Source organism: Novosphingobium fluoreni (assembly GCF_014196615.1).
Taxonomy (GTDB): domain Bacteria; phylum Pseudomonadota; class Alphaproteobacteria; order Sphingomonadales; family Sphingomonadaceae; genus Novosphingobium; species Novosphingobium fluoreni.
Window position 1 is genome coordinate 1 of record NZ_JACIDY010000003.1, and the last position, 114,721, is coordinate 114,721.

Genomic DNA, 114,721 nt, shown 5'->3' on the forward strand with positions numbered 1-114,721 from the left:
TCCAGCGTCTTCCTGATGACTTCGTGCATGTCATAAGGCTGGTTGGCCGATGGCGGGATGATCGTGTCGAGGCTGGCCTCGCTGCGGTCCCACGGGTCGGCACAGGGGCGCTCGGGCACTTCGTCGCGGTTGGAGGCGGGCAGGAAGTCGAAGAAGTCACGCGTCGCCAGCAGCGCCTCGATGTCGTTCTCCAGCGCAAGGTCGGAGACGGACGTCTTGCTGGAGTGCGTCACCGCGCCGCCCAGTTCCTCCTGCGTCACCACCTCGTTCGTCACCGTCTTGACCACGTCGGGCCCGGTCACGAACATGTACGAGCTGTCCTTCACCATGAAGATGAAGTCGGTCATCGCCGGTGAGTACACCGCGCCGCCCGCGCACGGGCCCATGATCAGCGACAACTGCGGCACCACGCCCGAGGCCAGCACGTTGCGCTGGAAGATCTCGGCATAGCCGCCCAGCGAGGCCACGCCTTCCTGGATGCGCGCGCCGCCCGAATCGTTCAGCCCGATCACCGGCGCGCCAACCTTCAGCGCCATGTCCATGATCTTGCAGATCTTCATCGCGTGCCGTTCCGACACCGCCCCGCCGAACACCGTGAAGTCCTGGCTGAACACGAACACCAGCCGCCCGTTGATCGTGCCAGAACCCGTCACCACGCCATCGCCCGGGATCTTGGCGCCATCGTGCATGCCAAAATCCACGCAGTTGTGCTCGACGTAGGCGTCCACTTCCTCGAAGCTGCCCTCGTCCAGCAACACGTCCAGCCGCTCACGCGCGGTCAGCTTGCCCTTGGCATGCTGCGCATCAATGCGACGCTGGCCGCCACCCATCCGCGCCGCTTCACGACGCTTCTCCATCTCCGCGATGTTGGCTGACACCTGCTAATCACTCCCTGCCGTCACGGCTCTCAACCATGCCCTATCAAAGCATCTCATCCCCCGCGTCCAATGTTATTCTGCAAAGTTGTAAACACCAAGTTTGCAAAGCTGGCACCGGAAGGAAACGCCTTAACAGCTTCGGCCTGGCTACTTCAGCAGGACCAGCTCTTCCGCCATGGTCGGGTGAATGGCCACCGTGGCGTCGAAATCGGCCTTGGTCAGCCCGGCTTTCACCGCGACAGCGGCCGCCTGCATGATCTCTGGCGCCTCGGGCCCGATCATGTGGATGCCCACCACCTTGTCGGTGTGTCCATCGCAGATCATCTTGTAAAGCGAGCGCTCGTTGCGGTGTGCCACCACGTTCTTCATCGGCCGGAAATCGCTTTCGTACACCTTCACCGAACCCAGCTGCGACTTGGCCTGCGCCTCGGTAAGGCCGACGCTGGCGATCGGCGGGTGGCTGAACACCGCGCTGGGAACGCACGAATAGTCCACCGTCCGCGGCGTGCCGCCGAACACGGTGTCGGCAAAGGCCTGCCCTTCGCGGATCGCCACGGGCGTCAGCTGCATGCGATTGGTAACATCGCCGATCGCGTAGATGTGATCGACGCTGGTCTTCGAATAATCGTCGACCTTGATCGCGTTCTTGTCGTCCAGCTCGATGCCGACCGTCTCCAGGCCCAGCCCTTCGACATTGGGCACTCGGCCGGTCGCGAACAGCACGGCATCGACATCGATCGGCTCATGCCCGGTCATCGACACGCGCAGGCAGCCTTCATCGGTCTTTTCGATACCCCGGAAATCGGCGTGGAACCGGAAGTCGATGCCCTTCATGATCGAGATCTGCAGCAATCGATCGCGCAGGGATTCGTCATATCCGCGCAGCAACTGGTCGGTGCGGTTGATCAGCGTCACCTTGGCGCCGAACTGGTGGAAGATGCCCGCGAACTCGTTGGCGATATAGCCCGCACCGGCAATCAGGATGCGGCGCGGAATCGCGTCCAGGTGAAACGCCTCGTTCGATGTGATGCCCAGCTCATGCCCCGGGCAATCGGGCACGTGCGGCCGCGCTCCCGTGGCGACGAGGATGTGCTTGGCGGTCTTCTTTGTGCCATCCGCCAGCGTGACCTCGTGTGGGCCGCTGATCGTGGCGCGCTGGTGAATGATCTCGACGCCCGCATTCTCCAGCGTCTGGGAGTAGATCCCGTTCAGCCGATCCACGTCGTTCAGCACGTTGTCGCGCAGCTTGATCCAGTCGAACGTGCAGTTCGGGATATCCCAGCCAAAGTGCTTGGCGTCCTCCAGATCCTCGGCGAAGTGCGCGCCATAGACCAGCATCTTCTTGGGGACGCAGCCCCGAATCACGCAGGTGCCGCCGACCTTGTGCTCCTCGGCCACCGCCACGCGGGCACCATAGGCGGACGCCACGCGCGAGGCGCGGACCCCGCCAGAGCCTGCACCGATCGTGAAAAGGTCATAGTCAAAATCAGGCATCGGCGCGGCTCCAGCTTCGTTCCGCGCGGATATGGCATGTTGCCGCCAGAATGCCAGACGCCCGCATGCGCCGCCCCGTCTTCAAGTGGGCGCAAAATCGCCATGGATCGGCGCAAGGGCTATTGTCTATTTTGTGAATAGAGTATAACTGGGCGCTAGAAACGAACGACGACACATCTCGAGTTCGGTCATCCCCATAGGAGAGTGTCATGACCCGTCGAATGCGTGTCCCGCACAACGAACAGACCCCCGCCGTCCTTCTAGTCCCCGGCCTGTCCGGCAGCGGCCCTGCCCACTGGCAGACCATTTGGGAAGAGCAGCACGCCGATTGCAGCAAGGTCGATCTGGCGAAGTGGGACGATCCCCACCGCAATACGTGGATCAACAACCTGAACCTGGCGATCCGCAGCGCCGGACGCCCCGTGGTGCTGGTGGCGCACAGCCTGGGCTGCCTGGCGGTCGCCTGGTGGGCCAAGTTCGAGCAGGCATCGCTCGCCGAGCGGGGCGAGGCGATGCCGGTGGTGGGCGCGCTGATGGTCGCCCCGCCCGAAGTGGATTTCTTCCCGCTGGACGAGCGGGTGGCTCGCTTCGCCCCTACGCCGACCGAGCCTCTGCCGTTCCCAAGCCGCCTGATCGCCAGTCATGACGATCCCTGGATGGGCTTTCACACGGCGCAGGCTCTGGCGCGCCGCTGGGGCAGCACGCTGGTGGACGCGGGCGAGTGCGGCCACATCAATGCGGACTCCGGCCTTGGCGAATGGAGCTTCGGCCGCGAGCAGCTTGCGCTCCTGATGCAGCACGATGTGGCAATCGCTGCGCCTCGCGCTTCGCTGTCCAAGACGCCTGTGCCAGCGCCGCGCCTCGAAGCCTGAGCTTGCGCCACGGGCCCGGTTAAGTCCCGCGCTAGGGCAAGGTTCTGCGATAGGACGCCAGCGCTCGCCAATCCTGTGTCGCCACGTCCTTCGCCGCTGCCAGACGCAAGGCGCTGTTGGTGCCGATTCGTTCGTACCCCACGCTCATCACCGGCTGATACTGGCCGGTGAGACCAACCCGCTCGCGATTGTAGAGCAGCGAGCGCGTGGCAAGATCATAGCCATTGGCATACGTCAGCTCTCCCGAGCCGGAAAACGCGACCAGCGGCAGCGCCACGCCAAAGCGAATGCGGCCTGCCAGCGCCGCACGGCTCGCCGATAGCCCTGCCCGCTGGCTTAGGATCGTGCTGGCCCAGGTGAGCAGCGTATCGCCGCCGATCTTCAGCCGCGTCGCACCGGTCGAGGCATAGGTATCGAGCGACCACGCGCCCAACCGCCATTTGCGTGACAGTTCGACGAAAGCCGTCCGCGCCCCATCGCCGAACCGCATCGCCCCCGCGCCGACCGGGGTACCGAACAGCGTGCCGCTTTCGTCCAGATAGCCGACCTTCAGCCTTGCCAGCGGGGTGTTCAGGCCAAGCAGAACCCCGCGCGCCGATCCGTATCGTCCGTCGCTGGCGACGGCGGAAACAGCCATGCGCACCCCGCCCACCGGACGCTCCATTCCGATCGCCAGGTTCGCGCCCGGCGCGTAAGCCAGCGTAACGTCGGAAGCCGGAGCCAGGCCCATCGCCTCATCCTGCACCGCATCCTGCCCGGAGAACGAAGCGACGAGATTTGCCGAGCCCAGCTTGGCGGACAGCCCGGCATATGTCAGCTGCCCCCGCTGGTCCGTTGCATTGGGGCCGGTCCGATACGTCGTATAGCCAAAGCTGGCGGCGAAACCGGGTGCGGCGAATCGCGAATTGCCCGCCATCGCGCTGCTCGCCACCCGGCGCGCGAATTGCCCTGCACGCTGCTCGGGATTTGCGACGAGGCCTGCCAAGTTCCCTGAATAGTCGCGACCATAGGCATCCAGAACGGTGACGTGCGCCAGCATAGCCTTCACTTGGGCGCCGGTCTGCGCTCCGCCCACTGCTGCGGGTATGACCATCGCCGCGCCGGCTGCCGCCGTCTGGGTCAAGCCGTTCGAGAGTGTCGGCGAGACTGGAGCCAAGGCAGCCTGAACGTCGATCAGGCCCACGCCATAGGTGGGATCGACCCCGGCATCGCCGATGTCCTTCGCGGTATTGAGGATCACTTGCCCCGCCTGCACGCCGCTCAACTGCGTCCACTTGCCCAGGATGAGCGCGGCCAGCCCGCTGACTTGGCCCGCCGCCGCGCTGGTGCCACTGAAGGCGACGAGTTCTCCCGCCACGTCCATCGTGCCATTCGTGCCCATCGCCGAAACGCACCGCGACATCGCGGCAGAACCGCAGCGATTGGCGTAATCGGCGATGCTCAGGCTGCCGTCTGTCTCTTCCAGAGCGGTCACGAACAGCCAGCCGCCGCGATTGGCGGAGGTCAGATCGAGGTAGCCCTTGGCGTTCGCTTCGCCATCGTTGCCGGCCGAATTGACGAACAACCCTCCGGAGGCGGTGTAACGCGCCACCATGTCGGACCAGCCCTGGCTGGGCTTGCTGGCGTCGATCTTGGCCAGCGATGCATTGACGATCTTGATCCCGTTCGATGCCGCATAGTCCAGCGCGGCGGGCAAGGTGCGACCCAGCGTTTCCTCGCCTGTCGTCGTGTTGGTATCGCTGATGCGCAGCGCCACGATCTGCGCATCGGGCGCCATGCCTTGCACACCCGAGCCATCGTTGCGCGCTGCGATGACGCCCGCCACCATCGTGCCGTGATCGGAATACGAATCGCCGATCACGTTGCGCGCCTTGGTCACGCCGCCGGTGGTGACATTGCCGAAGTCCCTGCTCAGCGGGGAGATCTGCCCCGCCAGCTCGGCATTGGCGACGACGCCATCGTCGACCACGCCGACGAGCACGCCTTTGCCGGTCCAGCCATTATCCAGCGCATACAGCGCGTTGACGTGTTCGAACGCCACGTAATTGCGGCGATACTCATCGTCGTCCTGCACCGAGCGTTCGGGCACTTCGCTCTTGGGCGGCATCGGAATCAGGCCCGATGACGGGCTGGGCGTGGGAGTGGGGGCGGGAGTGGGGCTAGGCGATGGTGACGGTTCCACGCTTGGTGAAGGCTCTGGGCCAGGAGACGGTGCAGGGGTTGGAGACACCTCCGGCGTCGGAGATGGCGCGGGCGCTGGAGATGGCGCGGGCGTCGGAGATGGCGCGGGCGTCGGAGATGGTGCAGGCGTCGGAGATGGCGCGGGCGTCGGAGATGGCGCGGGCGTCGGGGATGGCGCGGGCGTCGGAGATGGTGCAGGCGTCGGAGATGGTGCAGGCGTTGCCGACGGCGATGGTGTGGGTGCCGCGACTGGCGCTGGGGTGGACGCTACCGACCCACCGCCGCTGCCCCCACCGCCACACGCGGACAACGCCGCGCTTGCCACGCCACACAGCGTAACGGTGCGCACATAACCGAAACGAATTCGCATAATGCCCTGATTCTCTAAGAAGAAAACGATGGGGCATGGCTAACGGATTATGCTTTCAGCGCGCTTCGACGGCTTCTATGTAAAAATACATGGAGCAAGATCAGCTTCCGGCAACCGACAGTCAGGTGATACCGGCCAGTTCCAGCAGCGCCTCGGTCGACGAATCGAAGCTGGCCCCACCCTTCTCGATCTGCTTGGCGATTTCCTTGCCCAGTTCCACGCCGAATTGGTCGAAGGGGTTGATCTCCATCAGCACCGCGTTTGCGAAAGTGCGATGCTCATGAAACGCGATCAGCGCGCCCAAGCTGATGGGCGAAACATCGTCCAGCAGGATCGTGGCCGAAGGACGATCGCCCGGATAGGCGCGCGCCGGATCGTCGCTGGCCTTGCCCGCCATCAATGCCGCGCCTTGCGCGAAGCAGTTGGACAGCAGGATGCGGTGGTGATCGGGCGAGAGATCGTCGCCCGGCGCGATCGACGCGATGAAGTCCACCGGCACCAGGTTCGTGCCCTGATGCAGCAACTGGAACACCGCATGCTGCGCATCGGTGCCCACGCCGCCCCAGGTGATCGGTGCGGTCGGCCCATCCACCGGCGCGCCGTCCGCCGTCACCGACTTGCCGTTCGATTCCATTTCCAGCTGCTGAAGGTAATCCGGCAAAAGGCCAAGTCGCTCATCATAGGCGAACACGCCCCGCGTCTGGCAACCGCGCAGGCGGGTGTATAGCTGGTCGGCGAAAGCGGCGCGCAGCGGCAGGTTGTCGATCCCGTCGGTGTCGCGGAAGTGCCGGTCGACGATCGCCGCGCCTTCCAGCATCTCGGCAAAGTCAGGCCAGCCCAGCGCCATCGCGATCGGAAAACCGATTGATGACCATAGCGAGTAACGCCCGCCGACGCTTTCGGAGAACGGCAGGATGCGGGTTTCGTCCACGCCCCATTCGACCGCCTTGTCCGTCGCCGCCGTCAGCGCGACGATGCGGCCATAGGGGTCGTCCACGCCATTCTCACGCAGCCAGCCGATGGCGCTTTCGGCATTGACCATGGTTTCCGTTGTCGTGAACGTCTTGGAGGCGACCGCCAGCATCGTCGTCGCCGGATCACACGCGGCAAACGCCGCTTCCAAGGCGCACCCGTCGATGTTGGACACGACATGCACGTCCACCATCGCCCCGTCGCGCGCGAGGGCGTTGACCGCCATCGCCGGACCGAGCGCGGAACCGCCGATGCCGATGTGGATCAGGTGCTTCACCTCGCCCATCGCGCCACGATGGATAGCCTCGACGATGGCGGCCATGCGCGAATGATAGCCGTGCGCCAGCGCCACGCTTTCATCCCGGCCCACGCCGCGTTGCGCGGTATGCTCGGCCGCGCGGCCCTCCGTCGCGTTGACGATCTCTCCTGCAAACAGCGCCCGGCGGCGCTCTGCGAAATCCGCAGCGTCGGCCAGCTTCAGGAACGCGTCGATGTGGGCGGCGTCCAGGTGCGTCTTCGACCAGTCGAACCGGATGCCTTCTTCACCCAGGTCGAGCCGGGTCGCCAGTTGGTCGAGCCGGGATGGATCTTGCGCGAACAGTTCCGACAAGGTGGGGCGCGGCAAATCCGCCAGCGTCTTCCACACCGATCCGGTCGCCTCGCTCATGCCCTGTCCTTGTTCGTTCCGGCCATCCGGCCCCGCAATCGGGCGCGGTTATGCCTGTTGCACTTGCGAACGCCAAGGCCGATCTTGTGCGAAATCGGCACCGTTGCCGGGCCTTTCCCCCACGCGCGCGGCTTGACGGAAGCCATGACGCGCAACATGGACATCACGATGACCGATCCCCACGTCGCCGCCGCAGATCGCCAGCCTGTCGGCGCGCCCGATACGCCTCCCGTCCAGGAGAAGAAGGAGGAGAACTTCTTCGTTTTCCTGGCTAAACTTGTGCTGCTGGTGGTGGTGTTTCGCAGCTTCATCTTTTCGCCGTTCAACATTCCCAGCGAATCGATGCTGCCCCGGCTGGAGAATGGGGACTACCTGCTGGCGTCCAAGTGGTCTTACGGCTACTCGAAGTACTCGATGCCGTTCAGCCTGCCGGTGATCCCGGGCCGCATCTTCGCCAGCCAGCCCGAGCGTGGCGATATCGTGATCTTCAAGGCCCCGCCGGGCAACGATATCGACTATATCAAGCGCGTGATCGGCCTGCCGGGCGATACCGTGCAAGTGCGCGCCGGCCAGGTTTTCCTGAACGGCAAGGCCGTGCCCAAGCAGCGGGTGGACAACTTCATCCTGCCCCTGACCGCCAATACGCACTGCTATGGCGTCGAGTTCGAGGCGCAGACGCCCGATGGCGGCATGGCCTGTTCCTACCCCCAGTTCCGGGAGACGCTACCCAACGGCAAAAGCTACAATGTGCTGGATCTGGGCGCCCAGCCGCAGGACGATACGCAAGTGTTCTCCGTGCCCGCCGGCCACATGTTCCTGATGGGTGACAACCGCGACAATTCTTTGGACAGCCGCTTCCCCGCGATCGAGGGTGAAGGCATCGGCATCGTTCCGCAGGCCAACCTGGTCGGCAAGGCATCGGTGATGATGTTCTCCACCAATGGCGGGGCGGAGTGGCTGAAGCCGTGGACCTGGTTCACCGCCGCGCGGTGGAGCCGGATCGGAGGAACGTTCTGAGCATCGCTTCGCCAGGCACCTCTAGTTCGCACGGGATAGCGTCATGACTTTGGCCGCCGAGGCACTGGCTTTCCTGACCGACCTGTCCGGCCAACCCCCGCGTGATCCCGCGTTGTGGCTGGAAGCGCTCACGCACGCCAGCACCGGGGAGAAGCGCAACTACGAGAAGCTGGAATTCCTGGGCGATCGCGTGCTGGGCCTCTCGATCGCCGAATGGCTGTTCGAACGCGGAGATGGCCCGGAGGGCAAGCTTTCCCAGCGGCTGAACGCGCTGGTCAGCCGCACCGTCTGCGCGCAAGTGGCGCGGGAGATCGGCCTCGCCGCGCACATGCGCCTGGGCAAGCAGGCGCGTGACGATGGCGGACAGGACAGCGACAATATCCTGGGCGACGTGATGGAGGCGCTGATCGGTGCCTGCTTCGTCGAGCGGGGCTTCGATGCTGCGCGCGACATGGTGCGGCGGTTGTGGCAGGATCAGGTCAGTGGCAGCACCGGCAGCCGCAAGCACGCCAAGTCCGCGCTGCAGGAATGGGCAGCGGGCAATCGGCGGCGGCCTCCGGAATACAAACTGGTCGATCGTTCCGGCCCCGATCATGCCGCGCGCTTTACCGTCGAAGTCTGTGTAAAGGGCGTGGGCGAGGCGCAGGCCACGGCAAACAGCAAGCAGGATGCCGAACGGCAAGCTGCCGAAGAATTCATGCGGAGGTTCGGTTGACGGAAAAGTGTGGCCTGGTGGCGGTGATCGGCGCGCCCAACGCAGGCAAGTCAACGCTGGTGAACGCGCTGGTGGGTCAGAAAGTGGCGATCACCTCGGCCAAGGCGCAGACCACGCGCGCGCGCCTGCTGGGCATCGCGCTGGACACGTCGGGCGAGGATCGGGTGCAGATCATCCTGGCCGACACGCCCGGTATCTTCGCGCCCAAGCGGCGGCTGGATCGGGCGATGGTCTCCGCCGCGTGGGAAGGCGCGCAGGAAGCCGACGCGATCCTGCTGCTGGTCGATCCGATCAAGCAACGCCGGCATGAGCTGGAACCGCTGCTGGAAACGCTGAACAATCGCACCGAGCGCAAGTTCCTGGTGCTCAACAAGGTGGACGCCACGGCCAAGGAACCGCTGCTGGCGCTGGCGCAGGAACTGACCGGAAAGGTCGCGTTCGAGGAAGTGTTCTTCGTCTCCGCTCTGACCGGCGATGGCGTGCCCGAGCTGAAGACGCGGATGGCGCAGCTGATGCCCGAAGGTCCGTGGCACTATCCAGAGGACCAGGTTTCCGACGCCAGCGAACGCCTGCTGGCCGGCGAAGTGACGCGCGAGCAGATCTACCGCCTGCTGCATGACGAACTGCCGTACGATACGGCGGTGCGGCCCGAGGCCTACACCCCGCGCAAGGACGGCTCGGTGGAAATCCGCCAGCAAATCGTCGTAGCGCGCGACAGTCAGAAAGCGATCGTGCTGGGCAAGCGCGGCGCGATGATCAAGGCCATCGGCGAGGCCGCGCGCAAGGAACTGGCGGAAATCCTAGGGCAGAAGGTCCACTTGTTCCTCCACGTCAAGGTGGAAGAGAACTGGGCCGAAGCCAAGGACCTGTACGAAGAGCTGGGGCTGGACTGGGTGAAGTAGAGCGGGCAGCCTCTTCGCCTCCCTTTCGCACACCTCCTACCCCGTTCGTGTCGAGCGTAGTCGAGACACCTTTGCGCTTGGTCAGCGTGTCTCGACTACGCTCGACACGAACGGGGTAGGTTATACTGAAATCGGAGCCCTGAGGGTGACGACCAGCCCCTCCACCGTGTAACTCTCACCCCGGGCCACCTCCAAGCGGATCGCATCGGCCCGGCCCCGATCGAGCACACCCGCCGCCACATCGCGCTCATGCACGATCACATCCGCCGCACCCAGCCAGCGCAATTCGCGCAAGGTCAGATCGTCGGGATCGTGCGACCGCAGCGTGATATCGATCGGCTCCGTGGCCATCACGACAGCGTCCGCTCCCAGCCATTCGTCGATCCGCGCCGCGCTGGCCTCGTTCAACGGATCGAGGGCGCCGCCCGCCGCCAGGGCCGTATCCAGCGCCCGGCGACGATCGCCCGCGTCGGGCCAGCGTGCCCGCAGCGCCGCGCGCGCGGCGTGCAGCCCATCGGCCAGCGCCCCCAGCGATCGCGGCAACATGGCTTCCAATCGCAACCGCACTTGCTTGGCGAGCCCGGCCGACGCGCCGCCCGTCCCGATCGCGATGAGCACCGGCGCGCGGTCCAGCACGGAGGGGACGGTGAAATCGCACAGTTGCGGCCGGTCCGTTACGTTGACGAGCAACCCTGCACACCGCGCCCGGATGGCATCGGCTTGCGCCGACTGCTCATCCTCATGCGCGATGAAGGCCAGCCGCGCGCCCCTGTCGATGCCCTCCTGCAGGTCGTCGACGATCTGCCCGCCAGCCCGCTCGACCAGCCGCCGCTTGGCGTCCGCCGCATCGCCCATGCCCAGCACGATCACCGGCTGGCCCGCGATGCGATGAAACAGCGGCAGCGAGGCGATCATGCGGCTAGAGCCATTCCGGCACGCGTTCTGCGGCCAGGATCGTCGCAGGCTCGATCCGCTCGGCCACGATCGCCCACTTGTCGCCATCCACCATCACTTCGGGCACCAGCGCGCGGCTGTTGTAGGTGTTGGCCATCGTCGCGCCGTATGCCCCGGCGGTGCGGAACACGCCCAGGTCTCCCGCCACCACGGCATCGACATCGCGCGCCATGGCGAACGTGTCGGAGCTTTCGCAGATCGGGCCGACGATGTTCGCCGTCATCCGCTCACCCGTCGGCTGCACGGCCGCGAAGTCATGCCAGGCATCGTACATCGCGGGCCGGACCAGATCGTTCATCGCAGCATCGACCACCACGAACGGATTGACCGCGCCGGGCTTCACCCGGATCACCTCGGTGACCAGCACGCCGCCATTGCCGGTAATGACGCGGCCCGGCTCGAACATGATCGTCGCGTCCCAATCGCGGGTGACTTCGGCCACCATCGCGCCGTACTCCGCCGGCCCCGGCAACGTCTCACCCACGCGATAGGGCACGCCCAGCCCGCCGCCCAGATCCATGTGCGTCACCGAAAGCCCTTGCTCGCGCAGGGCCCGCATCAGATCGCCCATCTTGGCAAAGGCCACGCGCGAGGGTTCGAGGTCGGTGATCTGGCTGCCGATATGCACCGCCAGACCGCGCATCGTCAGCCCCGGCAGTGCCGAGAGCCGCGCATAGATTTCTGCAGCGCGATCGTAAGGAACGCCGAACTTGTTCTCGGACTTGCCGGTGGAAATCTTGGCGTGGGTCTTGGCATCCACATCGGGATTGACCCGCAGCGTGGCGGTCGCGACCACGCCGCGCTCGGCGGCGATGGCAGCCAGCTCGACGCCTTCCTCCTCGCTCTCCAGGTTGAATTGGCCCAGCCCGGCATCCAGCGCCTCGGCCATCTCACGCCCGGTCTTGCCTACGCCGGAGAAGACGATGTCCGCACCGGGCATGCCGGCCGCCAGCGCGCGATGCATTTCGCCCGCCGAGACCACATCCGCGCCATAGCCTTCCTTCGCCAGCAGCTTCAGCACCGCCAGGTTCGGGTTGGACTTGACCGCAAACGCCAGGTGGACACGCGGCAGTGCGCTCAACGCCTCGCGAAAGACGCGGGCATGGCGCGTCAGCGTGGCGCGCGAATAAACATAGACGGGCGTGCCCACCGCTGTGGCGATCGCGGCCAGCGGCACATCCTCGGCGTGCAACGCGCCGTTCTTCAGCTCGAAATGGTCCATGGGGCCTTACTTGTCTTCGGGAGGCGGCAGGTCGAACGGATCGTCCTCACGCTCTTCGGAGCGGGTGCGAAGCTCTACGCTGCGTTCGGGAATGGCGAGCGTCGGGGTGCGCAGCAACTCGGTGGGTTGCGGCTGCACCGCGCGGCCATACGGCGCGGGCGGCAGCTGCTGGCCGGGTTTCAGCGCCAGGTCCTTGCGCGAACCGCATGCGGCCAGCGCGCTTAGTAGGCCGCAGGCGATCAGGATACGAGTTGCGTGTTTCACCGTCATTCGCCTTCCAGCGCCTGCCGGGCATCGGCGACACGCTTGCGCACCTCGTCCGGAGCGGTGCCGCCATGCGACTTGCGCGCAGCGACCGACGCCTCGACTGAGAGTGCGGAGAATACTCGCTCATCGATGCGGTTGTCGATCTGTTTGAGATCGGCGAGCGGCAACTGGTCCAGCGGCACGCCGCGCTGTTCGGCCAGCTTCACGGCCGCGCCGGTGATATGGTGCGCCTCGCGGAAGGGAATGTCCGCCTGGCGCACCAGCCAGTCGGCCAAGTCGGTCGCGGTGGCAAAGCCCAGCTCGGCGGCGGCACGCATCCGATCGGTGCGGAACCGCGTCTCGGCGACCATCCCGGTCATCGCCGCGATCGACAGCGCCAGCAAGCCCGCCGCCTCGAACACCGGTGGCTTATCGTCTTGCATGTCTTTCGAATAAGCGAGCGGCAGGCCCTTCATCGTCATCATCAGCGAGACGAGGCAGCCCGAGATCCGCCCGGCGTGCCCGCGCACCAGCTCTGCCGCATCGGGATTTTTCTTCTGCGGCATGATCGAGCTGCCGGTGGAGAGCGAATCGGGCAAGGCCACGAAACCGAACGGCTGGCTGGCCCAGATGATGAACTCCTCCGCCAATCGCGACAGGTGCAGCGCGCACTGGCTGGCGACCATCAGGTAATCCAGCGCGAAGTCCCGGTCCGACACCGAATCGAGGCTGTTGGCGGTTGGACCATCGAAGCCCAGCGCCTGCGCCGTCATCTCGCGATCGATCGGAAAGCCGGTTCCCGCCAACGCTGCCGCACCCAGTGGCGACTTGTTGAGGCGCTTGCGCGCGTCCGCAAAGCGCGAGCGATCGCGCGCGATCATCTCGTAATAGGCCATCAGGTGGTGGCCCAGCGTGACGGGCTGCGCGGTCTGCAAGTGGGTGAACCCAGGCATGATGCTTTCGGCATGCTCGCCCGCACGGGCCACCAGTGCTCCCTGCAGCGCCCGCAATCCGGCGTCGGCATCGTCCATCGCATCGCGCACCCAAAGGCGGAAGTCGGTCGCCACCTGGTCGTTGCGGCTGCGCGCGGTGTGGAGACGGCCGGCCACGGGGCCGATCAGTTCGGCCAGGCGGCTCTCCGTGGTCATGTGGATGTCCTCGAGGCTCCAGTCCTCGGGCACGCCATGGGCTTCGTATTCGACCGCTACGGCGTCCAGGCCCTTGACGATGGTCACCGCATCCTCGTCGGAGACGATGCCCATCGCGCCCAGCATCGTCACGTGCGCCTTGCTGGCGCGGATGTCCTGTCGCCACAATGCCTTGTCGAAGGGGATCGAGGCATTTATCTCGCGCATGATCGCCGAGGGCCCTTCCGCGAAGCGCCCGCCCCACATCTGATTGCCCCCCGGGGCGTTTCCGGAGCCTGTGCCCTTGCTGTCGTCCCGCTCGTTCAAACTCGCCGCCCTTGGTTTCGCGCTATTCGTCGCGGGGTGCGATAAGCAAACCCCACAGCCGGTGCAACCGGACGAAAGCCCTTCCGAACTGCCCAAGAGCGAAAAGCTGTCCGGCACGCTGGATCGTTCGCACAAGGGCGAGGCGATGCCGGACCTGACCTTGACCGACGCCAGCGGCAAAAAGCTGGCCATGGCATCGCTGCGCGGCAAGCCGACGCTGGTGAACCTGTGGGCCACATGGTGCGCGCCCTGCGTGGTCGAACTGCCCACGCTGGACCGGCTGGTGGACCTGCAGGAAGGCAAGCTGCGCGTCGTCACCGTCTCGCAGGACATGACGGGCACGGAAAAGGTGGCCTCCTTCATCAAGGAGCGCGGGGGTGACAACTTGGAGCCCTGGGCCGACGCCAAGGGAGAGCTGGGCGCGAAGTACCAGGTGCAGACGCTGCCGACGACGATCCTCTATAATGCGCAGGGGCAGGAAGTGTGGCGCTTCACCGGCGGCAAGATCTGGACCAACGTGGAAGCGCTGCAACTGATCGCCGAGGCCCGCTGAACGAGAGAACGGCAGGCCCCTCCCCCGTTCGTGTCGAGCGAAGTCGAGACACCAACGGGGCATGACCGATGGTGATTGCGCGCACTGCCCTTGCATTGCCACACCATTTCCGTAAGCGTGCAAGATGCATAGCGTTCAAGAAACCCTCGCGGAATTGGTCCGCGTTTACGAAGCCGCCGTCTCCACGTTGAAGGCCGATATCGCCGCCTTCATCAAAGACGGCACTCTCCCCCCGTCAGACCGCCGCGCCGACCGGCTATGGTCCTATCCCGAACTTCGCGTCACGTATGAGGGGCAGGAGCATGGCTCTGCCTCATCACGCGCGTTTGGTCGGCTGCCAGGGCGCGGCACTTACGTCACCACCGTCACTCGCCCGCATCTCTTTGCGGATTACCTGGCCGAGCAGCTGGCTCTGCTGGAGCAGGAATACGTGATCAACGTCAGCGTCGTCCGCTCGGCGCAGGAGATTCCGTTTCCGTACGTGCTGGACGGTCTGGCGATCGGCGCGGTGACGCCGGCCGAACTGGCCGCACATTTCCCGACGACGGAACTGGCGATGATCGGTGACGAGATCGCCGACGCCATCGATCGCAACGCACCAGGCGATCCGCTCCCCCTCGCCCTGTTCGACGGGTTGCGCACCGATTTCAGCCTGGCGCGCCTGGCGCACTACACCGGCACCAGCGTTGAGCATTGCCAGCAGTACATCCTGTTCACGAACTATCACCGCTATGTCGATGAATTCGTGGACTGGGCGGGCAAGCAAGTCGGCCAGAACGACTATATCGCATTGTCAGGCGCTGGCGGGCTCTACCTGGACACACCCACCGACAACGCCCGCGCGCGCCTTTCGGATACGGCATGGCGCCGGCATCAGATGCCCGCCTATCACCTGATCCGAGAGGACCGGTCCGGCATCACCCTGGTCAACATCGGCGTCGGCCCTTCCAACGCCAAGACCATTACCGACCACCTCGCGGTGCTGCGCCCAGAGGCGTGGCTGATGATCGGCCACTGCGGCGGCCTTCGCGAATCACAGCGCATCGGGGACTATGTGCTGGCCCACGCTTACCTGCGCGACGATCATGTTCTCGACCCGGTGCTGCCGCCGGAAATTCCGCTCCCCGCCATCGCCGAAGTGCAGCAGGCACTGGCGGAGGCCGCCGAAAGCGTCAGCGGCACCGGCGGCGCGGACCTCAAGAAACGGATGCGCACCGGCACGATCGTCACCACCGACGATCGCAACTGGGAACTGCGCTACACCCATTCCGCTCGCCGCTTCAGCCAGAGCCGCGCGATCGGCATCGACATGGAAAGCGCCACCATCAGCGCGCAAGGTTTCCGCTTCCGCGTGCCTTACGGCACCTTGCTGTGCGTCTCTGACAAGCCGCTGCACGGCGAACTGAAGCTGCCGGGGCAGGCGAACCGGTTCTATGAAGAAGCGATCGGCGCCCACCTGGCGATCGGCGTGCGCACGTGCGAACTGCTGCGCGATCAGGGCGCAAGGCTCCATTCGCGCAAGCTGCGCGCCTTCATCGAGCCGCCATTCCGGTGAGCCTTGGCCGCACGCAAAGTCCCCCGGTGGGGCAAAATCCCCTGCCTCGGCTTGACGAGCGTCACACAACCGTCACACGAGCGCGCCATCGCGCATGGAGTGTTGAAGAATTCGCCAGATAGCTGCCCTTCCCTACCGCTTCGAGGATGGAGCCGATGGCCCCGTCCGGGTTCTGCTCGTCACGTCGCGGGGCACGCGCCGCTGGGTGATACCCAAAGGCAATTCCATGTCCGGCGTAAGCCGTCACGCGGCTGCCGCACTGGAAGCGGAAGAGGAGGCCGGTGTCACCGGATGGGCCTGCCCCACGCCACTGGGATCGTACCGCTATCGCAAGCGGCGCGGAAACGGGGCGGCGCTGATGGTCGACGTCGAGGTGTTCCCGCTGGCCGTCCAGCAGGAGCTGCCCGAGTGGAAGGAAGCGCATGAACGCGAACGCCGCTGGTTCACGCTTGGCGAAGCGGCGAACAATGTGGACGAAGCGGATCTGGGCGATCTGATCCGATCGTTCGACACTACCGAATTTCGCGCCGCTACGGCGCGCACCACGATGCTGGGCACCGTTGCCCAAAAAACAGGGATAAGCCGCATGTTTGGTTGGTTTCAGAAGCTGCTGCCGCAAAAGGCCAACTTCTTCGACCTGTTCGAGGCGCACGTGGCCACGGTCGTCGCCGGTGCCGATGCCCTTGCCCGTCTGTTCTCCGATGGACGCGGGCGGCAGGATCACATCCGCGAGATTAAGGAACGCGAACACGACGCGGACGAGATCATTCGCGAAGTGCTCAGCCTGGTGCGCCGCACCTTCCTGACTCCGTTCGATCGCAGCGCCATCACCCGGCTGGTCAGTTCGATAGACGATGCCATCGATCGGATGAACGGCGCGGCTTCGGCCATCGACTTGTATGATTTCAGCGATTTCGACCAGGAAATGCGCGACATGGTCGCCCTCATCGTCGACAGCAGCCGCGTGCTGGCAGAAGCGGTGCCGCTGCTGCGTGATGTAGGCAAGAACGGCAAGCGCCTGCACGAACTGACCGAGCGGCTGGTCCGCATGGAAGGCCACGCCGACGATATCCACGCGTCGGGCGTAAAGCGCGCCTACCAGGCTTTCGGCGAAACCAACCCGATGGGCTTCATCGTCCGCCGCGAGATCTTCAACCAGTTGGAACGGATCACCGACGCGCTGGAGGATGTCGCCAACGAGATCGACGGCGTCGTCATCGATCACGCCTGAGGGCTGCCGCCATGCATGAACTTGCCCTGCCGCTGCTGGTCGGCCTGATCGTCGTCGCGCTTGCGTTCGATTATCTGAACGGCCTGCACGATGCCGCCAACTCGATCGCCACCGTCGTCGCCACCCGTCTGCTCGGCCCGGTCGCGGCGGTGCTGTTCGCCGCCTTCTTCAACTTCGCCGCCTATTTCCTGACGCTGATGTTCCCCGCCTTGCACAAAGTGGCCGAGACTATCGGCGGCGGGCTGATCGCCAAGGACCTGATCACGCCATCGGTAATCTTCGGCGCGCTGATCGGCGCCATGTTCTGGAACGTCGTGACCTGGCTCAAGGGCATCCCCTCGTCCAGCAGCCACGCGCTGGTCGGCGGACTGATCGGCGCGGGCGTCGCCCATGCCGGTCTTACCGGCGTGCAATGGTCCGGCCTCAACAAGACTCTGATCGCCATCGTCCTGTCTCCGCTGCTGGGCATGATGATCGCGATGGCGCTGATGCTGCTGACAAGCTGGCTTTTCTCCCGCTCCACCAACCGCGTGGCGGACAAGTCCTTCCGCGTGCTGCACCTGATGTCGTCTGCCGCCTATTCGCTGAGCCACGGCTTGAACGACGCGCAAAAGACGATGGGCATCATCACCGTGCTGCTCTATTCCACCGGCTATTACAGCGGCAAGTTCGAGGTGCCGCATTGGGTGGCGATCTGCTGCTACGTCGCCATCGCGCTGGGCACCATGACCGGCGGCTGGAAGATCATCGAGACGATGGGCAGCCGCATCACCAAGCTCAGCCAGCACCAGGGCTTCTGCGCCTCGATGTCCGGCTCGATCGTGGTGTTCACCGCGTCGCTGCTGGGCATCCCGGTCTCGACCACGCATACGATCACCGGCTGCATCATCGGCTCGGGCGTCGCACGCCGCACCTCCGCCGTCCGCTGGGGCGTGGCGCAAAGCGTGGTCATGGCCTGGATCATCACCATCCCCGCCTCCGCCGCCGTGGGCGCGATCTTCTACCTGCTGACGGTGCCGTTCGGAGGATAGCGGTCCCACGGGGCGTATCTCCCCGGGGTTCCTGCCCTGGGCACCGTCGCGGAAAGTCAGTTCGCCGGATTGTATTTTTGAACGAAGCGTATGCTCTCGGTAAGCATGCGCTTGCGGGTTTCCTCCTTCGAAAGCCAGTGGTCCTCACCCTGAAGGGTGATGAGCTCGAACGGCTTGCCGTTGTCCTTCAAGGCATCGGCCATCACCCGGCTTTGGCCGTAGTCCACCACGGTATCATCCTTGCCGTGGATCAACATGATCGGGCCATCCGCTCCGGCCGCAAACTTGCGGGGTGATACCGCCGAAAAGCCCTTCGGTTCACCCAGTTGCCGCTTCAGGGCGCGGCTCAGCATCTTGGAGCCGCCACTCTCACGAGTATCCGTGTTGTACATTAAACCGAGATCGGAAATCCCGGCCACGGCCACCGCGCATCGGTATATCCCGTGTTGCAGCGTGACACCGGCCAGCGCCGCATAGCCGCCATAGCTGGCACCAACGATACAGGCCCGCTTGGGATCGACGATGCCTTTTGCCGCCAGCGCGGAAAGCCCATCGGAGATATCGGTCTGCATCTTGCGGCCCCACTCGCCATCACCAGCGCGACGCAAGCTATAGGAACCGCCGGTCGAGCCGCGGAAATTAGGCTGAAACACCGCGTAGCCGCGAGAAGCAAATGCTTGCGCCATCCAGTCGAACTGCACCGTGTCATGCGCCGCCGGCCCCCCGTGGGGTAGCATGATGACGGGCAGGTTCTTTGCCGGTATTCCAGGTGGCAAAGTCAGTACACCGTTCAACGCCAACCCATCCTGCGCCTCATAGAGCACGAGCGAAATCGGGCCGACCTGCTCCGGTGCAATCCGAAGACGCTCGTAGCCGATAGGCTCGGCGTGCTTACCGGCCACGTCCACTCGGTACCATGTGCCGCTATCGCCATTCCCTGATGTCCGCACCAGAACCTTGGAGAAGTTCGGCGTGTAGTCCATCAGTTGGGTGTTGAGCCCCTTGAACGCGCGGAAAATCGCCGTCAGCGCTCGCTGCTGCGCCGGGTCACTCATCACCGTGACCCGAGTGTCGCCGTCCGTCCGGTAACCCTGCAGACGACCTGTGACCTTGTCGACGAACACCCGATCGATCGCGATACCGGGAACGATCTCCTTTGCATCCCCGCCCATTATGGGCACTTCGAACCAACGCTGGCCGTGCTGGTCGTCTGCGGTCTCATAGATCACGCTACTACCGTCATGCCCGAACGAGATCAGGCTGATATCACCTGTCGGCGTGGTGCCGCGCGCCAATTCCTTGGACTTCGCACCGGTGATCCGCCAGCCACCGTCGATTTGAGAAACATCGAGCATCGCGCCAACCTTGCCCGAGGTATCGATCAACCAATCGCGGAAGTGATCCTCTTCGGGGGGCGGAGCGACGGCCCGTGCCCTATTGGTGGACAGATCAACGCCATAGAGCGTCGTGCGGCCATGCTCCATGTACCGCCCCGAACCGCCCATCTGCAGGGCGATCCCGCCGAAAAAGCCCACAGTGCGGCCGTCGATCGATCGGATGCCATATTGCCCGCGCGTGGTGCGTGCCACCGAATCTGTGTTGGCAAAGACGGAGCCGGAAACACCGCCCGGCTTCATCGCCAGAATGATAGTGCCGGTCAGTTCGTACTTGTCAGCGGTGAAGCCAAATACCGGCACTGTCGACGTGGTCGTCAGCAGAACCGTCTTATCATCCGCCCATTGAATGCTGCGCACCTTGCCCGGTCCGGCCGAGATATTGACGAAGGGCTTGTCCTGACCATCGATGGCGACGATCCGACGCTCGCCTTTGATCCGCACAACCGCAGCCGTCAGCGAACCATCGGGCGAGATGGCCGCGTCCTCGAACTGAGACAATTCCCCATAAGCATCGAGCGGCGGCGCTTCAGCTGCCCGCGCACCGCCTAGGACTGACGCGACAGACATAGCCGTCACCGCATATTTCAAGATCAGCTTCAAGATTCTACCCCCCGGTGAGTGGGATAGTATTCCGGCTAACAATGTGTCTGACAAGAATTCTCTACAGGAATAGGGAACGCCCGACCGCCCCCCTTTACGCCTCCTCCATCACCGCCAATACGTCATCCACGCAGGCGGTGGCGAAGGCGGTGTATTCGTCGGCGACGGCGTATGGCAGCAGTATGCGGCGGCCTTCGACCAGCGCCCCGCAGCTGTAGGTAACGTTGGGCACATAGCCGCCGCGATGTTCGGCGCTGGGATGGATCAGCGGGGAGCGGGTGCGGGCAAGAACGCGGGAGGGGTCGTGCTTGTCCAGCAGGCATGCGCCGATCGCATAGCCGCGCACCAAGCCGACGCCGTGGGTGAACACCAGCCAGCCTTCGTCGATTTCGATGGGTGATCCGCAATTGCCGATCTGCACGAATTCCCACGGGTACTTGGGCGCCATGATCGGCTGGCCCTCTTCCCAGGTGTAAAGATCGTCCGAGCGCAGCAGCCAGATGCTCTCGCTGTCCTGGCGGCCGAGCATCACGAATTGTCCGTCGATCTGGCGCGGGAACAGCGCCATGCCCTTGTAGCCCGTCATCGCACCGGCCAGCGGGCGCATGTCGAAGCGGCGCAAGTCTATTCCGCGCAGCAGTTCCTGGCGGACCGACTTGCCATCGAACGCGGTGTAGGTGCCGATCACCGTCTCCACACCCTCGGCATCGCGGAACGGAACCATGCGCAAGTCTTCCACACCTTGGCGCTGGCTGGGCAGGATGGGGAAGACGACGGTTTCAGAGATATCCTGGCTGTCCTCGCAGATGAGCCGCACCCAGCCGCCCTCACTATCGTTCTCCACGCGCGGCGGGACGCAGTTCGGACTGACCGGATCGATCGTGATCCCGGTGCCGCCGTCCCACGTTCCGGCGCGGAAGGTGACGGATGAGATATGCCCCTCCCCGATGCCACGCAGGGACAGGATGAAGCGCAACTGGCCGTCATCGCTGAGGCCCTGCTCGCCGGGAATGCGCACGATGCTGGGATTGAACAGCGCGGCGGATTCGAAGGCGTATTCCTGGCTGAAGTAAGCGCCAGCGATCAGCTTGTCCTCATGGCTCAAGTCGCAGATTTCCGGCATCCGATCGGCAAGCGCGTCGACTTGGCGCAGGAACACCGCATCGGCATTGCGATGGCGCTGGTGCATAGGGCCGGCGATATGGTCCAGCATGTGCTGCCGCACCTCCGGGTCCAGGCCGCGCAGCCGCTCCAGCACCGCCTGCTGCCGCGTGGGCCTGCCATCGGCGAACGCCTTGGGGTATTCGAAACTGAATGGCCGGATCACCGTGCGGGCGGGATCGGGATGAAGCTCCAGATCGATCTTCTGGAAAACATCGGAAGCAATCATATCAGCGGCGATCCCATAGTATGCAGGAGCAGACGCTTCGACGTAACCCATGTTCCCCCCGGCAGCACTTTGCAGCAGGTGCCTTCCAGGGCCATCGGGCCGGTTGGCAACGCTTCGTAACAATGCTAGCCGCGCGCTCACCGGGGCGATGCAACCTCCCGGACAAGCGCAGCGCGCGCTCAAGCGTTGCTTCTTCCGCCGGCGGTGCCGGTCGATGGAGCTTGTCCCGATGCGCCGTTTCCCCTTGTCCACCGGCGCGCTGATCGCCGCACTGCTGCCCGCGGGCGTTTGCGCCAAGGCTCCCACGTTGCAAGCCGCCATCGGCGCGCCCGATGATTTCACCCTCTCAGGCAGCGTGCGTCTGCGGTACGAGACGATCGCAGGCGCACCGCGACCGATCTACCGATCCGATGACGAGGAACTGGCGCTGCGCACCACCCTCGCGGCCGAGTATCACGCGCATGGCATCCGGATCGGCGCGGAAGTCTATGACAGCCGCATCACTCTCGACAGACCGGGCAGCCCGGTGACGACCAGCGAAGTGAACGCGCTGGAACTGGTGCAGGCGTATGTCGGCGCGGACCTGGGCCAGGCGCTGGGCCGGGGCACCAAGGCGCAAGTGATGGTGGGGCGGATGATGCTGAACCTGGGCTCTCGCCGCCTGGTCGCCGCCGATGACTATCGCAACACCACCAACAGCTACACCGGCGTTCGCGCCGACATGACGCTGGCCGATGGGACGACGGGCACCTTCATCTATACCCTGCCGCAGTACCGCCTGCCGGACGACGCTCCGGCACTTCGGCGCGGGAAAGTGCAGATGGACCGGGAGAGCCTGAACCTGCGGCTGTGGGGCGGCCTGATCGCCCATCCACGAACACTGGCGGGGGCGACGGCGGAACTCAGTTTCTTTCGGCTGCAAGAGCGGGACAGCCCGGCGCTACCCACACGCAACCGCGATCTGACCACGGTCGGAGCGCGGCTGATCCGTGATCCCAAGCCCGCCCTCTGGGACTTCGAGCTTGAGGGTATCTACCAGACCGGTTCGATCCGGGCGAGCCTGGCTCCATCGGCGGCGCGGCAGGCGGTGAGCGCGTGGTTCGTCCATGCCGACGCGGGATACAGCTTCCCCGGCGCCGCGAAGCTGCGCCTCTCCGCCGAATTCGACTATGCCAGCGGTGATGGTCGCGGTGGGCGCTATGGCCGGTTCGACACGCTGTTCGGCATGCGCCGCGCCGATCTTGCTCCTGCCGGTATCTATAACGCCCTGCTCCGCAGCAACATCATGACGCCTGGCATCCGGGTGGAGGCTGCACCGGGCAAGCGGCTGGACATGTTCGCGGCCTACCGCGGGCTATGGCTGGCGGACCGCTTCGACGCGTTTTCCGGCACCGGAGTGCGCGATCCCAATGGCCGCAGCGGGCGCTTTGCCGGTCAGCAACTGGAAGGCCGCGTGCGATACTGGCTGGTCCCCGGCTTTCTGCGGGGTGAGATCGACGCACTCTGGCTGGCACGCGGACGCTTTCTGAAGACCGCGCCAGGGGCCAGGGACAAGGATGCAAAGTACCTGGCAGTCGCGGCCACGGCGACGTTTTGAGGGACACGCCGATTGCCCTACACCGTTCGTGTCGAGCGAAGTCGAGACACGCTGGCCTGGCGCTGCCGTGCCTCGGCTTCGCTCCACACGAACGGAGGGGCGAAGGTAACTGAGGTTTGAGTGAGAGGCGCGTCAACACGCCCCTCACCCTCATCACATCACCAGCCGCAGGTCTTGCCCTTGTTCTGCTTTTGCAGCCAGGCCGTCAGCGGTGCGAAATAGCGCAGCATGGGCTTGCCGCTCATTTCGCGGCTGCCGGTGAAGGCTTGCAACGCATCGGGCCAGGGCCTGGACGCGCCCATCTCCAGCATGGCGTTCATCTTCTCGCCCACCTTCTTGTTGCCATAGAAGCTGCAGCGATGCAGCGGCCCCTTCCAGCCGGACTGCTTGCACGCCGCCTCATAGAACTGGAACTGCAGCAGCCGCGCCAGGAAATAGCGCGTATAGGGGACCACGGCGGGCACGTGGTACTTGGCCCCGGCGTCGAACGCGTCGGCCGGGCGGTCTCCTGGCGGCACGATGCCCTGGTATTGCAGGCGCATCTGGTTCCACGCGGTCTCATACTGATCGGGCGTGATCTCGCCCGAGAAGATCTTCCAGCGATAGCGATCGATCAACAGGCCGAAGGGCAGGAACGCCACCTTGTCCATCGCCTGGCGCAGCAGCAGGCCGGTGTCCTTGTCAGCGCCGGGAACGCGGCTCTTGTCCAGCAGGTCGATGTCGACGAGATACTGCGGCGTGATCGACAGCGCCATGGTGTCGCCGATCGCCTCGTGGAAGCCGTCGTTCGCTCCGTCTAGGTAGTAGGACGGCTGCTTATTGTAGGCGCGCTGGTAGTAATTGTGGCCCAGCTCGTGATGGATGGTGATGAAATCATCTCCGTTGACCTTGGTGCACATCTTGATGCGCAGGTCGTCCTTGTTGTCGATGTCCCAGGCGGAGGCATGGCAGACGACTTCGCGATCGGCGGGCTTGGTGATCTGAGAGCGTTCCCAGAAGGTCTGCGGCAACGCGGCAAAGCCCAGCGAGGAGTAGAAACCCTCACCCGCCTTGACCATCTTGACCGGGTCATAGCCCTTGGCCTTCAGCAGATCACCCACATCATAGCCCAGATCGCCCGCGCCGGCCGGGGCGACGATATCGTAGATGTTGCCCCATTCCTGCGCCCACATGTTGCCCAGCAGGTCGGCACGGATCGGGCCGCTCGCCTTTTGCACGCCATCGCCGTACTTCTCGTTCAGCTTGGTGCGGGTGTAGCAGTGCAGCTGGTCGTACAGCGGCTTGACTTCGGCCCACAGCTTTTCGGTCAGTGCGGCGAACTGCTCGGGCGTCATGTCATAGTTCGAGCGCCACAGCGCGCCGGTATCGGCGTAGCCCAGTTCCTTGGCGCCGGCGTTCTCCAGCTCCACCATCTTCACGTAGTCCGCCTTCATCGGCTTGCCCACGTTGTCGTGCCAGCTGGTCCACATCTCGGCCAGTTCCGCCGGGTTGCGGTTTTCGCCCATGGCGGCCTCGATGTCGGAGCCGTTGATCGGCTGGCCCTTCAGCGTGCCCTTGCCCTTGCCGTATATGCCCTGCAGCCGCGCGGTCAGCGTCGCCAGTTCCTCGGCCGCACCGGGGCGACTGGGGGCGGGCTGCACGATCAGGGTGCGCATTCGGCTGAGTTTGCGGTTAACGTCGTACGACAGGCCCGGCTGCTGCGCGAAAGTCGCGGCCTTTAGCGCGGTGTCGACGTTGAACTTGTCCTTATCGGCCGTGGCGCGTGCCGTCACGGCTTCGCTGTCAACGGTGATGTAGGTGTTATAAACCCAGTCGGCCTGCGCCTGCTCGATCGTCTTCTGGTTGTAGGTCGCCTCGGCCTGTTCGACGAACTGGGCGGCGGTCTGCGGCGCGGACGAAGCGGGTGCGGCCGGTGCAGGCGCATCCTGCGCGTTGGCAGGAACGGCAGCGGCCATCGCCCCGGCCAGCGCCAGCAGCGAGATTGCGTGTGATTTCATGGGTGCCCCGTTATTCTCATTATCAGACGGGCCATGCTGGCGCTGCACTGACACGCGGTCAAGCGGCGGGTTCGGGGGGCACGCCGTGTCTTTTCAGGCAGCCATCCGTGCGTGGCGATGCCCCGATCACGCGTTGAGGAAAGCCACCATCGCCTGACCCAGCGCCGCCTGCGTCACCGATGACATGTGCGTGCCCGGTATCTCGACATAGCGCGCATCGGGCAGAGCCTGAGCCAGCGCAGGGGCGGAGCCGTTGTCATCATCGTCCGCACCACAGACCACCAGCGTCGGCATCGTCACGGCGGCCAGGTCTTCGGCGGACGTATCGTCAACCGATGCCAGCAACAGGCGCGCCGCCACCCGGTCCACCTTCTGGCTCTTCATGAAAGACTTGGAGATGAAGGCCGGGTCACCATGCTTGATCTCGTCATAGCGGTCGATCGCATCGATGAAGAAGGCGCTGCGCCGCGCCCAATTGCCAAGCCCTTCGATCCCCATGCCGCCCAGGATCAGCTTGCGCGGCGCCAGACCCGCCAAAACCGATCGCACCGCCGTGCGCGATCCCAGCGAGAAGCCGCCCATGTCAAAGTCGGTCAGGCCCAGCTGCTCCACCACCGCCAGCGCATCGCGCACCAGCACGTCGGCGGGGTAGGCCGCGGGGTCGTGCGGCGCTTCGCTTTGGCCATGGGCCCGCAAGTCCGGCATGATCACTTCGAACCCGGCAACGGCCAGCTTCTGCGCCGTGCCAAACTTTATCCAGTTGATCTGCGCGCTGGAAAACAGGCCATGGAGCAGCAGGAGCGGACGGCCCGATCCCAGGCGATGAACCGCCAGCTGGCATCCACCATAGCCCGGCATTGTCTCGATACGCGCGTCTAACATGGATAAGCGGCCTCCTTGAAACGCCACATGGCCCAGGCGGGCAAAGTGGGCAAGGCGCGGGTTTCGGGAACAGCCGCCTAGATCGAGAGTTTGCGCTCGATCGGCAATCGTTCCACAAGGCATCGCGGGCATGCGTCGCTTAGTCGCCCTTTCCAGTGTCGTTCTTTGCCTTTCGGGCTGTGGCACCTCCACTCCCGATACCGTGCCGCCCCGGGCGACCGATGCGATCGCCATCAAGCCGCAATCGTCTTTAATCGCGGTGCCTCTTTCGGCAGACCTCTCTCAGCTGACCGCGACGCTGGAGCGCGAAGTGCCCCGCCGCCTCTGGGCGATCGACAAGCCTGGCCAGGTCTGCGTCGCCAGTGACAAGGTCAAGGTGCTGTTCGTCGAGGTAAAGACTCCGACGATCAAATGCCACATTGTCGGGCAAGTGACGCGCGGCCGCTTGTCCCTGTCCGGATCGGGCCACAACTTAGTACTGTCGATGCCGGTGCACGCAGTCATCCACGCGCGCGATATCGCCGGCGTCTTGAAGCAGGAAACCGCCACCGCCGATGCGCAGGTGCAGGCGCGGATCGACCTGGATGTAGGGCCGGACTGGCAGCCGCGCGGCAAGGTCGACCTCGCCTACCGCTGGACCGCGCCGCCCACGGTCGACTTTCTGGGCCAGAAGATCGACCTGTCCGAACCGGCCGACGCCAAGCTGAAGGGCGTCATCGCCCAGTTGGAACGCACCCTTCCGGGACAGCTCGGCAAGCTGCAACTGCGCGAACAGGCGCAGCAGGCGTGGAATGCGGGCTTCACCTCGCTGCTGCTCAACCGCGCGCATCCGCCGGTGTGGATGCGGGTGACACCGCAGGAACTGCAATACGGCGGCTATGATATCGCCAACAATCGTCTGACGCTGCGCCTGGGCCTGCGCGCGGTGACCGAAACGTTCGTCGGCCCCCGCCCCGCCAATCCCGCCATCACGCCGCTGCCGCCGCTATCCCGCCTGACCACCCAGCCCGGCAACCTCAGCTTTTTCATCCCTGTCATCGCAGACTATCGCGAGTTGCAGCCGGTGCTGCTGAAAGCGCTGCACAAGCGGCAGGTCCGCCCCTTCCGGGTCCCCGGCGTGGGGCCGGTATGGGCGCGCTTCAACTCCGCCACGATCTACGGCACCACCGGCGGGCGCATTGCCGTTGGCCTGAACCTGAACGCCAGCGACGAGGCGGGCACGATCGGCAAGGCCCGCGCCACCGTGTGGATGACCGCGATCCCAGTGAACCAGCTCAATTCGCGCCAGGTTGGCTTCGATCAGTTCGAAATCACCGGCAGTACCGATCGCCAGGATGCCAAGCTTGTGCTGAAACTGGCGAACGCGCCCGGTCTTTCTCGGACGATCGCCTACGCACTGACCCAGAACTTCGAGAAGGATTTCGACAAGTTGCTGGGCAAGGTCGATCGGGCAATCCAGTCCCGCCAGGAAGGCCCCTTCGTGATCCGCGCCGATATCGAACGCGTGGAAACCGGCACTCTCAAAGCCGCAGGGCAAGGCGTGTATCTGCCAGTGCGCGCCACCGGCCGCGCCACCATAACCCTCGCGCCGAAGTAAGGCGGACGGCCGACTGTTTCTGCTGCGTCGACCCGAGGCTCAGCCAGGTCGACGCACCAGAAAAGGCTTATTGGGCCGGTGTTTGCAATCCCGACCAGCGCGCCAGGAACGCCAGGATGTCGGAGCTTTCCTCGATCACCTTGTCGGTCGGCTTGCCCGAACCGTGGCCCGCGCGCGTCTCGATGCGGATCAGGTGCGGCTTGTCACCCACCTTGGCCGCCTGCAAGGCCGCGGTGTACTTGAAGCTGTGCCCCGGAACCACGCGATCGTCGGTATCCGCCGTCGTCACCAGCACCGCCGGATAGTCCACGCCCGCGCGGATATTGTGATAGGGCGAATACTTACGCAGAACGCGGAAGTCCGCCTCCTTCTCAGGATAGCCGTAGTCGTCCACCCAATAGCGGCCAGCGGTGAAGCGATCGAAGCGCAGCATGTCCATCACGCCCACTTGCGCATTGGCCGCCGCGAACAAGTCCGGCCGCTGGTTCACCACCGCGCCGATCAGCAGGCCGCCGTTGGACCCGCCCTGCACCGCCAGGCCGCCCTTGGGAGTGATCCCTTGCGCAATCAGGTACTCGCCCGCCGCGATGAAATCGTCGAACACGTTCTGTTTGTTCGCCAAGCGCCCGCCATCGTGCCACTCCTTGCCATATTCGCCGCCACCGCGCAGGTTGGCCATGGCAAAGGCGCCGCCCGCCTCCAGCCACGCCATGCGCGCCGCCGAGTAGCCGGGCGTCAGCGAAACATCGAAGCCGCCATAACCATAAAGCAGCGTCGGCAACGCCTTGCCCGCCTGCGACGCCGCCTTGTTGCGCACGACGAACATCGGCACCTTCGTGCCATCCTTCGAGGCATAGAACCGCTGCTCGATCGCGTACTTGGCGGGGTCGAACTTCAAGGCCGGCTTGGCGAAGGGTTCCGACTTGCCGGTGGCGATGTCCATCCGGTAGATCGCGGCCGGCTGGTTGAAGCTGGAATAGGTATAGAACGTCTCGGGATCGCCGGGCTTCCCGTCAAAACCGGAAGCGGTGCCCAGTTCACCCAGCGTCAGCGTGCGCACCTTCTTGCCATCCAAAGAGACGATCTCTGCATGGCTAGCCGCATCCTTCAGGTAGTTCAGGACGAGCTGGTTGCCGATGATCGTCGCACGCTCCAGCAAATCGCCGCGCTCGGCCACGACCTGCCGGAACTGCGGCTGCGCGGCGGCCATGTCGGCCACCACCAGGCGGTAGCGCGGCGCGTTCTGATTGGTAACAAACCACAAGTTGGTGCCGGTGCTGGCGACCAGTTTCCAATCATCCTTCGGCTCGGCAACGAGCATCCGGATCTTCCACCCGTCCGTCTTGCGGCGCGAGAGATCGATAACCCGCACCTGTTGCCGGTTGTCCGTGCCGGTGCTGCTGGTGATCACGGCGTAGCGCCCGTCCGGCGTCACTTCGGCCGTATGGTTCATCTCGCGCTGATCGGGCGTTTCCAGCACCAGCTGATCGGCGGACTGCGGGGTGCCCACCTTGTGGTAATAGACCTTGTGGTCATAGTTCCGCCCCTGGAATGCCGTGCCCTGCTCCGGCTCGGGGAACCGCGAGTAGAGGAAGCCGTCGTTGCCCACCCAGGCGATCCCGGTGAACTTGGCCCACTTCACCTCATCTGCCAGCGGCTGCCCGGTCTTCACGTCCAGCACCTTGATCACGCGCCAGTCGCTGCCACCGTCCTGGACGCTGTAGAGCAAGTGCCTGCCATCGTCCGACGGCTCCCATGCGTCCAGCGCGGTCGCGCCGTCCTTGGCCCAGCTGTTGGGGTCCAGCAGCAGGCGCGGCGTTCCGTTCAGACCATCGCGCACGAACAGCTGCGCCTGGTTCTGCAGGCCGGAGTTGCGCGTATAGAAGTACCGCCCCGCCGCCTTCACCGGCAGGCCGAAGCGCTCGTAATCGATCAATTCGCGAATCCGCGCCGCGAACCAACCCCGCTGGGGCAGCGTATCGAGGTAGGCCCGGGTCACGGCGTTCTCACGCTCGACCCAGGCGGCCACTTCCTTGTCGCTGCGGACGTCGTTTTCCAGCCAGCGATAAGGATCGGCAATCTTCTCACCAAAGTGATCCTCCACCACAGTGCCGCGGCGGGTATCGGGATAGGCAAGTGGCTTCATGGCATCGGCCCAGATCGGGGTGGTGGCGAATGCGGATACGGCGGCGGCCGCAGCCAGCAGCAGACGGGTGCGTCCAGGACGACGAGACAAGTGGCAACTCTCCGAAAAAGACAAGGCGACCGGTAGCTTAGCGCCCCCGATCGCCCTGGCAATCAACGGATGTGCTTGTCCCGAACCTACGGGACAGCAGAAGCCTCAGGCCTCTTCGTATTCTTCCGCGTCGGCGTTGACCGGACCGGAGTCCTGACCCTTCGCGTCCACATCGCGATCGACCAGTTCGATCACGCCCATCGGCGCTGCGTCCGAACCGCGATAGCCGGCCTTGATAATGCGGATGTACCCGCCTTCACGGCCCGAATAACGCTCGGCCAGAACCTCGAACAGCTTCTTTTCCTGCGTCTCGTCCATCAGGCGCGCGTGCGCCAGGCGACGGTTCGACAGGCCACCACGCTTTGCCAGCGTGATCAGCTTTTCGACGTAAGGGCGCAGTTCCTTGGCCTTGGGCAAGGTGGTCTTGATCTGCTCATGCTTGATCAGCGCGGCGGCCATGTTGCGCAGCAGCGCGGTACGGTGGCCAGTGGCGCGCTGCAGCTTGCGGCCGCCCATTTTATGACGCATTTTCGTGTACTCCGTTCGTAAGGGGCCCGTGTGAGGTAGCCCGGTCCTGGCCGTCGCTTAAGGGGGGACGGCCCTGCCCTTGTTTGCGGGTGACAGTGAGCAAAACCACTCTCGTCATCCCGGCCCTGAGCCGGGTTTCCGCTTGTTCTTCTTCGCAACCTACCGCTCTAGCCAAGCCGCCACGGGTTCTCACCCGTGACGTCAGACAGCGCCTTGCGCCGCTGGCCGGCAGGCCGCCGATCCCGACCTAAGCTACCGTTTCGCTGCGCAAAACGTCGCTTACGATCGGGCGGACGCTGCTCGATTAGCCGAGCAGCTCCTGCTCCAGCTTCTTGGCCATCTCTTCGATGTTCTCGGGCGGCCAGCCTGGGATGTCCATCCCGAGGCGCAGACCCATCGAAGAGAGCACTTCCTTGATCTCGTTGAGCGACTTGCGGCCGAAGTTCGGCGTACGCAGCATCTCGGCTTCGGTCTTCTGGACCAGATCGCCGATGTAGATGATGTTATCGTTCTTGAGGCAGTTGGCCGAACGAACCGAGAGCTCGAGCTCGTCCACCTTCTTGAGTAGGTAGCGATTGAGCTGGTTGGTATCGCTTTCTTCGGTAGCAGCACCACCGCTGGCAGCCATGCCGATCATCGGCGACTGACCGACCGGAGCCGCGTCCTCGAAGTGGACGAACAGCGCCAGCTGGTCCTGCAGGATGCGCGCGGCGTAAGCCACGGCGTCCTCGGGGCTGACAGTGCCGTCGGTTTCCACCGTGAGGCTGAGCTTGTCGTAGTCCAGCTCCTGGCCGATACGCGCGTTGTCCACCTTGTAGGACACCTGGCGCACGGGCGAATAGAGCGAGTCCACCGGGATCAGACCGATCGGCGCATCGACGGGACGGTTCGAGACGGCCGGAACGTAGCCCTTACCGCTATCCGCGGTCAGTTCCATGTTCAGCGTCGCGCCTTCGTCGAGATGGCAGATCACGAGGTTCTTGTTGGTCACCTCGATGTCGCCCGAAACGGCGATATCGCCTGCCTTCACCTGGGCCGGGCCCGTGGCGGAAAGCTGGAGACGCTTGGGGCCTTCGCCCTGCATCTTGAGCGCGATCTGCTTCACGTTCAGAACGATGTCGGTCACGTCTTCACGCACGCCGGCAAGGCTGGAGAATTCGTGCAGGACGTTCTCGATCTTGATCGACGTGATCGCCGCGCCCTGCAGCGAGGACAGCAACACGCGGCGCAGCGCGTTGCCGAGCGTCAGGCCGAAGCCCCGCTCCAACGGTTCTGCAACGAAAGTGGCGCGAAGCTTGGGGTCAGCCCCCGGCTTGATCTCAAGGCTGTTCGGCTTCTTGAGTTCCTGCCAGTTCTTGATGTTGACGGTCATGTGCTTCCCCTGGGGTAATTCAGTGCGACTTCGGCCGCTAAGCCCGAATGGGCCGCGGCCGATGCGTGGCGGCGGGTATCCGGCCTAGGAACCGGACCCGTCCACCGGGACTTGATCAGACGCGGCGACGCTTCGAGGGGCGAACGCCGTTGTGCGGGATCGGGGTCACGTCGCGGATCGAGGTGATGGTGAAGCCGACCGCCTGAAGGGCGCGCAGAGCGCTCTCGCGACCCGAACCCGGGCCCTTGACCTCGACTTCGAGGGTGCGCACGCCATGCTCGGCGGCCTTCTTGCCCGCGTCGTCCGCAGCCACCTGAGCGGCGTACGGGGTGGACTTGCGGCTGCCCTTGAAGCCCATCATGCCCGCAGACGACCACGAGATGGCGTTGCCCTGGGCGTCGGTGATGGTCACCATGGTGTTGTTGAAGCTGGCGTTAACGTGCGCAATGCCGCTCGAGATGTTCTTGCGCTCGCGGCGCTTAATGCGCTGTGGTTCGCGTGCCATGTCGGTTTATCCTGTCGAAATTCGCTGAGGGAAAGCTGCTGCCTGTGAAAGGCGCGGCTTACTTCTTCTTGCCGGCGATCGGCTTGGCCTTGCCCTTGCGGGTGCGCGCATTGGTGTGCGTGCGCTGGCCACGAACCGGCAGGCCCTTGCGGTGACGCAGGCCACGATAGCAGGCGAGGTCCATCAGGCGCTTGATGTTCATCGCGGTCTCACGACGAAGATCACCCTCAACGGTATGTTCGGCGTCGATGGTTTCGCGGATCTGAAGCACTTCGGCGTCCGAAAGGTCCTGAACGCGGCGGGCATGATCGATGCCCAGCTTGTCAGCGATCTTGACGGCATTGGTGCGACCGATACCGTGAATGTAGGTCAAGGCGATGATCACGCGCTTGTTGGTGGGGAGGTTTACCCCGGCAATACGAGCCACTTAATTCTCCTGCTCCACAGGGGAGCCTTGGCTCCGCCTATCTCAACGCTCTGACGCTCTTATGACAGGTGGGGGATCCACGAAGACGAAAGGACCGGTGGGAGCGGGCAAAAATGCCGAACACCACTGCGGACACAGCCGTTTCTGTCGAGCGAAGGGCGCGCTTAAATTGATTCGTAAGGATTGTCAACGCCGCACCGGCGTACAGGACCTGCCCTTCGTCGCCAAAGCGGACGCCAGGGCGTGTGACCGAGAAGGGGTTATATCGCACGCGTGAACCGCAGTCAAAGGCGGCGAGAAACGCAGACATCGGAACGCGTGCCTTAGGCTATTCCTGCGCTATCGCCACCACTAAACCGGCCAGATCCGGAATCCGCTCGTTCGGCTGGATTGCGGCCCGGAGCCTTATCCCCGTGGCTGGCGCGGGATGACTTTGAAACAGGGCGGAACGGGTGGAGGCCGAGGCCGAATCTACACCCGCATCGGCATCAGGACATAGAGCGCGGGGCTCTTGTCGTCCTGGCGTATCAGCGTCGGCGCGCCCGCGTCGGCGAGGTGCAGTTCCACCGTGTCGCCTTCGATCTGGCCGAGGATGTCCTTGAGGTAGTTGGCGTTGAAGCCGATCTCAAAGCCGTCCGAGCCATATTGCGCGGGCACTTCCTCAGCGGCGGTGCCGTTGTCCGGCGAGGTGACCGACAACGTGACGCGATCGGTGTCGAGCGCCATCTTCACCGCGCGCGTCTTCTCGGTGGCGATGGTCGCCACGCGGTCCACGCCCTCGAAGAAGCTCTTGGGATCGATCCGCAGCAGCTTGTCGTTCCCGGTGGGGATCACGCGGCTGTAATCGGGGAAGGTCCCGTCGATCAGCTTGCTGGTGAGGACCACGCCATGCTCACCGCCCAGCGTGAAGCGCACTTTGCTGGCGGACAGTTCGATCAGCACATTGGTGTCGAGCGATTCTTCCAGCAGCTTGCGCAGTTCGGCCACGCATTTGCGCGGCACGATCACGTCCGGCATTCCCTGTGCACCTTCCGGACAGGCCAGCGTGAAGCGAGCCAGACGATGCCCGTCGGTGGCCGCTGCTTTCAACTGGTCTTCGGCGACATGGAAGAAGATGCCGTTCAGGTAATAGCGCGTCTCTTCGGTGGAGATCGCGAAGCGGGTGCGGTCGATCAACTGGGCCAGCGTGACCGCCGGAAGCTCGAAGCTGGTAGGCAGCTCGCCTTCTGCGATCATTGGAAAATCATCACGCGGCAAAGTGGGAAGCTGGAAACGGCTGCGTCCGGCCTTCACCACCATGCGGTTTTCGGAAGCGTCCAGGCTGACCTGGCTGCCGTCCTGCAACTTGCGCGCGATGTCGAACAGCAGATGGGCAGAGACGGTGATGGCGCCGGGCTGTTCCACCGCCACCGCGCCGACCGTTTCCACCACTTGCAGGTCAAGGTCGGTCGCCATGATCTTGAGCGCGCCGCCCGCCGCCGCCTCGATCAAGACGTTCGAGAGGATGGGGATGGTATTGCGCCGCTCCACCACGGATTGGACGTGAGACAGGCAACGCAACAGCGTCGAACGTTCGATGGTGGCCTTCATGATCGCCTCATGTCCCCCGGCATCGACCGACTGGCCGACGCCCTTGAATACGGACCATCCTCTCTAGCGCCGGGCCGGTGCGCGGCAAGGATGAACTGGGTCGTAACGCGCGAATCTGGGGATAAGGGCGGGGATTGTTGCATTGCCTGCATCTTTCCCCCTCTCTCAGCGTGGAGCGAGGCCCCTCCCCCCGCGAACCGCCGCCTTCAGATCATGGCCATGCCGCCGTTGACGTGCAGCGTCTGCCCGGTGACGTAGCCGGCTTCCTTGCTCGCCAGGAACACGCAGGCCGAGGCGATATCCGCGCCCTCGCCCATGCGGCCCATCGGGATCTTGGCATTGAGCGCGTCCTTCTGCGCATCGGGCAGCACTTCGGTCATTGCGGTGCGGATGAAGCCGGGCGCGACGCAGTTCACGGTGACGTTGCGGCTCGCCAGTTCCTGCGCGAGGCTCTTGGACATGGCGGTCAGGCCGCCCTTGCTGGCGCAGTAGTTCATCTGGCCGGGATTGCCGGTGGTGCCCACGATCGAGGTGACCGTGATGATCCGGCCAAAGCGCGCCTTCATCATCGGCTTGGTCGCGGCGCGCATCAGGCGGAACGCGGATTCCAGGTTCACGCGGATCACCTGATCCCACTCATCGTCCTTCATCCGCATCGCCAGATTGTCACGCGTGATGCCGGCGTTGTTGATCAGGATGTCGATCTTGCCGAGCGAATCGAGCGCGGCCGGGACCAGCTTCTCGACCTGCTCGGCATTCGAGAGATCACAGGCGATGGCGACGTGATCCACTTCCTGCAGATGCTGCGGGCGATGCTCGTCCAGCTCATCGCGAAAGGCGCGCAGCTTGGTCTGGTTCGAGCCAGAGATCGCCAGCCGCGCCCCTTGCGCCGCCAGCCCCCGCGCGATCGCCGAGCCGATCCCGCCCGATGCGCCGGTGACGAGGGCGGTCATTCCGTGAAGGTCGAACATGGGCATAGCTCCGAAGAAGAAAAGAAGATGGTTCGCGCAGAGGCGCAGAGGCGCAGAGAGGTCAAGGCTGGTAGTTGTTCACCAGTCGTCGAATTCCCTCTTTCATTGTTTCACCAGAAAAATTGAGGAGTAAGCCTACGGGCTTGTGCATCAGGCGCAAGTAGGTGAGTACCTGCTTCGCATGGACCGGGGCTATTGCTTCGATGGCCTTGATTTCCAACACGACAATGTCGTCCAGCAAGAGGTCGGCCCGAAAAGCCGCCGGTATTCGCAAGCCATCGTATTCTATGTCGACCGGCACCTGCCGGTCGACCTTATGGCCGCGACGGACAAGATCAGCGGCAAGCACAAGTTCATAGGCGTTCTCCAAGAGGCCGGGCCCCAGACCTCTATGGATCCCGATCGCGGCTTCGATGATATCCGCGGTGATCGCATCGATCCGGTTCGCGCAACGCCCTCCTCTGCGCCTCTGCGGTCTCTGCGCGAACCCCCTGTTTATCTTCTAGATCGCCTTAGCGAGCGCCTCGATCTCTTCCATCGTCACGACGGAGGTGATTTCCACATCGCCCGCGCTGCGTTTGATCATGGGGCCGACGACTTTGCCGCCCAGTTCGATGAAGTGCTGAACACCCGCTACGTGCATCGCGATCGCGCTTTCGCGCCAGCGGACGCGGCCGGTGACTTGTTCGACGAGGAGGCGCTGAACTTCTGCGGGGTCGCTGGTCATCGCCGCCGTGACGTTGGCGAAGAGCGGCAGGCGCAGCGCGCCCGGCGGCGTGGCGGCGAGCGCTTCGGCCATGGCGTCGGCCGCAGGCGCCATCAGCGCGCAATGGAACGGGGCGGACACCGGCAAAGACACGCCGCGCTTGATGCCGTGCTCCTTCACAAGGGCGATCGCGCGCTCGATCGCTTCGCGGTGGCCGGAGAGCACGACCTGGCCCGGATCGTTGTCATTGGCGACGGAGCAGACCTGCCCCTCGGCAGCGGCGTCGGCCAGCGCGGTGGCCTTGGCGATGTCAGCGCCCAGCAGCGCTGCCATCGCGCCCTGCCCCACCGGTACGGCCGCCTGCATCGACTGGCCGCGCAGCTTCAGGAGGCGGGCGGTGTCCGCCAGGCTGAACGCCCCGACGGCGCACAGCGCGGTATATTCGCCCAGCGAGTGCCCGGCGACGAAGTCGCCCTTTTCCACCAGCGAGACGCCGAAGTCCTTCTCCAGCACGCGCAAGGTGGCGATGGCGTTGGCCATGATCGCGGGCTGCGCGTTCTCCGTCAGCGTCAGCTGGTCCTCCGGCCCCTCGCGCATGATGCGCGAGAGATGCTGGCCCAGCACTTCGTCCACTTCCTGAAACACTTCGCGCGCGGCGGTGCTGGCATCGGCCAGATCCGTACCCATGCCGACCTTCTGGCTGCCCTGTCCGGGAAAAACGAATGCGCGCATCGCGATGAACCTCTCCAACTGCTGGCCGCGCCTTCATCCCAAGGTCACGGTGACGTGGCGGCGCGGATTATTGCGGTTGCGCGCCGGGAGCAACCCCGAACGGCACGATCCTGTTGGCGGCGTCATGCCCGATGTCGGCGCGGCCAAGGTAGGGGATGGCGTGCCGATCGCACCAGTAACGGGCGATCTCCTCCTCGGTCTGGCCGAAGGGCCGGTCGTTCTCGGGCACGTCGCTGATGCGGCCCAGCAGCAGTCCGGCGACACCGCCCAAATGCGCGGTCACGTGGAAGAATAGGCGGTCGACGGCGTAGAGATGCTCGGAGACTTCCTCCACCATCACCACGTGCCCGGCCAGGCCCGGCATCAGCGGCGTGCCGCATAGCATCGCCAGCGTCATCAGGTTGAACGCGACGGTGGGGCGATGATCGAGCGAGGGCTCCAGCCCGGACATGTCGCCCGAGAGATAGCGCAACACCCGGCGCACGGCTTCGTCGCCTCGATCGCGGCGACTGCAAGCGAGCATTGGCGCGTGGACCGGGCGGCCGATCCGCTGGCGATAAAGTGCGCCCAGGAGGTAGCCCGCATCGGAGTAGCCGAGCCAGGTCTTGCGGTCGGCATTACGGTCAAACAGACGTAGCGCATCTTCCGCAATGCGGCCCGCGCCATAGCCACCGCGGGCGAACCATACGGCGTCGAACGAAGGGTCGTTCGCACACTCGACCAGGGCATCGCGGCGCTGGGCATCGCTGCCGGCGAAGTGGCCCTCCACGGCATAGCTTTGCGGGTGGACGACCAGTTCGACGCCCGGAAACTCCGCAGCGGCTAGCGCGGTGACGCGGGCGGCGTCCTCTGGCAGGATGGGCGTGGACGGGGCGCAGACGGCAATGCGGATCATCCCATCAGCAAAGCAGCTTGCGACGGCGATGGCCAGAGGGTGTCCATCTCGGGAGCCCGCGAGAGGCGTTTCCGCGAGATCGATGTGAGATAGACCGGCCTTGCGCGAACCTGTTGTGCCGCGCCGCTACTCGCCTTACCCAGCGTTGCCATGACCGCTCCTACGCACGATCTCACCGCCCGCCCCTGGTTCTTCTGCGGCATCGGCGGGTCAGGCATGTTGCCGCTGGCGTTGATCCTCAAGGGCCTGGGCGCCCAAGTCGCCGGGTCGGATCGCAGCCGCGATCAGGGACGCAGCGCGGAAAAGTTCGCGTGGCTGGAGCGTGAAGGCTTTCACTTGTTCCCGCAGGACGGCAGCGGCGTGACCTCGGCGGAACAAGTGCTGGTCGCTTCCGCCGCGGTGGAGGACAGCGTGCCCGAAGTCGTCCGCGCCAAGAATTTGGGGTGTGACCGGATGAGCCGCGCCCAGTTGCTGGCCGCGCTGTTCAATGCAGCACCACGCGGGATCGCGGTAGGCGGCACAAGCGGCAAGTCCACCGTCACCGGCATGATCGGCTGGATCCTAACCGCCACCGGTCGCGATCCCACGATCATGAACGGCGCGGTGATGAAGAACTTGCGCGCGCCCGACGCTCCTTTCGCCAGCGCCCGCGTGGGGCAAGGCGCGGTGTTCGTTTCCGAAGTGGACGAGAGCGACGGCTCGATCGCGCTCTACCGCCCCGAAATAGCAGTGCTGGGCAATGTCAGCCTGGACCACAAAAGCCTGGAGGAATTGCGCGCCCTGTTCGGCGACTTCCTGGCGACGGCGAAAGTGGCGGCGATCAATCTCGACGATCCCGAAAGCGCGGCGCTGGCGGAAAGGGCCAACACCGTGCTGGGCTTCGGGATCGAGAGCGCGGACGCCGCCATCGGCGTGGAGCCGGGCAGCGTGGTGCAGCGGGCGGACGCGATCGAGGCGCGCGTGATCGACCGGTGTGACGGATCGACGCACCCCCTCACCCTGCTCCAGCCCGGACGGCACAACCTCTACAACGCGCTGGCCGCGCTGGCAGGATGTGCCGCGCTGGGCGTGCCGCTGGACGAGGCGGTGGCGGCGCTGGGCGGGTTCGAGGGGCTCGCCCGCCGGTTCGACATCATCGGTACCAGCCCGTCCGGCGTGACGGTGATCGACGATTTCGGCCACAATCCGGACAAGGTCTCGGCCACGCTCTCCACGCTGAAGGCGCATCCCGGCCGCGTGATCGCCTTCTTCCAGCCGCACGGCTACGGTCCCTTGCGGCAGATGGGCGCGGAACTGGCGCAAGTCTTCGCGAGGCTGCTGGGCCCACAAGACGTGGTGCTGCTGTGCGACCCGGTCTATTTCGGCGGCACGGTGGACCGCAGCCAGGGCAGCGCGCGGATCGTCGACCTGATCGAAGCGGCGGGTGGCCGGGCGGAGTACATTCCCGCGCGCGAGGATTGCGGTGCGCGGATCGTGGAACTGGCGCAGCCGGGCGATCGCGTGGTCGTGATGGGCGCGCGCGACGATACCCTGACGACGTTCGCGGATGGGCTGCTGGCGAAGTTTGGGTGAGCGCTGACAATGCCCGGCGGGCGTATCAGTGCGCGCCCTTCCCCCGCGCCTTGGCGATGAGGTGAACGATCAACGCGATCACGCCACCCAGCACCAGCCCCACCACGGCAGACGCCAGCGCATAGCTCAGCCAGCCAAGCACGCCGCCCAGCGCGCCGGTGGCGTGTTCCACCGCATGTTGGATGCCGTGCGCGACATGCGCGGGGCCAGCCAGACCCAGTTCCTCCAGCCCATGCAGGATGATCCCGCCGCCGACCCACAGCATCGCCACGGTGCCCACGGTGGACAGCAGCACCAGCAGCACCGGCATTGCTTTCAGCAGGCCGCGGCCCGTGCTCTTGGCGGCGGCGTTGTCCTTCTTGGTCAGGTGCAGGCCGATATCGTCCATCTTCACGATCAGGCCCACCGCGCCATAGACCAGCACGGTGATGACGATGCCCACCAGCGCCAGGATAACCCCGCGCCCGATCAGCGTCTGGTCCGCAACTTCGGCCAGCGCGATCGCCATGATCTCGGCCGACAGGATAAGGTCGGTGCGCACCGCCCCCGAAACGCGCGCCTTTTCGAACGCGGCGACGTCCGTCGGCTCATCCTCCAGCGTTTCGCCATGCTTGGCCCCGCCCAGCTTCTCCAGCACCTTTTCCGCACCTTCGAAGGAAAGGTAGGCGCCTCCCAGCATCAGCAGCGGCGTGATCGCGCCAGGCAGGAACTGGCTCAGCAGCAGGGCCACCGGCAGCAGGATGACCAGCTTGTTGAACAGCGAACCCTTGGCGATCTTCCAGATCACCGGAAGCTCGCGGTCGGGCGTGAAATCGGTAACATAAGACGGAGTCACCGCCGCGTCATCGATCACCACGCCAGCAGCCTTGCTGCCGGCCTTGGCGATTCCGGCGGCGACATCGTCCGCCGAAGCAGCCGCCGCCCGAGCGATGACGGATACGTCGTCCAGTAATGCAACGAGACCCGATGGCATGATGATGCAGCTCCCCTGTTGCAACTTAGCGCGCTCTGGCCGATTCTATGACGCAATGCGAGAGCGAAGGCGAAAAAGCGCGATGGCGCATCAGGTTGCATCACCGGCTCTCACCAGGGGGCGGCGCATACCGGCACGTCCGCCTATCGGGATGATCATCCCGGCATGAACGAGGTACCAGCGACACTCCCGGAAACCGGCCGCCTGCGCCGGCAGATGCGGGCGCATCCGGGGCTTGTCGTCCTGGCGGCCGTCTTGCTGCTGCTGGTCGCGTGGCAGACGTGGACCGCGCCGCCGTGGAAGCTGAATGCGCCGCCGGTCGCCGCCGGGGTCGATCTGCTGGACGCCAACGGCAAGGTATTCGCCCATCGCGGCCCGCGTCCCTCCGAACGGATCGACGCCGCCGCCCTGCCCGCACATGTGCGCAGCGCGTTCCTGGCCATCGAGGACCGCCGGTTCTACGCCCACGGCGCGCTGGACTATCGCGGCCTGACACGCGCGGTGCTGGCGAACCTGCGGGCGGGCGGCGTGTCGCAAGGTGGCTCCACGATCACGCAGCAATACGTCAAGAACGCCTTCCTCACCCACGATCGCACCTGGACGCGCAAGTTCAAGGAACTGTTGCTGGCCGACTGGGTGGAGAACTGGATGAGCAAGGACCAGATCCTCTCGCGCTATCTGGAGAAGGCGTATTTCGGGGCGCAGCAGACGGGGCTCGCCGCCGCATCGCGCTTCTATTTCGATCGCGCGCCCGAAGACCTGACGCTGGGCCAGGCGGCGATGCTGGCCGGATTGGTGAAAGCGCCTTCTCGCCTCGCCCCCACGGTGGACCGGGCCGCCGCGCGCGCCCGGATGCGCGTGGTGCTGGGCGCGATGGCGGACGCGGAATTCATCACCCCGGCAGAGGCCAAGGCGGTGCGCAATCCGCGCGTCGTCTCTAGCGGAAGACCCCGGGAAAGCGCGGGCTGGTTCGCGGACTGGCTCTACACCCGGCTGCCCGATGATGCGGCCGGCGCGATACGCACCACGCTGGAGCCCGAAATTCAGCGCCGGGCCGAGCGGGTGGTGGATCAGGCCCGCCTCGGCGGTGCGGAAATCGCGCTGATCGCGCTGCGCCCCGATGGCCGCGTCGCCGCGCTGGTGGGCGGCAGCGACTGGCAACCCGGTGCCTTCAACCGGGTCAGCCAGGCCCGGCGACAGCCCGGTTCCACCTTCAAGCTGTTCGATTATCTGGCCGCGTTCCGGTCCGGCGCGCGGCCTGACGACATCGTGGTCGATTCCCCCCTGGTGATCGGGGACTGGCGGCCCAGCAACGGCTATCGCGGATACTATGGCCCGATGACCCTGCGGGAAGCTTTCGCGATTTCCAGCAATACCGCCGCCGTGCGGATCGCGCGCGCGGCGGGCTATCGCGAGGTGGTGAAGGCCGCGCACGATCTGGGCGTCGTATCCCCCTTGCCCGAGGATGCGCCCAGTCTGCCGCTGGGCACCGCGAACCTCACGCTGGAGGAACTGGCGGGTGCCTACGCCGCTTTCGCGCTCGGCCGCTATCCGGTGGCCGTGCATGGCAGAGCGGGTGCGGACAAGCTGCCGCCCAACCGCCTCGATCAGCGCCGCGAATGGGCACCGATGCTGGACCTGCTCTGGCAATCGGCGAACGAGGGCACCGGCCGCCGCGCCTCGCTCTCGCTACCCACATTCGGCAAGACCGGCACCACCCAGGATGGGCGTGACGCGCTGTTCGTGGGCTTTGCCGGCGATCTCGTCACCGCCGTGTGGATCGGGCGCGATGACAACAAGCCGATCCCCGGCGCCAGCGGCGGCCAGTTGCCGGCGCGTATCTGGCGCAATTTCATGAGCGGATTGGCGCTGAAGCCGCTCGCCATCCCGATGCCGCCGCAAGCCAGCCGCATTCGCCGCGTCTGGGGGGCGGAGGATACCTCCGAGGGCGAGGATACAGGCGAAGAGGATGCGCCGCTCATCCAGCTGCCGATAGATCCGCGCGCGGTCTTGGAGGGCCTGCTGCCGCGCCCTGACGATCGGAGCGGCCCGCCCGATCAAGGTTTGCCGCCGCCGCCGCCGCAAGATGGCCCCCGCTACGATCCCGACACGCCCGAGGATATGGAATAGCGGGCGAAACCCGCGTGATCAGCCGCGCAAGCTCGCCCTCGCCTTCGGGCACAGCACCGCGCGAATGCGCTCCCACCAGCTCTCACTCGCCGATGCCACCGCTGCATTGGCGGCGATGCCGGACTGGCGAGTCGTGCGATTCACATCCCTCACCGGCGCGCCCAGAAGGTTGGTGCCCCGGCAATCCTCGATGCGGGTGGGCGGCGTGCCGGAGACATTGGCATAAACGATGTGCCGCAGCCGACGCCTGGCTCCGTCTCGGGTATCGACGGCGTTGACCTTGCGGATGGTCAGCCCATCCCCGAGATCGCCGAACACCACCACGGCGGAGGATAGCTCTCCGGCGCGATCGGGCGGGAGGTCGATTTCGGCCCGTCCTGTATTGGCGATCGTCAGGTCGGAAATCAGCCCGGCACAGGCGTTGATGCGGATACCGGCGCTACGGGCGTTCTTGATTGCGCCGCCGCCGACGTCGATGTCTTCGTAGCGGTCCACCAGGATCGCGAACCCGTCGATATCGTGGCTGATCCGGTTGTCGCGAATGGTGGCGCCGCGCAGCCCCACCACCCATGGCGTCTTGCTCTTGTTGTTGGCCGCCTGGCTCACCGTGATGGCGTTGGGATTGGCCAGCGCCGCGCCTTCGAGGTTTTCGTAAGTATTGATGATCGTATTGCGCGATATGTCGACATCGCACCAGTTGAACGCGTCGATGCAGCCTTGGTAGACCGTGTTGTCGGTGAAGGCGATGGTGTGCATCGTGCCGTTGTAGATGTTGTTCGGAAATCCCTCGTAGAAGAAGCTGAACGTCACCGCGCGGCGATAGTGGGTTCGCGCCGCCAAGGCCTCCTTGCTGTCGCTGGCGAACTTGGGCGTCCGCTCCGGCGGCGCATAACCCTGGCGGAAATCGAACACATTGTGATGGATGCGCACGTTGATGATCGGCACGTGCGCTTCCAGCTTCTCGATATCGAGCGCGGCCACCCAGCGGCTGTCCGCCACGCCGTCCTTGAAGGTATTGTACGCGATTTCCGCATCGTTCTGCCCGCCGCCGATGTCGTGCGAGAAGTTGTCGTAGAAAGTGCAGTGCAGGATCTTGATCCCCACGCCATCGAGATTGATCCCCGCCCCGCGAAAGCCGTGGACGGTGCATCGTTCAAAGTACCAGTCACGCGCACGCAGGCACAGCACACCATGGCCGTGTTGCCATTGATCGCCGTCCACGCTGCCGGCACGCGAAGGCGTGATATGCTGGTTCTGGATATTGCCGTCGATGTCGATCCCAACGAAGCTGACGTTTTGCGCCGCCGCCTTGTCCTCCCAGAACGGGTGGTAGAACAGCCCGCCCGGCTCTCGCCGCCCGCCGCTCAGCAGGAACTTCGCTCCCTCACCGCTGAAGTGCAGGTTCGAATAGAGACGGATGACACCGCGCTTGAATGCGAACGGACCGCCCACCCCGTTGAACATCCCATAGGTCGCCGTCTCGCCACCGATGAGATAGACCCGTTCCTTGCCGCCGCACAGGATCGTCGCGCCGCCCATCCGCGTCGCCATCGCGATCACCTTGCGCACGGCTTCGGTATCGTCGGTCACGCCATCGCCGCGCGCATGCTCCCACAGCCGGATCACGTTGGTCTTGATCGCAGGCGTGAGGGCGTGGTTCCTGGGCGCAGTGGTCAACGCTTGGTACTTTCTCAGTATCGCTGGGGACTATGTGATCACACGGATACCCGGCGCGAACAACGCGCTTTCGCACAGCCCACCCCGCGCAGCGCCCGCTTGGCGCGTGACGGTGGCGGGCGAGCGTTCTAAAGCAGCCCGGATGCTGCCGCCGCTGCCAGACCTTCCGATCGATCCGCTGCCCTTGCAGGTGCTGTTGCCGTGGCTCGATCTAGCGGGCTTGGCCGTGTTCGCCGCGTCCGGCGCGCTGGCGGCGGCGCGCAAGCGGCTGGACTTCGTGGGCGCGTGTTTCTTCGCGCTCATCACCGCGACCGGGGGCGGCACCTTGCGCGATCTGTTGATCCGCGCGCCGGTGTTCTGGATGCAGGCGCCGACCCCGGTGCTGTTGTGCATCGGCGTGGCGCTGGCGGCCTGGGCGATCCCGCTCAAGTGGTGGCCCGAGCGCGCTCTGGACTGGCTCGACGGCGCAGGTCTCGCCGCTTACGCCGTCTATGGTGCGGGCAAGGCGCTGCAATACGGCATCTCACCCGTGCCCGCCGTTGCCGCAGGCGTGATCACCGCCTGCCTGGGCGGCGTGATCCGCGATATCACCGCCGGGGTGCCATCGATCCTTTTGCGGCACGAACTCTATGTCACGGCGGCGCTGGGCGCGGCCACGCTGTTCGTGGTGCTGACGACGCTGGGCCTCCCCGCACCGATTCCGGCGATGCTGGGATTTCTGGCCGGGTTCGCCCTGCGCGGCGCCGCGATCTTGTGGAAGATCACGCTACCCGCGCACCGGGGCGCCTGACACCGCGCTTGCCTTCGTGGCGGAAAGCTGTATGGGCCCACCCTTCAAGAAAGCCGGAGGGGCCCCGCAATCGTGCGGATCAGCCAGCGATCGGTTACAGATGTGAAGGAAGCTGCCGTGGCTCATTATGAGCACGTGTTCCTGGCGCGCCAGGATCTGAGCCAGTCGCAAGTCGACGCGCTGGCCACCACCGCCACCGAGATCGTCGAAGCCAACCAGGGCAAGGTCACCAAGACCGAGTCGTGGGGCCTCAAGAATCTCGCCTACAAGATCAAGCGCAACCGCAAGGCGCACTTCGTGATGCTCAACCTGGATGCATCGGGTGCCGCCGTGGCTGAGCTGGAGCGTCAGACCGCCATCAACGAGGATATCATCCGCTGGGTGACCATCCGCGTTGACGAGCACGAGGAAGGCCCCTCGGTCATGATGCGCAAGTCCGACCGCGAGCGTACGCGCCGCCGCGAACGTGAGGGGAACTGATCATGGCTCGCGCCTTTTTCCGTCGCCGCAAGTCCTGCCCGTTCTCGGGCAAGAACGCGCCCGCCATCGACTACAAGGACGTGCGCCTGCTGCAGGGCTTCATGTCCGAGCGTGGCAAGATCGTTCCCAGCCGCATCACTGCGGTTTCCGCCAAGAAGCAGCGTGAGCTGGGCCAAGCTATCAAGCGCGCCCGCCACATCGGCCTGCTTCCCTACATCGTGAAGTAAGGAGGGCGAGACCCATGGATATCATCCTCCTGGAGCGCGTCGAAAAGCTCGGCGCCATCGGCGATGTCGTTTCCGTCAAGGACGGTTACGCGCGCAACTATCTGCTCCCCAACAAGAAGGCCCTTCGCGCCAATGAGCGCAACAAGAAGGTCTTCGAAGCCAACCGCGCCAAGATCGAGGCCGAAAACGCCGAGCGCCGCACGGATGCGCAGAAGCATTCGAGCAATGTCGAAGGCAAGCAGGTCGTCCTGATCCGCGCCTCGTCGAACTCGGGCCAGCTTTATGGTTCGGTTTCGGTGCGCGACATCGTCGACGCGCTGAACGCCGACGGTGCCAAGGTGACCAAGCAGATGATCGTGCTGGAACGCCCGATCAAGACGCTCGGCATCTTCGACGTGCGCGTTTCCCTGCACCCCGAGGTTTCGGTGGGCGTAAAGGTCAACGTCGCGCGTTCGCCGGACGAAGCCGAACTGCAGTCGCAGGGCGTGGACGTCATGGCCTCAATGTTCGAAGCCGACACCAGCGGCTTCACCGAACGTCGTGACCCCAGCCTCGAACCGGGCGAAATCGTCCAGGACGAGGACGAGGCCACCGAAGCGCAGGCCTGAAGCCCGCGCTATATCGGCTGACAAAAAAGGCCCCCGCATCCGAAAGGACGCGGGGGCTTTTTTGTGTCGATACCGGGATGCGTTGGCGGAGCCCGCGTTCTGCGGCTCGCGGCTTCATCCGCGGCATTACTGTCTCTGTCCCCCTTCCCGAAACCCAAACTTCGTCATTCCCGTGCAGGCGGGAATCCATTTCCGGCACTCCCGGTTTGATGAAGGCTAAGCGCAAACTGGTGCTATCGGCTTGCCAGCGGGAATGACCAAGGTGTGAGGGGAAGGCGTTTGAGAGTGGTGGCGGCAATCGGATGTCTTGACATAAAGAACCATATAGGTTATACGCCGCAGTTATCGGAGAAATCCGACATGGCGGGTGCGGGTGGACGAAGGCCTCGTTCTAAACGTCCCGCGCCTTGCGGCCGGCGCTCAAGACGGGCGCCTGCACCGCGATGCAAGACTTCAACCCGCCGGCACTAGCGCCGGAGATGGGGCCGGCGGGCTTTTGCGAGCTTTTCCCGCCGGTCGTCTTGCACGTTGAAAGCCGAGCGTGTGGTCCTGCTTTCGCGTTCCCCCGCTCGCCGGTCGCACGATGGAATGCCGAGCCAAGCCTGTCGCGCCAGGCCAGCGCCGGCCGCAACGCCTGCTTTGAACATACCCCCGGCGTTATCCCGCGCTCGCCAGCGGGGAATCAGGCGTGTCCGGGATTGTCGCGAAAGGTCATCCCGCCGTGGCAGGCGCAGCCAAGGGGAAGAAGGGGATCGCCGCGCGCAGCGGTTCACCGTGTTCGCGCTCGAACGTATAGTAGCCTTCCATGCTGCCGTGCGGCGTGGAAAGCGGGCATCCGGAGACATAATCATGGCTCTGGCCGGGCTTCAGCAGCGGCTGTTCACCGACAACGCCATCGCCCTCCACGAAATTGACGATGCCGTGACCATCGGTGATCCGCCAATGCCGCGTCACCAGGCGCACGGCTTCGTTGGAATCGTTCTCGATGCGAATGTGATAGACCCAGAACCACTTCCCCGCCTCAATGCGCGATTGCTCGGGCAGAAAGTTCACCGCGACCCGCACGGTGATGCCATCGGTGATGGCGGTATGCTGGAACAGCTCCTTCATGATGAGCACGAGGGTAACGCTTGCGCCGCCCCGGTCAACCGCCTGCCCCAGAGATTCTTTTGCAGCTGCGAGGGAACCGATCCGCCGGCTCCCCGCGCAGTCCTGCCAAATCGTATCAGAGCCCGGCCTTGGTGAACGCCTGATCCAGATCCTCGATCAGATCGTCGGCATCTTCCAGCCCGACGTTGAGGCGCAGCATCCCTTCGCCGATGCCCATCGCCTCGCGCCCGTCGGGGCCCATGTTGTGATGGGTGCTGGACGCAGGGTGACACATCAGCGAACGCGAATCGCCGATGTTGTTGGAGATGTCGATCAGCTCCAGCGCATCCAGAACCGCGTGCGCCTGCGCACGCCCGCCATCGAGCACCATCGAGAAGATCGGCCCGCAGGCGTCCATCTGCTTGTGCGCCAGCGCGTGCTGCGGGTGGCTTTCCAACCAGGGATGCAGGATCGTGGGCACGCGGCTTTCGACGAAACGGCCCACCTTCAACGCGTTCTCGCTCTGCCGGCGGGCGCGCAAGTCCAGCGTCTCCAGCCCCTTCAGCACCACCCAGGCGTTGAACGGCGAAAGGTTGGGCCCGGTGTTGCGCTGGAACGGCAGCAGTTTGTCGTTGATGAACTCTTCGGTGCCGCAAACCGCACCTGCCAGCACGCGCCCCTGCCCGTCCATCAGCTTGGTGGCTGAATAGGCGACCACGTCCGCCCCGAACTCCATCGGCCGCTGCAGCGCGGGCGAGCAGAACGCATTGTCCACCACCGAGGTGATGCCGTGCGCGCGCGCGAGGCCGCAGATGAATTCGATATCGGCGATGTCCATCGTCGGATTCGCCGGGCTCTCGAAGAAGAAGACCTTGGTGTTGGGCCGGATCGCGGCTTCCCACGCGGCATTGTCCCGCGCGTCGATCGTCGTCACTTCCACGCCAAAGCGCGGCAGCAGGTGATCGCCCAGCCAGCGGCAGGAGCCGAAGGCGGCGCGGGCCGTCACCATGTGATCACCCGCCGAAAGCTGGCACAGCAGCGCCGCCGTCATCGCCGCCATGCCCGATGCTTGCGTGCGGCAAGCCTCCGCCCCTTCCAACAAGGCGATCCGTTCTTCCAGCATCGCCACCGTGGGGTTCTGCAGCCGCGAATAGGTCATGCCCTCTTCCTCGCCCGCGAAGCGCGCGGCGACGGTGGCAGCATCGTCGTAGGAGAAGCCCGAGGTGAGGAACAAAGCCTCGCTCGTCTCCCCCATTTCCGAGCGCCAGGTGCCGCCGCGAACGGCACGCGTGGCGGGTCGCCAGTGTTGGGTTTTGGTGCGATCTTGTCCGGTCGTGCGCTTCATGGCCCGCCATCTACGAGCGTGTGGGCGCAAGGACAAGCGGCTGCTTTGCGCGAAGCGCTTGCCGCCGCCCCGGCAGGCCCGTATGCCGCCGCCGCGATGCTGACATCCCTGCCCCGGACGCGCGACCCCCTCACCTGGTGCATGGCGATCGCCGTGGTATTCCTGATCGTGTGCCTGCACCGTCTCGGCATCCCGAACAAGATCTATTTCGACGAGGTCCACTACGTCAAAGCGGCGCGCAAGATGCTGCTGGGCCTGCCCGCCAATCGCGAGCATCCGATGCTGGGCAAGGAGGCGATCGCCGCGGCGATGGCGCTGCTGGGCGATCGGCCCTGGTCCTGGCGAATCCCCTCGGTGCTGTTCGGCGCGCTGGGGCTGCACGCTTACGGCCGGTTCATCTGGTACCTGACCGGCCGGCGCGCGGTGACGATCATGGCGATGGTGCTGATGGCCACGAATTTCGTGTGGCTCGTCCTCAGCCGGATCGCGATGCTGGACATGGTGCAGGCTGGCCTGGGCATGGTGGCGCTGTGGCAGGTGACCGCCGCCTTTCGCGAACCGCGACGCCACGCCCGGCTGCGGCTGATCGCTGGCGGACTGGCCATGGGCCTATCGCTGGGCGCGAAATGGAGCATCGCGCCGATCCTGGTCCTGCCGGGCCTGACGTTCGTGGCCCTGCGGGTACGCGAAAGCGGCTGGCGCATCATCGGCCGCAAAGGCGCGGGGCCGATCCCGGGCATCTCACTTGTAGAGGCCGCGCTCTGGCTGGGGCTGGTCCCGTTGGCGGTCTATTGGCTGACCTATTTTCCCGGCTTCTTCTGGGCGCACAAGCCGATCGACCCCTTGGGCTTCATCGAGCAGCATCGTTACATGCTAAAGCTGCAGGACAGCGTGACCAAGCTGCATCCCTATCGCAGCGTGTGGTACATGTGGATGGTGGACTGGCGGCCGATCTGGTTCCTCTACCAGGTGACGGACGGCGCGCAGCGCGGGATCATCCTGTTGGGCAATCCGGTCAGCATGATCGCCGGGCTGCCGGCGCTGGCCTGGTGCCTGTGGGCCGGGATCAAGCAGGCGCGGTGGGAGGCGCTGGCTCTGGTGGCGCTTTACGTGCTGACGCTGGGAGTCTGGGCGATCAACGGCAAGCCCATCCAGTTCTACTATCACTACCTGCTGCCCGCCGCGTTCCTGGCGGCGGCGCTGGCGCTGGCGCTGGAGGCGCTATGGCAGCGGCGCGATCGATGGCGCTGGCTGACACCCGCCACCTTGGCGGCCAGCGTGGGAATCTTCGTGTACTTCTACCCGATCATCTCGGCCGGAGCCCTGCACCACGGCAAGAAGAGCTACGCGCAGTGGATGTGGCTGGATAGCTGGCGGTAGCGGCGGTTCGCGTAAGTCCGAGCCGTCACCCAAATTCCTAGGCCTAGCCTAAACCATCGCCGTTCGTGTCGAGCGAAGTCGAGACACGAGAGAGCCGCGCCAACGTGTCTCGACTTCGCTCGACACGAACGGAATATCTCAATCCTGACGGACTATCCGAAAGCCGGGTGAAACCTCAGTTCGCGCCGTACTTGCCCCAAACGAACTTGGACGAGAGCGCGAAATTCCACACCGAAGCCATGATCACGCCGGTCAGCGCCGCGGGGAATTCGTGGATACCGTAGTGCACCAGCACCGAGGACACGCCGACGTTGGCGGTCAGGCCGACCGAGCATGTCAGCGCGAACTTGGCCCAGCCGCGCATCAGCGGCACGAAGCCGGTCAGCCGCTTGTCCGCATAAGTCAGCGCGTTGTTCAGGAAGAAGTTGAACGTCATCGCGCAGATCGCCGCGATCGTCTGACCCACTTCGAAAGCCCCGACCAACTGCCCCTTCAAGCCGGGAGCGGACCCGCCGAACAGCGCCAGGAACGCACCCAAAACCGCCATGTGGACCACGACGCCGACCGCGCCGATCGTGCCAAACAGCGCGAAGCGCGTGGGGATTATGCGGCCCAGCCACTTGTCGTACAGCCCCACCAGGAACTCGAACACGACGGTGCGATCCAGCTTGCTCTCCCCTTCCGCGCGTGCGGCGAAGTCGAGCGGGAATTCCTTTACGCGCAACGGCGTCTCCACGGTGGCAAGAATATCTAGAAGAATTTTGAAGCCGACGCCCGACAAACGGTGAGCGTCGGCCCGCAGTATTTCGGTGCGCAGCATGAAAAAGCCGCTCATCGGATCGGACAACTGCACGCCCGTCACCTTGCGGGCGAGCTTGTTGGCGAAGCCGGAGGCCTTCACCCGATCGGGGCGGTTCCACGCCTCCGTGCTGGCGCCTTCGCAAAAGCGCGAGGCGTAGGAGAGGTCGTACTCGCCCGATTTGATCGCGGCGAGCATGCCCGGCAGCAGCTTGGGATCGTGCTGGTGATCGGCGTCCATCACCGCGACGACGGGGGCCGCAGTGGCGCACATCCCCTCGATCGCGGCGGAGGACAGGCCGCGCCGCCCGATCCGTTGGATCACTCGCAGGCGCGGATCGCGAAGCGAGATATCGCGCGCGGTATCGGCGGTGCCGTCCGGGCTGTTGTCATCGACGACGATGGCTTCCCAGGCGACGCCCTGCAGCGCCGCGTCCAGCCTTTCGACCAGCGTTTCCAGGTTCTTGCGCTCATTGAACGTGGGCAGCACGATCGCAAGCTCAAGCGGCTTGGCGGCGGCGTGCACGGCCTGCGCAAGATCGGGACGGGGCATGTTCATGGACACGGGCTCTAGATGGTAAACCTGAAAGAAGCTTTAGTGCAATTTACTTTGCAACTCGGACAGTTGCCCATCAAAGCGCGGCAAGGACCGCATCGCCGATCGCGCGCGTGCCATCGGTGCCGCCCAGGTCTCCCCCGCGCACCCCTTGCGCCAGCGCCTTGCCCACCGCGGCCTCAATCCGGGCGGCCTGGTCTTCCAGCCCGAAGCTGTGGCGCAGCAGCATCGCGGCGGAAAGAATCGTGGCCATCGGATTGGCGAGGCCCTGCCCGGCGATGTCGGGCGCGGAACCATGGATCGGCTCGTAGAGGCCGTAGGTGCCCTCAGCCAGGCTGGCCGAAGCGAGCAAGCCGATCGAGCCGACGCACATGCTGGCCTGATCGGACAGGATATCGCCGAACAGATTGCCGGTGACGATCACGTCGAACTGGCCGGGGTTCTTCACCAGCTGCATCGCGGCATTGTCCACGTACATGTGGCTCAGCTCGACCTCGGGATATTCGCGCGCAACCTCGATCACCACGTCGCGCCACAGCTGCGAGGTTTCCAGGACGTTCGCCTTGTCGACCGAGCACAGCTTCTTGGACCGGCCCATCGCCGCCTTGAACCCGGTGTGGGCGATGCGGCGCACTTCGTCTTCAGCGTAGGACATCATGTCCCAGCCCTGGCGGCGGCCATCATCGAGGGTGCGCGTGCCTTTCTCGCCGAAATAGACGTCGCCATTGAGTTCGCGCACGATCAGCAGGTCGATCTTGGCGGCGACTTCGGGGCGCAGCGTGGTCAGGTCTTCCAGGCCCTTGAACACGGTGGCGGGTCGCAAGTTGGCGAACAGGCCCAACTCCTTGCGCAGACCTAGCACCGCCTGTTCGGGACGGAGGCGCCGCTCCAGATGGTCGAGCGAGAAATCGCCCACCGCGCCGAACAAGATCGCACCGCATGACCGGGCGATCTCCAGCGTCTCAGGCGGCAGCGGGTGGCCATGCTTGCGATAGGCCGCGCCGCCCACATCACCCTCGACCAGCTCCAGGCCGGGCAGATCGAGCGCCTGCAACACGCGAACCGCTTCGGCCGTCACTTCGGGGCCGATCCCGTCTCCGGCGAAAACCGCAATCCGCATCGCATCAGCGCTCATAACCGTAATCCCTCACGCCTCCCGGATGCGCGCCAGACGCTCGCGCAGGAGTGCGCGCGCCGCCATAACGTCTGCGCGCAGATCGGCAAGCGGGTAGCGCGCCAGTTCACGCCCGATACGATCGAAAGCGTCGAAGAAGGCCGGCCAATCGCCCTCCTCGGGCCGCTTGACGCTGACGCCGTAGCCCAGTTCGCGCAGCAGCAGCACCTCGTAGGACAACAGCGGCACCGCCCAGCCCGACGCGGACGGCGCGACGCAAAGGGCCGTCAGCAACGCACTCAGCGCATCGAACAGGCGCGGAAACGGCTGACGCTCCGGCAAGGCGGAAGTGGTGAGCGCGGTGGTCCAGGCGATGGCGGCGGCAGGCAACGGCTCGCTCAGCCATGGCCCGCGGCTCTCGCGCAGTTCGATCCGGGCGAAGGGCAGCTGGCTTTCGACACGGGAGCGGACTTCGGCCTCCACCAGGTTGCCCGGCAGCAGCACCGGCCGCAAATGACGCCCGCGGCCGCCAGCGACATAGGCCCCCACCATCCCTGCGTCCGGGGTCAAAAGCCGCGCGATGACGGCGTTTTCCCCGTGAGCGTGATTGGCGCAGACAATGGCAGGGCCGCGAAATTGCATGATCGTGGTGTGAAGGTCACGCTTCCCAAGGGCAAGCGCTGTCCCGGATCAGGCCCGCAACCAGACCGACATTGCGATCAGGCGACCACTTCCTTGCATTCCGCGCAAGGTTGCGCCGCCTTGGCGCGGTCGGCATCGATAGCGGGGTTCTGCGCCCGGCCCATCGTCCAGTTCCGACCCAGCCGCACGGAGGGGTTGGGCGCGCACCAGATTTCGCCGCTGTCGTTCAGCACGGTGACCCATATCAGGTATGCTCCTGACCATAGTCGATCATTCCGATCGCGTAGCCGTCGCCTTTTTCAAGCACATGCAGGGGTATGGTAGGATCAAGCTGCGTAAACATGGGTCACTGCCTTCCGCTCCTAAAAACGTCAACGGAAGCAATAAGTTGCAGCGACCCGAAGATCGGCGATCAGCTTTGCTGGGAAAGCTTCGCTTCGAGGGCGGCCACGCGCAGCTTGAGGTCTTCGGCCTCTTCGCGCGCCTTGGCAGCCAGGTCCTTCACCGTGTCGAACTCTTCACGGCTGACGAAGTCCATCTCGCCCAGCATTTCACGAACGCGTTCCTTGGCGGAATCTCTGGCCTCACGGCCGACACCGGCAAGAGTACCGGCAGCGCTGTTCATCAGCTTGACGAAATCGGAGATGATGGGGTTTTCGCTTTGCATGGGCGCTAGATGGGCGGAAACGCGGCCCTTCGCAAGGGATCAGAACTCGATCCGCTCCATCGCGCCAGACGCCTTTACGCCATCCATCTCGCGATTGTCGCGCAGGAAGGCATAATTGAGATACGTGGCGAACAGGATCCAGACCAGATAAGGCACCAGCAGCCACGCGGCGAGCGGCCGGATACGGGCGAACAGCACGATCGTCGCCACCACCGCCACGTCCATCACCAAGATGCAGACGAGCGCCCATGTCATCTGGTGCGCGCCGAAGAACAAGGGCGACCATGCCAGGTTGATCGCCAGTTGCACCAGGAACGCGATTACCGCCATCCGCCGTCCCCGCGCGCCCACGGCGGAGAGGACCATGGCGAGGGCGATGCCCATCAGGATGTAAAGCACGGTCCACACCAGCCCGAACGCGGCCGGGGGTGGATAGCCCGCAGGCTTGCGCAGCGCCGCGAACCAGGCCTGGTCCGCCCCGCTACCGGAAAGCGCCCCGGCCAGGATACCCAGGAACAGGACCACCGGCACGCAGACCAGTGCCCAGCGGATCACGCCGGCGCGAAGCTGCCATGTGGAAGCGAGGGAATTCATCCGTTGCCGTGCCTTGCGAATCGCCAGTGTTGGCCACGGTGTTAAGGCAAGATCGCAACGGCGCAAGAATGCGTGGAAAACCTCAGGTGTCCCGATTTGCGCATACCAGGAACTCGACATTGCCTTCGGGCCCCGTGATCGGGCTCTCGACGATGCCGCGAACGGTCCAGCCCACCTGCTCCAGCCAGTCGCGCACTTCGCCACAAACCCGTTCGTGAAGGGCGGCATCGCGGACTACGCCGCCCTTGCCCACTTCTCCCCGGCCAACTTCGAACTGCGGCTTTATCAGCGCCACCAGAGTACACTTCGGAGCAGCCAGGCGAAGCGGCACTTCAAGCACTTTGGCCAGCCCGATGAAGCTGGCATCACACACCACCCAGTCACACGCAGCGTCGATCAGGTCGGACGTCAGGATACGGGCGCTGGTCTGCTCCAGCACGGTGACGCGTGGGTCCTGCCGCAGCTTCCAGGCCAGCTGGTTGGTGCCGGAATCGACCGCGAAGACCCGCACCGCGCCGTTCGTCAGCAGCACATCGGTGAACCCTCCGGTAGAGCTGCCGATGTCCATCGCGATCGCGCCTTGGGGATCGAGGGCGAAGTGCTGGATCGCATGGGCCAGCTTGATGCCGCCGCGCGAAACCCAGGGATGATCACGCCCGCGCACCTCCAGCGGCACATCGGCGGCGATCTGCTGGCCGGGCTTGGCGATCTTGCTTTCGCCCGCGAAGACCAGCCCGGCCAGCACCAGCGCCTGCGCACGGGTGCGGCTTTCCACCAGGCCGCGATCGACCAGCAATTGATCGACCCGGACTTTCACCGGCTTGACGGGTCTTTCACCGGAACGGGCGGTGGAACGGGGCGAGTGCGGGTCGGACATGGCTTTGGCAGCATCGGTCGGGGTTGTGGCGGGGGCCGTCTCATTCCATACCCCCGGAATGAAGGCAAACACGCTTCGCATCGCGACCCTCGTTTGTGGCGCACTCGCCGCGGCTTCCTGCGCCGATAGCCGGGTCATCCCGGCGCAGCCGCAGAGCACCGCCGCGCGTCCGCAGACCCCGTATCAAGGCGCGCCGAGCCGCCCTGCCTCCAACGCGGCACCGGCGCCGAAAGGCTGGGCGGACTTTCCCGCGACACCGGGTGACTGGCAATGGACGCAGCAAGGCGGGCAGTCGACGGCGCGATTCGCGGGCGGTCGCCTCGTCCTGCGCTGCGACCCTGCTCGCGGCACGGTCCGCCTGGAACGCGGCGACGGAGCACCTTCCGGGGCGACCGTGCTGCGCGTCATCACCCAGACCCAGACGCGCCAGTTCACCGCCGTTCCGGCAGGCGGCGCCCTGGGGATCGACATCCCGGCGCGGGACAACTTGCTGGACGCCATGGCCTTCAGCAAAGGCCGGTTCGCAATCGAGACCACGGGCATGCCCACGCTCTACGTGCCGAGTTGGACCGAGGTGAGCCGCGTGGTGGAGGATTGCCGCTGAAGTGCCACGATCAGGATGTGGAAAACTTGCGCGAGCGGCTGATATTGGCGGGAAAATTTTTCAAAACAAGTCTTGTTGTGCGCTGCGGGATATCCCACAAATAGAGCAAGGACGAAGGGTGCTTGCAGGGATATCCGGCAAGGTTCTTCGGCCCCAGCCGCGTCATCGCGGCGACTATGGCTCAACAGCGCGAAAGGAGGTGATCCGATGTCTCATGGTTCAGCAGAGAGGTCGGCTTTTTCCGTCGCGAGGCATTATCGCTGAATTCTAGAGAGTAAGCGATAAAGGTTTCGCTGGCGGCACTTTCCGGCCGCTGACCATGTGAAGGGCCGTACCGAGATATCGGTGCGGCCCTTCTCATATTCATCATCGACACTTGGCTAGAAGCCGGGCTGAGTAGCGCGGGAAAATGCAGTGAGCTTTGATCGTCACGTCTTGCTGTCCGGGTGCTCTGGCGGCGGGAAGTCCACGCTCCTGGCCGAACTGCGACGACGCGGTTTCGCGACGGTTGAGGAACCGGGCCGCCGGATCGTGGCGCAGGAGACCGCATGCGGCGGCGACGCCTTGCCATGGATCGATCTTGGCGCATTTGCACGCCGCGCGCTCGCGCTGGCTTCCCAAGACCGAACGCGTGCGCCGCAAGGGTGCTGGGTTTTCTTCGATCGGGGCGAAGTGGACGCGGCCACCGCGCTGATGAACGCCAAGGGCATTCCCCTCGACAACTCTTTGGGCGCGAAGGCGCGATACCACCAGCAGGTGTTTCTGACGCCGCCCTGGCCCGAGATCTATGAATACGACGCCGACCGCCGGCACGGTTTCGAGGAAGCGGAGGCGGAGTATCAACGCCTGACGGCGGCCCTTCACGCGCTCTCCTATGACACGATCCTGCTCCCCCGATTGCCCGTAAACGAGCGCGCCGACTTCCTGCTCGATCGGCTGAGAACCAGCGTCCGAACGGCCTGAACGCACATCGGGGTTGTCTTCCGCGCGATTTTCGTCAAGCGACGTAGGATCATATCCAGACTGCAAGGATCACCGCCATGGCGACTCTCGCCGAACCCGCGCTCCAATTCACGACCCTTCCCCTCGCCGCTCCAATCAGCGCAGAGGATCGGGCCGTGGTATTGGCGAACCCCGGCTTCGGCACGCTTTTTTCCGAGCACATGGTGACGATCGAGTGGTCGGAAGGAAAAGGCTGGCATGACGCCGTGGTCGGGCCGCGCCAGCCGATCGCGCTCGATCCGGCCTGTGCCGTGCTGCATTACGCGCAGGAGATCTTCGAGGGTCTGAAGGCCTATCGCCATCCCGACGGCAGCGTGGCGCTGTTCCGCCCCTACGAAAACGCCCGCCGCTTCAACAGGTCGGCCGAGCGCCTGGCGATGCCGGCATTGCCTGAAGAGGTGTTCGTCGAATCCGTCCGTCGCCTGGTCGAAGCCGATCGGGAGTGGCTGCCCGATGTCGAGGGTGGTTCGCTCTATCTGCGCCCCTTCATGTTCGCCTCCGAGGCGTTTCTGGGCGTGCGGCCGGCCAAGGAATACAAGTACATCGTCATCGCCAGCCCGGCGGGCAACTACTTCAAGTCGGGCGCGCCGGCCGTCTCGATCTGGGTGAGCGAGGATTACACCCGCGCCGCGCCCGGCGGCACCGGAGCGGCCAAGTGCGGCGGCAATTACGCCGCCAGCCTCGTCCCTCAGGCGGAGGCCATCGCGAAAGGTCACGATCAGGTCGTATTCCTCGATGCGGTCGAGAACAAGTGGATCGAGGAACTGGGGGGCATGAACCTCTATTTCGTGTTCGATGACGGCACGCTGCTCACGCCCCGTCTCTCCGGCACGATCCTGCCCGGCATCACGCGCGACAGTCTGCTGACTTTGGCGCGCGACGAAGGGCTGAACGTGCAGGAAGGCCGCTACAGCATCGACCAGTGGCGTGATGACGCGCAGTCCGGCAAGCTGGTCGAGGTCTTCGCCTGCGGTACCGCCGCCGTCGTGACTCCGGTGGGCAAGGTCGCCTCGCGCTCGGGTGAATTCACGATCGGCTCAGGCGGACCGGGCCAATTGACGCAAAAGCTCAAGAACCGCCTGGTGGCGATCCAGCGCGGTGAGGCGCCCGATCCGCACGAGTGGGTGCTCAAGCTCGGTTAAGGCCGATGCCATCCCCCCGGTCATGCGACCTTTAGGGTCATTGACCGGGGAACAAGACGATTAACGGGAACGCAGACGGTATTGCACCGTTGACACAGGATAGTTGCGTCTACGACACTGGACGCCTGATCCTGCATCACCCGAAGGCCGCACCCGGATGAATCATTCCAGCCTACCCCACGCGTCGCGTCGCGACGTGCTCAAGACAAGCGCTGCCGGCGCCGCCATCGCCTCCAGCGGAGGTGCGATCGGCGCCGCCACCGCCGCGCCGTTGGCGGAGGCTGCCCCGCCCCGCGCGAAAGTCTCCTTCAAGGTGAATGGTAAGGGCCAGAACCTGGAGCTTGATACCCGCACCACCCTGCTGGACGCGCTGCGCGAGCATCTGCACCTGACCGGTAGCAAGAAGGGTTGCGACCATGGCCAGTGCGGCGCCTGCACCGTCATCGTCAACGGCAGGCGGATCAACTCCTGCCTGAGCCTGGCGGTGATGCATGAAGGCGATGAAGTCACCACGATCGAGGGCCTGGGCTCGCCTGATAATCTGCACCCGATGCAGGCGGCATTCGTCAAGCATGACGGCTATCAGTGCGGCTATTGCACGCCGGGCCAAATCTGCTCCGCCGTCTCGGTGCTGGAGGAAATCCACGCCGGTGTCCCCAGTCACGTCACTCAGGACATCGCCGCCGGGCCGCCCATCACGGTCGAGGAGATGCGCGAGCGGATGAGCGGCAACATCTGCCGCTGCGGCGCTTATTCCAACATCGCGGAGGCCATGGCCGAAGTCGCGGGGATCAAGGCATGAAGCCCTTTACTTACGAGCGCGCCAAGTCACCGCAAGAGGCTGCCGCAAAGGCCGCAGCCAAGCCGGGGGCCAAATTCATTGCGGGCGGCACCAATCTGCTCGATCTGATGAAGCTGCAGATCGAAACGCCCACGCACCTGATCGACGTGAATGATCTGGGCCTCGACAAGATCGAGGAAGCGGACGGCGGTCTCAGGATCGGGGCATTGGTTCTCAACACCGATCTCGCCGCAGACCAGCGCGTGCGCAAGGATTACGGCGTGCTGTCCCGCGCGCTGCTGGCCGGTGCCTCCGGACAATTGCGCAACAAGGCGACCACGGCGGGCAACCTGCTTCAGCGCACCCGCTGCCCCTATTTCTACGATACCAATCTGCCGTGCAACAAGCGCAAGCCGGGTTCGGGCTGTGGCGCGCTGGGCGGCTATTCGCGGCAACTGGCGGTCATCGGCACCAGCGACGCGTGCATCGCCACTCACCCCAGCGACATGGCCGTCGCCATGCGGGTGCTGGACGCGCAAGTGGAGACGATCGATCCCAAGGGCGCGAAACGCTCCATCCCGATCGCCGATTTCCATCGCCTGCCCGGCGACACCCCGCAGGTGGAAACGGCGCTGGCGCCGGGTGAGTTCATCACCGCCGTCACTCTGCCCGCGCCTGTCGGTGGCCGTCATATCTATCGCAAGGTTCGGGACCGGGCGTCTTATGCCTTCGCCCTCATCTCGGTCGCGGCCGTGGTGCAGGAGGACGGCAGCGGCGCCATAGCGGTGGGCGGCGTTGCCCATAAGCCCTGGCGGGTTGCAGCGGCGGACGCCGCGCTGGTCAACGGCGCCAAGGCTGCCTCCGGGCAGCTCCTGGCCGGAGCCAAGACCCGTCCGGACAACGCGTTCAAAGTTCCCCTGGTAGAGCGCACGATCGCCGCAGCGCTGGCGGAGGCCAAGGCATGATGAAATTCGAACAACCCGCAGGCCAGAACCCGATCGACAAGGGCACCGTCATCGGGCGCGCCACGCCGCGCATCGATGGTCCGCTCAAGACTTCGGGCCTCGCGACTTACGCCTATGAGCAGTGGGACCTGCCCGCCAAGCCCGCCTACGCCTGGGTGCTGGGCGCGGCGATCGCCAAGGGCCGCATCGCCTCGATCGACACGGCCCGCGCCAAGAGCGCCCCCGGCGTGCTCAAGGTGCTGACGGCGGCGGACACCAAGCTCCCCGGCAAGGGCAGCCGCAATACGGCCAAGCTGCTGGCGGATGGCGAGGTGGAGCATTATCACCAAGCCGTCGCCATCGTGGTGGCCGAGAGCTTCGAACAGGCCCGGCACGCCGCCGCCCTGATCGATGCCCGATATGAACGAACGGACGGCCAGTTCGATCTGGCCGCCGGCAAAGGCTCCGCCCAGCCCGATCAAGGCACCAACGACAGCAAGTTCGGCGATTTCGACGCGGCGTTCGGCAAGGCGCCGGTCCAGGTGGATGTCACCTATACCACGCCGGACGAAAGCCACGCGATGATGGAGCCTCATGCCACCATCGCCGCCTGGCAGGGCGATGCGCTGACTCTGTGGACATCGAACCAGATGATCAACTGGGGCAAGCAGGACTTAGCCAAGACGCTGGCTATACCGCCCGAAAAGGTCCGGCTGATTTCGCCCTATATCGGCGGCGGTTTCGGCGGAAAGCTGTTCCTGCGCGCCGATGCCATCGCAGCCTCGCTCGCCAGCAAGGCGCTGGGCGGCCGTCCGGTCAAGGTCTCGCTGCAGCGCCCCTTGATCATGAACAACGCCACGCACCGCCCCGCCACGATCCAGCGACTGCGCCTGGGCGCGGATCGCAAGGGCAAGCTGGTTGCCATCGGTCACGAAGCATGGTCGGGCGATCTGCCCTCCGGTGAAGCGGACGCGGCTGTGGCGCAGACGAAACTGCTTTACGCCGGGGCCAACCGGATGACGCAGACGCGGCTTGCCGTTCTCAATCTGCCGGAATCCAACGCCATGCGTGCGCCCGGCGAAGCGAGCGGCATGATGGCCTTGGAAGCCGCGATGGACGAACTGGCGGAGAAGCTGGGGATGGACCCGGTGCAACTGCGCATCGTCAACGACACGCAGGTGAACCCCGAAAAGCCCGAACAGGCATTTTCGCAGCGCAGCCTGGTGAAGTGCCTGCAGGAAGGCGCGCAGCGCTTTGGCTGGAATGATCGGCCCAAGACGCCGGCCTCTCGCCGCGATGGCCAGTGGCTGGTCGGCTATGGCGTGGCCTCCGCGTTTCGCAACAACATGAACCAGAAGTCCTCCGCCCGCGTGCGCCTGGGCACCGACGGCAAGGTGACGGTTGAAACCGACATGACCGATATCGGCACCGGCAGCTACACGATCATCGCCCAGACGGCGGCGGAAATGCTGGGCCTTCCGCTCGATCGAGTCGTGGTGAAGCTGGGTGATTCCAGCTTTCCCGTTTCGGCAGGCTCGGGCGGCCAATGGGGCGCGAACAGTTCAACCTCCGGCGTCTATGCCGCGTGCGAGAAGCTGCGCGGCACCATCGCTCAGCGCCTCGGCCTCGATCCCGCCAACATCGATTTTGCCGATGGCCAAGTCCGCAGCGGCAACCAGTCTTTCGCACTGGCCGATGCCGCCAAGGGGGGCGAGATCGTCGTCGAGGACGGCATGGAATGGGGTGAGATCAGCAAGAAGTATCAGCAGTCCACCTTCGGCGCGCACTTTGCCGAGGTAGCCGTGGATGCCTACACCGGCGAGGTGCGGGTGCGGCGGATGCTGGCGGTGTGTGCGGCAGGCCGTATCCTCAACCCGCAGACCGCCCGCAGCCAGGTGATCGGCGCGATGACGATGGGCGTCGGCGCGGCACTGATGGAGGAGCTGGCGGTGGACAAGCGCTTTGGCCTGTTCATCAACCACGATCTGGCCGGATACGAAGTGCCCGTCCACGCCGACATCCCGCATCAGGAGGTGGTCTTCCTCGACGAGGTGGACGACAAGGTTTCGCCGATGAAAGCGAAGGGCGTGGGCGAACTGGGCATCTGCGGGTCCGCCGCCGCGATCGCCAACGCGGTGTATAATGCCACCGGCGTGCGCGTGCGCGAATATCCGATCACGCTGGACAAGCATCTGGACAAACTGCCGGCCATCGCCTGAATCAGCAGCGCGGCGGTCAATCGATCCGGCCGCCGCGCGCTACTCGTCGCCAGGCATTTTATGACAAGAGGTTGCGCGCTTTGACGTGCCATGTTTGATATTCAATAACCTGCTGACGTCTGGCTGATACGGAAACCCATGCTCGAAGCGCGCGAAACGTCGAACCCGGTTGCCACCATGGCCGCCATCACCCCCGCCTCTGAGCCCGATATCACGCAGTCCCCGGCCCGGTTCTTCAACCGCGAATTGAGCTGGCTTACCTTCAATCAGCGCGTTCTGGCCGAGGCGGAGAACCCACATTATCCGTTGCTGGAGCGGCTGCGCTTCCTGTCCATCTCGGGCAGCAACCTCGATGAATTCATGACGGTGCGCGTCGCCGGGCTGGCCGGCCAGATCCGCCGCTCGATCGATGAGATCTCGATCGACGGGATGACGCCCACGCAGCAGCTGTCCGCCGTCCACGAACGCATCCTCGAAATCGAGGCGACCCAACAGGCCATCTGGCGGTCCTTGAAGGACGAACTGGCCGAATGCGGCATCCGCGTCGTCGGCGAAGAGCGCGTGAGCGCCGCCAACGACCGCTGGCTGAAAGACTATTTCCTGGGCCACATCATGCCGGTGATCACCCCACAGGCGATCGACCCTGCGCACCCCTTCCCCTTTGTCGCCAACACCGGCATCGGCGTGATGTTCTCGCTCACCCGCGCCGCGGACAATACCGCGGTGATGGAGATGATCCTGATCCCCCAGGCCCTGCCCCGCTTCGTGCGGATACCGGGGCCTGATGCGATCTACATGTCGATCGAGGACCTGATCTGCCGCCACGCGGAAGAGATTTTCCCGGGCTTCAAGGTCAACGGCCACGGCGTGTTCCGCGTCCTGCGTGACAGCGACATAGAGATCGAGGAAGATGCAGAGGATCTGGTTCGATATTACCGCACCGCGATCCAGCGGCGGCGACGTGGCATGGTCATCGTCCTGCAGCTGCAGGGTCGGTTCAATCCGGCCGCCGAAGAACTGCTGCGGGCGCAGCTGGGCCTGGACAAGGCGCTGATCATCAAGACCGGGGGGCTGATCGGCATGGCGGGCCTCTCCGGCATCGTCGAGGAAGACCGGCCTGAGCTGAAGTTTGAGCCATATTCTCCGCGTTACCCGGAGCGTATCCTGGAGCATGACGGCGATTGCTTTGCCGCGATCCGCGAAAAGGGCATCGTTATCCAGCACCCCTTCGAAAGCTTCGAAGTGGTGATCGATTTCCTGAAGCAAGCCGCGCGTGATCCTGATGTGATCGCGATCAAGCAGACGCTCTATCGCGCGGGCAAGCAGTCCGCGATCATCGCCGCGCTGATCGCTGCGGCCGAGGCGGGCAAGTCCGTCACCGCCGTGGTCGAGCTGAAGGCCCGCTTCGATGAGGAGCAGAACCTGCTCTGGGCCAGCCAGCTGGAACGCGCCGGCGTGCAGGTGATCTATGGTTTCGTCGACTGGAAGACCCACGCCAAGGTTTCGATGGTGGTGCGCCGCGAAGGCGATGGCTATCGCACTTACTGCCACTTCGGCACCGGCAACTATCACCCGGTGACGGCGCGCATCTACACCGACTTGTCGTACTTCACCGCCGCGCCCGAGGCGGGCCGTGACGTGGGCAAGCTGTTCAATTTCATCACCGGCTATATCGAGCCCAAGCACACCGAGCTGCTATCGATCTCACCCATCAGCCTGCGGCCCACGCTGTACCAGTGCATCGATGCAGAGATCGCCAACGCGCAGGCCGGCAAGCCTGCGACGATCTGGGCCAAGATGAATTCTCTGACCGATCCCGATCTGATCGACCGGCTCTACGCCGCCAGCAGCGCGGGCGTGGAGATTCTGCTGGTCATCCGCGGCATCTGCTGCCTGCGCCCGGGGATCGAGGGGCTGAGTGAGAATATCACTGTCAAATCGATCATCGGTCGCTTCCTGGAACACGCCCGGATCTGGGCCTTCGCCAACGGCAGCGAACTGCCCAGTCGCAAGGCGCGGGTCTTCATCACCTCAGCTGACGGCATGAGCCGCAACCTCGATCGCCGCGTGGAACTGCTGCTGCCGCTGCGCAACAAGACCGTCCACGATCAGGTGCTGGGCCAGGTTATGCTCGCCAATCTGCTGGACACCGAACAAAGCTGGTTCCTGGAGGCGGATGGCGACTATCATCGCGCCAAGGTGGGAGAGGATGAGGACGAGGCGTTCAACCTGCACAGCTACTTCATGACCAATCCTTCGATTTCCGGGCGTGGCGCTTCACTTGCCAGTGGACGAAAGGTGCCGAAGCTGTCGCTTCGGCGCGGCAACATATGATAGCGAGGCTCCGGAACCGGGGCTGAGACGAAACGCTAAAACGATCATGACCGGCACAAGCCCACTGGGCGAAAACGCGAGCGTCAAGCGCGCGATCATTGATATCGGCTCCAACACGGTGCGGCTTGTGGTCTATAACGGTCCACTTCGCGCACCCGTGGTGATCCTGAACGAAAAGGTCAGCGCCAAGCTCGGCAAGGATCTGGGCAAGAACGGGCTGCTGTCTGCCAAGTCGATGCAGACCGCGCTGGCCGCGCTGGCCCGCTTTTCCGCCATGCTGGAAATGCTGGGCATCGACGATGTCGATTGCGTGGCCACCGCCGCCAGTCGTGATGCCGCTAACGGTCCGGACTTTTTGGAAGCCGTGCGCCGCCTGGGCCTTTCCCCACGGCTGCTGACCGGCGAAGAAGAAGCGCGCGCCAGCGCCACGGGCGTGATCGCCGCATTTCCCGGTGCGAAGGGTATCGTGGGCGATCTGGGCGGTGGTAGCCTGGAACTGGTCGCCATTGACGGCGATGTCCGACCGGGCGGGATAACCCTGCCTTTCGGCACCTTGCGCCTACCGGAACTGCGCGCGGGCGGTGCGGTGCGCTTTGCCGGTCTCGTGCGCGATGGACTGGCCAAGGCTGACTTTTCCGCAGTGACCGGCCACCCGCTCTATATCGTCGGCGGTTCGTGGCGGGCGCTGGCGTTGCAGGCGATGCACGATCTCGATTGGCCGTTGGACGATCCGCACGATTTCGAACTGATGCCCGATGTCGCCCTGCGCATCTGCCGCCAGTTTGAGAAGAGCAAGCCTGAAAAGGCCGATCCGCGCATTTCCACGTCGCGCCTTGCCAGCCTGCCCGATGCGGCGGCGCTGCTGGGCCAGTTGGTGGAGCGGATCGCGCCCTCGCGGATCATATTTTCGTCGTGGGGCCTGCGCGAAGGCCTGGTATTTGCCCGCCTGGACGAGGCGACGCGCCGGCAGAACCCGATGCTAGCCGGCGTCGCGGGCTTCGCGCGTTCCGCCGCCGTCGATCCCGCACATGCCATTAAGATCGCGGACTGGACGCGGGATGTCTGCCGGGCCGCGCCCGAGGATGAGGACTTGCGCCTGGCCTCTACCATGCTCGCGCTCGCGGCGATGCGCACCGAACCCAACTTGCGGGCGGAAGAAGCCATGACCTGGGCGCTGCGCAAGCGCTGGGTAGGCCTGAACGCCCGGGGCCGAGCGATGATGGCGATGACCGTTTTCGCCAATTCCGGCCTGACCGACGTTCCCGCGACTTTCGCGCGGCTTGCCGGCCCGGAGGACTTGCGCACTGCCGTGGGTTGGGGCCTTGCCACCCGGCTCTGCCGCCGCCTGACCGGATGCGCCGAGAAAGCGCTCCGCCAGACGGCCCTGCGCCGGGCCGATGGGAAGCTGGTGCTTTCGCTGGATGAGCCGGTCCAAGCCCTTTTCAACAACTCCGGCGCCAAGGACTTGCGCCACTTGGCGGAATGGCTGGGCATGGAGGGCGAAGTCGCCAGCCCGGTCCCCGCCTGATCGCGTGCCTAGTTGAGACAACTAACCGACGAGGGCGCGGCTCTCCGCGATAGTGGAGATGCCGCGTTTGCCGTCCTGCCGGTCCAGCTGGACGACGATGTCGATCACGCTGGCGGCATATTCCAGCGTCTCGCTGCGAGTAAGGCCGATGCCGGTCTGCATGCTCATCAGCGCGATCTGCTCCAGCGCGCCGCGCGGCGAATTGGCGTGAACGGTGGAGAACGAGCCTGGGTGGCCGGTGTTGATCGCCCGCAGGAAGCTGACTGTCTCGGTACCGCGCAACTCACCCAGCACGATACGATCGGGGCGCAGGCGCAGCGCGGCCTGCAGCAGATCGTTGGCCGAAACCTTGGCTTCGCCCAGTTCCCCCTTCACCGCGATCAGCCCGACGCCATTGGCACCGGGCAGGCGCAGCTCGGCGGTATCCTCCACCAGCACCACCCGCTCATGCTCGGGAATTTCGGTCAGCATCGCGTTGAGGAAAGTGGTCTTGCCGGTGGACGTACCGCCCGAGATCAGGATCGTGCGGCGGCGGCGAATGGCATCGCGCAGGAAGGCGATCGGCTGCGCCAACGGGTCGGGCGCAGGCGTTTCGGGCGGCAGCGTGATCGGCCCGCGATCGTAGGCGTCCAGCGGCAGCTCCAGCAGCCGGTGCCGACGAATCGCCATGGCCCAGTTGCTGCGGGTGGCCGGTGGACCGACCAATTGAATACGCGCCCCCGTCTGCCCCGAAATCGCGGGCAAGGTGGCGGATAGCAGCGGGTGTTCGCGGTTGATGCCCTGGTGGCTGATCCGGGCGACCTGCTCGGCCAGGCGCTGGAGCAACTGATTGTCCATCGCCGGCAGCTCGATCCGGCTCATGCCGCCTGCCGCCGCGTCCTCCACCCAGATCTCACTCGGCCGATTGACCAGGATTTCCGTCACCGTCTCACGCTCCAACCAGGGGCGCAGCGGCGCGAGGTACGCGTCCAGATAGACGCTGCGCGACGACGTACCGGCAGAGGTCACGGCTTCGGCGCTCCTGATATCGAGGGACGCGCGGGCGGGCAGAGTGTGGACATCGGCGACCATGCTGATCACTTGACCTTCGAAAAGTCCAGATCCTTGGCGGTGAAGACGCGGATCGGTTCGCCCTGCCGCACCCGGACGGTAGGACCGACCTGCCCGCCCTGCTGCACGGCGGTGGACGCAGCCGTGCTGCCGCCGCCGACGACGACCGACGAGTTGCTGCCGATCAGGTTGGGCAAGCCGCCCAGCACCGAAAGCAGCATCGCCGAGCCGAACCGCTCGAAGAAGTGGCTGTTGACCTTGCCCGCCAGGCCCGTCTCACCCCCGAACGCGATCGCGGGGGAGCCAAGGTCCGCCGACACGCCATCGGGCCGGATCAAACGCGTCCAGATGACATAGGCGCGCTTTTGCCCTGCGGAGAGGCCGCTCTTGTACTGGCCGATCAGGCGCGACGAGCGTGGGACCAGCACGGTCCGCCCGTCGAAGCTCTTCACGTCGGTGCTGACGATGGCGCGCACGAAACCCGGCACGTCGGTGTCGATCGCGGTTTCCAGCACGGCCGGGATCAGCGTGCCCTGCGTCACCGTGGTGGCGGGATCGAAGCTGCGCTTGGCGGACGCGCTGCCCCCGCCCATCGCGCCGAGGCGGGAGGCGAATTCGTCGTTGGCGGTGCCGCCCTTGAAGTCGATCTTGCCGTCGGCAACGGCCTGCGCCGGCGCGCCTGCCGCGTCGAAGACCACGGTCGGGCTGGCCGCCGGGTTGCCCTGCGGACTGCTCATCACGCCCGGTTGGGCAGACAGGACAGCCTGCGGAGCCGGAGCGGCCAGCGGTGCCGGGGCTACGCTGGGCGAAACGATCGTCGGCTGCGGCACGGGCGTGATCGCGGCGGCAGGGACGACGGGGGCCGTGGCGACGGGCGCGGCGACGGTTTCTTCCGGCTTGGCGTTGCGCGCCGCGTCCATCGACCACAAGGTCACACCGCCCAGCAGCGCCACGATCGCGACACCGGCGGCAAGACCCAGGCCATCGCCCTTCTTGCGCTGGCTGACGGTGGGCAGGACATTGCGGGTAGCCAGGTCGATGACCTGCGCACCGCCGCTTTCGCGCGGATCGCGGGCGTCGTCTTTGTTGAAGCGCTCACGCAGGGCGGAATTCGGAGCCATGGATCAGTTCTCCCGGATCGGCGAGGCAGCGGGGGTGGCAGCGGCCACCACGGCGGACGCGGGCGCAAGGCTGGCGGGCGGCGTTGCGGCTCCGGCATTCGGCGCGGAGGATGGCGTGCCCGCTGCAGGGGCGGCGGGACGCTGGTTCTCGATCGTAGCCTGCGACTTGCCGGAGCGCAGCAGGATAACGTGCGGCACGTCCTCCACCACGATCGTGCGACCGCGCACCGAGTAGTTGACCGGCCCCACTTCTCCCTTGGCGTTCTGGATCAGGATCGCGGGCACTTCGGCCTTTTCGCCCCACAGCAGATAGGTGGCGTTGCCATCGTCATACATGCGCGCGGGCAGGATGCGGGCATCGCCTTTGGTGCGGAACGCGAAGTTCAGCGCGGCGGGATCGACCGGCGTCTCCACCGTGCCGCCCAGCACCGATTGCTCGGCAGGTGTCAGTGCGGCCACCATCGGCTCCGCTTTCTTGGGCGCGTCCTTGTAGGTGAAGCGCAGCAGATAGACCGGCTTGGCCTTGGGCGAGGCGACCAGATCGAAGAAGTACGTGTGGCGATCGGTAACGACCGTCATGTTGGTACGCGCGGCGGCCTCCAGCGGCTTTACGAACAGCACGTCGGCGCGCTTGTTGGGCGTGATCTGCCACGATGCGCTATCGCCCACGGCGACATTCTCGATCGCCTCGCCTTCGCCGAACGTGATCGTGGCCTGGACGCCGGGGCGGCCATCGATCCGAACCACTTCGTTGGGCGCATAGGGATGCTGGACCAGACGCTCGTCGGCCATGGCGGGCTGCGCCAGGGCAGCGGCAAGGGCCAGCGGAGCGGCAAGAAGCAGGCCGCGGATCATCGTATCATCTCCTTTGCCGGACGGGCCGTGTTGCCGCGTGCGGTATCGTTCGAAGCGCGAAAGCGACTGCCGATGCCCTTCGCGCGTGAGGCGGAGGCGCCGCCCCCTATCGGTTCGAGCCCGCCGCCACTCACTTGGGTGATGACGGTGCGTCTCTCGCCCGAGCGGCCGCCCTCCCCCGTCTGTTGCTGCATCTCTACCGGGTTACCGACGGCAGCAGCCAATGCGGCGCGGCGCGGCGAAGACGTCTGGGCGATCGAGGTGCCCGCGGATTGCATCGCCGGAACTGACATCGCGGCAATCGCGCGGCTTTCGGCGCGGTCTTCCCGCTCGCTGCGGCCGAGTCCGAAGACCTGCCAGCCCGAAGCGATCGTGCCCGCCACCTTCAGCATCATCGTCATCAGCGCGCAATGCACCGCCGCGACCAGGAACAGCGCCATTGCCGCCCGTCCGTCGATATCGACCAGGTTGGAAGACAGCGCGCGCACCACCGGCACCAGCAGTTCCAGCGTGATGCTGCCACCCAGCACGACGAACAACGGAGTCAGCGCCGTCAACGCAACGCCGCGCAGCCAGCCCGCAGTCAGCCCACGCGTTCCGGAGAACAGCGCCATCACCACGAAGATCGGGCCCAGCGCCATCAGCAGCGCCAGCGCGATGCGCGCCGTCAGCAGCACGCCCACGGTGCCCAGCATCAGCAGCAAGCCGCCCATCCACATCACGCTTTCGGGCGTGAACAGGCCCGAGGCGCCTGCGGTGGCGGCAGCCTGAGCACCGGCCTGAGCCGCTGCGCTACCCTGCCCGTGCCCGGCGGTTTCGGTGATTGCCCCGAACACCAGGTCGATGCGATCGCCGAAGATCTGCGTAGCCGATCCGCTCGATCCGGTGAGGACCGAGGCAATCCAGTCCGGCCCGGCCACTGCCAGGTTCCACATCACGCCCTGATAGGCGATCCAGCTGGTGGCGAATGTCAGCACCAGGCCCAGCGTCAACATCCGCGGCGTCAGCGCCGAGATGCCCAGGCTGGATCGTCCGGTCAGCAGCGAAAAGGCGAAGAAGGCGATGTAGAGCGTCAGCAGGATCGTCAGCACCGGAGCCATCGCCCCGCTGGCGCCGAACAGGCGGCCGAAGGTGGCGGCGGTCATCTCGCCCGCCATGCAGTCCACCGCCCGCAGCGCCGGGCCGACGCCCGCCGAGGCGACTTCGGTCAGTTGATCGCAGGAGCTGGCCATCCTACTCGGCCGCCTCGGTCCAGAGCGCGGGCTCATCGCCGTCCGCCGGCCATTCCATGCCGGTCAGCAGCGGGTACCAGTTCTCCGGCGCGTCGCCATAGCGCTCACGCAAGGTATCCAGCTTGCGCACGGTGCTTTCACGGCCCGAAAGGACGGTCAGCACTTCCGGCATGCCCGAAAGGTCGAGGCGGACCACCACGGAGGCGTCCGACTGGCGGATCAGGAAGCAGCGCGAATGCGCGGGCAGTGTGCGGATCACGTCCAGCTCATGCTCTGACAGGCCAAAGCCGTCGCAATAGTCCTCCGCCCGGGCGCGGGCGTTGGGCATGAACAGCATCGTCGCGGTCTGCTCGACCAGCGCCGTGGCGATGCGGCTGTCCAGCGCGTCGCGCGCCGACTGGGTGGCGAAACCCACCAGCGCGTTGCGCTTGCGCAGCGTCTTCAACCAGTCGCGGATGCGGGCGGCGAATACCTCGTCGTCGAGCGCTTTCCAGCCCTCGTCGATCAGGATCATCGTCGGTTCCCCGTCAAGACGTTCCTCGATCCGGTGGAACAGGTACATCATCGTCGGCGTGCGCAGGCGTGGGCTTTCCAGCAGCGCGGTCATGTCGAAGCCCAGCTTCTTGGCAGACAGATCGAGGCGGTCGGTCGCGTTGTCGAACAGCCAGCCATGCTCACCGCCGACCAGCCAGGCATCCAGGCGCGAGGCCAGGTCACCGGGCTCGGGACGGCGCGAACCGGCCAGCAATTCGCGGAAGTGCGACAAGCGCCGCAGCGAGGGATCGTTGTGGTACGCCGCGTCGACGGCGGCGGCGATGGTGCTGAGCTCCTCCGGCCCGCGCGCCTCCAGCAGCACGCCCAGCCAATCACGCAGGAAGGCGCGGTTGGTGGCGGTGTCGGGCAGCGACAGCGGGTTGAAGCCGGTCGGATGGCCAGAGGCGATGCGGCTGTAAGTGCCGCCGATGCCGCGAATGAACACTTCCGCCCCGCGATCCTTGTCGAACAGGATGGTGCGCGGATCGTACTTCTGCGCCTGCGCCGCCAGAAAGTTCATCACCACCGTCTTGCCCGAGCCCGAGGGGCCGATCACGGTGAAATTGCCCAGGTCACCTTGGTGGAAGTTGAAGAAGAACGGCGTCTGGCTGGTGGTGGCAAGCAGCGTCACCGCTTCGCCCCAGTGGTTGCCGCTGGCCTGCCCCATGGCGAAACCGTGCAGCGAGCCAAAGCAAGCCATGTTGGCGCTGGAGATCAGCGCACGGCGCACCAGGAAGCCCTCGTTGCCCGGCATCTGCCCCCAGAACGCGGGTTCCAGGTTGACGTCCTCGCGCACGGCGACGGCTCCGGCATCGGCCAGGGCGGCGGCGCACAGCGCGGTCGCCTCGTCCAGCACATCGAGGTTGGGCGCACGCACCAGCACCGACAAGTGATGATCGCCAAAGCCCACCGCACCCGTGCCCAGTGCATCGCGGGCGCTCGACATCTCGCGCCGCTCGGCCATGGCTTCCTCGTCTGCGGACTTGAGGCGGCGGATGGCAAGGTCGATACGCTCGCGGGCGATCTGGCGGTCGGACGGGGCGTAGGTTTCCGTCAGCACCATCTCGCACGGCAGGCGCAGCAGCGGATCGGTAAGGCCGGGGGCGGTGGAGTCCGGATAATCTTTGAGACTGACCAGCGAGCCGAAGCTGACGCCGTTCGCCCCGCGCAGTTCCAGCGCATCCATGCCGAAGTTGACGCGGCGATAGGGCAGCATGTGGCCGATGTCCGCCTCATTGGCGGGACGACGCACGGGCCGCATCTCACCGTTGTAGAGCGCGCTGAGCAGTTCGAGGACTTCCGAGCAGCGACCGGCGGGGCTGTCATAATCGCCCAGCAGCCGGGCCCCGTACGCGCCCAGCGAAGCCGTCATCGCGCTGGCCGCGGCACGCAGCGCCCGCACATCGGCGACATCGGCCTCGACCGGACCAGCGCCGGAGCGCTTCATCATGCGCGAGAGCTTGTCGGCCCAGCCCGCCTTGCCGCGCGCGGGACGGCGCACCAGCGTCACGAATTGGTCGTTGACGAACAGCGCCCCAGAACTGGTCCGCTCACGCCAGCGCGCATCGATATGCGCGGTCAGCGGATCGGAGAACTGGCTCTCCAGCTCGATTTCCACCCGGCGGCGGATCACGTGATGATACAGCACGAAGCGCGCATCCAGCGATGAGCGCAGCAGCACTTCGCGCGTGGCGGCGTGGGCGTTCAGTTCATCGGTGTCGGCGGTTTCGAACGCAAAGCCGGGCACCATCAGCGACAGCATCACCGAACCATCGCGCAGCAGCACGACGTTTTCGTCCACCAGCGCCAGATAGGGCAGACGATCCCCCACCATGGCTTCCTTCTTGCCCCAACCCGAAAGCTGGGTCTTGATCTGCGGAAGTTTCGGCTTTGCCATCGGTAATTCCCCCGCCTTACGGCGCGTAGCTGTTGCAGCCCCAGCGCGCCCAGTTGGGCACGCGCGGGCACTTGCTGACTTTGGCGATCCACAAGTCGAACACCCGCGGCTCGCGCAGGCAGGCGATATAGCCGACGCCGTGCATGGCGAGGGCGGCGGGCAGCGCCCAGAAGCTCTTGGTGATCAGGAACACTTCCGTGGTCACCGCAGCGTTGATGATGAAGTAGCTGTAGGTTACGCCCGCGAACATCTGCGGCCGGGTCAGCGCGCGATGGACGGTGTAGCGGGCCAGAGAGCCTTGGGCCGCCATCAGCCGGCTCCCGGCCCCATCGCGGCGCCCTGGATGCCGGAAACGATCGCGCCCGCGCCGAACAGCACGAAGCAACCGATGATCACGGTCGCCCCGAAACGCCAGTTCATCCGGCCCGTCAGCATCATGAAGCCCACCGCAGCCACGGCCATCACGGCCACCGCGGTTGCCACATTACCAAGAAGCGTGCCCTGCATCCAGCCCAGCGCCGCAACGATCGGACCGCTGCCAGCAGGATCGCGCACAGCCACGGTTTGCGCCTGCGCCAGCGTTGGGACGAGCGCGGCAAGAACCGCCGCCAAACCCTTGCCGGATCGGGAAAATTTCTGCGTCATCATGTGCGAGTATCGAATCACCGCGCCCTCCATGGATGCGCAGATACCGCGTTTATAATGACAACTCTGTGACTGAAATACGTAGGGGTGGCGGCGCGCCGGGCTTAACCGCGTTCCCTCACTTCACGCAAACCACGATGGCTTCGCCCGGGGCACCTGCCCCGAACGAGATACAGCGCCAAGCGATCAGCGAGCGGCCTGGGCGCTGGTACGCTGCAGCTTTGCCAAGGCGGCGCGAGCGGCTTCGCGCGAATCCATCCAGCTGCCGTCAGACAGTTCCAGGTCATAACGGTCCGGGCTGGAAATCGCGGCGCGGAATGCGGCCAGCGCCTTATCGGTCGAACCCTGGCGCGCATAAGCCGTGCCCAGATTGATCAGCAGCGCCGGATCCGAAGTATTCGCCTCGCCCTCCAGCTTGCGCACCGCAGCGTCCGATTGCCCGGCCGACAATTCAGCATAAGCAACGTCCGACATGCCGGCTTCAATCGCGGCTGGCGCGCCTTGGGCCAGTGCGGCAGAGATGATGATGGCGGTCAGTGACATGGCAAGTCTCCCGTTCGTTTTCTTTGTGACGGAGCCAGCTTCTGCCTTTCCAGGGCTCTCATCAACAAAATGACGCAAGTGTCATAAAACTGCAATCGACCTGTGATCGCGGTTGCTTTCAAGGGAGTCGATTGGGACTTTGGGCGTTTATCACGCCGCTGTCATGTGATCGTCAGCAACTTACACAAAAGTGTCATCTCACCGCCAACAAAACGTCATTTGCCGCGCCTAACACGCCGTTCCAGCGGCGGCGGAATCGCCCCGTGTTCGTCCACCAAGGGGGATACACCGTGAAGAAAGTTTCAGGCCTGCTGCTGGTTGGCTGCAGCGCGCTCGCCCTCGCCGGCTGCGGCCCTAGCGACATCGCTTCGCCCGGCACCGGCGGCAACGTCGTCGTCAACAATCCTGCTCCGACGCCTTCTCCCTCGCCCACCCCGACGCCGACGCCGACCGGCGTCGTCGCTGCTTCGGGCTGCCCCGGCATCTCGGCCTCCACGCAGCTGAAGGACGCAGGCGTTCTTTCGGGTCCGACCGGCAGCTACCGCGTCTGCACGATCCCCGCCGTGATCGATCGTTCGATCACGCTGACCAAGCAGGCCGGTCTGGTCTACCAGCTTGATGGCCGCGTCGATGTCGGCTGTGATGGCGGCTTCGCCGCGCCTACCAGCGGTTCGCCCTTCGCCACCTCGACCGTCGGCTGCCCCTCGGCCAACCTGACGGCCGACACCAACGTCACGCTGACGATCGATCCCGGCGTGATCGTGATCGCGGCTCCCGGCGCCACCTGGCTGGGCGTAAACCGCGGCAACAAGATCAACGCCGTGGGCACCGCTTCGCAGCCGATCATCTTCACCAGCCGCGACAACCTGCTGGGCCAGACCACCGACACTTCGCAAGGTCTGTGGGGCGGCGTCGTCCTGATGGGCCGCGCTCCAGTGACCGATTGCACCACCGGCACCACCGCTTCGGGCAATTGCGAGCGCCAGACGGAGGGTTCGACCAACCCGGCACGCTTCGGCGGCACCGACAACGCCTATAGCGCCGGCCGCATGAGCTACGTCCAGATCCGCTACTCGGGCTTCATCCTGAGCAACAACATCGAGCTGCAATCGCTGACCGGCGAAGGCGTCGGCACCGGCACCACGCTGGACCACATCATGAGCTTCAACAGTTCCGACGATGGCACCGAGTGGTTCGGCGGCAGCCCGAACATGAAGTACTACGTCTCGATCGGCGCTGACGATGACAGCCTCGACGTCGACACCGGCGCGCAGATGAACGTACAGTACGCGCTGATGATCCAGCGCGATGGCCTGGGTGACGCCTTGTTCGAGATCGACTCGAACGGCAACGAGGGTGATACCCCGCGCACCAAGCTGAACGTGGCGAACTTCACCGCGATCCAGAAGCAGACCAGCAGCAACAACGAGAGCAACGATCAGGCCGCCAGCCTCTTCCGTGGCAACTCTGACACGACGCTGATCAACGGCATCATCGCCACGCCCAACAACGAGTGCATCCGCATGAACGGCTCGGGCTCCACGCCCGCAACGCTCAATGCCTACTCGGTGGTGATGACCTGCAACGCCACGAAGTTCATCGGCACCGGCGCGTACTCCGCCTCGCAGGTATCGGGCTTCTTCAACGTGACTGGCCGTAACAATGACGACGGCTTCACCAGCACGCTGAACGGCTACACCAACGGCACCAACGAGACCGGCAAGCAGGCCACCGATCCAAAGACGATCTCCGCGTTCTTCGACACGACGACGTGGATCGGCGCGGTGCGCAACGCTTCGGACACCTGGTACGCCGGTTGGACCTGCAACAGCACGTTCGCCAATTTCGGCACCGGCAACTCGGGCAATTGTACCTCCTTGCCCACGACCTGAGCCGGGACCGCCTGACTCAAAGCGGGGGCGGCCATCGTGGCTGCCCCCGTCCTTGCATTTGCATCTAGGGGAAAAGTCGATGTCACTGACGTCGCGACTGGTGGGGGCACTTATCGTTACCTCCGCGCTCGTATCGCCTTCGCTGGCCTGGGCCCAAAGCGACCCGAGTTCGGGGCCGCAGCAGCCGCCGAGCGGCCCGGATCTGGGCAAGCCCACCACGGACGCGCCGGTGGACGGCGTGGATCAGGGTGACGCTGGTGAGGGCAACACCGCCGCTGCCGACGCCGAACAGGCGGACGCTGAGCAGACTGGCCCCGAAATCTCGGTTCCGGGTGGTGACATCGTTGTGACCGGACGCCGCTCGCGCAATGTCGTGAAGGCATCCAACCAGGTCATCTCCGTCCTGTCCGCCGAAGAGATCGCGCGGACCGGCGAAGGCGACATCGCCGGCGCCCTGGGCCGCGTCACCGGTCTCTCGGTCGTGGGCAATGGCCTGGTCTATGTGCGCGGCCTGGGCGATCGCTATTCGCTCGCGCTGCTGAACGGGTCCCCCCTTCCCAGCCCCGAGCCGCTGCGCCGCGTGGTGCCGCTGGATATCTTCCCCACCGGCGTGATCGCCTCGTCGCTTGTTCAGAAGAGCTACTCGGTGAACTACCCGGGCGAGTTCGGCGGCGGTGTGATCAACCTCACCACCAAGGCCGTTCCCGAAGAGCCGTTCCTGACGATCTCGGGCGGCGGCAACGTCGATACCGAAACCACCGGGCAGACCGGCTACAGCTATTACGGCTCCAAGTCCGACTGGACCGGTTTCGACAATGGCAGCCGCGACCTGCCCAATTCGCTGAAGGACTACTTCAAGAGCGGCGCACTGGTGAACTCCGACCAGGCACTGGGCCGCACCATCGGCAGCGATCTGGTGCGTTTCAGCAAGGCGACCGCACAGCGCGTGCGTGACTTGCCACCGGGCTATTCCGTCTCGCTGACAGGCGGCACGTCGTTCGATATCGGCGATGGCCGCATCGGCGTGATCGCGGCTGCCGGTTTCAGCAACAAGTGGCAGAACCGCGAAGTCACGCAGCAGACCACCAACAGCTCGGACTTGTCGCTCAACACCGACTTCCGCCGCGTCAACACCGACAACCACATGATCGCCAACGGCCTGATCGGGTTGGGGGCGGAATTCGGCAACAACAAGATCCGCTGGACCAACCTCTACATCCGCGACACGGTGAAGCAGACGCGGCTTGGCCTGGGCAAACGCTTCGTCAACAGCGTCACCGCGGACTACAACCAGCAGGACACCGCCTGGTACGAACGCCAGCTGATCGACACTCAGTTCGTGGCCGAGCTGAAGCCGACTTCTGAACTTTCGATCGACCTGCGCGGTGGCTACGCCAATTCGCAGCGTGAAGCGCCTTACGAATTCGGCTTCGAATATGTGCGCACCAACGTGGCGTCCGACCCGTTCGGCAACTTCTTCGTCAACAACCTCAACGGCAACAGCGGCGAAGCGCAAGTCGCTTTCTCGGACCTGAACGAGAACCTGTGGTCCGGCGGGATCGACATCTCTTACAAGGTGACACCGGAACTGACCGCCACCGTGGGCGGCGTCTATAGCGATACCGCGCGTACCAGTTCGCGGCGTGAATTCACCTTCCGCGCTTCGAACAACTTCCCCGCCGCCGCCGCCGTGCTGCGGCCTGATCTGCTGCTCTCGCCCGGCCTGATCAACGGCGTGACGACCGACAGCGCGGGCCGTCCGCTGGCGACGCCGGTCGGTGGCATCAACCTGATCGAAACCGACACGGGCAGCCCGGCGTTCCGCGCCAAGCTGCGCAACTATGCCGGTTACGCCAAGGTGAACTGGCAGGTGACGGACGACCTTAGTCTGGATGCCGGCGTGCGCTTCGAAAAGGCGCGCCAGTCGGTGGAGGCGGTGCAGGTTTACGCAACGCCCACTGCGCTTCCGGATTCACCGGCGCTGCGCAAGCAGTACTGGCTGCCCGCCGCGACACTGACCTATCAGGTCCAGCCCGACGTGCAGGTTCGCCTCAGCGCCTCGAAGACGATCGCCCGCCCGCAATTCCGCGAGTTGATCTATCAACCCTTCTTCGATCCGGACAGCAACCGCCAGTACCTGGGCAACCCGCTGCTGACCGACAGCCAGCTGTATAACGGCGAGGCCCGCGTCGAGTGGTACTTCGCCACCGACCAGCGCCTGTCGGTTTCGGGCTTCTACAAGAAGATCAAGAACCCAATCGAAAGCTACGTCTTCGTCCTCGCCGACGATCTGGTGACCAGCTACGCCAACGCACCCGAGGCCCAGCTCTACGGCGCCGAACTGGAACTGCAGAAGTACTTCGACCTGGGAGCCGAAGACGGCTGGTTCGGCAACCGCCGCGGTGTGGTGATCGCGAACTACACCTATTCGCACTCCAAGCTGAAGGTGAACGCGGCGGATTCCGTCGCCATCTATCCGCAGGCGGCGGCCACTTCGGCGACCGACTTCTTCCGCAACGGCGCGCCGTTGACCGGGCAGTCGGACCACTTGGTCAATCTGCAGCTTGGGCTTGAGAACACCGAGCGCCTGTCACAGCAGACGATCCTGCTCAGCTTCGCCAGCAACCGCGTGGTCAGCCGTGGCCTCAACGGCACCGAGCCGCTGCCCGACGTGATCGAGAAGCCGGGCGTCCAGCTGGACGTGGTCCTGCGCGAAGGCGTCCAGGTCGCAGGCAAGGAAGTGGAGCTGAAGTTCGAAGCCCGCAACCTGCTGCGCACGCGCCACCAGGAGTATCAGGACAACGGCACCAACCGCATCCAGATCAACTCCTACGACGTGGGGCGTGTGTTCGCGCTTTCGGCGGGCATCACGTTCTAGAAATCAAGTTCACCCTGAAGGCCGATCCCCGCGCCTTCAAACAGCACCTGCAGACCCGATCGCCTCGCGCGATCGGGTCTCTTTTTTAGACCGGACACGATGGATTGCCCGCTGGCGAACGCGGGATAACGCCTGGGGATATCGGGCAGACGGCGGACGTTGTGGCCGGCGCTGGCCTGGCGCGACAGGCTTGGCTCGGCATTCCATCGTGCGACCGGCGAGTGGGGGAACGCGAAAGCAGGACCACACGCTCGGCTTTCAATGTGCAAGACGACCGACGGGAAAAGCTCGCAAAAGCCCGCCAGCCCCATTTCCGACGCTAGTGCCGGCGGGTCAAAGTCTCACATCGCGGTGCAGGCGCCCGTCTTGAGCACCGGCCGCATGATGCGGGGAGTGTAGAACGAGGCCTTCGTTCACCCGCACCCGCCGTGTCGGTCAATCTTCCGATCGATCCGACGGGTGAGGCGTATAACCTATATGGTTATTCATGTCAAGAAAAGTCGCACGGCCCCTGACCCGCTCGTATCGATCGAAGTCGAGACACGCAGGCGCCGCCGTTGGGTATCTCGATTCAGCTCTACAAAGGAAACTAGCCCGCCCTTGCGCGGCTCAGATCTCGTCGAAGACATACCCCAGCGAGCGCACGGTGCGCAGCGGATTGCCCGCGCCCGCCGCCTTCAGCGCGCGCCGCAATCGGCCGATCCACACGTCGACCGTGCGCTCGTCGATCGGCGGCTCCTGCTTGCCCAGCGCGCTGATCAGTTGCGCACGGGTGAAGACGCGGCCGGGATGTTCGATGAAGTAGCGCAACAGGCGAAATTCATTGGGCATCAGCGAGATCGCCTTGCCGTGCCAGCGCGCCTGGAACGCGGAGATGTCGATCGTCAGGTCCCCCAGCGAGACCTTGCGCCCGTTCGCTTCGACCGGCTCCACCACGTGGGTCGCCAGCACCCGATCGAGCAGCGCGGTGCGCGTCAGCGGGCCGACCATGTAATCGTCCGCGCTGGTGCGTAGCGCCCGCTTGCGATCGTCCTGGTCGTCTTCCTCCAGCACGATGGTGATGTGCGCGGTCGCCGTGGCAGGATCGCAGCGCAAACGGCGGACCAGTTCCAGCCCCGACATCTCGGGCAGCACCCAATCGACGAACGCCCATAGCGCGCCCTCGATCAGCGGTAGTTGCCCCACGCTGGACCACCGGTGGAGGACCAGCTCCAGATCGCCGTGACGAAAAGGCGCGAAGCCGCCGGCAAGGTCGCCCGTCAGCAGAATATCGATGCGCTGCATGGGTCCCCTCATTTGCCCGTGCCCGCTTCTGGCGCGCCATTGTGACGGGGGGGTGACATATCGGCGACGCTTGCGTGAAACCGGCGCGGCAATCGCTTCGTGACCGGCCCCGCCGCCGGCTTGCCATGGCAGGTGTCATCGAAATGACCGGGAAACGTCACAGCCGCGCCACCCCCGCGCGCTACGGCAAGGCAGCCGCAGCCAAGGAGAGCACCGAAGTGCAAACCCGCGACGACAGCCTTCTCGCCCGTTTCGCCCCCGCCATCACGCCGGGGCCACGTTCCGCTGGCTTGCAAGGCAAGATCCCTGACTGGCTCGATCTGCCCGATCCCAAGGGCTTCCGCCCCAAGCGCAAGTACCGCACGGTCTGGATCTCGGACGTCCACCTCGGCACGCGCGGCTGCAATGCCGAGATGCTGGTGGATTTCCTGCGATCGTTCGAATGCCAGACGCTCTACCTGGTGGGTGACATCGTGGACGGCTGGCGGCTGCGCAAAGGCTGGTACTGGCCCGACGCGCACAACGAAGTGGTCCGCCGCGTGCTGAAGATGGCGCATCGCGGCACCCGCGTGGTGCTGATCGCGGGCAACCATGACGAGATGCTGCGCGACTATGCGGGCATGAGCTTTGGCGGCGTCGAACTGGCGCTGGAAGCGGTTCACGAAACCGCCGATGGCCGCAGGCTGCTGATCACCCACGGCGATGCCTTCGATGGCGTGGTGCTCTACGCCCGCTGGCTCGCCTTCCTGGGGGACCAGGCTTACGGCCTGCTGCTGCGCGCCAACATCGTGTTCAACGCGGTGCGGCGGCGGATGAAGATGCCGTACTGGTCCCTCTCCGCCTATATGAAGAAAAAGGTGAAGAACGCGGTCGCCTTCGTCTCCAGCTATGAGGAGGCCGTGGCGAACGAGGCGATCTCTCGCGGGCTGGACGGGGTGGTCTGCGGCCACATTCACTGCGCCGAAATCCGCCAGTTCGGCGGCATCACTTATTACAACGACGGAGACTGGGTGGAAAGCTGCACCGCCCTGGTCGAGGATGCGCAAGGCGCGATGTCCATCGTCGACTGGGCGAGCGAAAAGGCCGCCGAAGCTTCCGCCCGCATCGACGTCGAAGCCCACGAGATCGAAAGCGCGGCATGAACCTCGCCATCGCGACCGACGCCTGGCTGCCGCAAGTCAACGGCGTCGTCCGCTCGCTGTCCACCACCATCGGCTTGCTGCGCGCGCGCAGCCACGCGGTGGAGGTGATCGCGCCGGACCGGTTCCTGACCATGCCGATGCCGGGCTATGCCTCGATCCGCCTCGCCATGGCCCCGCGCTTCGGCGTGCGGCGGATGCTGGACTCGATGCGGCCCGACCTGGTGCATATCGCCACCGAAGGGCCGATCGGCTGGGCGGCGCGCGGCTGGTGCCTATCGCGCGGGGTGCCGTTCACTTCCGCGTTCCACACCCGCTTTCCCGAGTATGCGGCGGTGCGCACCGGCATCAGCGCAGACCGATTCTGGCCGATCATGCGCCGCTTCCATGCCCCCAGCAGCGCGGTGCTCGTCTCCACCCGCAGCCTGGCGGATGAACTGGCGCAGCGCGGCATCGGCCCCACCATGCCGTGGAGCCGGGGCATCGATGACAGCCAGTTCCGCCCCGAAGGCCCTCGCCATCCGCAGATGAGCGCGCTGCGCCAGACGCGGTCGGGGCCGGTCCTGCTCAACGTCGGGCGCATGGCGGCGGAAAAGAACCTGGAGGCTTTCCTCGATCTGTCCATCCCCGGCGCGAACAAGGTCGTCGTCGGCGATGGACCGGCGCTGGCAGCCTTGCGGCGCAAGTATCCCGACGTGCTGTTCCTGGGCTCCCTGTCCGGCGAGGCGCTGGCGAGCGCTTACCGCGCGGCGGACTGCTTCGTCTTTCCCAGCCGCACCGACACGTTCGGCCTCGTCGTGATCGAGGCGCTGGCCTGCGGCGTGCCGGTGGCGGGCTTCCCGGTCAGCGGCCCGATCGACATCCTGGGCCCCGACGGACGCGGTGTGGAACAGGTCCTGCCCCAACCCGCAGGAGTCCTGCACGAAGACCTTGCCCACGCCATCGACGGTGCCCTGGCCCTGGAACGGGGCGCCGCGGCCAGCCTGGGCTCCCGCTACTCCTGGGACCGCGCGACCGACCAGTTCGAAGCCGCGATCTCCCTGGCGCTGCAAGGCAGCGGGCGGGGCCTGGCGGCTTAACGACCACCTCTCAATATCGTCGCCCCGGGCTTGACCCGGGGCCCCGCTTCTTCTTTCAAACGGGGAAAGTAAGCGGGCCCCGGATCAAGTCCGGGACGACGCGTCAGCCAAAAGCCGCGCCCCCCAAACCCCTCAGCTCATGTCCATCGCATAGCCCGCCGCGCGGACGGTGCGGATGGGGTCGACGTCGTTGTCGCGGTTGATGGCTTTGCGTAGGCGGCGAATGTGGACATCCACGGTGCGCTCGTCGATGTCGGAGTCCATGCCCCATACGCCGTCCAGGATCTGCTGGCGCGAGAGGACGCGGTTGGGGCGTTCCATGAAATAGCGCAGCATCTTGAACTCGGTGGGGCCCAAGTGCAGCGCCTCGCCATCGCGGCGGACGCGGTGGCTTGTGGGGTCCAGCTCGAGATCGCCGAACACCAGGCTGTCGCCCGCGAGCGAGGGGCGCGAGCGGCGCAGCAGCGCTTCGACGCGGGCCATCAGCTCACGCGGGGAGAACGGCTTGGTCACGTAATCGTCCGCGCCGGTCTTGAGGCCGCGAATGCGGTCTTCCTCTTCGCCGCGCGCGGTGAGCATGACGATGGGGATGCGCGCGGTTTCGCGGTCCTTGCGCAGCTGGCGGCAGACCTCGATGCCGGGCACCTGCTCGATCATCCAGTCCAGGATGATGGCGTCCGGCATCTGTTCGCGCACCATGACGAGGGCTTCCTCGCCATCGCCGGTGGAGCGCACGTCATAACCTTCGGCAGAGAGATTCCAGCTGAGCAGATCGCACAAGGCGCGATCATCTTCGACGACGAGTACGGACGGGTTCATGGCGTTTCTTCCCTGGCGTCCCGTTCCGAGCAGTATTCACCCGTCGCGGCGTAGTAGACCATTTCGGCGACATTGGTTGCGTGATCGCCGATGCGTTCGAGATTGCGAGCGACGAACAGCAGCTGTGCGGCGCTGGTGATCGTGGCCGGATTTTCCATCATGTGCGTCAGCAGCGAGCGGAACAGCGTGTTGTAGAACTGGTCCAGCTTCTCGTCCCGGCGGATCACTTCGACCGCCAGCATCGCATCGCGCGAACCATATGCGTTCAGCACATCACGCACCATGCCTTGCGCGATATCGGCCATGGCGGGCACCAGCGTCAGCGGCTCCACCTTGGAGCGGCCTTCCATGTCGTTCACGCGCTTGGCGATGTTCTTGGCGTAATCGCCGATGCGTTCCAGCACGCCCGAAATCTTCAGCGCCGCGATCACATCGCGCAGGTCGTTCGCCATCGGTGCGCGCAAGGCGATGGTGCGGATGGCGAGGCGATCCACCTCGGCCTCCAGCGCATCCAGCCGGGCATCGGCGGCGACGACGCGCTCGGCAAGGTCCTCGTCATGGCGCACCAGGGCGTCGATGGCGTCGTGGATCGCCACTTCGGCAAGTCCGCCCATCTCGGCCACGAGCCCGCGCAGCTGGCTGATCTCGCTGTCGAAGCTCTTGACGGTATGATCGACCATGGCAGTTCCTCTCAGCCGTACCGGCCGGTGATGTAGTCCTTCGTCCGTTCCTCGCGGGGATTGGTGAAGATCTGATGGGTGTCTCCATACTCGACCATTCGGCCGAGGTGGAAAAACGCGGTTTTCTGCGAGACGCGCGCGGCCTGCTGCATCGAGTGGGTGACGATGACGATGGCGTAGCGGCTTTTCAGATCCTCGATCAGCTCCTCGATCCGCGCGGTGGCGATCGGGTCCAGCGCGGAGCACGGCTCGTCCATCAGGATCACTTCGGGGCTGACCGCGATGGCGCGGGCGATGCACAGGCGCTGCTGCTGGCCACCCGAAAGCGCGGTGCCGGCATCGGTCAGCCGATCCTTCACCTCGTTCCACAAGCCGGCGCGGGTCAGCGCCTTTTCGACGATGCCGTCCATGTCGGCCTTCTTCTGCGCCAGGCCGTGGATGCGCGGGCCATAGGCCACGTTCTCATAGATCGACTTGGGGAACGGATTGGGCTTCTGGAACACCATGCCGACACGGGCGCGCAGGGCGACCGGGTCCATCTCGCGATCGTAGATATCCTCGCCGTCCAGCAGGATCTGGCCGGTGACACGCGCGCCCGCGATGGTGTCGTTCATGCGGTTCAGGCTGCGCAGGAACGTGGACTTGCCGCAGCCCGAGGGGCCGATGAACGCGGTGACGACGCCATTGCCGATATCGATCGAAACGTCGTCGATCGCCTTGTTGTCGCCGTAGAAGACGTCGACGTTGCGAGCCGTCAGCTTGGTTTGGGGGAGTTTGGTCTGGGTCATATCCTACCAGCGGACTTCGAACTTGTTGCGAAGGTAAATGGCCAGGCCATTCATGGCGAGCAGGAACACCAGCAGCACGATGATCGCGGCACTGGTGTTCTGCACGAAGCCGCGGTCGATCTCGTCGGACCACAGGAATATCTGCATCGGCAGCACGCTGGACGGATCGTTGATCCCGCCGGGCGGCGTGGCGACGAAGGCGCGCATGCCGATCATCAGCAGCGGCGCGGTCTCTCCCAGCGCGCGGGCCATGCCGATGATCGTGCCGGTCAGAATGCCAGGCAGCGCAAGCGGCAGGACGTGGTGGAACACCACCTGCACCGGCGATGCGCCCACTCCCATCGCGGCAGTACGGATGGAGGGCGGCACCGCCTTGATCGCGTTGCGGCCAGAGATCACGATCACCGGCATCGTCATCAGCGCCAGCGTCAACCCGCCCACCAGAGGCGAGGAGCGCGCCATGCCCGCCATGTTGATGAATACGGCCAGGCCCAGCAGGCCGAAGATGATGGAGGGCACGGCGGCCAGGTTGTTGATCGAAACCTCTACCCAGTCGACCCAGCGGTTTCGCGGGGCGAACTCCTCCAGATAGATCGCGGCCAGCACGCCCATCGGGAACGACAGCACCAGGGTGACCACCATCGTCAGGAACGATCCCTTGGCCGCGCCCCAGATGCCCGCCGCGCTGGCGTCGGTGGAGTCAGAGCCGCTGAGGAACGACCAGTCCAGGCCCGCCAGGCCGTTGCGCAGCATGATGAACAGCAGCAGCGCCAGGAACAGCAGCGAAAGGACGATCGCGCTCAGGCCCAGCAGGCGAAAGCGCCGCTCCGACGCGTTGCGCGCCGCGATCCGCCGGGTCATCGCGTCCGATTTCCAGGTATTACTCATAGGCCTCCCGGAAGCGCTTCACCACGCGTAGGGCGATGATGTTGAGGATCAGCGTCACGACGAACAGAACCAGCCCCAGCGCAAAGGCGGATAGCGTCTTGGGGCTGTTGAACTCCTGGTCGCCCGTCAGCAGCTGGACGATCTGGTAGGTCACCGTCGTCATTGAAGCGAAGGGATCGGCGGTGAGGCGCGCGGTGGCACCGGCGGCCATGACCACGATCATCGTCTCGCCGATCGCGCGGCTGACGGCGAGCATCACGCCTGCGACGATGCCGGGCAAGGCGGCGGGCAGCAGCACCTTCTTGATCGTCTCGGACCTAGTGGCGCCCATCGCCAGCGAGCCGTCGGCCATGGCGCGCGGCACGGCGGCGATCGCATCGTCCGCCATGGAGGAGACGAACGGGATGATCATCACGCCCATCACCAGGCCGGCGGCCAGCGCGCTTTCGGTCGAGGGGTTCTGATAGCCCAGCGCCGCGGCGAAATCGCGGATCGCGGGCGCCACGGTCAGCGCGGCGAAGTAGCCGTAAACCACGGTGGGGATGCCCGCCAGGATCTCCAGCACGGGCTTGAGCACCTTGCGCGCGCGCCGATCGGCGTATTGCGTCAGGTAGATCGCGCTCATCAAGCCCAGCGGGATCGCCACCAGCATGGCGATGAAAGCGCCGATATAGAGCGTGCCCCAGAACAGCGGCACCGCGCCGAAATTGGCGTTCAGATCATCGCCCACCGCATTTGCCGGGGCCCAGTGGGTGCCGGTCAGAAAGGCGATGGGCGATACGTCCTTGAAGAAGCGCGCCGCCTCGAACACCAGGCTGGCGACGATGCCCAGGGTGGTCAGGATCGCCAGCAGCGATGCGCCCAGCAGCGCCAGCATGACCAAGCGTTCGACCCGGGTGCGGGCTGGGTAGCCGCTGCGTACTCGCGTGAAGGCATAGCCCCCGCCCGCCAGCGCGGCCACCGCCACCAGGATCGCGCCGATCAGGCCATAGTGATCCTGCGCGGCCTTCATCGCCGGCGCGAGCGTGGGGGATTCGTCGTAGAATCCGATGAAGCCGGGATCTTCCGCGATATTGCGCGCTTCGGACAGGATCGCCGCGCGCTGCACGGGATCGGACGGGATCTGCGCGGCGACAGGCTCTGACAGCACGGTGTGATCCACAATCACCGGCGAAACCGCAGACCACAGGCCCCACACCAGCAGCGCGGGCAGCACGATCCACAAGGCGAGGTGCCACGCGTGATAGCCCGGCATCGAATGCATCGAACCACGCCCGGAGTAGAGCAGCTTGGCCCGCGCCCGTGTGCTGAACCAGCCGATCAGGCCCAGCGCCAGCACGGCGGGAAAGATGACCGAAGCGATCACTTGAGACCTGCCGGGTCGAGCGGGGTCAGGTCGGCCACGATCGCTGCGTTCCTGGCGCGAACGTCGGCCGGGGCGATCACCATGCCCTTTTTCTGCAGCACGCCATCGGGGCCCCACACCTTCGGCCATTCCGCCAGATAGGCGCGCAAGCCCTTGATCGGGCGCAAGTGCGACTGCTTGACGTAGATGTAGAGCGGCCGTGCGCCGGGGTACGAGAAGTCGGAAATGGTCTGGTACGTGGGTATCACGCCGGACATCGGGATGCCGCGCAGGCTATCCGGGTTCTCTTCCAGGAACGAGTATCCGAACACGCCGATCGCGCGTGGGTTCTGCGAAATCTTCTGGACGATCAGGTTGTCGTTCTCACCCGCATCCACATAGCCGCCATCCTCGCGCACCTGGGTGCAGATCGCCTTGTACTTCTTTTCGTCCTTGTCCTTCAGCGCCTTGATCGCCGGATCGGTCTTGCAGCCCGCTTCCAGGATCAGCTCCGCCAGCGCATCGCGCGTGCCCGAGGTGGAGGGCGGACCATAGACCATGATCGGCATGTCCGGCAGTGCGGGGTTCACCTGCCGCCAGGAGGCATAGCGATTTTTCTGGCCGAAGGGCCTGGCGGCGATCGCCTTATAGACGTCCACCGGCGTCAGCTTCATGCCCGGCCCGCGGGTGGATTCGGCAAAGGCGATGCCGTCGATCCCGACTTGTATCTCGATCAGCTGCTTCACGCCGTTCTTGCGGCACAGCTCGAATTCGGTCTTCTTGATCCGGCGAGAGGCGTTCTCGACATCGGGGTGGGCATAGCCCACGCCTTCGCAGAACTGCTTCATGCCCGCGCCCGTGCCGGTCGCCTCGATCACGGGGGATTTGAAGCCGGTGCGGGCGAACTGCTCCGCGACTGCCGTGGCGAATGGATAGACGGTGGAGGAGCCCACCGCGCGGATATAGTCACGCGATCCGTTGGTCGACCCCGAGCCACACGCGGCGAGAGCGACAACGCCCCCGGCGATCGCGGCGACTCTCAGGACAGACAACATCGATAACCCCCTGCGCGCCGCTCTGACGCGCTCCTAGGGACATGGCATTACACTTTTGTGACCATGACATGACTATGTTGTTCGCCAGGAGGCGAAAGCGGCCCCCCGACCCGCTCGCTCAATCCTTGCGCAAGGGGAGCATCATCGACGCTGTGGTGCCCGCCCCTTGCCGGCTGGCGATGTCGAAGCGTCCGCGGTGGCGTTCGACGATGTGCTTGACGATCGAAAGCCCCAGCCCCGTCCCACCGGCGGCGCGACTGCGGCTGGTATCGGCACGGTAGAAGCGTTCAGTCAGGCGCGGCAAGTGTTCGGGCGCGATGCCGTCGCCATCGTCATGCACGGTCACCAGCAGCCAGCCGGTCGGCGTGGCTTCCAGCGCGACCTGGACCGGCGCTTCCTTGCGGCCATACTTCAGCGCGTTGTCCATCAGGTTGCGCATCACTTGCGCCAGTTGCCCGCGATCGCCCAGCACCACCGCGACGTCGCAATTGGCGCTGACCGCCACGCTGTTCTCACTCCGGAATTCGCCCGCCACTTCGCGCGCCAGTGCGACCATCTCGATCTTTTCGCTTGGCACTTCGTGCTTCACCGCCTCGATCCGGGAAAGCGACATGAGGTCCGAGATCAAGGACTGCATCCGCAGCGCCTCGTGCCGGATGGTGTTGAGGAACCGCTCCCGCGTGGTTTCATCGCCACCCGCCTTGGGGTTCATCAGCGTCTCGACGTAACCCAGCACGGTGGCCAGCGGCGTGCGCAATTCATGGCTGGCGTTGGCCACGAAATCGGCATGAGCCCGCGCGGTGCTGACTTGCACGGAAAGGTCGTAGAGCGTCACCAGACGCTCACCCACGCCCAGCACCTTGCAGTCCACTTCCCAGACGCTGCTGCCCACGGACAGGCCGGAAACCTTGGCGTTGCCCCCGCCCTCGCCCAGAATCACGGCGACGGCGCGCGGATCACGGATGGCGATGCGCACGTCCTGGCCCAAGATGTGCGCGCCCAGCAGGGTCTTGGCCGCCGCATTGGCGAAAACCACCTGCCCCCGCGCGACGACGATCGCCGGGGTCTGAATATGTTCGAGAAGGTGGACGCCATCGACTGCCATCGGGCTGCACTCTTAGTGTGGCAAAACGTTTTCGCCTAGCCGCTGCTGCAACTGCTAAGAGAGTTAGCCGTTATCAGCAAGACAGATGGGCCTTGCAATCGCACGCCGCTTTGCTCCACTTGGTGCAATTGTCCAACGCAGGACATGCAGGGAGAAATCATGAGGCACACCTGCCGATGAGCCGCTTCGTAGCCGACCGCCTGCTCCTGTTCGGGGCCACCGGCGACTTGTCCAAGCGCATGCTGATCCCATCGCTCTGCGCGCTGGACGCGGAGGGTCTGCTCGATCCCGGCATAGAGATCATCGGCACCGCCCGTTCCGATATGAGCGATGCCGAGTTCCGCAATTTCGCCAGGGAATCGCTGGAGCAGTTCCTGCCCGCCGAACGGCGCGGCAGCATGGCGACGTTCCTGAACCGCCTGACCTATCAAGCGCTGGACGCCTCGCAGACCGAAGGGTTCGACGCCCTGGCGCAGAAGGTGGGCAAGACCGATCACGGCCTGGCAATCTTCCTTTCCACCGCCCCCAGCTTGTTCGAGCCGACGATCGAGGGCCTCAAGGCTTGCGGCCTGGCTCGAGACAACACGCGCATCGCCCTGGAAAAGCCGCTGGGCACCGATCTCGCCTCCAGCCGCGAGATCAACGACGCGGTGGCCGGAGCCTTCCCGGAAGACCGGATCTTCCGGATCGATCACTATCTGGGCAAGGAAACCGTACAGAACCTGCTCGCCCTGCGCTTTGCCAACGCCTTGTTCGAGCCGCTGTGGAACGCATCGCACGTCGATCACGTGCAGATCACCGTGGCCGAGACGGTGGGCCTGGAATCGCGCGTGGCCTACTATGACGATAGCGGCGCGCTGCGCGATATGGTGCAGAACCACATGCTCCAGTTGCTGGCGCTGGTCGCGATGGAGCCGCCCGTCCGCTATGGCGCTACCGAAGTGCGGGACGAAAAGGTGAAAGTCCTGCGATCGCTGCGCGCGGTCGGCCCCGAGGAAGTGGTGACCGGCCAGTACCGCTCGGGCGCGATCGCGGGCAAGGCCGTGCCCGGCTATGACGACGAACTGGGCAAGGATTCCGCCACCGAGACGTTCGTGGCGATCAAGGCCCACCTCGATTGCTGGCGGTGGAAGGGCGTGCCGTTCTACTTGCGCACCGGAAAGCGATTGCCCAACCGCACCACCGAGATCGTGGTGCAGTTCAAGCCGGTGCCCCACTCGATCTTCTCCGGGCGCGGCGCGAAGACGGTGCCCAACCGCTTGGTGATCGGCATCCAGCCGTCCGAAGACATCCAGCTCAGCCTGATGGCGAAAGTGCCCGGTCTCGATCGCGACGGTCTGCGCCTGCGGCCCGTGCCGCTGGACATCGCGATGCCCGAGGCGTTCTCCGGCCCGCAGCGCCGCATCGCCTACGAACGGCTGCTGCTCGATCTGATCGAGGGCGACCAGACCTTGTTCGTCCGGCGCGATGAAGTGGAAGCCCAGTGGGACTGGATCGACAAAGTGCGGGCACTTTGGGAGGAACAGGGACTGGAGCCCAAGACTTATACCGCAGGAAGCTGGGGGCCATCCGCCGCGATCGCCCTGGCTGAGCGCGACGGTGTGACATGGCACGAATGACCGGGCCGCTGATCCCCCGCCCGGTTACGGTGCGAGTGATCGTCTCGGCAAACAACGAGCAGGACCAATGACCGAACTTTCCCCCGTGGTCGCCCGCGTGACCGAGCGTATCGTGGCGCGATCCCGCGATAGCCGCGCCCGCTATCTCGATCTGATCCAGCGGGAGAGCGATGCGTTCTCCGATCGTGGGTTCCTTTCGTGCTCCAACCTGGCGCATGGCTTCGCCGCCGCCGGGGAGGACAAGGCCAGCATCGCCACCCAGCGCGGTCCGAACATCGGCATCGTCACCGCCTATAATGACATGCTCTCGGCCCATCAGCCCTATGGCCGCTACCCCGAGCAGATGAAGCTGTTCGCGCGCGAAGTGGGCGCGACGGCGCAAGTGGCGGGCGGCGTGGCGGCAATGTGCGACGGCGTGACTCAGGGGTTCGCTGGTATGGAACTGTCCCTGTTCAGCCGCGACGCCATCGCGCTTTCCACCGCGGTGGCACTCAGCCATGCGATGTTCGACGGCATGGCGATGCTGGGCATTTGCGACAAGATCGTCCCCGGCCTGGTGATCGGGGCTTTGCGGTTCGGCCACCTGCCCGCCGTGTTCGTGCCCGCCGGGCCGATGCCCAGCGGCATCAGCAACAAGGAAAAGCAGAAGACCCGCCAGCTCTATGCCGAGGGCAAGGTGGGCCGCGCCGAACTGCTGGAGAGCGAAAGCGGCAGCTATCACTCGCCGGGCACCTGCACGTTCTATGGCACCGCCAATTCCAACCAGATGATGATGGAAATGATGGGTCTTCACGTCCCCGGCTCCGCCTTCGTCAACCCCGGCACGCCGCTGCGCCAGGCGCTGACTCGCGCGGCGGTGCATCGCCTCGCCGCGATCGGCCGCAAGGGCGATGACTTTCGGCCCATGGCGCATGTCGTGGATGAAAAGGCGATCGTGAATGCGTGCGTCGGCCTGCTGGCGACGGGCGGATCGACCAACCACGCGATCCACTTGCCGGCGATGGCACGGGCGGCGGGCATCCTGATCGACTGGGAAGATCTGGACGAGCTTTCGGGCGCGGTGCCGCTGATCGCGCGCGTCTATCCCAACGGCTCTGGCGATGTGAACCATTTCCACGCGGCGGGCGGCATGGGCTATGTCATCCGCGAACTTTTGGGCGCAGGCCTGGCCCACGGCGATATCCTGACCGTAGCCGAGGGCGGCATGGCCGACTATGCGCGAGAGCCCCATCTGGAAGGCGACGCGCTGGTCTGGCGCGATGCCCCCGTGGTCGCGCGTGACGAGACCATGCTGCGCCCGGTGGCAACGCCGTTCCTGCCCGATGGCGGCATGCGGCTGGTGCAGGGCAACCTGGGCCGCGCTACGTTCAAGACCAGCGCCGTCGATGCGCAGCGTTGGACGATCGAGGCCCCGGCCCGCGTGTTCGACACGCAGGAAGCCGTCGCCAAGGCGTTCGCGGCGGGAGAGCTTGATCGCGATGTCGTGGTGGTCGTCCGCTTTCAGGGGCCGCGCGCCAATGGCATGCCAGAACTGCACAAGCTGACGCCGCCGCTGGGTGTGCTGCAGGATCGCGGACACAAGGTGGCGCTCGTCACCGATGGCCGCATGTCCGGGGCCAGCGGCAAGGTGCCCGCCGCCATCCACGTGACGCCCGAGGCGCTGGCCAAGAACGGTGAGTGGGGCCCGCTGGCCTACTTGCGCGATGGGGACATCGTGCGCCTCTCCGCCGACGACGGCACGCTTTCCACCACTGCCGACTTGTCGAGCCGCGAACCGGCACAGCCGCCGGTGCCGGAACTGGGCATGGGCCGCGAACTCTTCGCCATGTTCCGCGCCGGCGCCAGCGGGGCGGAGCAAGGCGCCTCTGCCATGCTGGAGATGGCGGGACTGTGAGAAGCACGACGAAACGACCAATTCCAAACCCGTTCGTGTCGAGCGAAGTCGAGACACGGCAGCGCCACATCCACGTGTCTCAACTTCGCTCGACACGAACGGCTTCTGGGTTTGCCAGAGAGATTCCTGCATGACCCAGCTCGTCACCGTGGACATCGGCGGCACCCATGCCCGCTTCGCCATCGCCACCATCGCCGATGACGGTGCGATCACGCTGGGCGAGCCGCAGACACTGCACACCAAGGATCACGCCAGCTTCCAGACTGCGTGGGAGGATTTCCGCGCGCGCCAGGGCGGCGTCTTGCCCGATAGCGTGGCGATCGCGATCGCCGGACCGGTCGGCGGGGAGGTGATCCGCTTCACCAACAACCCCTGGGTGATCCGCCCTGCCCTGATACCCGAGAAGCTGGGCGTCAGCCGCTATACCCTGGTGAACGATTTTGGCGCGGTGGGCCATGCCGTGGCTCGGGCCGACGCCGCGCATCTGCTGCACTTGTGCGGACCGGACGTGCCGCTGCCCGATCAAGGCGCGATCACCGTGATCGGCCCCGGCACCGGGCTGGGCGTCGCCATGCTCCTGCGCAATCCTGCGGGCTATCATGTGCAGTCGACCGAGGGCGGCCACATCGATTTTGCCCCGCACGATGTGATCGAGGACGCCATCCTGACGCGCCTGCGCCAGCGGCACAACCGCGTTTCGGTGGAGCGCGTGGTCTCCGGCCCCGCGATCGTCGATATCTATCAGGCGCTGGCCAACCTCGAGGGCCGCGCGGTGCTGGAACGCGGCGATGTCGAGTTGTGGACCGCAGGCACCGACGGCTCAGACAGCCTTGCCGCCGCGGCGGTTGACCGCTTCTGCATGGCGCTGGGCAGCGCGGCGGGTGACTTTGCCCTGGCGCATGGCGCCACCGGGGTCGTCGTCGCAGGCGGCCTGGGCTATCGCATCCGCGACGCTCTGAAAAATTCCGCCTTCGCCCGTCGCTTCGAGGCGAAAGGCCGTTTCGCGGGCTTGATGGCGGCGATGCCCGTCAAGCTCATCATCCATCCGCAGCCCGGCCTGTTCGGCGCTGCTGCCGCCTTCGCCGGGGAGCATTTGCCGTGACCGAACTTTCGCCGATCCCCAGCCCGGTCGAGCGGGTGATGATGCTGGCCCCGGTGATCCCGGTGCTGGTGATCGATGACCTCGACCACGCCCTGCCCATCGCCGAAGCGCTGGTGGCGGGCGGTCTTCCGGCGCTGGAAGTGACGCTGCGCACCCCTTGCGCGATCGACGCGATCAAGGTGATGAAGCAAGTTCCGGGCGCGGTGGTCGGCGCGGGCACGGTGCTGAACCCCGATGATCTAGGCCGCGCGCTGGACGCAGGTGCAGAGTTCATCGTCTCGCCCGGCCTCACGCCCAAGCTGGGCGAAGCGATGGCCCGATCCGGCGCGCCGATCCTGCCGGGCACCGCCAATGCCGCCGACATCATGCTGGCGCTGGAGCTGGGTTTCACGCGCCTGAAGTTCTTCCCCGCCGTGGCTTCGGGCGGCACTCCGGCGCTGAAAGCGATCGCCGGGCCGTTCGCGTCCGTGCGCTTCTGCCCCACCGGCGGCATCACCCAGGACACCGCGCCGGAATGGCTGGCCCTTCCCAACGTGCTGTGTGTCGGCGGTAGCTGGATGGTGCCCAAGATCGAGGCGGGACAGCGCCCCGATACCGCCCAGATCGAAAGGCGCGCCCGCGCCGCCGCCGGGCTGGCTCGCTGATGACGCCCCCCAGCGCGACAGCTGCGCCGACGATCGTCGATCTCAATACCCGGCTGGCCCAGTTGCATCAACAGACGGCGGAGAACCCGCAGTTCAATCCCGTCTTCCAACTGGCCCTCGATCTTTCGCGCAAGCTGGAAAGCGGTGCGCTGAGCCTGGACGCGATCGAGGCTCTCGTCGCGGAACTGGAATGCGAAGGGCTGCGGGTGCGCGCCGCGCGGCTGGATCGGATCGCCGGCCCGATCGCCCCCGATGCGAACGACAACGCGATCGAGGCGCTGGCGGCGCAGGACGATTTCACCGCCTTCGCCGTCCACTGGCAGCGGCCCGCGGCCCACGTCGTCTTCACCGCGCACCCCACTTTCCTGCTTAGCCGCGCCCAGTCCGAAGCGGTGCGCACTTCCGCGTCGAACGGCGATTTCAGCGAGGCCAGCGTCTGCGTCGCCCCGGCCCAGCGCGATACGATCACGCTGGATTACGAGCATGACGAAGCCATGGCCGCCCTCACCCGTGGCCAGGCCGCGCGGGACCGGATCAACGCGCACTTGTTCCGCATCGCCGCGCAGCGCTGGCCCAAGAAGTGGAAGAGCCTGCAACCCATGCCGTTCCGCTTCGCCAGCTGGGTGGGCTACGACATGGATGGGCGCACGGATATCTCGTGGTCCACATCGATCCGCTATCGCCTGCAGGAAAAGGCGCTGCGGCTGACGAGCTATGTCGCAGCGTTGCAGACGGTGCTGCCATCGCTGGCCGCGCGGCTGGATCGCGCCCGTGCTCATACGCAGGAGATGGCCGAGCACTTCGCCGCCGATCTGTCCGCGCCCGAAGACTTGTCGAAGGCGGCCAACGCGCTGACCGCCGACCATGCCGACAAGCTGATCAGCCTCGCGCCCGTGATCGCAGAGTTGGAAGACGAGGCGCGCCATGCCGAGACGGACGTGGCGCGCGAACTGCTGGTCGTGGCGGCGGCGATGCGGGCCGATGGCCTGGGCATGGGCTGGATTCACTTCCGCGTGAACAGCAGCCAGCTGCAGAACGCGATCCGCCAGCGCATCGATCCGGAAGGCACGCTGAACCTTGCCAGCCAGGCCGCACTGGTGCGGATGCGCGAGCTGCTGGCTGAGGTGAAGCCGCTGCGGTCTAACTTCGCCGCGCTGGCGATCGAGAACAGCACGGCAGTGCGCCAGTTCCTCGCCATGGCGCAGATCCTGGGCCACATCGATGCCGACGCCCCGATCCGCATGCTGGTGGCGGAGTGCGAGCAGCCGACCACGGTGCTGGCCGCGCTTTACTATGCCGAGATGTTCGGCGTGGCGGACAAGGTGGATGTCTCCCCCTTGTTCGAAACCGAAACCGCGCTGGAGCATGGCGGCCGGTTCCTGGACGCGGTTCTGGCGGAGCCCGCCTATCGCGCCTACGCCCGCCGCCGGGGCCGCGTGGCGATACAAACCGGCTTTTCGGACGCGGGCCGTTTCGTGGGCCAGATTCCCGCCGCGCTCGCGATCGAGCGGCTGCAGGGCCGCCTTGCCGAAGCGATGGTGGCGAACGGCCTGACCGACGTTTCCGCGCTGGTGTTCAACACCGGCGGCGAATCGATGGGCCGGGGCTGTCATCCCTCCAGCATGGAGGACCGCCTGCATTGGCAGATGTCCCCCTGGGCCCGCCGCAAGTTCCTGCGCGCCGGTGTGCGGCTGGAGCCTGAAGTCAGCTTTCAGGGCGGGGACGGCTACTTGTGGTTCGGGTCTGACGAACTGGCGCTGGCCACCCTCACCCGCTTGACCGAACAACCGCTGTGGCAGGCCGATACCAGCACTCCGGCTGACCCGTTCTATCGCCGCACCGACCTTAGCCTCGATTTCTATCGCGCCATCCGCGATACGCAGCACGCGCATCTGGAAAGCCGCACCTACAGCCGCGCGATCACCGCCTTTGGGCTGGGCCTGCTGAACGATACGGGAAGCCGCAAGGCGCGCCGCCAGTCCGACCTTGCCGCCGATCGCACGATGAGCCTGCGCCAGATCCGCGCGATCCCGCACAACGCCATTCTTCAGCAACTGGGCTATCCGGTGAACGTAATCGCCGGCGTCGGCAGCGCGGCGGAGGGCAATCAGGAGGAAATCGCCGCCCTGCTGCGCGATAGCGAGCGAGGCCGGGCGCTCGTCCGCCTGGTTCGCGCCGCCAACGCTCTTGCCTCGATCAAGACGGTGGCCGCGTTCGGAGAGCTGTTCAACTCCGCCTACTGGTCCAGCCGCCCCTATCGCGGCGACGAACAGCGCATCGCAGACGGCTGCCTCCGCCTGGCCGAATATCTCACCAAGGATGATCGCGCGGGCGTGTACCGCCGCCTTGCCTCTCGGCTGCGAGTGGATGCGGTGAAGCTGCACCGGCTGCTGACCATGATCCCGGACGATGCGCCGCAGGATTCCTCGCGACCGGAACGAGAGGCGACGCGGCGCAACATCGGCGCGCTGCAAGCGCTGCGCCTCACGCTGTTTCAGCACATGTTCCTGCGCACGGTGATGGTGCCGCAATTCAGCCGCGCGAACGACATCAGCCATGACGACGTGATGGAGATGTTCTTCACCTTGCGCGTCGAGGATGGCCTGGCCCAGCTGCGCCGTGCGTTTCCGGTCCACCTGGCCAGCATCGACGATTTCGCGATCGATGCCCCCAGCGATTATCCGGACGAGAGCGCCACCGGCTACGCCCAGATCCATCGTGATTTTATCGAACCGATCGAGCGATCCTACGCGCTGTCGCTGCGGATCGGCACTGCCATCGCCAACGAATTCGGCGCGCACGGATAAGGGAGAAGCCATTCATGCTGACCGTCCACCACCTGGGCCAGTCCCAGTCCGAACGCATCGTCTGGCTCTGCGAGGAGCTGGAGCTGGATTACGAACTGAAGCGCTATGAGCGGCGGGCTGACAATCACCTGGCGCCCGATGAGTACAAGGCGCTGCACCCGATGGGCATCGCGCCGGTCATCACTGATGGAGACCTGGTGCTGGGCGAAAGCGGCGCGATCTGCGACTACATCGTCACGCGCCACGGTCAGGGCAAGCTGGTGCCGGCACCCGATCACCCCGACTTTGCCGACCACTTGTTCTGGTTCCACTGGGCCAACGGCACATTCATGGCCACGGCGATGATGCAACTGGTGCTGGGCTTCACCGATTCCGTGGGCAAGATCCCGTTCGTGGCGGATCGCGATCGGCGCGGCTGGGAGATGGTCGAGACGCGCCTTGGCGAAGCACCCTTTTTCGGCGGCCAGGCCCTCACCACCGCCGATATCATGATGGGATACGCGCTCACCACCGGGCGGGGTTTTCGCCAGACCAGCATCGATGGCTTCCCCAACCTGAAAGCCTACCTGCAGCGCATCGGCGAGCGACCGGCCTACCAACGGGCGATGGCCAGGGCCGAACCCGGCGTTGACCCCAAGCTGACCTGAGCCTTCACCGCCGGATGGCGTAGAGCCTGCCATCCGGCCCGTGAAACACCTGCCGCAGCCAAGGCAGCCGCTGTTCGGGCTGATCGAAGATCCACACATAGTCGAACCGGTCGCGCGGCAAGGCGGCCAGGCTCTGGACCACGCTTGGCCCGGCACACTGCGCGCGCCCGCCGCCCAGAGTGACGGAGGACAGCTCGTTGAACGGCCGCCCCTTGTTGTATGCGGGGTGCATCAGTTGCGCGCCCGGCGTATCCCACTGCGTGTTGGTGAACGCATCGCGCCGGATGATCGCCAGGCTGGCGAGATGCTCGAATCCGCGCATCTGCCATGAGCCGCAGTATGTCGTCACCGCCAGCGCGGCGATGCGGCTGCCTTTCGGCACCTGATCCAGCGCCCCTAAGTCCTGCTGGGCGGCGATGGCGCGCTGGTGCCACCCCACGCTGATCGCCGCCAGCCGCACGCCGAACAAGGCGAGCCCCACCAGCGCGACGATCATGCCCTGCCGCCGGTCTAGCGGCGCGACCGACAAGACCAACACGATCGCCAGCACCGGCAGCAACCGCTCATCCGCGAAGAACGAGTTGAACAGCATCGTCGGCATGGCAAGGTACGCGCCCGCCAGACCCGCCGCCATCGCCAGCAGCCTGACATCTTTGGTGGTGCGGCGGCTGATCAGCAGCCACGCCGTGATGCCCGCCAGCACGCCCACGCAGGCGATATCGAACACTTTGTTCTCTGCCTTCAGGACCACGAACGGCCAGACCATCTTCAGCCGCCAATCATAGCTGAACAGGTCCGCGGTCCCTGCCGAGGCCGCGCGCCACAGCAGGATGAACACCAGCGGCAGCAGCAGCGGCAAGGTGCGCAGCACGGTGGTCTGCATCGCCTTCAACGGGCTGTCAGCGGAGCGCAACTGCGTGGTCAGTTCCCACATGCCGACCATCACCAGCAGCCCTCCCCAGGCGGCGACGTGGGCGATCCACACCACCATCGCCAGCACCGCGAACAGCGGATAGCGCCACTTGGCCGACAGCGCGGGCAAACGCATCCACAAGGCCAGCACCAGCAACCCCAGCGCCACTCCCAGGTGATAGTTCACGAAGCCGTAGATGAACGAAAACGTCCAGACGAACGGCAAGGCTAGCAGCGCCGTAGGCGGCACTTTGCCCCAGGCGCCTTTCGCCACCGCTTGGATGCCCCACACCGTCAGCGGCGGAATCACCGCGGCGGCCAGGCGCGCCGCCGGCTCCGTGGGCAGCACAAGGCCCAGCGGCACCATCATCAGGTCCACCCCCAGGTTGCCGATCAAGCTCCAGTGAAAGTCGAAATATCGGCTGAGGAACGGGGACTGCGCGCCATGGCTCATGATGTGATAGCGGGCGGTGTGGGTGAAGTAGTCCGGCATCATCGGCAGCGGCGAGACCACGAACGGCAAGGTGGAGACCGCCGCGATCAGCAGCCAGAACCAGCCGCGCTCCCAGAACGGGGCCTGCCTTGCCGTGTCATCGCCGATCATGCGAGTGCCTGCCGCCCGTTACCGCTGTGCCCAATCCGCTTCATAGCGCCTGCCAGGCAAAAAGCGACGGCTCCCGCTCGCCAGGCCGGTGGCCATGGCATCGCATCTTGCTATATCGGCTTCAGCACTTCTTCATCGGTTGGCAGCTATTGAGGCAGGCGTGAGCGGACGCATTCTCATCGCATTGGCACTGGCCGGGCTGCTGGCCATCGGCGGCGTGCTCTGGGTATCCACCAGCGGGATGCGCTCCTCGGCGCCGGTGGCCCGGCCTGCCGCGAACGCGCAAGCGCCGGCCGGCGTTGCCGATCCAAAGGCGACGGCCCCTGCTCCTGCCTCTGGCCCCACCCCCTCTCCCGCCGCAGCGGCTGACACGCCCTTCGTCATCAAGCGCATCCTGCCGATCAAGGGCGCGATCAAGTATGGCGAGTGGCATTGGGACGAAGCGGGCGTGCCCGCCGGGCCGATCGTGATCACGGTGGACCTGGACGCACGCGTGCTTTCGATCTTCCGCTCCGGCTATGAGATCGGCGCGGCGGCGGTTCTGCTGGGAACCGAGGACAAGCCGACGCCGCTGGGCGTGTTCCCGATTACCGAGAAGGATCGCAATCACGTCTCGAACCTGTACGACGCGCCCATGCCCTACATGATGCGGCTGACGAACGACGGCATCACCCTGCACGGATCGAAAGTGGAATGGGGCTACGCCAGCCACGGTTGCGTCGGCATGCCCGAAGCCTTCGCCGCAAAAGTATACGGCGCCTCACAAATCGGCGACCGCGTCTTCATCACGCGCGGCAAGACTGTCGGCATGGGCGACACTCTGGTTTCGTCCTGAGGTAGAAAGACGGCGGGCAACCGCTCTCTCGATAAAGAGAAGATCACACTTCGCCCCGGACGTGATCCGTGGTCCCGCTCCCTTCCCGACACGCGGACAAGAGACGGGATCCCGGGTCAAGCCCGGGATGACGAGACTGCGATGGCCGTTCTCGCTCACTTGCAGACATTCATTAGCGCCAGCATAGTGATTCAATGCTGATCACATTGCTAGTGCTCGTCGGCTTCGTCACAGGCGTTCTCCTGATTACGGGCGCGGTCGCGGCGATCTGCCGCCTCGTCACTAAGAGCCGCGCCGTGTCATTGATGATCGGAACCCTCGCCATACCGACTCTGATCTTAGCTTCGTTGGCCTTTTGGATGCTCACGATGGGGGTCCACGACACCCCACCGGGTATGGTCATTATCGGGAACTTGATCGCCGTTGCTATCATCATGCCTCTCGCGCTGCTCGCGAGTAATCTGACTAATCGCTTTTTGGATCGTCGCGCTTTACGGAACGTCGGCTGACCACTAAAACTCGCCGCTCACCGCATCCCCACCCCGCTTTACTCACCCCGCCCGCTTCGGTGCCTTTCGCGCCGGGGCTTTGGCGAAGCTCCAGCCGCCGGCGTTGGGGCGAACGACCAGGGCGCCGATGGAGGCGGGTTCGCCGGCCGCCAGTGCGTCGAACAGGCGGGCGATCGCGCTGCCTCTCGCTTCATCGTCCAGTTCGGCGACGATGCGCGCTATCACGCGCAGCGCGATCGCTTTGGGGGCCATCGGCCGATAGGTCATGCCGAACGGGTCGCGCTTTACCCGCGCGTTGAATTCCATGTCCGCCGACCAACTGAGCGCGGCATCCGCGTCGGCTAGGTGAGCGGCGCTTTGGGCGATGGCGGGAACGTCCAGCCAGTCCGCGCCCGAGATCGCCTTGCGCAGGCGAGCGCGGTCGAAGCGGTCGTCGCGGTTGCTGGGATCGTCAGCAGCCGTCACGCCCGCATCGGCGACGACTTGCGCAAGGTCAGACCGCCGCCAGCCGAGCAGAGGCCGGATCAACGGCAGGTCGCCGTCCGCCATCCAGCCACGCGGCCGCACCCCGGCCAGCCCTGCGACGCCGCTCGCCCGGTTGAGGCGCATCAGCAGTGTTTCGGCCTGATCGTCGGCATGATGCGCGGTGGCGATCGCGTGGAGGCTTCGCTCCTGCGCCCAATGCGCCAGCGCCACGTAGCGGGCGCGGCGAGCGCCGTCCTGCACGTTGCCAGGCTCGACCGTAACGGGCAGAATCGCGTGCGGGATATCGAGCGATCGGCACAGCGCGGCAACATCCGCCGCCTCGATCGCACTTTCGGGCCGCAGGCGATGATCCACCGTCGCCGCCTCCACTCGTCCCGGCAAGGCCGCCGTCGCCAGGAGCAGGAGAGCCAGACTGTCCGGTCCGCCCGAAACCGCCACGCCCAGCCGGGGCGCGGCCGGGGCGTTCATCTCCGGCCAGACCATGCGCAGGGACTGGGCGAAACGCCCAGCCCGTTCGTCAGGAATGCTCACCCCGCAAAATGCGGCGTCAACTGCACTTCAAGCCGCCCTTGGTCGTATCGTATACGCTCTTGAGGCGGCCGGCGGCCTCGGCAGCGTAAGTCGACCCAAATTCCGACAAGGCGATGCAGGCGCGCTTGGTGTCCTGCAACTGCTTCATCGAGATGGCGAGATAGAGCAAGCTGTCGGGCGCACGATCGCCGCGCTTGTCGGCCTGATAGTTCTGGACGAACCACTTGGCCGCTTCCAGGGCATTGCCATCGTCCAGGTAGGCGCGGCCCAGCAGATTGCGGCCCCAGCTGGCGCGTGAGCCGCGCGGGTACCTTTCCAGGTACATCTTCAACTGCTGCTGAGCCTCGGGATAGAACTTGGCTTCCCACAGGCGATAGCCGTAGCTGTATTCGTCCTCCTCGGCGTTACCGGTGCTGGGCTTGACGATGGCGCTGACCGCCTGAACCCGCGAGGAGCTGGGCGCTGCGGCGGCTGGGGACGGTGTAGGGGTCGGGCGTGGCGCAGGCGCTGGCGTGGCGGTGCCGCCCGCGATCTGGCCGGAGGGCGTGGTGCTGACTGGAACGCCAGCATCGTTCGTCGCCAACGGCTGCGTGCCGGTGCCGATGCTCGTCCCCGTGGTGGACGGCTGCGTGGTCGCCAGCTTCGCTTCCAGCTGGGTGATGCGATTGCTGTTCTGTTCCACCTGCCCGGTCAGCCGCGCGACCTGGCTTTCCAGCGCATCCATGCGGGTGAGCACATCGGTCATCGCGCTGGTGGACGGCAGGCGCGCGCCCGGCGTCGGGGTGGGGGCGGAGATTTCCGGCGTGAACATCTTGTCACCATTACCGGGGAAGACCTTGCGTTGCAGCGCGCGCACTTCGCCTTCGACCTTGTTCAGCCGCAGCTCGGTGTTGCTCTGCGCCAGCGCGGGCAGCGCCGTTCCCGCCAGCATCAGCGCGAGGACAGCACCGCTGGCTTGCCGCAAGCCGGTCAGCCGCGAGGGCATCAATACCATAGCCGATCAATCTCCCTTACCGGGCCGCCCATGGGGCCACCCGCATCACCGCCCGCAGGCGTTCCCGATCCTAGATTTGCCTCAACCGCCGGCCCGTGTCGAGCAGGGCCTACTGCGCCGTAGTGGATACCGAATTGTCCTGAGGCACGTTGGCCGGTGCCTCGATGCCCCGCAGCATGTCATCCATGCGGGGGGCCGGTGGCACATCGTCCCGATTGCCGCCCACTTGCTGGCGGATGGGTTGCAGGCGCGTCGTGGTAGCGACCGGACCGGAAGAGGTCGGTGCAGGCGAAGTCGGCGCCGCGGCGGGTGCCTGCCCCGCGGGGCCGATCCGCTCCACTAGAGCCGCCGGGGTCAGCACCACACCGCTGACCACCTGGGGCTTGTCTCCCAGCATCGCCAGCGCCCTGCCGCCGACGGTGATCTGCAACTTGTCCGGACGGCCAGTGCGCAGTTGCGGGTTCTGCGCGTCAGCCGGGACGGTGTAGCTTTCGCCCTGCGCCAGTTCCTTCTGGAACAACTGGTCGCCCTTGTTGTCCGTTACCTTCACCCAGACGCGCGGCGCCATGGCGGTGAGGATGACCGGCCCGGCGGGCGTTGCCGGTTGCGCTTGCGGCGCACGGGCTATGCTGGGCGCGGCGGCCACTTGCCTAGCATCGGGCTCCAGCGGCGGCAGCTGCCCCTCAGGCGAAAGGAAATTGGTCCAGTAAACCAGCAGCGCGCCCACCACGACGACGGCTAGCAGGCCAGCCGCCCACGCGATCCGCGTCGGCGGCACGCGCGCGGGATCGCCGGGTTCGAAGCTGGGCAGCGTTGGCGGGCGGGAGGCGGGTTGCGCATCGATCTGGCGGCGAACACGCGCGGCGATGTCCGCCTCGTCCAGGCCGACGGCGCGCGCATAGGAACGGGAGAACCCGATCGCATAAGTCGGCGCGGCAAGGTCGGTGAACCGGCCTTCCTCTATCAGGATGAGATGGCGTTCGGCCACGCGCGTCTGCGCCGAGATATCGCCGAGGCTGAGCCCCTGCGCCTCTCGGGCGGCACGTAATTGATCACCGACGCTGGTGGGCGACGAAGAGATGCTCGGCGTAATGTCGTGTTTTTCCATGCCGCTCCCGACCGGCGGTTGATAGGGGGCTTCCGGATGGAGACAACGCGGTCCCGACGGCGAAGTCAACCGGGTGTCACGCTCGGACAGGTGCTTTTCGGAGGGTAAAAGTGAACGCAGGATGACAGATACGTATTTAGGCCCAGGTCAATCCACGGAGATGCCGCGTTCCTGAGCCCAGTCCGTCAGCACCTGCCGCAGGTTTTTCGGTGGATTGGCCAGCCAACCCTCCATCGCCGCACGAATTTCCCCGACATTGCACTGGCCGATCATCGCCTTGAGCGGTCCGACCGAAGCGGGGGTAATCGAGAGACGTTCGATCCCCACGCCGATCAGCGCCAGCGCTTCCAGCTGCCGTCCGCCCATCTCGCCGCAGACCGTGGTGTCCACATTGTAACCGTCGAGCGAGCGGACCACCCGGCGCAGATAACGCAGGATCGCCGGGCTCAGCCAGTCATAGCGCTCGGCCAGCTTCGGATTCGCGCGATCGGCAGCAAAGAGGAATTGCGTGAGGTCGTTGGTGCCGATCGACAGGAACTGGATGCGGGGCGCGATCAGGTCGAGCTGTTCGGCCAGCGCCGGCACTTCCAGCATCACGCCATAGCGGATGCTCTCCGCCACGCGCTTGCGGCGGCTGCGCAGGAATTCCAGCTGCCCTTCGAAGACCTTGCGTGCGGCCTCGAACTCCCACGGTTCGCTGACCATCGGGAACATGACATTCAGCGTCCGCCCCGCCGCCGCCTCGATCAGCGCGCGCGCCTGGACTTTCAGCAAGCCATCCCGCTCCAGCGCGACGCGCAACGCGCGCCAGCCCATCGCCGGGTTCTCCTCACCCTCGCCGTCATCGTGACGCAAGTAGGGCAACGTCTTGTCGCCGCCAATGTCGACGGTGCGGAACATCACCGGCTTGTTGCCCGCCGATTCCATTACTTCGCGATAGAGCCGCGTCTGCCGCTCGCGCGCGGGGAGCGTGGCCGAGACGAGGAACTGGAACTCGGTGCGGAACAGGCCGATCCCATCCGCGCCGGTCAGCGCCAGGTTGGCGACATCGTCACGCAGGCCAGCGTTGATCATCACGGTGATGCGTTTGCCGTCCTGGCTGATCGGTACCACGTCACGCAGGGCCGCATAAGCCGCCTGGCGTTCGCGACTGCGGCCAAGCCGCGTCTCGAACGCCTCGATCTGTCCAGCGGCGGCGCGGATGGTGACAGTGGCCTGATCACTATCCAGCAGCAGCGGATCGCCTTCCCGCACTTTGCCGCGCAGGCCCCTCACCCGGCCCAGGACCGGAATGCCCATTGCCCGCGCCACGATGACGACGTGGCTGGTCAGCGAGCCTTCTTCCAGCAAGACGCCCTTGAGGCGGCGCCGGTCGTATTCCAGCAGTTCGGCCGGGCCCAGGTTGCGCGCGATCAGGATCGCATCGCTGCGAAGGCCCATGGTGGCGGCAGTGCCCAGCTGGCCCGAAACGATGCGCAGCAAGCGGTTGGACAGATCCTCCAGATCGTGCATCCGGTCTGCCAGCAGGGGATCGTCGATCTGACGCATCCGCATCCGCGTGCGCTGCTGCACCCGCTCGATCGCGGCTTCGGCGGTCAGCCCGGAATCGATCGCCTCGTTGATGCGGCGGGTCCAGCCTTCGTCGTAGGCGAACATCTTGTAGGTCGCCAGGACCTCCTCATGCTCGCCGCCCACGCCGAATTCGGCCTGGTTGGCCATGCGCTCCACCTGGTCGCGCATCTTGTCGAACGCCATGATCACGCGGGCGCGCTCGGCCTCGGTGTCCTCGGCCACGACATGCTCGATCGTGATGCGCGGCTGGTGATAGACGGCAACGCCGCTGGCGAGGCCCTTCACCAGGGTCAGCCCGCGCAACTGCTCAGGCCCGGTCTGGCCGGAAGCACCGGCATAGCTATCCACTTCGTCCACCAGATCGGCGTTGTGGATCAGTTCGGACAGCACCATCGCCACCGTCTGCAAGGCCTCGATCTCGATATCGGCATAGCCGCGCGGGTCCACATGCTGGACTGACAACACGCCCACCGCCCGCTCACGCCGCACGATCGGCACGCCGGCAAACGAGTGGAATTTCTCCTCGCCCGTTTCGGGACGGTACATGAAGTCAGGATGGGCCGTCGCCTCGGCCAGGTTGAGCGTTTCGATCTCCTCGGCGATAGTGCCGACCAGACCTTCGCCCACGGCCATCCGCGTGACGTGGACGGCCTCCTGCGCCAGTCCGCGCGTGGCGAACAGTTCCAGCATCCCTTCGCGCAGAAGGTAGATCGAGCAAACCTCGCTATCGAGGCATTCGCCGATCACTTCCACCACGGTGTTCAGCTTGGTTTGCGCGTTGCTGCGCGAAGCCATCACTTCGTGCAGGCGCGTCAGGATATTCCGGGCGGCTTCGACGGCTCCGATGCTCATGTTGTCTCGACTAGCCCAAAGCTCCGGCTTTGGGAACGCAGCAGAACCGCCGAATGTCGCTATTTATTTATGAGGTAAATATCGAAAGGGCCCGATCAATGACGGGCGATCTCTTCCTTGAGGCGAAGTTTTTGCTTCTTAAGAGCTTGTATCGCCACGGCATCGGGTATGGGCCGGCTCATCTCCGATTGGATCTGCCGCTCAAGACCCGCGTGTTTGTTCTGCAAGGCGCTGACGTGCGAAGTTTCCATGGATGGTCCTCCTTTCAAACGCGCCGAACCCGTGTCTGCCGACTCGGCATCATGCGGATGCGGCACAATTGTCATGGAACCATAATAGGGCGGGCTTGCGAAGCGCCGTGATGCCCCATATCGGTGAGCCGCCGCCCGGCTGCGTCGAGCCGGGAAAGCGGTTTTTGATGAATTCCAACGGTGAGGAAGTGCCGCGTGACCGAAGAGGAAATGCGCAAGCGCCTGGAAATACTGCGGGTTGAGCATCGCGATCTCGATGCCGCGATCGATGCGCTGAACGCGGCCGGCTCTAACGACCAGCTGCAGATCGCGCGCCTGAAAAAGCGCAAGCTGCGCCTCAAGGACCAGATCGCCATCATCGAGGACTACCTCATCCCGGACATCATCGCCTAAGCCATTTGCCCGCTTGCGCAGGGCTTTGCATGGACGGCTGACCCGCCGCCACAAATCAGGCGTCGCGTTCCCTTTTCGGACAGGTGCGAATTGACCCGAAAAAAGTAACGCGGGGCCGTTGCCGCGCCTCCCCGTTCGGTCATATCAGAGCGCCATGGGGCATGCAGTTACGATCAATCCACGGATCATAGAGGGGCTTTATTGCGAGGCGCTCGTCCTATCGGACGAAGTGCGCCACGCTTTCGCGCTGAGCGGGAGGATGGGCACTGGCCATGGTGACGACCTTGGCGACCCGGAAGACCGCGCCCGCGTCGCCTTGTCGAGCGAGGGGCTGCGCACCACCACCCGCATGATGCACGCGGTGGCCTGGCTGCTGAACCACCGCGCCTACTTCCTGGGCGAATTGTCCGAGTTCCAGCTGCGCCGCCATGGCCGCCTCTCTGCGGACATGCGCCGCTGCGAGGTGGATCAATTGGCGCTCTTGCCTCCGCCGATCCAGGAATTGGTGCAGACCACGCTGCGCCTCTACGATCGGCTGTTGCGCCTGGATGCCCGCTGGCGCCAGCCTGAGGAAGACCACGGCGCCATCGCCCGCCTGCGCGAACGGCTGGAGCGGCGTCTGGCGGGGTGAGCGATATCGGGGCGCAGCGCACCAGAACGCTCCTGCATCGTCGCAAAGGCCGATCCGTCTCCGGCTCGACACCGCCGCCACGAGGCCCCATATCGCCCGTCATGGACGCTCCTGCCGAACCCTATCCCTACGCCTCGGCCGAACAGGTGGACCCGCTGGTGCGGCGCGTGCTGGCGCACAATCCCTCGGCCTTCACCTACACCGGCACGCAAAGCTATATCGTCGGCAGCGGCGCCGAAGTGGCGGTGATCGATCCCGGCCCCGACGAGGCTGAGCATATCGAGGCGCTGCTAGCCACCATCGGCGATGCGCGCCTGGTGGCGATCTGCTGCACGCACACGCATCGCGATCACTCACCCGCCGCCGCGCCCTTGTCGGCACGGACCGGCGCGCCGATCATCGGCTGCGCACCGTTGACGATGGACGACGATGGCCCCCGCGCCGACGCCGCCTTCGATGCCTCCTACCGCGCCGACCGCGTGCTGGCCGATGGCGAAACCGTTGTGGGCGATGGCTGGACGCTGGTGGCGGTGGCGACGCCGGGGCACACTTCGAATCACATCTGCCTGGCGCTGCCCGAAAGCGGCGTGCTGTTCACCGGCGATCACGTGATGGGCTGGTCCACCAGCGTGGTCTCCCCGCCCGATGGCGACATGACCGACTACATGGCTAGCCTGCAGAAGCTGCACGATCGGGAAGATCGCATCTACTTTCCCGCCCACGGCCCCGCGATCGAGAAGCCCCGGCAGCTGGTGCGCGGCATGATCGGCCACCGCCGCAGCCGCGAGAAGCAGATCCTGAAGCAGATCGGCGAAGGCCACACCCGCATCGCCCAGATGGTCCCCCGGATGTACAAGGGCGTGGACGAACGGCTGTGGCCGGCCGCAGGCCGCTCCGTCCTGGCTCATCTGATCGACCTGGACCGCCGCGGCTTCGTCACCCCGGTGGGAGAAGAGTGGTTGCCCGCCGCCTGAGCTGGAAGACGGGCTTGCCCGCCGGGGCACATCGAGCGGCCTGGAGGGCACCCATGTCCCGGCTAACCGTTGAAGCCTCATGCCCGATTCCCTCAATTTGCCCGAGCGCCTGAAATCCTCGATCCGAACGCGCGTGGTGCGTGTTTTCAACGATGTCGATCGCGGACAGGCCCCTGTGCTGCGCAGCGATCATGCGCTGTTCGCGCCTGGCTCGGTAGTATGGCGGGTGCATGGCGATGTCGGCGCGATGATGGTCGGCGGTATCGCCAGCCTCCTTCTGCAGATGCTCCACCCCGCCGTGCTGGCCGGGGTGTGGGACCATTCCAACTTCCGCCGCGACATGCATGGCCGCCTGCGCCGCACCGCCCGTTTCATCGCCGAAACGACTTATGCCGATCGCACGCAAGCCGAAGCGGCGATCGCCACCGTCCGGCGGGTTCACGACTATGTGTCGGGTACACTGCCGGACGGCACGCCCTACACTGCGAACGATCCGGCGCTGCTGGCCTGGGTCCATGTGACCGAGACCAGCAGCTTCCTGGATGCCTGGATCAGATACGGCGAGCCGCTGATGTCGCTGGCCGAGCAGGACCGCTATTTCGCGCAAATGGCGCAAGTGGGCGAAGCGCTCGGCGCTCATCCCCTGCCCCGCAGCCGGGCCGAGGCGCGTGATCTGATCGCGCGAATGCGGTCGCAGCTGAAGGTGGATGCCCGCACGCGGGAAGTTGCCCGCCTGATCCTGAGCGGCAATAGCACGTCCGCGCTCGGCGATGCACCACGCAAGCTGGCGACGCAGGCCGCCATCGATCTGCTGCCGGACTGGGCGCGCCGAATGCATGGCCTCTCCGTCTCAACCCTGGGAAAGCCCTTGGTTCGCGCCGGAACATTCGGCGTAGCACAAACCCTGCGTTGGGCTTTTCGCTGACACGACACCCAACGGGATCGAAACCGAGGTCGACAGGGCACGAGGAGGTGGCCATGGACCGTCTCCATGTTGGCCCGCCTCGCCCCCGCGCTGTTCGTCCTGATTTGGTCCACCGGTTTCGTCACCGCGCGCTGGGTGGTGCCGCACGGTGCGCCGCAGCTGATCCTGCTTGTCCGACTGGCCATCACCGCCGCGGTGATGGCAGCCGCGGCGTTCACGGCGCGAGAAGCCTGGCCGCGCGGCGCGCAGCTGCGCCGCCACCTGCTGGCCGGAGCCCTGTTGAACGGCATCTACTTATGCGTCAGCTGGTGGGCCGTGCAGCGCGGGATGCCGGCCGGGATCATGGCGCTGCTGGGCGCGCTGCAACCGTTGCTGGTGGCGGTGGGAAGCTTCCTGTTCATGGGCGAGCGCCTGCCCGCGCGCGGCTGGGGCGGGCTGGCCGTTGCGCTGGCCGGCGTGTTCCTGGTGCTGGCGCCTTTGCTGGAGAAAGGCTTGCAAGTCAGCGTCCCTCTCATCGTCGTTGTCGGCGCCTGCACCGCCATCCTCGCCATGGCGGCGGGGACCATGGTCCAGTCCGGCAAGTTGGCGGCGGATGGCATCTGCGTATCCAGCGCTGTGCAGAACCTGAGCGGCGCGATCGTCGCCCTGGTGATCTGCGTGATGGTAGGCGATTATCGCTGGGACAATTCGCCGCAGTTGTGGTTCGGCCTGGGCTGGTCGGTGCTGATGCTGTCCGCCGCGGGCCTTTCGCTGCTGGTCTGGATGACACGCCGCCAGGGCCCCACCCGCGTCAGCGTGCTGCTATTGCTGGTGCCGCCCCTGGCCGCGCTGGAATCGCGCTTCCTGTTCGGCGAGCACTTGATGACCGTGCAGATCATCGGCTTCGCCGTGGCGCTGGGGGGCGTGCTGCTGGCCCGATCAGGTCCGAAAAAAGCCTGACGGCCCGCATCATTGCTGTGGCAAGGGGCCGCCGCCTCGCCTAGCCTCCTGAGCATTGCGGCGGACCGGGGAACACGAATGCAGCCACTTCTGGGAAAGACCGCCGTCATCATCGGTGGCGGACGCGGGATCGGCGGCGCGATCAGCCGGCGATTGGCCGCCGATGGCGCGAAGATCGGCTTCACTTATCGTGATCGCGTGAGCGAGTCGCAAAGCTTGCGAGCAGAGCTGGAAGAAGGCGGCACCCAAGTCGCCATAGCGCAAGTCGATGTCCTTGACGTACCCGCACTGACCGATGCGATCGAGGGGTTCGCGCGCGACCTGGGCGGCCTCGACATTCTGGTGACGGTGGCGGGAACGACGGTCTCGGGCGCGCTGGAAACTTACGCGGACGATGCGTTCGATATCTCGTTCAACGCCAACGTGAAGGCCCCCTTCCATGCCGCCAAGACCGCCGCCGCGCTGATGCCTTCGGGCGGGCGGATCATCACCATCGGCAGTATCGTGGCGGATCGGATGCCCGGCCCCGGCGGCACGCTCTACGCCGCCAGCAAGGCCGCGCTGAAGGGCATGACGCGTGGCCTGGCCCGCGATCTGGGGCCCAGGGCCATCACCGCCAACCTGGTCCAGCCAGGCCCGATCTCGTCCGAGCGCAACCCGTCGAACGGGCCAAACGCACCCGCGCAACATGCCCAGCTCGCGATCGTGCGGCATGGAACCCCGGATGAAGTGGCCGCGCTGGTGGGCTATCTCGCTTCGCCAGAGGCGGGCTTCGTCACGGGATCGGTCTATAATATTGACGGCGGCTGGTCGGCCTGAACGCCCGTCAGCGCTTCTCGTAGCGCGTCAACCCGGCGCCCAGCGCGTTCTGCCCCAGCTTCACTGCATCGCCGGACCAGTCCGCCACGAAGGCGCTGCGGCGTTCGATGCCGGGCGCGAAGCGGGCGTCGTTGTTCTCTATCACCAGCCCGCCCGAGGTGTGGTTCTGATGCTCGGCCGCTATGGCGATGAAGGCGGAGTAGTTCTCCTTGTCCCGCCCCTGGACGAACCAGTTGTCGGCAATCCGGCCGGTTGCGCCGTCGCTGAGGTCGATCATGTAGTTGGTCGCGCGGCCATGCGAATCATCGAAGCTGCAATTCAGGATCGCCACTCTGGCGGCGCGGGTCTTGACGTAGTGGCCGCCGGTCCCCTGCTCGAACCGGCTGTTCGTCACCGTCAACGCGCCGTAGTTTCCGATATAGATCGAGTGAGCGCAGCCTGACCCTTCGCATGTCCCCAGGCGGGTGAACGTGGACTTGTCGATCTTGACTACGCCCTGCGGATCGTCGCCCGTCAGGATGCCCTGCTCGCTATCGCGAAACCAGCTTTGCGAGACCGAGAGGCTGCCATGTTCCAGCCGCACGCCAGAGCCGTTCTTGTCACTGACGCGGATATTGGCGAAGGTCAGCCCATCGATCCGCGCCGCCCGCCCGCGCAGCACCAGAGCGCCCTTTCCTTCGCACGCAACACCGTCCAGCACCGCCTGGCCCGGCACCGCGGCAACATAGGCGACGTCGCCCTGTGTCTGCACCGCGCAATCGGCAAAGCGGGCGGAGCCGAAACGGATCGTGCCGCGCGCATCGCCGATGGCGTCGACCGCCTCTTGCAACCGGGCGTAGCTGCGCCCGGTTTCCACCACCGTGTAGGGCGCGTCCTCGCTCTGCGCGAAGGTGGGCGCAGCAGCGATGGTGACGGCCGTGGAAACGGCAAAAGCTGCGAGCGCAAGGCGGGGCGTTGTCTTCATGGTAGCGGCTTAACGCGCAATTCGGCACCCGGGCATCCGCTGGTTTGATGCTGCCTCTTTATGGGACGCAAGCCAGCCGGTTTATGACTTTGCGACAAAACATGTCCGCGCTGGCCGGCATCTTGAAGAGCATTGAGGACCAGCCCAAATCAAACCTGCGGACCGGGCCCCTCTGGCGCGGCGCTCTTGCGAGCGCGGCGTGATGTCGGACCGCATCGGGTGAGACCGATGCCGGAGATACGGGGCTGCCCTTCCCCCCCAAACTCCTAGGCACCGCGCTTCGGCATTGGCTCACTCGATCGAACCATCATCCTCGTTCGATAGGGAACTCGGCCATGCATCTGCGTTTCTTCACGCTGTTGGAGCAACTTCAGAAACTCGACGACCACCTGCGGCTGGCGCAATCGCGCAGTCGCCCCGATCCGATCGAGATCGGCCATCTCAGCGCGCGCAAGCGCACGCTGCGGCAGCGATTGGCGAAAGTGATGCAGCGATCCACCGCCCAGCCTGCTTGATGGAGCGCTTGAGCCATGGAATTTCTAATTGCTGACTGGCTGGGCACGCCTGCGTGGTTCTGGCTGGCATTTGCCGCGATCGTCCTGATCCTCACCGCCTTCGACCTTGGCGTCCTGCACAAAGACGACAAGGAGATGGGCATCGGCGAATCCCTCAAGCTGTCCGTCTTTTATATCTTCATCGCCATGCTGTTCGGCGCCTGGGTGCTTTACGCCAAGGGCCAGCAGGCCGGCGTGGAATACTACACCGGCTATTTCATCGAAAAGGCGCTGTCGATCGACAACGTCTTCGTCATATCGATGATCTTCGGGTTCTTCGCGATCGAGGCGAAGTACCAGTATCGCGCGTTGCTTTGGGGCATTCTTGCCGTCATCGTGCTGCGCGGCCTGATGATCGCGGGCGGCGCGGCGCTGATCGCCAGCGCGCACTGGGTGATGTGGATATTCGCCGCCTTCCTGGTCTTCACCGGCGTGAAGATGCTGTTTACCGGAGAAAGTGAGCCGGACATCGGCAAGAACCCGGCGGTGCGCTGGATATCGAAGCACCTCAACGTCACCAAGGAACATCACGGCAGCCACTTCTTCGTGAGGGCCCCGAATGCGCAAGGTCAACTGGCCTGGGCGGCGACACCGCTGTTCCTGGCGCTGGTGGTGATCAACCTGGCCGATCTGGTCTTCGCGGTGGATTCGGTGCCGGCGATCTTCTCCATCACCAGTGACACGTTCATCGTCTACACCTCGAACATCATGGCGATCCTCGGCCTGCGCGCGCTGTATTTTGCGCTGGCGGCGATGGTGCACCGCTTCCACTACCTGAAGTATGCGCTGGCGCTGGTGCTGGTGTTCATCGGCGCGAAGATCCTGATCGCAGACTTCGTGCTGGGCGGGGCCAAGTTTCCCCCGCTGCTCAGCCTGGCGGTAACCGTGGCGCTGATCGCGGGCGGCGTGGTCTGGTCCTTGTGGAAGACCCGTGGCGAAGATCTGAAGCAGGTGGCGCACTAACTTCGGCCAGCCCGTGCCCGCCGGCAGGCAAGGCCGGGCGGACACGTGGCAGCGTGGCTATCAACGCCGATGATCCGCAGCTAAGGCGCGGCGATGGAAGCTCATTCCGCACCATCGCCGCGCTGGAGCGCAGGCCATCTGGCCGCCCTGCTGCTGGCGAACGTCGCACTGGCTTTAGGCCCATGGTTCGTCAGGCTGGCGGATACCGGCCCCGTCGCCGCAGGGTTCTGGCGGCTGACGCTGGCGCTTCCCGTGATCTTCGTCCTCTCCCGCCGTGATCCGGTGCAGCGCCGGAGCGTCAGCGGGGCCACGCTCGCGCTGGTGGCGGGAGCGGGCGTGTTCTTTGCGCTGGACCTGGCCAGCTGGCACATCGGCATCGCCACCACCAAGCTGGCCAACGCATCGCTGTTCGGCAATTCGGGCAGCGTCATCCTGATGGCCTGGGGCTTGATCGCCGCCCGCCGTGCTCCGCGCGCGCTTGAGATCATCGCCATCCTCTGCGCGCTATCCGGGGCGGCGGTGCTGATGGGCGGTTCGCTGGAGATCAGCCACGCCAGTTTCGTGGGAGACCTGTTTTGCCTGCTCGCGGGGTTCTTCTACGCGTTCTACATCCTGATGCTGGCCCCGGCCCGCGCGCGACTGGGCCAGTTCTCGCTGCTGTTCTGGTCCACCCTGACCGGAGCGCCGATCCTGCTGGGCGTGGCGGCGCTGATGGGCGAGGCGATCGTGCCCGGCAACTGGACGCCGCTGCTGGTGCTGGCGATGAGTAGCCAGGTCGTGGGCCAGGGGCTGCTGATCTATTCGCTGAAGAATTTCCCGCCGCTGGTGATCGGCCTGGCGCTGCTGACCCAGCCGGCCATCTCCGCCCTCACCGGCTGGCTGGCCTTCGGCGAAATGCTCAGCGCAGGGGACGTCCTGGGCATGGTCCTGCTGGCGGGCGCGCTTGTGCTGGCGAAAGTGGGGGATCGCCCTGCGCCATAAGGCCGGTCGCACGCTGGCATCGGTCAGTCATCGCCATCTTCCGGCAGCGGAACCTTGAACCCGTTGAGCGTGGTTGAAACCATGCAATAAAGCCCAACCAAGTAGATCAATTCCGCAGTGCCGCCCTGTCCGAACATGTCAATCATCTGCCGGTAGAGAAACTCAGGCACGATCTTGCCGGTGACCAGAACCGTGGCGAAGTCGTAGGCTAGGCTTTCAGTCGCGGAAAGGTCGGCTGGGCGGTTGCCGCTGATGATGGTGCGGATTTGATCGTCGCTTAACCCGCGATTTTCAGCGATATGGATATGGGCGTATAATTCGTATTCAGAGTGGAAATGCGCACCCGTGACTAGAATCGCGACTTCGCGAACCGTTCCATCCAGTTCCGGTTTCTGCGCCAGCGCTTTCACCAACTCCCAGACCGGGCCGCCGAACTTGTCAAATGTCAGCCAAGGATTCCAGGGCCCGACCAGATCGCCATTGCCATCGATCGCGGTGAAGCCCTTGAAGTTCTGCTCTATGCCCTGCTTCATATCGGCATAGAGCGTGGCGCGCCCGTCAGTCAGAGCGGTG

General features: G+C 65.3%; 104 protein-coding genes and 1 pseudogene (1 of these 105 cut by a window edge). 47 read left to right on the forward strand and 58 right to left on the reverse strand.

Annotated features, from left to right (window positions below):
* A partial coding sequence (locus GGR39_RS07175; RefSeq protein WP_343055814.1) for an acyl-CoA carboxylase subunit beta occupies window positions 1-878 on the reverse strand: 878 nt, incomplete at its 3' end.
* A 147-nt stretch (window positions 879-1,025) separates the two neighbouring features.
* Window positions 1,026-2,372 (reverse strand): glutathione-disulfide reductase, encoded by a 1,347-nt coding sequence (gene gor / locus GGR39_RS07180; protein ID WP_058736837.1) that lies wholly within the window; start codon window positions 2,370-2,372, stop codon window positions 1,026-1,028.
* Between the two features lie 209 nt (window positions 2,373-2,581).
* On the opposite strand from gor, the gene GGR39_RS07185 reads away from it, so the two are divergent.
* Window positions 2,582-3,244: an RBBP9/YdeN family alpha/beta hydrolase gene (locus GGR39_RS07185; protein ID WP_183616541.1), complete on the forward strand. Its 663-nt coding sequence runs from the start codon at window positions 2,582-2,584 to the stop codon at window positions 3,242-3,244.
* A gap of 31 nt (window positions 3,245-3,275) precedes the next feature.
* Here the strand turns inward: GGR39_RS07185 and GGR39_RS07190 are convergent, their stop codons facing one another.
* On the reverse strand, window positions 3,276-5,351 hold the full coding sequence (locus GGR39_RS07190) for a S8 family peptidase (RefSeq protein WP_246388463.1): 2,076 nt from the start codon (window positions 5,349-5,351) through the stop codon (window positions 3,276-3,278).
* Here GGR39_RS07190 and GGR39_RS17200 point away from each other — a divergent pair.
* On the forward strand, window positions 5,341-5,778 hold the full coding sequence (locus GGR39_RS17200) for a hypothetical protein (protein WP_246388465.1): 438 nt from the start codon (window positions 5,341-5,343) through the stop codon (window positions 5,776-5,778). The genes GGR39_RS07190 and GGR39_RS17200 overlap by 11 nt on opposite strands.
* Before the next feature lie 138 nt (window positions 5,779-5,916).
* On the opposite strand, the gene pgi is transcribed toward GGR39_RS17200, so the two are convergent.
* Window positions 5,917-7,434: a glucose-6-phosphate isomerase gene (gene pgi / locus GGR39_RS07195; protein WP_183616543.1), complete on the reverse strand. Its 1,518-nt coding sequence runs from the start codon at window positions 7,432-7,434 to the stop codon at window positions 5,917-5,919.
* Window positions 7,435-7,602: 168 nt separating this feature from the next.
* Here pgi and lepB point away from each other — a divergent pair, with 168 nt between their 5' ends.
* The 3 genes from lepB to era are packed head-to-tail and all read left to right on the forward strand — an operon-like array spanning window position 7,603 to window position 10,068.
* A complete protein-coding gene (gene lepB, locus GGR39_RS07200) occupies window positions 7,603-8,451 on the forward strand; it encodes a signal peptidase I (RefSeq protein WP_183616834.1) in 849 nt (282 codons plus the stop codon).
* A 43-nt stretch (window positions 8,452-8,494) separates the two neighbouring features.
* Entirely contained in the window at window positions 8,495-9,166 is a 672-nt protein-coding gene (rnc, locus tag GGR39_RS07205; protein ID WP_183616544.1) for a ribonuclease III, read from the forward strand.
* Complete coding sequence (gene era, locus GGR39_RS07210) at window positions 9,163-10,068, forward strand: GTPase Era (protein ID WP_183616545.1); 906 nt, start codon at window positions 9,163-9,165, stop codon at window positions 10,066-10,068. The genes rnc and era overlap by 4 nt, the downstream gene beginning before the upstream one ends.
* A gap of 120 nt (window positions 10,069-10,188) precedes the next feature.
* Here the strand turns inward: era and GGR39_RS07215 are convergent, their stop codons facing one another.
* Genes GGR39_RS07215 through argH form a run of 4 tightly spaced genes read right to left on the reverse strand, consistent with a single transcriptional unit; the run spans window position 10,189 to window position 13,884 of the window.
* Entirely contained in the window at window positions 10,189-10,983 is a 795-nt protein-coding gene (locus GGR39_RS07215) for a precorrin-2 dehydrogenase/sirohydrochlorin ferrochelatase family protein (protein ID WP_183616546.1), read from the reverse strand.
* 4 nt (window positions 10,984-10,987) lie between these two features.
* Window positions 10,988-12,244: a diaminopimelate decarboxylase gene (gene lysA / locus GGR39_RS07220; RefSeq protein WP_183616547.1), complete on the reverse strand. Its 1,257-nt coding sequence runs from the start codon at window positions 12,242-12,244 to the stop codon at window positions 10,988-10,990.
* 6 nt (window positions 12,245-12,250) lie between these two features.
* A complete protein-coding gene (locus GGR39_RS07225; protein WP_183616548.1) occupies window positions 12,251-12,514 on the reverse strand; it encodes a hypothetical protein in 264 nt (87 codons plus the stop codon).
* On the reverse strand, window positions 12,511-13,884 hold the full coding sequence (argH, locus tag GGR39_RS07230; RefSeq protein WP_183616836.1) for an argininosuccinate lyase: 1,374 nt from the start codon (window positions 13,882-13,884) through the stop codon (window positions 12,511-12,513). Before argH ends, GGR39_RS07225 begins: the two co-directional genes overlap by 4 nt.
* A gap of 37 nt (window positions 13,885-13,921) precedes the next feature.
* Here argH and GGR39_RS07235 point away from each other — a divergent pair, with 37 nt between their 5' ends.
* The 4 genes from GGR39_RS07235 (at window position 13,922) to GGR39_RS07250 (ending at window position 18,314) form a co-directional block, all read left to right on the forward strand.
* Window positions 13,922-14,497, forward strand: coding sequence for a TlpA family protein disulfide reductase (locus GGR39_RS07235; protein ID WP_246388469.1), 576 nt, complete (start codon window positions 13,922-13,924; stop codon window positions 14,495-14,497).
* A gap of 124 nt (window positions 14,498-14,621) precedes the next feature.
* Window positions 14,622-16,052 carry an AMP nucleosidase gene (locus tag GGR39_RS07240; RefSeq protein ID WP_183616549.1) on the forward strand — a complete coding sequence of 477 codons (1,431 nt, stop codon included), beginning with the start codon at window positions 14,622-14,624 and terminating at the stop codon, window positions 16,050-16,052.
* Window positions 16,053-16,161: 109 nt separating this feature from the next.
* The gene (locus tag GGR39_RS07245; RefSeq protein ID WP_082668019.1) at window positions 16,162-17,283 is read left to right on the forward strand and encodes a DUF47 family protein; all 1,122 of its coding nucleotides are present in this window, start codon (window positions 16,162-16,164) and stop codon (window positions 17,281-17,283) included.
* 11 nt (window positions 17,284-17,294) lie between these two features.
* On the forward strand, window positions 17,295-18,314 hold the full coding sequence (locus tag GGR39_RS07250; protein ID WP_183616550.1) for an inorganic phosphate transporter: 1,020 nt from the start codon (window positions 17,295-17,297) through the stop codon (window positions 18,312-18,314).
* 56 nt (window positions 18,315-18,370) lie between these two features.
* Here GGR39_RS07250 and GGR39_RS07255 read toward each other — a convergent pair whose 3' ends face one another.
* Together GGR39_RS07255 and GGR39_RS07260 are read right to left on the reverse strand one after the other, a co-directional pair.
* Window positions 18,371-20,278, reverse strand: coding sequence for an alpha/beta hydrolase family protein (locus tag GGR39_RS07255; protein WP_183616551.1), 1,908 nt, complete (start codon window positions 20,276-20,278; stop codon window positions 18,371-18,373).
* A 127-nt stretch (window positions 20,279-20,405) separates the two neighbouring features.
* On the reverse strand, window positions 20,406-21,701 hold the full coding sequence (locus GGR39_RS07260; protein ID WP_183616837.1) for a glycoside hydrolase family 130 protein: 1,296 nt from the start codon (window positions 21,699-21,701) through the stop codon (window positions 20,406-20,408).
* 229 nt (window positions 21,702-21,930) lie between these two features.
* Here GGR39_RS07260 and GGR39_RS07265 point away from each other — a divergent pair, with 229 nt between their 5' ends.
* Window positions 21,931-23,298 (forward strand): alginate export family protein, encoded by a 1,368-nt coding sequence (locus tag GGR39_RS07265; RefSeq protein WP_183616552.1) that lies wholly within the window; start codon window positions 21,931-21,933, stop codon window positions 23,296-23,298.
* Window positions 23,299-23,456: 158 nt separating this feature from the next.
* On the opposite strand, the gene GGR39_RS07270 is transcribed toward GGR39_RS07265, so the two are convergent.
* Complete coding sequence (locus GGR39_RS07270) at window positions 23,457-25,295, reverse strand: M2 family metallopeptidase (RefSeq protein WP_183616553.1); 1,839 nt, start codon at window positions 25,293-25,295, stop codon at window positions 23,457-23,459.
* Between the two features lie 126 nt (window positions 25,296-25,421).
* Window positions 25,422-26,177: an alpha/beta fold hydrolase gene (locus tag GGR39_RS07275; protein ID WP_183616554.1), complete on the reverse strand. Its 756-nt coding sequence runs from the start codon at window positions 26,175-26,177 to the stop codon at window positions 25,422-25,424.
* Window positions 26,178-26,307: 130 nt separating this feature from the next.
* Between GGR39_RS07275 and GGR39_RS07280 the strand changes: the two genes are divergently transcribed.
* Window positions 26,308-27,774, forward strand: a complete 1,467-nt coding sequence (locus GGR39_RS07280; RefSeq protein ID WP_183616555.1) for a DUF4403 family protein — start codon at window positions 26,308-26,310, stop codon at window positions 27,772-27,774.
* 67 nt (window positions 27,775-27,841) lie between these two features.
* Here GGR39_RS07280 and GGR39_RS07285 read toward each other — a convergent pair whose 3' ends face one another.
* The 10 genes from GGR39_RS07285 to GGR39_RS07330 all read right to left on the reverse strand — a co-directional run bounded on the left by GGR39_RS07285 (window position 27,842) and on the right by GGR39_RS07330 (window position 37,736).
* Window positions 27,842-29,920, reverse strand: coding sequence for a prolyl oligopeptidase family serine peptidase (locus GGR39_RS07285; protein WP_183616838.1), 2,079 nt, complete (start codon window positions 29,918-29,920; stop codon window positions 27,842-27,844).
* 195 nt (window positions 29,921-30,115) lie between these two features.
* The gene (rplQ, locus tag GGR39_RS07290) at window positions 30,116-30,538 is read right to left on the reverse strand and encodes a 50S ribosomal protein L17 (RefSeq protein ID WP_183616556.1); all 423 of its coding nucleotides are present in this window, start codon (window positions 30,536-30,538) and stop codon (window positions 30,116-30,118) included.
* 304 nt (window positions 30,539-30,842) lie between these two features.
* Complete coding sequence (locus GGR39_RS07295) at window positions 30,843-31,910, reverse strand: DNA-directed RNA polymerase subunit alpha (protein ID WP_058736857.1); 1,068 nt, start codon at window positions 31,908-31,910, stop codon at window positions 30,843-30,845.
* A gap of 115 nt (window positions 31,911-32,025) precedes the next feature.
* Window positions 32,026-32,415: a 30S ribosomal protein S11 gene (gene rpsK, locus GGR39_RS07300; protein WP_058736858.1), complete on the reverse strand. Its 390-nt coding sequence runs from the start codon at window positions 32,413-32,415 to the stop codon at window positions 32,026-32,028.
* A 58-nt stretch (window positions 32,416-32,473) separates the two neighbouring features.
* Window positions 32,474-32,842, reverse strand: a complete 369-nt coding sequence (rpsM, locus tag GGR39_RS07305; protein WP_058736859.1) for a 30S ribosomal protein S13 — start codon at window positions 32,840-32,842, stop codon at window positions 32,474-32,476.
* Between the two features lie 471 nt (window positions 32,843-33,313).
* A complete protein-coding gene (dnaN, locus tag GGR39_RS07310; RefSeq protein ID WP_058736860.1) occupies window positions 33,314-34,432 on the reverse strand; it encodes a DNA polymerase III subunit beta in 1,119 nt (372 codons plus the stop codon).
* 206 nt (window positions 34,433-34,638) lie between these two features.
* On the reverse strand, window positions 34,639-35,403 hold the full coding sequence (gene fabG, locus GGR39_RS07315; protein WP_058736861.1) for a 3-oxoacyl-[acyl-carrier-protein] reductase: 765 nt from the start codon (window positions 35,401-35,403) through the stop codon (window positions 34,639-34,641).
* A 61-nt stretch (window positions 35,404-35,464) separates the two neighbouring features.
* A complete protein-coding gene (locus GGR39_RS07320; protein WP_343055841.1) occupies window positions 35,465-35,902 on the reverse strand; it encodes a GxxExxY protein in 438 nt (145 codons plus the stop codon).
* Window positions 35,903-35,905: 3 nt separating this feature from the next.
* Window positions 35,906-36,841 (reverse strand): ACP S-malonyltransferase, encoded by a 936-nt coding sequence (fabD, locus tag GGR39_RS07325; protein WP_183616557.1) that lies wholly within the window; start codon window positions 36,839-36,841, stop codon window positions 35,906-35,908.
* A gap of 67 nt (window positions 36,842-36,908) precedes the next feature.
* Window positions 36,909-37,736, reverse strand: coding sequence for an LD-carboxypeptidase (locus GGR39_RS07330; RefSeq protein WP_183616558.1), 828 nt, complete (start codon window positions 37,734-37,736; stop codon window positions 36,909-36,911).
* Between the two features lie 150 nt (window positions 37,737-37,886).
* On the opposite strand from GGR39_RS07330, the gene GGR39_RS07335 reads away from it, so the two are divergent.
* Complete coding sequence (locus GGR39_RS07335) at window positions 37,887-39,308, forward strand: glutamate ligase domain-containing protein (RefSeq protein ID WP_183616559.1); 1,422 nt, start codon at window positions 37,887-37,889, stop codon at window positions 39,306-39,308.
* A 25-nt stretch (window positions 39,309-39,333) separates the two neighbouring features.
* On the opposite strand, the gene GGR39_RS07340 is transcribed toward GGR39_RS07335, so the two are convergent.
* Window positions 39,334-40,281: a DUF808 domain-containing protein gene (locus GGR39_RS07340; protein WP_183616560.1), complete on the reverse strand. Its 948-nt coding sequence runs from the start codon at window positions 40,279-40,281 to the stop codon at window positions 39,334-39,336.
* A 165-nt stretch (window positions 40,282-40,446) separates the two neighbouring features.
* Between GGR39_RS07340 and GGR39_RS07345 the strand changes: the two genes are divergently transcribed.
* Window positions 40,447-42,411, forward strand: a complete 1,965-nt coding sequence (locus GGR39_RS07345; RefSeq protein ID WP_183616561.1) for a transglycosylase domain-containing protein — start codon at window positions 40,447-40,449, stop codon at window positions 42,409-42,411.
* A gap of 18 nt (window positions 42,412-42,429) precedes the next feature.
* Here GGR39_RS07345 and GGR39_RS07350 read toward each other — a convergent pair whose 3' ends face one another.
* Entirely contained in the window at window positions 42,430-44,088 is a 1,659-nt protein-coding gene (locus GGR39_RS07350; RefSeq protein WP_183616562.1) for a hypothetical protein, read from the reverse strand.
* On the opposite strand from GGR39_RS07350, the gene GGR39_RS07355 reads away from it, so the two are divergent.
* The 4 genes from GGR39_RS07355 to rplI all read left to right on the forward strand — a co-directional run bounded on the left by GGR39_RS07355 (window position 44,057) and on the right by rplI (window position 46,193).
* Window positions 44,057-44,878, forward strand: a complete 822-nt coding sequence (locus GGR39_RS07355; protein ID WP_343055817.1) for a trimeric intracellular cation channel family protein — start codon at window positions 44,057-44,059, stop codon at window positions 44,876-44,878. The genes GGR39_RS07350 and GGR39_RS07355 overlap by 32 nt on opposite strands.
* A gap of 117 nt (window positions 44,879-44,995) precedes the next feature.
* Complete coding sequence (gene rpsF, locus GGR39_RS07360; protein ID WP_058736970.1) at window positions 44,996-45,358, forward strand: 30S ribosomal protein S6; 363 nt, start codon at window positions 44,996-44,998, stop codon at window positions 45,356-45,358.
* 2 nt (window positions 45,359-45,360) lie between these two features.
* Window positions 45,361-45,585: a 30S ribosomal protein S18 gene (gene rpsR, locus GGR39_RS07365; protein ID WP_058736868.1), complete on the forward strand. Its 225-nt coding sequence runs from the start codon at window positions 45,361-45,363 to the stop codon at window positions 45,583-45,585.
* A gap of 14 nt (window positions 45,586-45,599) precedes the next feature.
* Window positions 45,600-46,193 (forward strand): 50S ribosomal protein L9, encoded by a 594-nt coding sequence (gene rplI / locus GGR39_RS07370; RefSeq protein WP_183616563.1) that lies wholly within the window; start codon window positions 45,600-45,602, stop codon window positions 46,191-46,193.
* Between the two features lie 711 nt (window positions 46,194-46,904).
* Here the strand turns inward: rplI and apaG are convergent.
* Together apaG and GGR39_RS07380 are read right to left on the reverse strand one after the other, a co-directional pair.
* Window positions 46,905-47,303 (reverse strand): Co2+/Mg2+ efflux protein ApaG, encoded by a 399-nt coding sequence (gene apaG / locus GGR39_RS07375; RefSeq protein ID WP_058736870.1) that lies wholly within the window; start codon window positions 47,301-47,303, stop codon window positions 46,905-46,907.
* Window positions 47,304-47,418: 115 nt separating this feature from the next.
* Window positions 47,419-48,627 carry a trans-sulfuration enzyme family protein gene (locus GGR39_RS07380; RefSeq protein ID WP_183616564.1) on the reverse strand — a complete coding sequence of 403 codons (1,209 nt, stop codon included), beginning with the start codon at window positions 48,625-48,627 and terminating at the stop codon, window positions 47,419-47,421.
* Between the two features lie 45 nt (window positions 48,628-48,672).
* Between GGR39_RS07380 and GGR39_RS07385 the strand changes: the two genes are divergently transcribed.
* On the forward strand, window positions 48,673-50,007 hold the full coding sequence (locus tag GGR39_RS07385) for a phospholipid carrier-dependent glycosyltransferase (protein ID WP_246388471.1): 1,335 nt from the start codon (window positions 48,673-48,675) through the stop codon (window positions 50,005-50,007).
* Window positions 50,008-50,182: 175 nt separating this feature from the next.
* Here GGR39_RS07385 and GGR39_RS07390 read toward each other — a convergent pair whose 3' ends face one another.
* The 7 genes and pseudogenes from GGR39_RS07390 to GGR39_RS07420 all read right to left on the reverse strand — a co-directional run bounded on the left by GGR39_RS07390 (window position 50,183) and on the right by GGR39_RS07420 (window position 55,255).
* Entirely contained in the window at window positions 50,183-51,364 is a 1,182-nt protein-coding gene (locus tag GGR39_RS07390) for a glycosyltransferase (protein ID WP_058736872.1), read from the reverse strand.
* Window positions 51,365-51,437: 73 nt separating this feature from the next.
* Entirely contained in the window at window positions 51,438-52,481 is a 1,044-nt protein-coding gene (gene leuB, locus GGR39_RS07395; protein ID WP_183616842.1) for a 3-isopropylmalate dehydrogenase, read from the reverse strand.
* Between the two features lie 27 nt (window positions 52,482-52,508).
* Window positions 52,509-53,117, reverse strand: coding sequence for a DNA repair protein RecO (recO, locus tag GGR39_RS07400; protein WP_058736873.1), 609 nt, complete (start codon window positions 53,115-53,117; stop codon window positions 52,509-52,511).
* A 77-nt stretch (window positions 53,118-53,194) separates the two neighbouring features.
* Window positions 53,195-53,460 (reverse strand): annotated as a pseudogene (locus GGR39_RS07405) (hypothetical protein).
* 69 nt (window positions 53,461-53,529) lie between these two features.
* Window positions 53,530-53,784 carry an accessory factor UbiK family protein gene (locus tag GGR39_RS07410; protein WP_058736875.1) on the reverse strand — a complete coding sequence of 85 codons (255 nt, stop codon included), beginning with the start codon at window positions 53,782-53,784 and terminating at the stop codon, window positions 53,530-53,532.
* Window positions 53,785-53,823: 39 nt separating this feature from the next.
* Entirely contained in the window at window positions 53,824-54,378 is a 555-nt protein-coding gene (locus GGR39_RS07415; protein WP_183616565.1) for a TspO/MBR family protein, read from the reverse strand.
* An 82-nt stretch (window positions 54,379-54,460) separates the two neighbouring features.
* Entirely contained in the window at window positions 54,461-55,255 is a 795-nt protein-coding gene (locus tag GGR39_RS07420; RefSeq protein ID WP_246388474.1) for a TlyA family RNA methyltransferase, read from the reverse strand.
* Here GGR39_RS07420 and GGR39_RS07425 point away from each other — a divergent pair.
* From GGR39_RS07425 to GGR39_RS07460, 8 genes are all read left to right on the forward strand, one after another.
* Window positions 55,254-55,859, forward strand: coding sequence for a hypothetical protein (locus GGR39_RS07425; RefSeq protein WP_183616877.1), 606 nt, complete (start codon window positions 55,254-55,256; stop codon window positions 55,857-55,859). The two genes, GGR39_RS07420 and GGR39_RS07425, sit on opposite strands and share 2 nt — an antisense overlap.
* Window positions 55,860-56,273: 414 nt before the next feature.
* A complete protein-coding gene (locus GGR39_RS07430; protein ID WP_183616567.1) occupies window positions 56,274-56,822 on the forward strand; it encodes an AAA family ATPase in 549 nt (182 codons plus the stop codon).
* A 77-nt stretch (window positions 56,823-56,899) separates the two neighbouring features.
* On the forward strand, window positions 56,900-58,003 hold the full coding sequence (locus GGR39_RS07435; RefSeq protein WP_183616568.1) for a branched-chain amino acid aminotransferase: 1,104 nt from the start codon (window positions 56,900-56,902) through the stop codon (window positions 58,001-58,003).
* A gap of 157 nt (window positions 58,004-58,160) precedes the next feature.
* Window positions 58,161-58,805 carry an aldehyde dehydrogenase iron-sulfur subunit PaoA gene (gene paoA, locus GGR39_RS07440; protein WP_183616569.1) on the forward strand — a complete coding sequence of 215 codons (645 nt, stop codon included), beginning with the start codon at window positions 58,161-58,163 and terminating at the stop codon, window positions 58,803-58,805.
* Window positions 58,802-59,749: an FAD binding domain-containing protein gene (locus tag GGR39_RS07445; RefSeq protein WP_183616570.1), complete on the forward strand. Its 948-nt coding sequence runs from the start codon at window positions 58,802-58,804 to the stop codon at window positions 59,747-59,749. Before paoA ends, GGR39_RS07445 begins: the two co-directional genes overlap by 4 nt.
* Window positions 59,749-61,947, forward strand: a complete 2,199-nt coding sequence (gene paoC / locus GGR39_RS07450) for an aldehyde oxidoreductase molybdenum-binding subunit PaoC (protein WP_183616843.1) — start codon at window positions 59,749-59,751, stop codon at window positions 61,945-61,947. The genes GGR39_RS07445 and paoC overlap by 1 nt, the downstream gene beginning before the upstream one ends.
* 177 nt (window positions 61,948-62,124) lie before the next feature.
* The gene (locus GGR39_RS07455) at window positions 62,125-64,281 is read left to right on the forward strand and encodes an RNA degradosome polyphosphate kinase (RefSeq protein ID WP_183616844.1); all 2,157 of its coding nucleotides are present in this window, start codon (window positions 62,125-62,127) and stop codon (window positions 64,279-64,281) included.
* 46 nt (window positions 64,282-64,327) lie between these two features.
* Window positions 64,328-65,809, forward strand: coding sequence for a Ppx/GppA phosphatase family protein (locus GGR39_RS07460; protein ID WP_183616571.1), 1,482 nt, complete (start codon window positions 64,328-64,330; stop codon window positions 65,807-65,809).
* Window positions 65,810-65,830: 21 nt separating this feature from the next.
* Here the strand turns inward: GGR39_RS07460 and GGR39_RS07465 are convergent, their stop codons facing one another.
* The 8 genes from GGR39_RS07465 to GGR39_RS07500 all read right to left on the reverse strand — a co-directional run bounded on the left by GGR39_RS07465 (window position 65,831) and on the right by GGR39_RS07500 (window position 73,686).
* Window positions 65,831-66,880: an ATPase, T2SS/T4P/T4SS family gene (locus tag GGR39_RS07465; protein ID WP_183616845.1), complete on the reverse strand. Its 1,050-nt coding sequence runs from the start codon at window positions 66,878-66,880 to the stop codon at window positions 65,831-65,833.
* A gap of 5 nt (window positions 66,881-66,885) precedes the next feature.
* Entirely contained in the window at window positions 66,886-67,980 is a 1,095-nt protein-coding gene (locus tag GGR39_RS07470) for a TrbI/VirB10 family protein (protein ID WP_183616572.1), read from the reverse strand.
* A gap of 3 nt (window positions 67,981-67,983) precedes the next feature.
* A complete protein-coding gene (locus tag GGR39_RS07475) occupies window positions 67,984-68,835 on the reverse strand; it encodes a TrbG/VirB9 family P-type conjugative transfer protein (RefSeq protein WP_183616573.1) in 852 nt (283 codons plus the stop codon).
* On the reverse strand, window positions 68,832-70,067 hold the full coding sequence (locus tag GGR39_RS07480; protein ID WP_183616574.1) for a TrbL/VirB6 family protein: 1,236 nt from the start codon (window positions 70,065-70,067) through the stop codon (window positions 68,832-68,834). The genes GGR39_RS07475 and GGR39_RS07480 overlap by 4 nt, the downstream gene beginning before the upstream one ends.
* A 1-nt stretch (window position 70,068) precedes the next feature.
* Window positions 70,069-72,498 carry a VirB4 family type IV secretion/conjugal transfer ATPase gene (locus tag GGR39_RS07485; protein WP_183616575.1) on the reverse strand — a complete coding sequence of 810 codons (2,430 nt, stop codon included), beginning with the start codon at window positions 72,496-72,498 and terminating at the stop codon, window positions 70,069-70,071.
* A gap of 16 nt (window positions 72,499-72,514) precedes the next feature.
* Entirely contained in the window at window positions 72,515-72,808 is a 294-nt protein-coding gene (locus tag GGR39_RS07490) for a VirB3 family type IV secretion system protein (protein WP_058736888.1), read from the reverse strand.
* Window positions 72,808-73,143 (reverse strand): TrbC/VirB2 family protein, encoded by a 336-nt coding sequence (locus GGR39_RS07495; protein WP_058736975.1) that lies wholly within the window; start codon window positions 73,141-73,143, stop codon window positions 72,808-72,810. The genes GGR39_RS07490 and GGR39_RS07495 overlap by 1 nt, the downstream gene beginning before the upstream one ends.
* A 186-nt stretch (window positions 73,144-73,329) precedes the next feature.
* Complete coding sequence (locus GGR39_RS07500) at window positions 73,330-73,686, reverse strand: hypothetical protein (protein ID WP_343055819.1); 357 nt, start codon at window positions 73,684-73,686, stop codon at window positions 73,330-73,332.
* Between the two features lie 290 nt (window positions 73,687-73,976).
* On the opposite strand from GGR39_RS07500, the gene GGR39_RS07505 reads away from it, so the two are divergent.
* Together GGR39_RS07505 and GGR39_RS07510 are read left to right on the forward strand one after the other, a co-directional pair.
* The gene (locus GGR39_RS07505) at window positions 73,977-75,578 is read left to right on the forward strand and encodes a hypothetical protein (protein WP_183616576.1); all 1,602 of its coding nucleotides are present in this window, start codon (window positions 73,977-73,979) and stop codon (window positions 75,576-75,578) included.
* Window positions 75,579-75,657: 79 nt separating this feature from the next.
* Window positions 75,658-78,456, forward strand: coding sequence for a TonB-dependent receptor domain-containing protein (locus tag GGR39_RS07510; protein WP_183616577.1), 2,799 nt, complete (start codon window positions 75,658-75,660; stop codon window positions 78,454-78,456).
* Here the strand turns inward: GGR39_RS07510 and GGR39_RS07515 are convergent.
* Together GGR39_RS07515 and GGR39_RS07520 are read right to left on the reverse strand one after the other, a co-directional pair.
* Window positions 78,453-78,767 (reverse strand): hypothetical protein, encoded by a 315-nt coding sequence (locus GGR39_RS07515; protein ID WP_183616578.1) that lies wholly within the window; start codon window positions 78,765-78,767, stop codon window positions 78,453-78,455. The genes GGR39_RS07510 and GGR39_RS07515 overlap by 4 nt on opposite strands.
* 298 nt (window positions 78,768-79,065) lie before the next feature.
* Window positions 79,066-79,740 carry a response regulator transcription factor gene (locus GGR39_RS07520; protein WP_183616579.1) on the reverse strand — a complete coding sequence of 225 codons (675 nt, stop codon included), beginning with the start codon at window positions 79,738-79,740 and terminating at the stop codon, window positions 79,066-79,068.
* Window positions 79,741-79,958: 218 nt separating this feature from the next.
* On the opposite strand from GGR39_RS07520, the gene GGR39_RS07525 reads away from it, so the two are divergent.
* Window positions 79,959-80,882 (forward strand): UDP-2,3-diacylglucosamine diphosphatase, encoded by a 924-nt coding sequence (locus tag GGR39_RS07525; RefSeq protein ID WP_425490594.1) that lies wholly within the window; start codon window positions 79,959-79,961, stop codon window positions 80,880-80,882.
* Complete coding sequence (locus tag GGR39_RS07530; protein ID WP_183616581.1) at window positions 80,879-81,958, forward strand: glycosyltransferase family 4 protein; 1,080 nt, start codon at window positions 80,879-80,881, stop codon at window positions 81,956-81,958. Before GGR39_RS07525 ends, GGR39_RS07530 begins: the two co-directional genes overlap by 4 nt.
* Window positions 81,959-82,090: 132 nt before the next feature.
* Here the strand turns inward: GGR39_RS07530 and phoB are convergent, their stop codons facing one another.
* The 7 genes from phoB to GGR39_RS07565 form a co-directional block, all read right to left on the reverse strand.
* Window positions 82,091-82,777 carry a phosphate regulon transcriptional regulator PhoB gene (phoB, locus tag GGR39_RS07535; RefSeq protein ID WP_058736895.1) on the reverse strand — a complete coding sequence of 229 codons (687 nt, stop codon included), beginning with the start codon at window positions 82,775-82,777 and terminating at the stop codon, window positions 82,091-82,093.
* Window positions 82,774-83,457 carry a phosphate signaling complex protein PhoU gene (gene phoU / locus GGR39_RS07540; protein WP_058736896.1) on the reverse strand — a complete coding sequence of 228 codons (684 nt, stop codon included), beginning with the start codon at window positions 83,455-83,457 and terminating at the stop codon, window positions 82,774-82,776. The genes phoB and phoU overlap by 4 nt, the downstream gene beginning before the upstream one ends.
* 11 nt (window positions 83,458-83,468) lie before the next feature.
* Entirely contained in the window at window positions 83,469-84,245 is a 777-nt protein-coding gene (gene pstB, locus GGR39_RS07545; RefSeq protein ID WP_183616582.1) for a phosphate ABC transporter ATP-binding protein PstB, read from the reverse strand.
* Window positions 84,246-84,248: 3 nt separating this feature from the next.
* A complete protein-coding gene (gene pstA / locus GGR39_RS07550; RefSeq protein WP_183616583.1) occupies window positions 84,249-85,133 on the reverse strand; it encodes a phosphate ABC transporter permease PstA in 885 nt (294 codons plus the stop codon).
* Entirely contained in the window at window positions 85,126-86,499 is a 1,374-nt protein-coding gene (gene pstC, locus GGR39_RS07555; RefSeq protein WP_183616584.1) for a phosphate ABC transporter permease subunit PstC, read from the reverse strand. The genes pstA and pstC overlap by 8 nt, the downstream gene beginning before the upstream one ends.
* The gene (locus tag GGR39_RS07560) at window positions 86,496-87,533 is read right to left on the reverse strand and encodes a substrate-binding domain-containing protein (RefSeq protein ID WP_183616585.1); all 1,038 of its coding nucleotides are present in this window, start codon (window positions 87,531-87,533) and stop codon (window positions 86,496-86,498) included. The genes pstC and GGR39_RS07560 overlap by 4 nt, the downstream gene beginning before the upstream one ends.
* Window positions 87,534-87,651: 118 nt before the next feature.
* Window positions 87,652-88,638, reverse strand: coding sequence for a sensor histidine kinase (locus GGR39_RS07565; protein ID WP_058736901.1), 987 nt, complete (start codon window positions 88,636-88,638; stop codon window positions 87,652-87,654).
* Between the two features lie 176 nt (window positions 88,639-88,814).
* Between GGR39_RS07565 and zwf the strand changes: the two genes are divergently transcribed.
* From zwf to GGR39_RS07595, 6 genes are all read left to right on the forward strand, one after another.
* Window positions 88,815-90,257, forward strand: a complete 1,443-nt coding sequence (zwf, locus tag GGR39_RS07570; RefSeq protein ID WP_183616586.1) for a glucose-6-phosphate dehydrogenase — start codon at window positions 88,815-88,817, stop codon at window positions 90,255-90,257.
* 67 nt (window positions 90,258-90,324) lie between these two features.
* Window positions 90,325-92,151: a phosphogluconate dehydratase gene (gene edd, locus GGR39_RS07575; protein WP_183616587.1), complete on the forward strand. Its 1,827-nt coding sequence runs from the start codon at window positions 90,325-90,327 to the stop codon at window positions 92,149-92,151.
* A gap of 130 nt (window positions 92,152-92,281) precedes the next feature.
* The gene (gene glk / locus GGR39_RS07580; RefSeq protein WP_183616588.1) at window positions 92,282-93,253 is read left to right on the forward strand and encodes a glucokinase; all 972 of its coding nucleotides are present in this window, start codon (window positions 92,282-92,284) and stop codon (window positions 93,251-93,253) included.
* Window positions 93,254-93,291: 38 nt separating this feature from the next.
* Window positions 93,292-93,897, forward strand: coding sequence for a bifunctional 4-hydroxy-2-oxoglutarate aldolase/2-dehydro-3-deoxy-phosphogluconate aldolase (gene eda, locus GGR39_RS07585; RefSeq protein WP_183616846.1), 606 nt, complete (start codon window positions 93,292-93,294; stop codon window positions 93,895-93,897).
* Window positions 93,897-96,704: a phosphoenolpyruvate carboxylase gene (locus GGR39_RS07590; RefSeq protein WP_183616589.1), complete on the forward strand. Its 2,808-nt coding sequence runs from the start codon at window positions 93,897-93,899 to the stop codon at window positions 96,702-96,704. The genes eda and GGR39_RS07590 overlap by 1 nt, the downstream gene beginning before the upstream one ends.
* A 14-nt stretch (window positions 96,705-96,718) precedes the next feature.
* Complete coding sequence (locus GGR39_RS07595; RefSeq protein WP_183616590.1) at window positions 96,719-97,351, forward strand: glutathione S-transferase family protein; 633 nt, start codon at window positions 96,719-96,721, stop codon at window positions 97,349-97,351.
* A gap of 4 nt (window positions 97,352-97,355) precedes the next feature.
* On the opposite strand, the gene GGR39_RS07600 is transcribed toward GGR39_RS07595, so the two are convergent.
* Window positions 97,356-98,867 (reverse strand): hypothetical protein, encoded by a 1,512-nt coding sequence (locus tag GGR39_RS07600; protein ID WP_183616591.1) that lies wholly within the window; start codon window positions 98,865-98,867, stop codon window positions 97,356-97,358.
* Between the two features lie 160 nt (window positions 98,868-99,027).
* Here GGR39_RS07600 and GGR39_RS07605 point away from each other — a divergent pair, with 160 nt between their 5' ends.
* Window positions 99,028-99,702, forward strand: coding sequence for a L,D-transpeptidase family protein (locus GGR39_RS07605; protein ID WP_425490591.1), 675 nt, complete (start codon window positions 99,028-99,030; stop codon window positions 99,700-99,702).
* A 194-nt stretch (window positions 99,703-99,896) separates the two neighbouring features.
* Window positions 99,897-100,211, forward strand: coding sequence for a hypothetical protein (locus GGR39_RS07610; RefSeq protein ID WP_058736908.1), 315 nt, complete (start codon window positions 99,897-99,899; stop codon window positions 100,209-100,211).
* Window positions 100,212-100,253: 42 nt separating this feature from the next.
* Here GGR39_RS07610 and tilS read toward each other — a convergent pair whose 3' ends face one another.
* From tilS to GGR39_RS07635, 5 genes are all read right to left on the reverse strand, one after another.
* Window positions 100,254-101,228, reverse strand: coding sequence for a tRNA lysidine(34) synthetase TilS (gene tilS / locus GGR39_RS07615; protein WP_343055821.1), 975 nt, complete (start codon window positions 101,226-101,228; stop codon window positions 100,254-100,256).
* 16 nt (window positions 101,229-101,244) lie between these two features.
* A complete protein-coding gene (locus GGR39_RS07620) occupies window positions 101,245-102,222 on the reverse strand; it encodes a tetratricopeptide repeat protein (RefSeq protein ID WP_246388476.1) in 978 nt (325 codons plus the stop codon).
* A 109-nt stretch (window positions 102,223-102,331) separates the two neighbouring features.
* On the reverse strand, window positions 102,332-103,330 hold the full coding sequence (locus tag GGR39_RS07625; RefSeq protein ID WP_183616592.1) for a helix-turn-helix domain-containing protein: 999 nt from the start codon (window positions 103,328-103,330) through the stop codon (window positions 102,332-102,334).
* A 147-nt stretch (window positions 103,331-103,477) separates the two neighbouring features.
* Window positions 103,478-105,754, reverse strand: a complete 2,277-nt coding sequence (gene ptsP, locus GGR39_RS07630; RefSeq protein ID WP_183616593.1) for a phosphoenolpyruvate--protein phosphotransferase — start codon at window positions 105,752-105,754, stop codon at window positions 103,478-103,480.
* A gap of 95 nt (window positions 105,755-105,849) precedes the next feature.
* Window positions 105,850-106,005: a YdcH family protein gene (locus tag GGR39_RS07635; RefSeq protein ID WP_183616850.1), complete on the reverse strand. Its 156-nt coding sequence runs from the start codon at window positions 106,003-106,005 to the stop codon at window positions 105,850-105,852.
* A 195-nt stretch (window positions 106,006-106,200) separates the two neighbouring features.
* Between GGR39_RS07635 and GGR39_RS07640 the strand changes: the two genes are divergently transcribed.
* The 6 genes from GGR39_RS07640 to GGR39_RS07665 all read left to right on the forward strand — a co-directional run bounded on the left by GGR39_RS07640 (window position 106,201) and on the right by GGR39_RS07665 (window position 110,686).
* Window positions 106,201-106,398, forward strand: a complete 198-nt coding sequence (locus tag GGR39_RS07640) for a YdcH family protein (protein WP_058736911.1) — start codon at window positions 106,201-106,203, stop codon at window positions 106,396-106,398.
* A 154-nt stretch (window positions 106,399-106,552) separates the two neighbouring features.
* Window positions 106,553-107,029, forward strand: coding sequence for a DUF1465 family protein (locus GGR39_RS07645; protein WP_183616594.1), 477 nt, complete (start codon window positions 106,553-106,555; stop codon window positions 107,027-107,029).
* Window positions 107,030-107,130: 101 nt separating this feature from the next.
* Entirely contained in the window at window positions 107,131-108,003 is an 873-nt protein-coding gene (locus GGR39_RS07650) for an MBL fold metallo-hydrolase (protein ID WP_183616595.1), read from the forward strand.
* A gap of 79 nt (window positions 108,004-108,082) precedes the next feature.
* Entirely contained in the window at window positions 108,083-108,928 is an 846-nt protein-coding gene (locus GGR39_RS07655) for an oxygenase MpaB family protein (RefSeq protein ID WP_183616596.1), read from the forward strand.
* Window positions 108,929-108,994: 66 nt separating this feature from the next.
* A complete protein-coding gene (locus GGR39_RS07660; protein WP_183616597.1) occupies window positions 108,995-109,867 on the forward strand; it encodes a DMT family transporter in 873 nt (290 codons plus the stop codon).
* A gap of 78 nt (window positions 109,868-109,945) precedes the next feature.
* The gene (locus GGR39_RS07665; protein ID WP_183616598.1) at window positions 109,946-110,686 is read left to right on the forward strand and encodes an SDR family oxidoreductase; all 741 of its coding nucleotides are present in this window, start codon (window positions 109,946-109,948) and stop codon (window positions 110,684-110,686) included.
* 7 nt (window positions 110,687-110,693) lie between these two features.
* On the opposite strand, the gene GGR39_RS07670 is transcribed toward GGR39_RS07665, so the two are convergent.
* Complete coding sequence (locus GGR39_RS07670; RefSeq protein WP_183616599.1) at window positions 110,694-111,650, reverse strand: right-handed parallel beta-helix repeat-containing protein; 957 nt, start codon at window positions 111,648-111,650, stop codon at window positions 110,694-110,696.
* Window positions 111,651-111,985: 335 nt separating this feature from the next.
* Here GGR39_RS07670 and GGR39_RS07675 point away from each other — a divergent pair, with 335 nt between their 5' ends.
* The 3 genes from GGR39_RS07675 (at window position 111,986) to GGR39_RS07685 (ending at window position 114,148) form a co-directional block, all read left to right on the forward strand.
* Window positions 111,986-112,165, forward strand: a complete 180-nt coding sequence (locus GGR39_RS07675; RefSeq protein WP_183616600.1) for a DUF465 domain-containing protein — start codon at window positions 111,986-111,988, stop codon at window positions 112,163-112,165.
* Between the two features lie 15 nt (window positions 112,166-112,180).
* The gene (locus GGR39_RS07680; protein WP_183616601.1) at window positions 112,181-113,167 is read left to right on the forward strand and encodes a TerC family protein; all 987 of its coding nucleotides are present in this window, start codon (window positions 112,181-112,183) and stop codon (window positions 113,165-113,167) included.
* A gap of 93 nt (window positions 113,168-113,260) precedes the next feature.
* Entirely contained in the window at window positions 113,261-114,148 is an 888-nt protein-coding gene (locus GGR39_RS07685; protein ID WP_183616602.1) for a DMT family transporter, read from the forward strand.
* Window positions 114,149-114,171: 23 nt separating this feature from the next.
* On the opposite strand, the gene GGR39_RS07690 is transcribed toward GGR39_RS07685, so the two are convergent.
* A protein-coding gene (locus tag GGR39_RS07690) for a carboxymuconolactone decarboxylase family protein (RefSeq protein WP_183616603.1) crosses the window boundary here: on the reverse strand, window positions 114,172-114,721 show its 3' portion. 23 nt of this gene lie beyond the right edge of the window; 550 of the gene's 573 nt are visible here — the last part of the coding sequence; its start codon lies beyond the right edge, outside the window; it ends in the stop codon at window positions 114,172-114,174.

Coding starts and splice junctions, on each gene's coding strand:
- GGR39_RS07645 (WP_183616594.1), top strand. CDS start 106,553: ATGGGGCATGCAGTTACGATCAATCCACGGATCATAGAGGGGCTTTAT.
- GGR39_RS07670 (WP_183616599.1), bottom strand. CDS start 111,650: ATGAAGACAACGCCCCGCCTTGCGCTCGCAGCTTTTGCCGTTTCCACG.
- pgi (WP_183616543.1), bottom strand. CDS start 7,434: ATGAGCGAGGCGACCGGATCGGTGTGGAAGACGCTGGCGGATTTGCCG.
- GGR39_RS07380 (WP_183616564.1), bottom strand. CDS start 48,627: ATGAAGCGCACGACCGGACAAGATCGCACCAAAACCCAACACTGGCGA.
- GGR39_RS07240 (WP_183616549.1), top strand. CDS start 14,622: ATGCATAGCGTTCAAGAAACCCTCGCGGAATTGGTCCGCGTTTACGAA.
- eda (WP_183616846.1), top strand. CDS start 93,292: ATGATGCTGGCCCCGGTGATCCCGGTGCTGGTGATCGATGACCTCGAC.
- GGR39_RS07345 (WP_183616561.1), top strand. CDS start 40,447: ATGAACGAGGTACCAGCGACACTCCCGGAAACCGGCCGCCTGCGCCGG.
- leuB (WP_183616842.1), bottom strand. CDS start 52,481: ATGCGGATTGCGGTTTTCGCCGGAGACGGGATCGGCCCCGAAGTGACG.
- paoA (WP_183616569.1), top strand. CDS start 58,161: ATGAATCATTCCAGCCTACCCCACGCGTCGCGTCGCGACGTGCTCAAG.
- GGR39_RS07530 (WP_183616581.1), top strand. CDS start 80,879: ATGAACCTCGCCATCGCGACCGACGCCTGGCTGCCGCAAGTCAACGGC.
- GGR39_RS07445 (WP_183616570.1), top strand. CDS start 58,802: ATGAAGCCCTTTACTTACGAGCGCGCCAAGTCACCGCAAGAGGCTGCC.
- GGR39_RS07455 (WP_183616844.1), top strand. CDS start 62,125: ATGGCCGCCATCACCCCCGCCTCTGAGCCCGATATCACGCAGTCCCCG.
- GGR39_RS07255 (WP_183616551.1), bottom strand. CDS start 20,278: ATGTCTGTCGCGTCAGTCCTAGGCGGTGCGCGGGCAGCTGAAGCGCCG.
- GGR39_RS07650 (WP_183616595.1), top strand. CDS start 107,131: ATGGACGCTCCTGCCGAACCCTATCCCTACGCCTCGGCCGAACAGGTG.
- rplQ (WP_183616556.1), bottom strand. CDS start 30,538: ATGCGTCATAAAATGGGCGGCCGCAAGCTGCAGCGCGCCACTGGCCAC.
- GGR39_RS07465 (WP_183616845.1), bottom strand. CDS start 66,880: ATGGTCGCCGATGTCCACACTCTGCCCGCCCGCGCGTCCCTCGATATC.
- phoU (WP_058736896.1), bottom strand. CDS start 83,457: ATGGTCGATCATACCGTCAAGAGCTTCGACAGCGAGATCAGCCAGCTG.
- GGR39_RS07435 (WP_183616568.1), top strand. CDS start 56,900: ATGGCGACTCTCGCCGAACCCGCGCTCCAATTCACGACCCTTCCCCTC.
- GGR39_RS07335 (WP_183616559.1), top strand. CDS start 37,887: ATGACCGCTCCTACGCACGATCTCACCGCCCGCCCCTGGTTCTTCTGC.
- GGR39_RS07660 (WP_183616597.1), top strand. CDS start 108,995: ATGTTGGCCCGCCTCGCCCCCGCGCTGTTCGTCCTGATTTGGTCCACC.
- GGR39_RS07485 (WP_183616575.1), bottom strand. CDS start 72,498: ATGGCAAAGCCGAAACTTCCGCAGATCAAGACCCAGCTTTCGGGTTGG.
- GGR39_RS07275 (WP_183616554.1), bottom strand. CDS start 26,177: ATGTTAGACGCGCGTATCGAGACAATGCCGGGCTATGGTGGATGCCAG.
- GGR39_RS07520 (WP_183616579.1), bottom strand. CDS start 79,740: ATGCAGCGCATCGATATTCTGCTGACGGGCGACCTTGCCGGCGGCTTC.
- GGR39_RS07250 (WP_183616550.1), top strand. CDS start 17,295: ATGCATGAACTTGCCCTGCCGCTGCTGGTCGGCCTGATCGTCGTCGCG.
- fabG (WP_058736861.1), bottom strand. CDS start 35,403: ATGTTCGACCTTCACGGAATGACCGCCCTCGTCACCGGCGCATCGGGC.
- GGR39_RS07625 (WP_183616592.1), bottom strand. CDS start 103,330: ATGGAAAAACACGACATTACGCCGAGCATCTCTTCGTCGCCCACCAGC.
- GGR39_RS07675 (WP_183616600.1), top strand. CDS start 111,986: ATGCATCTGCGTTTCTTCACGCTGTTGGAGCAACTTCAGAAACTCGAC.
- GGR39_RS07635 (WP_183616850.1), bottom strand. CDS start 106,005: ATGGAAACTTCGCACGTCAGCGCCTTGCAGAACAAACACGCGGGTCTT.
- GGR39_RS07470 (WP_183616572.1), bottom strand. CDS start 67,980: ATGGCTCCGAATTCCGCCCTGCGTGAGCGCTTCAACAAAGACGACGCC.
- GGR39_RS07185 (WP_183616541.1), top strand. CDS start 2,582: ATGACCCGTCGAATGCGTGTCCCGCACAACGAACAGACCCCCGCCGTC.
- gor (WP_058736837.1), bottom strand. CDS start 2,372: ATGCCTGATTTTGACTATGACCTTTTCACGATCGGTGCAGGCTCTGGC.
- rnc (WP_183616544.1), top strand. CDS start 8,495: ATGACTTTGGCCGCCGAGGCACTGGCTTTCCTGACCGACCTGTCCGGC.
- GGR39_RS07280 (WP_183616555.1), top strand. CDS start 26,308: ATGCGTCGCTTAGTCGCCCTTTCCAGTGTCGTTCTTTGCCTTTCGGGC.
- GGR39_RS07330 (WP_183616558.1), bottom strand. CDS start 37,736: ATGATCCGCATTGCCGTCTGCGCCCCGTCCACGCCCATCCTGCCAGAG.
- fabD (WP_183616557.1), bottom strand. CDS start 36,841: ATGCGCGCATTCGTTTTTCCCGGACAGGGCAGCCAGAAGGTCGGCATG.
- GGR39_RS07270 (WP_183616553.1), bottom strand. CDS start 25,295: ATGAAATCACACGCAATCTCGCTGCTGGCGCTGGCCGGGGCGATGGCC.
- lysA (WP_183616547.1), bottom strand. CDS start 12,244: ATGGACCATTTCGAGCTGAAGAACGGCGCGTTGCACGCCGAGGATGTG.
- GGR39_RS07500 (WP_343055819.1), bottom strand. CDS start 73,686: ATGTCACTGACCGCCATCATCATCTCTGCCGCACTGGCCCAAGGCGCG.
- zwf (WP_183616586.1), top strand. CDS start 88,815: ATGAGCCGCTTCGTAGCCGACCGCCTGCTCCTGTTCGGGGCCACCGGC.
- rplI (WP_183616563.1), top strand. CDS start 45,600: ATGGATATCATCCTCCTGGAGCGCGTCGAAAAGCTCGGCGCCATCGGC.
- pstA (WP_183616583.1), bottom strand. CDS start 85,133: ATGAGTAATACCTGGAAATCGGACGCGATGACCCGGCGGATCGCGGCG.
- phoB (WP_058736895.1), bottom strand. CDS start 82,777: ATGAACCCGTCCGTACTCGTCGTCGAAGATGATCGCGCCTTGTGCGAT.
- GGR39_RS07410 (WP_058736875.1), bottom strand. CDS start 53,784: ATGCAAAGCGAAAACCCCATCATCTCCGATTTCGTCAAGCTGATGAAC.
- apaG (WP_058736870.1), bottom strand. CDS start 47,303: ATGAAGGAGCTGTTCCAGCATACCGCCATCACCGATGGCATCACCGTG.
- GGR39_RS07260 (WP_183616837.1), bottom strand. CDS start 21,701: ATGATTGCTTCCGATGTTTTCCAGAAGATCGATCTGGAGCTTCATCCC.
- argH (WP_183616836.1), bottom strand. CDS start 13,884: ATGTGGGGCGGGCGCTTCGCGGAAGGGCCCTCGGCGATCATGCGCGAG.
- GGR39_RS07595 (WP_183616590.1), top strand. CDS start 96,719: ATGCTGACCGTCCACCACCTGGGCCAGTCCCAGTCCGAACGCATCGTC.
- GGR39_RS07480 (WP_183616574.1), bottom strand. CDS start 70,067: ATGGCCAGCTCCTGCGATCAACTGACCGAAGTCGCCTCGGCGGGCGTC.
- GGR39_RS07390 (WP_058736872.1), bottom strand. CDS start 51,364: ATGAACATGCCCCGTCCCGATCTTGCGCAGGCCGTGCACGCCGCCGCC.
- rpsK (WP_058736858.1), bottom strand. CDS start 32,415: ATGGCACGCGAACCACAGCGCATTAAGCGCCGCGAGCGCAAGAACATC.
- GGR39_RS07620 (WP_246388476.1), bottom strand. CDS start 102,222: ATGGTATTGATGCCCTCGCGGCTGACCGGCTTGCGGCAAGCCAGCGGT.
- lepB (WP_183616834.1), top strand. CDS start 7,603: ATGACCGATCCCCACGTCGCCGCCGCAGATCGCCAGCCTGTCGGCGCG.
- GGR39_RS07590 (WP_183616589.1), top strand. CDS start 93,897: ATGACGCCCCCCAGCGCGACAGCTGCGCCGACGATCGTCGATCTCAAT.
- GGR39_RS07420 (WP_246388474.1), bottom strand. CDS start 55,255: ATGTCCGACCCGCACTCGCCCCGTTCCACCGCCCGTTCCGGTGAAAGA.
- glk (WP_183616588.1), top strand. CDS start 92,282: ATGACCCAGCTCGTCACCGTGGACATCGGCGGCACCCATGCCCGCTTC.
- GGR39_RS07495 (WP_058736975.1), bottom strand. CDS start 73,143: ATGACGCAGAAATTTTCCCGATCCGGCAAGGGTTTGGCGGCGGTTCTT.
- GGR39_RS07565 (WP_058736901.1), bottom strand. CDS start 88,638: ATGGCAGTCGATGGCGTCCACCTTCTCGAACATATTCAGACCCCGGCG.
- ptsP (WP_183616593.1), bottom strand. CDS start 105,754: ATGAGCATCGGAGCCGTCGAAGCCGCCCGGAATATCCTGACGCGCCTG.
- GGR39_RS07460 (WP_183616571.1), top strand. CDS start 64,328: ATGACCGGCACAAGCCCACTGGGCGAAAACGCGAGCGTCAAGCGCGCG.
- GGR39_RS07560 (WP_183616585.1), bottom strand. CDS start 87,533: ATGTTGTCTGTCCTGAGAGTCGCCGCGATCGCCGGGGGCGTTGTCGCT.
- GGR39_RS07510 (WP_183616577.1), top strand. CDS start 75,658: ATGTCACTGACGTCGCGACTGGTGGGGGCACTTATCGTTACCTCCGCG.
- GGR39_RS07285 (WP_183616838.1), bottom strand. CDS start 29,920: ATGAAGCCACTTGCCTATCCCGATACCCGCCGCGGCACTGTGGTGGAG.
- edd (WP_183616587.1), top strand. CDS start 90,325: ATGACCGAACTTTCCCCCGTGGTCGCCCGCGTGACCGAGCGTATCGTG.
- GGR39_RS07680 (WP_183616601.1), top strand. CDS start 112,181: ATGGAATTTCTAATTGCTGACTGGCTGGGCACGCCTGCGTGGTTCTGG.
- GGR39_RS07515 (WP_183616578.1), bottom strand. CDS start 78,767: ATGGGGCTGGCGGGCTTTTGCGAGCTTTTCCCGTCGGTCGTCTTGCAC.
- GGR39_RS07340 (WP_183616560.1), bottom strand. CDS start 40,281: ATGCCATCGGGTCTCGTTGCATTACTGGACGACGTATCCGTCATCGCT.
- GGR39_RS07610 (WP_058736908.1), top strand. CDS start 99,897: ATGCTGATCACATTGCTAGTGCTCGTCGGCTTCGTCACAGGCGTTCTC.
- GGR39_RS07600 (WP_183616591.1), bottom strand. CDS start 98,867: ATGATCGGCGATGACACGGCAAGGCAGGCCCCGTTCTGGGAGCGCGGC.
- GGR39_RS07190 (WP_246388463.1), bottom strand. CDS start 5,351: ATGCCGCCCAAGAGCGAAGTGCCCGAACGCTCGGTGCAGGACGACGAT.
- GGR39_RS07225 (WP_183616548.1), bottom strand. CDS start 12,514: ATGACGGTGAAACACGCAACTCGTATCCTGATCGCCTGCGGCCTACTA.
- GGR39_RS07655 (WP_183616596.1), top strand. CDS start 108,083: ATGCCCGATTCCCTCAATTTGCCCGAGCGCCTGAAATCCTCGATCCGA.
- recO (WP_058736873.1), bottom strand. CDS start 53,117: ATGCAATTTCGCGGCCCTGCCATTGTCTGCGCCAATCACGCTCACGGG.
- GGR39_RS07415 (WP_183616565.1), bottom strand. CDS start 54,378: ATGAATTCCCTCGCTTCCACATGGCAGCTTCGCGCCGGCGTGATCCGC.
- GGR39_RS07685 (WP_183616602.1), top strand. CDS start 113,261: ATGGAAGCTCATTCCGCACCATCGCCGCGCTGGAGCGCAGGCCATCTG.
- GGR39_RS07215 (WP_183616546.1), bottom strand. CDS start 10,983: ATGATCGCCTCGCTGCCGCTGTTTCATCGCATCGCGGGCCAGCCGGTG.
- GGR39_RS07490 (WP_058736888.1), bottom strand. CDS start 72,808: ATGGCGGCCCAAGGCTCTCTGGCCCGCTACACCGTCCATCGCGCGCTG.
- GGR39_RS07265 (WP_183616552.1), top strand. CDS start 21,931: ATGCGCCGTTTCCCCTTGTCCACCGGCGCGCTGATCGCCGCACTGCTG.
- GGR39_RS07475 (WP_183616573.1), bottom strand. CDS start 68,835: ATGATCCGCGGCCTGCTTCTTGCCGCTCCGCTGGCCCTTGCCGCTGCC.
- GGR39_RS07665 (WP_183616598.1), top strand. CDS start 109,946: ATGCAGCCACTTCTGGGAAAGACCGCCGTCATCATCGGTGGCGGACGC.
- rpsR (WP_058736868.1), top strand. CDS start 45,361: ATGGCTCGCGCCTTTTTCCGTCGCCGCAAGTCCTGCCCGTTCTCGGGC.
- GGR39_RS07425 (WP_183616877.1), top strand. CDS start 55,254: ATGGCTTTGGCAGCATCGGTCGGGGTTGTGGCGGGGGCCGTCTCATTC.
- GGR39_RS07295 (WP_058736857.1), bottom strand. CDS start 31,910: ATGACCGTCAACATCAAGAACTGGCAGGAACTCAAGAAGCCGAACAGC.
- paoC (WP_183616843.1), top strand. CDS start 59,749: ATGAAATTCGAACAACCCGCAGGCCAGAACCCGATCGACAAGGGCACC.
- dnaN (WP_058736860.1), bottom strand. CDS start 34,432: ATGAAGGCCACCATCGAACGTTCGACGCTGTTGCGTTGCCTGTCTCAC.
- pstB (WP_183616582.1), bottom strand. CDS start 84,245: ATGACCCAGACCAAACTCCCCCAAACCAAGCTGACGGCTCGCAACGTC.